This is a genomic window from Shewanella sp. MF05956 (assembly GCF_059758055.1).
Genome location: NZ_JCAYNV010000009.1, coordinates 1 through 115,343, shown reverse-complemented (window position 1 = coordinate 115,343; position 115,343 = coordinate 1). Strand labels below are relative to the sequence as shown.

Below are 115,343 nucleotides of genomic sequence, written 5' to 3'. Positions count from 1 at the left end.
CGCCATTTAGCGGTGCTCAAAAAACCATTACAAAGCCAGGGTCGATTTATTTTCAGCCCTACACAAGGCTTAGTTTGGCAACAACTTAAACCCTTTAACAGTTTAATGGTGCTTAAAGATCAGCAGTTAATTCAGCAAAATAGTCAGGGAAAAGTGCAACAACTCAGCGCAGCAGCCAGCGGCAATCCTATCGCGCAGCAACTGCCACGTTTATTGCAGGCCATCATGGCAGGCGACATTGAAGTGCTACACGCTGACTTTAGGTTATTTATGGTCGAAGAAAAAACGGGCGCGCTGTGGCAACTCGGCTTACAAGCAAAAGATCCACAAGTGCATGCTGCGATGGGTAACATTACCCTCAGTGGTGACACTCACATTCGCTCACTCATCATGACCAGCCAGCAAACGGATATCAGCGACTACACCTATATACAATTTACCAATACTGAACATGGCCCGCTTAGCGACAGCGAACTTGCACTATTTAGCCTAAACAGTGAGTTAGCTCAGTAATGCCTCGCAACCCATTTAATGTATTTATCTCAGCCAAAAGCCGCTTTGCGGTATGGTTGTTATTACTGCTTGCCATGTTAATTAGCGGCGCTTGGCAATGGCAGCAAGGCGCGCGGATCCAAACTGATATTTTGGCCATGCTGCCACATTTACAACAAGACAAACTCACCGAAACAGCATTAGATACCGTAGAAAAGAGGCTGGCGAATCAAGTATATATTGCACTGATAGCAGAGAACGAAAATCAGGCAATTAGTGCGGCTCAGCAGGTAATGACCTCATTACAAAGCCCGTCATCACAACCGTTTATCGCCATTCGAAGCGGCGCAGATAATCAGTTAGAAGAGTTAGCCAAAGTGTATTTTGAGCATCGCTTTAGTTTACTCACTCTCGAGCAAACACATGCGCTAGAAACAGATAACTGGCATGAGTTATTGGCCGCCGCGCAAAGCCAGCTGTATAGCGCCTTTGGTTTTGCTAACAGCCAACTGTTAGCGAGCGACCCGCTGTTATTGTTTCCAGCAAACTTGTTGGCGCTGTCACCGAATAGCAAACTTCGTAGCCAACAGGGTATTTTACTCACCGATACGGATAACGGAGTCGCCGCAATTGTTATGGCCAAAGGTCGTGACAGCGCGTTTAGCCCTACGGCTCAGCAACAACAAATGCTTGCACTACAATCTGCATTTAGTCAGATAACTCAACAGTATCCGCAAATCCGCGTACTCAAGGCTGGGGCATTGTTTCATGCTATCGCTGCAACCGAATCAGCCAAACAAGAGATCAGCAGAATCGGCTTAATCTCAATGCTGGGCATTGTATTATTGGTGTTATTGGCATTTCGCTCAGTGATGCCATTAGTAGCCGCCGTACTCACCTTAACCACTGGAGTCGAGTTTGCTTTTGTCGCCACTCTAAGTCTGTTTGGTGAATTGCATTTACTAACATTGGTGTTTGGCACCAGCTTAATTGGCGTGGCCATTGATTACAGCTTTCATTTTTATTGCGAAAAACAAGCACACCCTAATGACACAGCCACTGACACCATCAAACGTATTTTCCCCGCTCTGACGCTCGCATTAGCCACCAGCGCAAGTGCATTTATCGCCATTGGTTTTACGCCTTTCCCAGGGATGCAACAAGTCGCGGTATTTTGCGCAGCGGGCTTAATTGGCGCGTATCTCACCTTGCTTTTAATATTTCCGCTTTTGGGTAATCAGTCACTAAAACAGACTCGAGGGCTTGGGTTTGCTCACGCTTATTTAAGCTGGCTACACCGCGTATTTATCCCAACAAAACCGGTACAAAAAGTCGTATTAATGCTGTTGCCTGTTGGTGTGTTAATGATGCTGTTTTTCGGGTTATCGCAACTCACCGCCAACGATGACATTCGTCAATTGCAGCAGAGCCCAGAGGCGATAACCACTGAAGAAAACCAGTTGAGACAATTGCTCAGCGGCGGCACAGATAACCAATTTATTTTAGTCAGTAGCGCTAATGAACAAGACTTACTGCAAACACTTGAGCAACTAACCCCAGTATTAGAGACGGCCATCTCAAACAATGAAATAGATCAAGCGATTAGCCTCAGCCGCTTTATGCCGAGCATGGTACGTCAGCAGCATCACTACCAGCTACAGCAACAGCTTTACCAACAACACTTAGCTGAAATCATTGAGCAAATGGGCCTAGATGACAGCATAAAGGCCAGTTTAATGGCCGAGCTTAATCAGGCTAACTCAGCATGGCTTACACCTCAAACTGTGCTTAAGCACGCCAATGATGACTTAAAAGCATTGTGGTTGGGTGATGTTACAAGCGCTGACAGCACTAAACAGTATGGTGCAATTGTATTACTTGGCGGTATCCATTCACTGCCTGCGTTAACTCAGCGGCTCGCGAATCAAGATTGGCCTTTAGGGCAAGTAAAAGTGATTGATAAAGTAGGTGATATATCTAAGTTGATGGGTCAATATCGCCAACTGACTTTGCAGTTGTTAATGTGGATTTTTGCGCTCGCCAGCATTGCCTTTAGTGCTAAATATGGCATTAAACTGGCGCTCGCCATTGTCGCGGTACCGGCACTTGCCGTGTTACTTACCCTGGCTTGCTTGGGGTTAGTTGGCTCAAGCATTAGTTTGTTTCATGCCCTCGCCTTCATTTTAGTGCTGGGTATTGGTATTGATTACAGCTTATTTTTTGCCGAAGCTAAACACACTCGTGATGGGGTGATGATGGCAATATTTATGTCGGCCTGCTCAACCTTAATAGCCTTTGGTTTACTGGCACTAAGCCAAACCCATGCGATTCACTTTTTCGGCCTAACGCTTTTATTTGGCATCAGTTTTGCTTTTCTATTAGCGCCGTTTATCTCATTTTTTACAAGGAAGTCACTGTAAATGCAAAGCAATCAAACAAGCACAATTAACAACATGGACGTCGACGTCGCTATTATTGGTGCCGGCCCCTCTGGCGCGATAGCTGCCAGCTTATTACGCCAACAAGGTCATAAGGTTGTGGTGGTTGAGAAACAACAGTTCCCGCGCTTTTCTATCGGTGAGAGTTTACTGCCTTGCTGTATGCAATTTATTGAACAAGCCGGTATGCTAGATGCGGTTAATCAGGCTGGATTTCAGTTTAAAAATGGCGCCGCATTTCGTCATCAAGGCCGTTACACCACATTCGACTTTACCGATAAGTTCACTCCAGGCCCAGGCACCACGTTTCAAGTTCAGCGCGGCCAGTTTGATAAATTATTGGCTGACACAGCTATCAGTCAGGGGGTTGATATTCGTTTTGGTCATCAGGTTGATTCGGTCGATATAAGCGCTGAGCCCACACTGCAAATTACTAATGAGCAAGATCAACACTATCAAATCAATGCCAAGTTTATTGTCGATGCCAGCGGCTTTGGCCGAGTATTGCCCCGGTTATTAAACCTTGAACGACCATCAAATTTACCGTCACGCAGCGCTATCTTTACCCATATTGAAGATAACATTAGCGACAGCGAATTTGATCGCAATAAAATCCTCATCAGTGTTCATCCCGAACATAAAGACATTTGGTATTGGCTCATTCCCTTTAGCAACAACCGCTGTTCTATTGGTGTTGTCGGCGAGCCACATTTATTAGCGCATTTAAGTGGCAGCCTGGAGCAACAGTTGCTGGCGATTATTGCTGAAGAACCCGATTTAAAGCGCTTACTTGTTAATGCTAAAGTAGTGCAACCCTGTGCAACGCTCCAGGGTTACTCGGCCAATGTGACCACACTTGCCACTCACAAGTTTGCTTTATTGGGTAATGCGGGTGAGTTTCTTGACCCAGTATTTTCATCTGGGGTCACTATTGCAATGCAGTCGGCCGCCATGGCGTGCGCAACTCTTGATAAGCAGCTCAAAGGCGAAACTGTCGATTGGCAAACGGATTACGCTGAACCATTAATGCTTGGGGTTAATACCTTTAGAACTTATGTCCAAGCCTGGTATGACGGCCGTTTTCAAGATGTGATTTTTTATCAACAGGCGAACAACAATATTAAACAAATGATTTGCTCTATTTTGGCAGGCTACGCATGGGACACTAAAAATCCTTTTGTTAAAGAATCAGAGCGTCGCCTTAATACCATCGTTGAGTTATGTCGGGAGTTAGACGTTGCTTAAGCGTAGTCGTGCTATCAAGGTGATTGGCGCAGTGTTTTTGCTGTGCGCATTGGCAAGCTGTAGCCAACAATTTACCCGACAAACCTGTATGGCGATAACCAGTCAGGCTCAATATTGCCTAGCGCCTACCGTGACGACCCTTAATGACCAAAGCGAGATCAGTCTAAGCCAAATGATCAGCATGAACCGCGGCCAGGATAATCATGAATTACTGACTCAATTAGAGCTCACCTCACAGCGTATGACCTTAGTGGGGCTCGCGCCATTAGGCCAGGCATTGTTTACCCTGGTGTACGATGGCCAAACCTTACAAAGTGAGCAAAGCAGCTTGTTAGGCGATGCCTTTAATGCCGAATACTTAATGGCCATCATGCAGCTTGTCTACTGGTCTACGGAGCAAGTTAATCAACAACTCACAGATGCTCAGTTGCTGGATACACCTTGCGCAAGTGCATTATGCAAACAGTTAATCGATGCCGATGGCGAGCAAATCAGCATTAGCTATAGTGATCTCAACCCGTGGCAAGCAAATATTAGCGTCACCATCAAATCAGCCGACATTTTGTTGCACATCACGCCACTCGAGTAACCAATGACAAAGACTGAGCACACAATATGAATAACCGAATCGCAATAACCCATATCGGACTTTGTACGCCATTAGGCAACTCGCCTGAAACAGTGTTGCAGCGCTTGGTCAATGGCGACACCAGTGCCATGCAATACCGTGATGATTTATTGTTTAGCGGCCCAACGATTGTCGGTAGCGTAAATGATGACAGCCTTATTGATATTCCCGAACATTTACAGTTGTTTGCTTGCCGAAATAATCGTTTACTTCACACTGCAGCAATGCAAATAACCCATGCAGTAAACGAGGCAAAATCCAGGTATGGGGCTGATAGAATTGGCGTAGTATTAGGCACGAGTACATCGGGAATTTCCAAAGGTGAAGCGGCATTAGCCTATCAACTCGAACATGGTCACTTTCCACCGAGTTACCATTACTCACAACAAGAACTGGGCAGCACTAGCGACTACCTCAAGCAGTTATTTGAGCTCAGCGGCCCTTGTTACACAGTATCGACCGCATGTTCATCAAGTGCCAAAGTCTTTGCCAGCGCACAACGATTACTGCACGCAAACTTGTGTGACATGGTTATCGTGGGCGGCGTCGACAGTTTATGCCAATTAACCGTAAATGGATTTAACTCGCTAGAGTCTATTGCTAAAGCACATTGTAATCCGTTTAGCCTAAACCGCGACGGCATTAATATTGGTGAGGGCGCTGCGCTATTTACCTTAACGCGTGACCAAAGCGACGTCATGCTCGCGGGCATAGGCGAATCTGCCGATGCCCACCATATTTCAGCGCCGCATCCTGAAGGCTTAGGCGCTATTGACGCCATGCATAGCGCATTAGCCGCGGCCAATATCCAACCAGAACAAATCGATTATGTTAATTTACACGGCACCGCTACGCCCAAAAATGATGCCATGGAGTCACGTGCAATCACCAAAGTATTTAGTCCTGCCATACCGCCGTGTAGCTCAACCAAACCCTTAACAGGCCACACCTTGGGCGCTGCCGGCGCCATTGAAGCGGCATTTTGTTATTTACTGCTCAGCCAGCATAATTATCTTCAACAGTTGCCCCCTCATATATGGGACGGTCACGCTGACAATAACGACCCAAGCATACCCTTAGTGAGCGCCAACGCTTCACAGCACGCCAATTCACCGCTAGCTAATTCACAACCAGCAAAGTCACTCAACTACATTATGAGTAACTCATTTGCATTTGGTGGCAGCAACGCCAGCGTTATTTTTTGTAAAAAGGATGCCTAAAACCATGTCGACCCTTATTGCTGACGCCACGCTATTAGGCCACGATATCAGCGAGTTTGTGCCGCATCGAGCGCCAATGATTTTGATTGATAAGCTACTCGAACATCAACCCGACACTCTGCTTACGGCTATCCATATTAGCGAAGCAAGCGCTTACTTTGACAACACAATCAATGGTGTGCCCAATTACGTCGGCATTGAATACATGGCGCAGAGCATTGCAGCATTAGCAGGCGTTGAAGCCAAGTTAAAGGGTGACAAAGTACGCGTCGGTTTTTTACTTGGAAGCCGTAAATTACAGATGCACATAGGCCATTTTATCCTTGGGCAAACCTATCACACCAAGGTGAGCCGCCTTTATCAAGAGCCTTCTGGTTTAGCGGTATTTGATTGCCAAATATTTCATCAAAACCATGTGGTCGCCTCGGCAAACGTCAATGTGTTTCAACCACTAAACACTCAAGCCTATATTAACGAAAACCAAACAGAACCTAGCAACTCATAATAATAAAACAGCACATCATGGAGAGACTTGTGACTAACAGAGTATTAATTACCGGCTCAAGCCGGGGGATCGGCAAGGCCATTGCCATTAAATTAGCCGAAAATGGTTTTGATATTGCGCTGCACTTTCACAGCAACCATAACGCTGCGGCAGAGGTACAACAAACACTCAGCGCCCTTGGCGTTAATGTGAGTTTATTACAATTTGATATCGGCGATCGTCCTGCTGTAAAACAAGCCATTGAAGCCGATATTGCCGAGCATGGTGCTTATTACGGGGTGATTTTAAATGCCGGCATAAACCGCGATACCGCCTTTCCCGCCATGACAGAAAACGAATGGGACAGTGTTATCCACACCAATTTAGACGGTTTTTACAATGTGATACACCCAACCATCATGCCAATGGTACAAGCCCGTAAAGGTGGACGCATTATTACCCTCGCATCGGTTTCGGGTATTGCCGGTAATCGCGGCCAAGTCAATTACAGCGCCTCTAAAGCAGGCATTATTGGTGCAACAAAAGCATTGTCACTTGAGTTAGCCAAACGCAAAATCACCGTGAATTGCATTGCTCCAGGGTTAATCGAAACCGACATGGTGAGTGATTTCCCCACCGATTTAGTCAACCAAATGGTGCCGATGAAACGCATGGGCAAACCCAATGAAATTGCCGGTCTGGCAAACTTTTTATTGTCTGATGATGCCGCATACATCACCCGCCAAGTTATCTCGGTCAATGGAGGCATGATATGAAGCGCGTAGTCGTCACTGGTATGGGCGGTATTTCGGCTCTCGGTCAGGACTGGCAACAGATTAAAGCCAGTTTATTAGCCAAGCATAATTGTGTTATTCGCATGGACGAATGGGATCGCTATCCTGACTTAAACACTCGCCTCGCGGCGCCCGTGCGTGATTTTGTAGTGCCATCACATTACTCACGTAAAAAAATTCGCTCCATGGGCCGGGTGTCACTCATGGCAACCCGCGCAAGCGAGCTGGCGTTAGAAGACGCAGGGTTGTTAAATGACCCGGTATTGAGCTCTGGCCAGGTTGGAGTCGCTTATGGCTCATCTACCGGCAGTACTGACCCGATTATGGGCTTTGGTGACATGCTTAAAACCGGCGAAATGTCGGGATTGACAGCTACCAGCTATATCAAAATGATGGCCCACACTACGGCGGTAAATATTGGGGTATTTTTTGGCTTACAAGGTCGTATTCATACCACAAGCAGTGCCTGCACCTCTGCCAGCCAGGGCATAGGTTATGCCTACGAAGCGATTAAATATGGTATGCAAACCATTATGTTAGCCGGCGGCGGTGAAGAGCTATGCCCAACAGAAGCGGTGGTATTTGATACTTTATTTGCTACCAGCACTCAAAATGATACTCCCGAACAAACCCCACGCCCATTTGACAGTCAGCGTGATGGTTTAGTCATAGGTGAAGGAGCCTGCACATTAATACTCGAAGAGTTAGAACATGCCCAAGCTCGCGGGGCAACAATCTATGCAGAGCTTGTTGGCTTTGGCACCAACTCTGATGGTCAACACGTGACTCAGCCAAATGCACACACCATGGAAGTGGCCATACGTTTAGCGTTAAAAGACGCTAAGCTGTCGCCGCAAGACATTGGTTACATCAGCGCGCACGGTACTGCGACAGACCGTGGCGACATTGCCGAAACCGCAGCAACGCATGCAGTTTTTGGTGCAAACACGCCAATATCATCACTCAAAAGTTATACCGGCCACACGCTTGGCGCCTGTGGCTCACTCGAAGCATGGACCAGTATCCAAATGATGAATGAAGGCTGGTTTGCACCAACATTAAACCTCAATGAAATTGACCCTGAATGCGGCAAATTGGATTATATCCAGGGCGATATTCGCCAGCTTGATACTCAATACATCATGAGCAACAATTTTGCCTTTGGTGGCATCAATACTTCACTGATTTTTAAACGCTGGAACTAAGAAACTATTCTAAAAGGACGTAGCATGATAAAAAATGTAGCAAATATGGCAATTAGCGGATTACTGGTTGCTGTTGGGTTGTTGAGTGGGTTATTAAGCCCGCTAGTCAGTGCACAAGAACCGATAGTACAAGAACAGCAATACCAGGCGATTTTTCAAAGTGACAATCACGCTCAACAAATACAGGCCATTGAAACCTTAATTATTTCAGGGCCGCAAGATGTCGCCGTATATGATGCGATAGAAGCGTCACTTAAACAGAGTTTAACCAGCGCGACTGACAAACAGGCTATTGATTATTCATCTTGGCTTGCTAAAGGTTTAGGCTATTCTGGCAACGAAAAATATCGTGCTACGTTAAGCCAAATCGCCGAAGGTGATTACCATAAAAAATTACGTAAATATGCCAATGAAGGTATTACTAATATTAGCCAATACGTCATTTGGAATCCCATTTTGCACGCGCAAACGCATGTCGATTTAACGCCACGTTTAAATGCATACAGCAACGCTTTAGCCAGTGATGACCTGATATTAATCCGCATTGCCGCTAAGCGGATCATGTATGAACGAGAATATAGCGAGGTTATGTTAACTCAGCTTAGTGAACAATTAGCTCAGCCGCGCTTGCTGGACGACAGCCGTCTAGCCATTGATACCTATGCCTGGTTAGCCAAAGCCTTAGCCAGTTCTGGTAACGATAAGTTTAAACCGGTCCTTGAAGCAATGGCTAACAACGCAGACAATAAAAAACTGCGCAGCTACGCCCAAAAGTACTTAAAAACCTATTTTTAAGCGCTTATGCCAATATTTAGATGCTTCTATCTAAGATAAAATAAAAACAGATGTGAGCAGTCATGCTGACATCTGTTTTATTTCAAAGCCTATCTACTCTACACGCTACACTTTATAGGCAGCGGCCTTAGTTTGATAATCTTCGGTAATACGTTTCATTTCAACAGCACCAACCGCAAGCTTCTGCACTTGCTCAGATAACACCACCACTGCTTTGGCATTATCTAAAATCTCTGCACCAATTTGGTTGAGTTTATTGGCTTGCTCTTGAGTACCATTGGCAACATTGTTGCTTAAGGTAGAAACCTGGCCAATTTGCGCGGAACGCAAATCGAGTCCCTTAGCAATATTATTAGTATGCTGCACGTTTTCTGAAGTGCGCTTTCTGCCTTGATCCATCGACTCAACTGTTTTTAACATACTCACGTTTAGACGACTCAACACTTTTTCAATACCATCTGTAGATTGGCTCGTTCGTTGCGCTAGGGTACGAACTTCATCGGCAACCACTGCAAACCCGCGACCACTCTCACCGGCTCTAGCGGCCTCAATTGCCGCGTTCAGCGCTAGTAAATTAGTTTGGTCTGAAATGCTGCGAATAGCTTGCAGCAACGAGGTAATGGCCGCTACATCTTTGGTCAGTTCGGTTAAAGACTCTGTCACCTCTGTAGTATTGGTTTCCAGCAGTTGCATGTCTTTCATGATGCTAAGCGCACTTTGGCGGTCGCTAATGCTTGAACTTGCAGCATCTTTAGCTTGCTCTGCAGATAACTGGCTATCGTGAGCCATTTGCTGAAAATGGTCTATTACCACTTGCGTAGCATCGGCTATGACATGAGCTTGATGAGTTTGTTGCTCCACTGAACGCTGAGTCTTATCACTTAAATTCATTAAATTATCAGAGGTATTGGCCATTTTCGTAGCAATATCACGATAATCATGAAATAACTGCGACAACTCTTCGAGCATTAAATTAAACGACATTTCCGCTGGCGTGTCTGCTGATGGCAACCGAACGGACAAATCTTTATTGGCTGAAATGGTTTCAATCGCGCCAGCAATACGCTGGTTAGCCACGGCATCAGTGCGCATAAACAAGCCGATACGGATTAAAATAAAGGTCTCTACCGCAGCAAATAATGCATGGATCAACACAATGGTCCAATTACATTCACCGGCAAAAATCATCACTGGCGTATCAAATAAACTGACACCTTGCAGTTGGATATAGGTCAAGCCAACATGATGCACCGCAACGGTTAATAATGCTGCCAGCAAGGGTTGCCAGCGTAAATAAATCAAAAATACACCCATAGAAGCAAAAATATGGAAGTGCATCTCAAGCATGCCCATCTGGCTTTGAATCAACAACCCAGAAACGGTCATCATAATCACCGCCCCCACAATGGCAAATAACTCAGTGCCTTTTAATAAGCTGTAACTTAACTGCACTAAGACTAGAATCGCAATCGCAGCGATAGTGCTAAATGTCAGCATTTTCGCGCCAAAAAAGCCACTCATAAACAGCAGTGGCCCTTGTAGCATTAATATTTGGTAAATATATGAATCATGCTTCTTTAACAGCGTTGTTGTTTGGTTATCATTCATAAACAGGCCTACATTTCAGATGAAATAATGTGCTTAAGCTCATGCAGCATTTTGGGTGTTGAAAGCTGCTTAGCCGTGTATATTCTTGCAAGTTGCCCATCCGGGGACACTAAAAACAGTTTACCAACATGGTTTATGCTGGTGAGTTCATGATTGATATTTTCAGACAATCGCCTATCTAATCGCTGTAACTGCTCATCAGATAATGACGCGCTCACAAAGCGAGGAGATCGATCATCAATTAAACTTTTACGCACTTCGGGGGTATCGTTGTCAGGATCAATCGTTACAAACATAAATTGCACCTCAGCCCCAGTAAACAAAGCATCCTGCTGTATGTGTTGCTCCAATTGAATCATTTGTTGGACCCGTATCGGACAAATTTCAGAGCACGATAAAAAGCCTAAAAATAAGTATGTATATTTACCCGCGGACGCAGGAAATCGATGCGATTGCTGTTCAGCATCTTGCCAAGTAAAGCGTAATTGCTGGTGGTCGTTAATATTAATGCCGTAGGATTCACTGCCTTGATACCATTGGCTTAACACCATAAGTATAGGGATCATTCCTAAGCAAATACAAATTAAAACCGACGCTATAACCACTTTTTTTAATTGCATAGGTTAACGCCTTTTTGTGTCAAAGGACCCACTAACTCAACAATATAATGATAGCTGGATTTACACAAATACAATGGGTCAGCAAGATAGAAATATTTTGATTAGGCAGTGAGTTGAGATTGATATATTTCCAGCAATATATCTGAACGCTCAATACGTTGCAGATAACAACTTGGATCAACACAAGAGAGAGTAATATAAAAAAGTGGGTAGGTTAGCCAATAAAAACGCCCAAATCGTTTAGATTTGGGCGTTATGCGTAGGTCAAGATGATTGAATTACAAGGTAATCGCGTCGATAGCCTGTTTAGCCTGGCTAATACCCGCTTCGGCCGCATCAGGGCCCATATTCAATGCTTCGGCGTATACGGTTTCAACATTAGTAATACCAATAAAGCCAAGTACGGTAGTTAAATAAGGCACCACGTGATCTGTACTTCCGCCTTTATGTGCGCCGCCACGCGTAGTGACAATAATCGCACGCTTACCCTCAATTAATCCTACAGGGCCTTTATCGGTATAGGCAAATGTCACACCCGCGCGCGCGATAAAATCGATCCAACTTTTTAAGGTTGTCGGAATACTAAAGTTATACATTGGTGCGGCTATCACAATCGTGTCATGGGCTTTGATCTCAGCGACTAATTCGTCCGACAATATCAAAGCGGCTTGTTGGCGCTCAGATAAATTGTCGCCGCCACGTAAACCTGCAGCAATCTCGCCATCTAACATCGGCACTGGGTTGCTACCTAGGTCACGAGTTGTTATCTCAGCACCTTGTGCACTCCACTGCTGAGTTGCATAGTCAACAAGTGCTGAAGATTGAGAGTATTCGCCTAAAATGCTCGATTTTAACATGAGTACTTTTGTCATCGTTTATTCCGCCTACTAGGTTAAGTTTATTCAGTGAGGTCTCTACATAATCGACCAATGACATCAGTATATTGAACGATAAAAAAGAAAAAAAGCGGATAAATGTAGCAATAAGGTTCGATTAATTAGAAAGGTTTACTCAGGCATCACTTTAGGTAAAGACACATAATGACCCGTAAAAGCAGCACACAGCTGTTCGTTACAATATAGTCCGACCTCTAATGTGACCTTAATCCGCTTGCCATCAGCTAAACCAGACATATCAGTATTCGGCCAAATCACTTTCGCAATGGGGTCGGCCGTAATAGGTTTGATGTACTTTACGTTGGCATCAGCTAATACAATGTCCCCTTGTAGCGTTAAACGTTGTTGTTGCAACCACACCATGCCCCAGCCTGTTAGGGTCATTAGCGTATAAATGCTGCCAGCAAACATAGTGTTATGCAGATTAATATTTGGGGTTAATGGCGCGGTGACCTGTAATTCAGTGCCACTAAAGCTGAGCGGCTTAACCTGCATAAACTGGCTTAAAGGAATGGTGCTATGCCATGTATTTTGTAATTGAGATAACAGTTCGCTAAAACCACTACCGATTGGCATTACATTGTCTTGTGACATTACCACTCCTTATCGTCTATGCCTTATTTAAAAGTTAAACCTGCAAATTAAAGGTCACTGGGCCGTCGTTGAGTAATTCAACTTGCATGTCGGCACCAAATTGACCCGTTTGAGTTTCAATGCCTTGTTGGCGGCAAAAATCCACAAAATCAAGATACAATTGCTTAGCTTGCTCTGGGGTGGCTGCACACGAAAAACTTGGCCTTAAGCCTCGCCCAGTGTCTGCTGCCAAAGTAAATTGCGATACCACGAGTAGCTGACCGCCCACTTGCGACACATTAAGGTTCATTTTGCCGTCATCATCGCTAAACACGCGATACTTCATGACCTTAGTTGCCAGCTTTGCCATTTTTTCAGCATCATCTTCGCGCTCAACACCCAGTAATACCAGTAACCCTTGATCAATTTTACCGATCACTTCGTCATCAACCGTAACAGACGCACGCTTGACGCGTTGAATTAATGCAATCATAAAATCCTAATAACCTTAAATAAGAGGTAAAACATAATGCCATGGAATATCCCATGTCGCGCGATACAAATATCACGCAAAATAGCCCGGCTAATTATCTATCATCAAAAAGAATTAAGACTTATCCACCGTTGAATCAGCGACTGCTTTGGCCTGTGACTGATTTAATGTCATCACGGGATCATGCACATTCATCTTTTGGGCATTATCATCTTCGATCGAGGCTTCACCTTCGGTAAAGATTTCTGCTTTCATCTCTTCTGCAATCAACGCTAAGCTGTCTAAATATTCAGGTAATGCGGCGGTAATTTCAGCACCCAGTAACACGATCATCCACGATAGATATACCCATACAAATAAAATAGGGATAACTGCTAAAGCACCGTAAATCGCTTCGTAACTAGGGAATTGCGTCACATAAAATGCAAAACCTTTTTTACCGGCTTCAAAGAGTACCGCCGCCACAATAGCTCCGAGTAGCGCATGTAAAAAACGCACCTTTTGGTTAGGCACCACCATATATAATAATAAAATAGAGGCCACAGAAAACAACAATGGGATCCGCTCTACAATCCACGGCACAATGCCTGAAAGCTCTGTGCCAGTCACCACTTCTAGTGACACCACATAAGACGTCGCCACTAAGCTTGCACCAATAAGTACAGGGCCCAAAGTGAGCACCATCCAATACATTGAAAATGACACCACATATGAGCGTTTTTCGCTAATTCGCCAAATGTTATTCAACGCTTTGTCGATGGCCGATATCAACATAATGGCGACAAACACTAATGCGATAATACCAACAAAGGTCCCCTTAGAAGCGTTTGCGACAAACTCGTTGATATACACTTGCACCGTGTCGCCGGCGGCAGGAATAAAGTTGTTATAAATAAACCCTTCAATCTTACCTCTAATACCCTGGAATACCGGAAAAGCCGATAACATCGACATAGTCACGGCCACCATCGGCACTAACGACAACAAGGTGACATAGGCCAAATGGCCCGCACGGATATTAATTTGGTCGTCGGCGAGGCGTTGTTTTAGGTGCAGTAAGAACTGGCCAATACCAGTGAAAAACTCGACGAATGGTCTAAAATCAAACTTCTTGGGCATAATAATCCTTATTTCATAGTCCGTTAGTAGAGATAACATTTGTATTAAGCCACTAACTTCGTACAATGTTATAACATATTAGTGCTAAAAGAATGGAGCAAATTGATGTCTCAGCAAGGTTCGGCGGGTAATGTCCTCGCAGCAGTAGCAAGTTTATTTTTCCCAGGCCTAGGGCAACTTTTACAAGGACGCATTTTAGCGGCATTGTTATTTTTCTGTATTACGGCGGTATGCTACTTCTTTTTCGTATTAGTCATTCCCGCCATTATTGGTGGCCTGTTCCATTTATGGAGCATTATCGACGCTGCAAAATTTAAATCAGGCAGTTAATCAAATCTGATCGTTAACCTTTTTAAGGTTACGTTCAACTCAAACAATAAAAAGAGACACATTGATGAAAAAATGGATATCACTGGCACTATTAAGTAGCAGTTTACTGTTGAGCGGTTGTCAAAGCGCCTATTACGGTGCCATGGAAAAAGTCGGCTATCACAAGCGCGACATTATGGTTGATCGTGTTCAAAATGCCAAAGAGTCACAAGAAGAAGCACAAGAGCAATTCAGTTCAGCACTCGAAGAAATGCAAGCTTTACTGGCTTTTGATGGCGGCGATTTAGAAGACGCCTACAACAAAGCCAAAGATGAATATGAGTCGGCACAAACTGCGGCGGATGAAGTCACAAATCGTATTGGTAAAGTGGAAGATGTCGCCGATGCATTATTTGAAGAATGGCAAGATGAAATCACCGAGATAAGCAAAGCCAGCTTACGCCGCAATAGCACCAACAAACTGAACGAAACCAAGCGCGCTTATACTTCATTAGTGAGAGGCATGCGCCGTGCAGAAGCTAAAATGCCACCGATTTTAACCGCCATGAAAGACAATATGCTCTATCTAAAGCATAACTTAAATGCTCAAGCAATTGGTGCGATTAAAGGTGAATTTGCTAGCTTACAAACTGACATTTCAAGCTTAATTAATGAAATGAACAAGTCGATAGAAGAGTCGAACAAGTTTATTGCGTCAATGGAGCAAGGTTAGTCGCTCTCTCTAGCATCATTAGGTATTAGGTATTAGGTAATTTGAGTATTGGCTATGTAAGCACGTCGAGCATAGCCAATATAATCAATAACTGACTACTCTATCGGCGATGCGTCGACTGGCAGTACGTTATGACTAAATATTTGTTTTAACACTACTGTGGTTTCAATATTAGACACGTACTTTAAGTTACCCAAAGACTTTTTAATGAACTGCTCGTAGGTCACTAAGTCTTTGGCGACTATCTTTAATAAATAATCGTGCGATCCTGTAACGACAGAGCACTCCATTACCGCAGGTAATTGCGCTACCGTACTCTCAAATAATGCTGTTGATTCATCTGAATGCTCACTCAAGCGCACTGATGCGTACACCACGACACTTAAGCCCACTTTTGCAGGATCTACCTGGGCACCATAGCCTACAATGACTTTATCAAGTTCAAGCTTTTTGACTCGACGCAAACAAGGCGTATCTGACATATTTACTTTGTCGGCTAATTCAGAAACCGCCATTCGGCCATGACGCTGTAATATTTCTAATAGCTTTAGGTCTTTCTTATCCATTAAACAGATCGCTTTTTTAGTCAGAATCAAATGAGTGATTAATTATATAAATATCATATTTTTGAGTGAAATCCTCTACAAATCGTACTTAAGCACAAAAAAATCACGCCACTAAACCCAATTATACCTTCGACATTCTGGCTACCAACAAAAATGCCATGAAGTAATCTTCATGGCATTGGTATTACCTGCAGGCATTAATCGTATTAACAGCCATCAATATCCACTTCTACAAGCGGTTGCTCACCTGCAGCTAAGGGTTGTGAGTAACGAATTTCACATTTATTTGTTTCATAATCGGCATTAGGACGAATACGTAAGCCATCACGATCATTTATGGTATTTATAGTGATTGTTGTAATGTTAAATTCACCACCGTTATTGTTGTCGGTAATGTTAATCATTCTTGCAATGCCTGCTTCAGTGTGACGTGGATAACCATAAGCGAGCGTAATCGATTGGCCTTGTACCTTAATACTGTTACCTAGACCATTCCCCGTTCCGGCTTTAGCAGTTTCATCGCAACTGGGACTAATCACACATGCTGAATACACCATGGTTTTACCGCTACTAATGGCGGCAGCAACACCTTGCATTGCACTGGCATAAGCATCACTTTTTAAACTAATAAATTTAGGGGCTGCAACAACCGCTAAAACACCCAAAATAATGATCACCACCACTAACTCGATTAGAGTAAAGCCATTGGGTTTGGTTTGCGCACGACGAGAGATTGTTGCGAGTCGACTCATTTTGTAATCACAATCCTTAATCTAAATACGTTAAGTGCATAACTGACTTTATCATTAATTCTATCGTTATTTTTGCATGGGTGCGATGACTAACACGCATGCATGATTTGGTCTTTACCTGCATGCTTAGCTTGATACATGGCAACGTCTGCACGATGAATAAGGCTGTCTGTATCGGTATCGACACCATCGTATTGAGCAATACCAATACAGGCGCTAACGTTTAACTGGTGACCGTCTATTTTATAAGGCTGCTTAATTATTTCTAATACCCGTTTAGCCTTGCGGTTAACAATATCACACTGGTTATCGTGCTGTAAAAGTAACACAAACTCATCGCCACCATAGCGAGCTAAAATATCACCAAACTCAAGACTGGCCGCAACCTTTTGCCCAATACTGATCAACAGACTGTCACCGATGCCATGGCCATAAGTATCATTAATCATTTTAAACCCATCTAAATCGATAAATAAAAGGGAAAATGGTTGTTTTGCATTAATACGTTGCTGGATGGTATTTCTAATCGACATACGATTAGCTAACCCTGTCACTTGGTCATGATTAGCTAAATGCAATGCTTCGGCTTGAGCCTGGGCTAAATCAGCGGTTTTATCTTTTACACGTTGCGCTAACTCTGCCTGACTACTAATAACTTGCTTCGACATGTAATGAAAACTGTCAAACAAGGTCACAAACTCGGTGGTTTCAATACGCTGCTTAGTCCAGGGGGTGAGTTGAGTTTGCTGCTTGGCTAAAGCACATGCTTGAGCGGTAAGTGCAGCAATCGGTCGCGTGATCAATCCGGTCATCCACCAGCTTAGTAGTAAACAAGCAAAAAACGATAGGGAGGCAACCCATAAAATGGTATTAATTTCAGATTCTGCTCGAGCATACAATTCATCCAATGGTTGCGGGATCATTACTCCCCACCCCGTTGTAGGCACAATAGTATAAGCCGCTATCATATCCTGCTTAACAGCCGGAGAATAAAACTCCATCACACCAGTATTGCCGGCCATCATTTGTTTCACAATGTTGACTTTAGACAAACTTTTACTGTTTGCTTGCCACTCTTTATTCGGGTGAGCCAACACATTACCTTGGCGATCGACAATAGCAGCATGGCCTTTTTTGCCAAATTTAACCGCAGACTGCAATAAACCAATAAATGCAGGATTCATTACCGCCAACCAGATACGTTTCTGGTTATCTTGACGGATCATATACAAAGTTGGATTCGCGACACCGAATTTATGCACGTCAGTAAACGTTGCGCTAGATAATTGAGAAAGATCAAAAACATTATCACCCTCGATTAACGATAAAGGCTGTGATTGTGCGGGACCAAATAACACGTTGACGAGCTGGCCTTGAGCGTTATATTCACCAACAGACTCAACATCAATGTCTTTAAAAAGTGAAATAAATTCGGAGGAAATTTGCTGTTTAATAACAGAATCAGTGGCGCGATTAAATATCGATAACGCGTCGACACTATAGCGGTCTAGTGCTTGTGATAAGTTTTTTGCTAACAATAAATGTTTGTCATGAACTGTTCGATATTCATTATCGAGCGCATTATGGCTGGTCCACAACGCTAAAACACAAATAGGTATCAAAGACACCAAGGTCATCGCAATTAATAACAAATACCTAAATGATAATTTCATCTAATTCTCATATGCAGAACTTTTGAGCAATACAATGGCAGGGGAAATATTGCCGTGCGGAAAAATACGAACGCAACACCTTAGACACATCTGTTTACATTTGCAACATACTGTATAACAAAAAACCCCGATAATTGCTTATCGGGGTTGGGTATTTTGCAATACTGAATCGTTTATAAAAACCGACTCATTATAGGCTGTAATACATCTCAAACTCTAATGGGTGAGTAGTACGTGCAACACGCTCAGCTTCACCTTTCTTAATTGCGATATAAGATTGGATGAAGTCTTCACTGAATACGCCACCTTTAGTTAAGAACTCATGATCAGCTTGTAGATTCTCAAGAGCATTTTCTAAAGACGTTGCTACTTGTGGGATCTCAGCCGCTTCTTCAGCAGGTAAGTCATACAAGTCTTTATCCATTGCTTCACCTGGGTGGATCTTGTTTTGAATACCGTCAAGACCAGCCATTAATAGTGCCGCAAAACCTAAGTATGGGTTTGCATGTGGATCAGGGAAACGCGCTTCGATACGACGACCTTTAGGGCTTGGTACCACTGGAATACGAATTGATGCACTACGGTTACGTGCTGAGTAAGCTAACATAACTGGCGCTTCAAAATGCGGCACTAAACGCTTATAAGAGTTAGTGCTTGGGTTGGTGAATGCGTTCAATGCACGAGCGTGCTTGATAATACCACCAATATAGAACAAGGCCATTTCGCTTAAGCCAGCGTACTTGTCACCCGCGAATAAGTTAACACCGTCTTTTGATAATGACTGATGCACGTGCATACCGCTACCGTTGTCGCCAACGATTGGTTTTGGCATAAATGTCGCTGTCTTTCCATAAGCGTGAGCCATGTTATGAACAACGTATTTTAGAATTTGGATTTCATCTGCTTTTTTAGTCAAAGTGTTAAAACGTGTAGCGATTTCGTTTTGACCCGCTGTAGCCACTTCATGGTGATGTGCTTCAACAACTTGACCCATTTCTTCAAGCACTAAACACATTGCTGAACGTAAGTCTTGTGATGAATCGACAGGCGCGACTGGGAAGTAACCCCCTTTAACCATTGGACGGTGACCTGTGTTGCCATCTGCATAGCTAGTGCCTGAGTTCCAAGCCGCTTCTTTTGCGTCGATTTTAACGAAACAACCTGACATATCAGTGCCAAAACGCACGTCGTCGAATAAGAAGAATTCTGGTTCTGGACCAATCAATACGGTGTCAGCGATACCAGTAGACACAAGGTATGCTTCTGCTTTTTTAGCAATTGAACGTGGGTCACGGTCATAACCAGTCATAGTGCCTGGCTCTAAAATATCACAGCGAATAAGGGCTGTTGTTTCTTCGGTAAATGGGTCTAAAACGAATGTTGTTGGATCAGGCATTAATACCATGTCTGATTCATTGATGCCTTTCCAACCTGTAATTGAAGAACCATCAAACATTTTGCCGTCTTCAAAAAAATCTTCATTTACTTGATGAGATGGAATAGAAACATGCTGCTCTTTACCTTTAGTGTCGGTAAAGCGCAAATCAACAAACTTAACTTCTAACTCTTCAAGTTGCTTTAAAACTGATTCAACTGACATTCTTAAGCCTCCGGTAGGGTAAAGGGTTGTCCCTTAATATAATCTTGGTATTCGCCAGATGGTGCATCTGGAAAACGAATTTTCATTTTTACGATTACTGCCATTAAAGCGATAATCATGCCAACTAGTTAACCTTTTGATTTTGTTAATTTTGAAAATATCAAAGATCAACAAAACAAACGCTTCGCACCAATCTTGTGCACCACTATGTTTCAATGTGGTGCAAAAGTCCATTGTGGTGCATATGCAAATTGATAAAGTTTTAGCCACTGTCACATTTGTGTATGACAAGCTTGTTACTATGACTTAAATAAAGGTTTTAACGTGTTTTTTGAGCTCGAGCAAGCTGAAAAAATTGATGTGTTCAAAAATAATCCTATCTACAAAAGCCGTGCTGAAGTAGAATGGCACGCTTTTTTATGGTGTCTATGATTATTCAGTCGCTATAAAGCCCCCTTTTTTTGTTTGCTGGTTTAGAGGTTTATCCGTGTTAGAGAATTTACGTAACATCGCCATTATTGCCCACGTTGACCATGGCAAAACAACCCTGGTTGATAAAATGTTGGCGCAGTCAGGAACCCTTGCATCTCGTGGAGAAGCTACTGAGCGGGTTATGGATTCTAACGATCTTGAAAAAGAACGTGGGATCACCATTCTGGCAAAGAATACTGCCATCCAGTGGAACGACTACCGCATCAATATCGTAGACACTCCTGGCCACGCTGATTTCGGTGGTGAAGTAGAACGTGTTCTATCTATGGTTGATTCAGTATTACTATTGGTTGATGCAGTTGATGGCCCAATGCCACAAACTCGCTTTGTAACCAAAAAAGCGTTCGCTCAAGGCCTTAAGCCAATTGTTGTTATTAACAAAATTGACCGTCCAAGTGCTCGTCCAGATTGGGTTATTGACCAAGTATTCGATTTATTCGTTAACTTAGGTGCTACTGACGAACAGTTAGATTTCCCTATTGTTTATGCTTCTGCGTTAAATGGTTTCGCGACTTTAGATCCAGAAGACACTAGCACTGACATGACGCCGCTATTCCAAACCATCGTTGAGAAAGTGTCTTTCCCAGACGCAGATGCAGAAGCGCCATTCCAAATGCAAATTTCTCAAATCGATTACAACTCATACGTGGGTGTTATCGGTATTGGCCGTATTACTCGTGGTAGCGTTAAGACTAACCAACAAGTGACCATTATTGGTGCTGACGGTAAGAAACGTAACGGTAAAATGGGCCAGGTATTAGGTTACATGGGTCTAGACCGCACTGAAGTTGAAATCGCTAACGCGGGCGACATCGTTGCTATTACAGGTTTAGGCGAGCTTAAGATTTCTGACACAATTTGTGCAGTGAATGCAGTAGAAGCAATGCCACCGTTAACGGTTGATGAACCAACACTAACGATGACATTCCAAGTAAACACTTCTCCGTTCGCGGGTAAAGAAGGTAAGTATGTAACTTCACGTAACATTCTTGAGCGTTTACAAACTGAATTAGTTCACAACGTAGCATTACGTGTTGAAGAAACAGACAGCCCAGATCGTTTCCGCGTATCAGGCCGTGGTGAATTACACTTATCGATTTTAATTGAAAACATGCGTCGTGAAGGTTATGAATTAGCCGTATCTCGTCCAGAAGTTATTCTAAAAACAATCGATGGTGAGCTATGTGAACCATACGAAACCGTAACAGTTGACGTTGAAGAAGATCATCAAGGTACCGTAATTGAAAAATTAGGTACACGTAAAGCTGAAATGAAAGACATGCAACTTGACGGTAAAGGTCGTGTCCGTATCGACTTCATTATCCCAAGCCGTGGCTTAATTGGTTTCCAAACTGAGTTCTTAACTGCTACTTCAGGTACTGGTTTGATTTATCACTCATTTGATCACTACGGTCCACATAAAGGCGGTGACATCGGTCAACGTGCTAACGGTGTATTGATTTCAAATGCTACAGGTAAGTCATTAACGTTCGCACTATTCGGTTTACAAGACCGTGGTCGTCTGTTTATTGGCCACGCGGCCGAAGTATACGAAGGTCAAGTAGTGGGTATCCATGCTCGTGCTAACGATTTGACAGTTAACTGTCTTAAAGGCAAGCAGCTAACCAACATGCGTGCATCTGGTACTGACGAAGCTCAAGTACTGACTCCACCAATCAACCTGACTCTTGAGCAAGCGCTTGAGTTCATCGATGATGACGAGTTAGTAGAAGTAACGCCTAAGAACATTCGTGTTCGTAAGAGATTCTTAACTGAAAACGAACGTAAGCGTAATAACCGCAGCTAATTCTATTCAGTAAAAATACTTAGCCCAGATAATTATCTGGGCTTTTTTATGTCTGCATGAAAACATTTAACTAGGAAGTTTAATTAAAAATCTGTAATACTCATCGACAATATTTAACATTAATTAGGAGTCGATATGAGTATGTTGCAACATGTCAGTGTGGCAAAACAGGCCAACGTGTATTTTAATGGCAAGGTCACTAGCAGAAGCGTGTTGTTTACTGATGGCAGCAGACAAACTTTGGGTGTGGTACTTCCGGGTGAATATGAGTTTTCTACTGCTGAAGGTGAAATCATGCAAGTGACTTCTGGTGAATTCGAGGTGTTATTGCCCGGCGAAACAGACTGGAAAGCATTCGGCGCAGGTAGCCAATTTGAACTTGCACCAAATGTGAGCTTTAGCCTTCGCACGAGTCAAATATCAGAATACTGCTGTCATTATATCTAGCGGTAAATCTAGCGTATTGTCAGATCAGCTTAATCACGACAGATTAAGCTGATTTTTTAATAAAAAGCGTCTACTCTATGAAAATATTGATTTTCAAGGAGTTCAACATGCGTCTTATCTTACTTATTGGTTTGCTTATCCTTAGCGCCAACAGCCTCGCTACCGTTTATCGCTGGGTAGATGAGAATGGTAAAGTACATTATTCTGACGAACCAAAAACTAACGCAGAAGCCGTTGATCTTAACCAGAATACTCAAAATAGTATGACCATCAATACCCCACCTCAAGCCAGTGTTACACCTAAAGATGCCACACAAGTTAGCTATACAGTCACGATTATCTCACCGCAAGAAGAAGCCACCATTCGTGATAATAATGGTGACTTCAGCGTCAGTGTGAGCGTTGCACCAAAACTGCCAAAAGGCGCCAAAATGATATTATTAGTCGATGGCGTAGCCACTACTGAGCCACAAACCTCAGCAACATTTCAACTCAATGGTATTTTTAGAGGCGAACATAACATTGTTGTGAATGTAGTAACACAAAGCGGCAAAGTACTTGCATCTAGCTCTCCAAGAAAGGTATTTCTACATCAGGCATCAGTATTTGGACCAGCTAAAAAGTCTAGATAATAAAGACAAAAACTATAATATTCATTGAGTTAAAGTTGATGTTTAGGTTTTTAGTCTTGATTGCTGTTTGTGTGGAATAGGTTGCAGCCTGCACCAAATTGGTGCACCATGTTAGTGCAACCCCATATTAGGACGGCGAATGGACACAAATAACCTACTCAATCATTTAGTTACGGCAGTGCTGGTTATCAACACAGAGCTAAAACCGTGTTATGCCAACGCCGCGGCGGCGCAATTACTTGGGATAGGCAATCACAAACTACTTGAGCAAACTTTACCTGAGCTTTATCAATTAATGGGAGTAGAGCCACAACTACTTCGTGATGCCATTGCTGCTGGCCAAGGTTTAACCGTAAACACCGCAGCACTAATCACCCTTGACGGGCAGCATCATACGATTGATATCACTTTAGTGCCGATTGAAAATGACGCTAATCTGAGCATTTTAGAATTACGCCAAGTAGACCAACAGCGCCGAATTCATCAGCAATTAAATATGGATGCCCAGCAGCAGGCTGCACAGTTTTTAGTGCGTAATTTAGCTCATGAGATTAAAAATCCATTAGGCGGTCTGCGGGGCGCAGCGCAGTTACTTTCTCGAGAATTAACCTCACCGGATTTAAAAGAGTTCACCAGTTTAATCATTGAACAAGCCGATAGGCTGCGCAATTTGGTCGACCGACTTCTAGGACCTCAACGCCCAACCCAACACTCTGCGCATAGCATTCACCAGGTGGTGCAAAAAGTATTAAAGCTAGTGCAAATGGCACTGCCAGACAATATTAAACTCAAGCGAGATTACGACCCATCTATCCCAGATTTACAAATGGATCCGGATCAAATGCAGCAAGCGGTGCTCAATATAGTACAAAATGCGATTCAGGCATTGGAGCCTTGTGGCGGCGAAATTTTAATTAAGACCCGCACTCAGCATCAGGTCACCATTGGTACTCAACGCTATAAATTAGTCTTAGCACTGTCGATTATTGATAACGGCCCAGGCATTCCGCCCGACTTAATGGACACTCTTTTTTACCCTATGGTCACCGGTCGAGATGAAGGATCAGGCCTAGGATTATCGATTGCCCATAACATTGCCCGTTTACATGGCGGCCGTATTGATTGTGTTTCAGCACCAGGACACACCGAATTTATTATTAACCTGCCATTACAATAATTAGCATGCCCTTTATTGGCAGAATGAGGTTTTAACATGAACATAAGTGAACAAGTTTGGATCCTCGACGACGACAGCTCTATCCGTTGGGTATTAGAAAAAGCGCTCAAAGGTGCTTCATTGTCTACCGCAAGCTTTGCCGCTGCCGAATCGCTGTGGCAAGCATTAGAATCATCACAGCCACAAGTTATTGTGTCAGATATACGCATGCCAGGCACAGACGGTTTAACCTTACTCGACCGCTTACAGCTGCACTACCCGCATATTCCCGTCATCATCATGACAGCGCATTCAGATTTAGACAGTGCTGTGAGTGCCTATCAAGCTGGGGCTTTTGAATATCTGCCTAAACCCTTTGATATCGATGAAGCCATTAGCTTAGTTGAGCGCGCACTGACTCACGCCACCGAACAAACGCCAGTTGCCGCTGTAGACACTGCAGTCAAAACCCCAGAGATCATTGGTGAAGCGCCTGCAATGCAAGAGGTGTTTCGGGCGATTGGGCGCTTATCACGCTCATCGATTAGCGTGCTCATTAATGGCCAATCAGGCACAGGTAAAGAGTTAGTGGCTGGTGCATTGCACAAACATAGCCCACGTAAAGATAAATCATTTATTGCGTTAAACATGGCTGCAATTCCAAAAGACTTAATTGAATCAGAACTTTTTGGCCATGAAAAAGGCGCATTCACTGGTGCCGCTAATGTACGCCAAGGACGTTTTGAGCAGGCCAATGGTGGAACCCTGTTTTTAGATGAAATTGGTGATATGCCAATCGATGTACAAACTCGATTATTACGAGTGCTTGCCGACGGACAATTCTATAGAGTGGGTGGTCACCAAGCGGTAAAGGTTGATGTGCGAATTATTGCAGCCACCCATCAAGATCTTGAAGTGCTAGTGCAAAAAGGGACTTTCCGTGAAGATTTATTTCACCGTTTAAATGTCATTCGCGTGCACTTACCTCCGTTGTCACAACGCCGTGAAGACATTGCACAACTTGCCAACCATTTTTTAACTACAGCAGCGAAAGAAATTGGCGTAGAGCCTAAAATATTAACCAAAGAGACCGCTGTCAAACTGGCTAACCTACCTTGGCCAGGTAATGTCCGTCAGCTGGAGAATACTTGCCGCTGGTTAACTGTGATGGCATCTGGTCAAGAGATTTTACCGCAAGATTTACCCCCTGAGTTACTAAAAGATCCGGTCACAAGCCAACAAAAACATGCTGGCGCAAGTGATTGGCAAACGGCATTAACAGATTGGATAGACGAAAAGCTCACGGCGGGTGAAAGCGACTTGTTAACTGAGGTGCAGCCAGAGTTTGAACGAATTTTGCTTGAAACCGCACTACGTCACACCCAAGGCCATAAGCAAGAAGCGGCTAAGCGTTTAGGCTGGGGACGTAATACGTTAACACGTAAACTCAAAGAGTTATCGATGGACTAAATGTTATATGGTCGCTAGGTAACCCGCAAAAACATTTATGATTAAGGGTAGACCGGACTCAACGGAAAATTAAACCTATATATTACATGGCATTATGATTTTTTCAGTACAAATGTGAGTATCTGCTCAAATTTATAATTAATTTTTATCTTATTCTATTAGCGGTACATGCAAATGCTATTGCGAGTGCTAGAATGAACAATCAATAAGGCGATAGTGGCTTGTCCCAAGTGCAAGGATAGATTTTGGATTTTGATGCTCAATATGGTGTGGTCATCCACCAAGATTTTATTCCGAGGCATGCGGATGATACTTATGCGAAAATTTTTGGCTATGAAAATGCGCAAGAAATTCTCGCATTAAAGAGTATTTTGGAGTTAATCGACCCTGAGTCGCAAGACATTGCCGCGCACACTTATTACGCATTAATGAGTGGTATCGAAAAACCACAAGTTCGTAGCTACATTAATCGAAATCGCCTTGGCGAAGTCATGAATGTACTTGCCATTGAGCATATTGTTGAATGGCAAGGGCGCCCTGCACTGCAGATTACCATTGTGAACTTAACCCAATCACTTCAGCTGCAACAATCATTACAACAAAGCGAATATCGTTACCGAGCCTTGCTTAATGGCTCTGTACAAGGCGTGTTAATACACCACAGATTTAGTCCGCTTTTCTGTAATCAGGCATTAGCCACTATTCTTGGTTATCCTAATCCACAAAGTATTATGACGTTACCGTCCATGTTGGATTTTGTTGACCCAGCCTATCGAGAACGACGTCAACAAGCGCTTGAAAATCTATTCAATCACAAAATGATGCCATCAGCGGTGGAAATAAAATGCCTACACTACAGTGGCAAACCAGTGTGGATAAAATTGATGGAAACGGTCATCGACTGGAATGGTAAACCAGCGATTCAAGTCACCATGACTGACATCACCGAAGCATATTTACTCAAAGAAAAGTTTGAGCAACAGATTCATTTAGACTATCTCACAAAAACCCTTAATCGCCGCGGGATAACATTAGCAGGTAAAGCTTTATTGCTCGATAACACCTTGCCACATAATCACTTCTATTGCGTATTAATGGCGTTAGATGAGTTAAAACAAATCAACCATTTGTTTGGCCATGAAACCGGTGATAAGGCATTAATCCATTTTGCTCAACAATGCCAAAGCAGGTTAGCCGATGCCGACTTACTGGGCCGTTGGAGTGGTGATGAGTTTATTGCCATTATTCGAGCAAGTAGCAATAGTATTGCCAGAAATGTAGCCGAAAGCATTCGTCACAGTATTGATAGCACTGATTTAGTAGACCCAGAAACGGGTAAACACCTTCGTTTTAGTGCGTGTGTTGGCGTGTCGAAATGGCAAGAAAATGACACCCTAGACGAGTTAATTTTACGAGCGGACTCTGCACTAGAGCTGGCTCGTTCGCAAATAACCAACCAACTTGTGATGGTTTAACGTATTAAACCTACCGTGCCTATTATCAAATAGGCACGGTTGCACCTAAATAAAACACCTGCTTACACAGGGTCTTGGTGAATAATCACTTCAGCATCATCAAAAGCCGCTTTAATCACTAAGCCAGCCTTATCGGCGATATCGTGTGCCTCTTCAAGCGACAACTCACCCGGTAGTTCCATGTGCAATTGAATAAACGTGGTTTTACCGGCTTGGCGAGTGCGTAAATCATGAATACCTTTCACTCGTGGATCTTGTTTTGCCAGTGTTTTAATTTGCTCACGCGTGTCGTTATCTAACTCACGGTCGAGTAAACTTTGTATAGAACGATAGCCTAAATCGAGCGCTTGCTGGCCGATAAACACCGCGATTAACACCGCAAATAAACCATCTGCCCACCACCAACCATACATTGCTAACACCAAAGCCAGTAACACAGCACCATTCAGTAGCAAGTCAGATTTATAATGTAGTGAATCAGCTTCTACCACCGTACTCTTGGTTTTTTCAAGTGCACGTTGTTGCAACATCACCAATCCTAGCGTCATCACAATCGCAATGATTGATACTACAATGCCGACGCCAGGGCTAGTTATCGGCACTGGATTAATTAATTTTTCGCCGCCATAAAGCAACAATAGTGATGCTGAACCGAGAATAAATGCCGCTTGAGCCAGTGATGCTAACGGTTCAGCTTTGCCGTGACCATATCGATGATCTTTATCTGCGGGCACAATGGCATAACGGATAGCAATAAAGTTGACGATTGAGGCTAACGCATCTGCAAATGAGTCGGTTAATGACCCCAGCATACTGGCCGAGCCAGAATATAACCACGCCAATAACTTAATCACAATAAGACACAGTGCGGTCGCTACCGACGCGCGGCTGGCAAGTTTGACCCAAAAGTCATATTCAGAGGATGAGGACATAAGGTAGTTATCGATTCTATTGGCTAAGTTTATCTGGGGTAACTATAGCAAGTTCAATACTATATTAGGACAAAGTTTACTAAACCAAGCCATCCCTTTTATCAAACTGTGACCATTAGCAAACTTGCATGAACAAAAAAGCCGTTACCACAAGGTAACGGCTTCCAATAATCGCTTAATTAGGGTTAATTAACGACGGGCTTTATGACCTTTACCTTTAGCAAACTTTTCTTGAAACGTTTGCTGTTGTTCTGGAGTCAATAATTGATAAATTTCATTTTGCATTTTTAACTGCGTCAACATACGTTGTAAATGCTTTTGTTGTTGTGCTTCAGCCATTTCAGTCGCTTTAGCTTCATCGAAACTGGCTCCTGTAATAAGGGCTAACATTTCTGCACGGTGAGCAGTGCGTTGCTCTTTTGTTGGACGCTCTGGACGATCCGCTTTGTACTTTTCAACAACGGCTTTAACTTGATCTTTTTGTGCGTCAGTTAAATCCAGCTTACGCAACATTTTATGCATGCCATCTTTAGGGCCATGATGTCTATCGCCTTTTTTGCTCGTTTGTTCCGTTTTCACAGTCGTATCTGCTGTGTCGGCAGCGTACAACTGTCCGGCTAATAATGCTGAACTTGCCACGAAGGCAACTAAACTAGTCTTGATAATTGATGATGTTTTCATTGTTAAGTTCCTTGGTCTACATAAGTGTTTGTTTTCTGCCTTAGCAGATTTGATACTCAGTTTAGCGAATGCAATGTCAATTAGGGTTAATGATGAGTAAACCTATGTAAAGAGCATTTTCATAACACGTTAACTCTAATCATTCATGATCAACTTGGCATATTCGGTCATAAAAATCGCTGAAATGAGAGCCAGTTAACGGAATGTGGACTTGCTTGTTACAGCAAACGGATAAGGGCATAAAATCATATTATTAGCGTTTGAATGGAATTAATTATGAACCGATTGATTGGCCAACTACTTTTTCTTCTTAGTATTATTCTGTTAGCACCGAGCTCAATAGCCAATACATCTACCACAACAGATGACGCCATTTGGTATAGCCAGCAAAACCAGCAACCGGTGGTCAAACTGCATTTCTTTTGGTCTAAAACCTGTCCGCATTGTAAAGAAGCACATCCGTTTATTGATGCATTAGGTGAGCGTTTTCAATGGATAGAGTTACACGACTACGCGATCAGCGAGCCGGGCAATGTCGATAAACTAATGAAAATGGGCCAGCGCACCGGCGTTGAACCGAAATCAGTGCCCTACTTTGCCATTTGTGGTGAAGCGGTTGTGGGTTACAACAGCCATGACGTCACCGGACGCTATATTTTAGAGCGACTGATAGACTGCTATCAACGCCAAGGTGGCCAAGCTGATATTGGCAGCAAACTAGACGATTTCTTAGGTGCTGCGTCAACTAATGATGCGCCACTGTTTGAAACCTGCGCCGACACCAGTGACGACCCTCAAGCTGAAGGCAGTTGCGGTATGTCTTTTGACAGCACCAGCAAAATTGACTCACCAGCAAAACCCAGCGTTCAGCCCGTTGACATCCCCTTAATTGGCGAAGTACATCCGGAAGAACTGTCATTACCCGTTTTAACTGTAGTATTAGCCGGTGTTGATGCCTTTAATCCCTGTGCGTTTTTCGTATTACTGTTTTTATTGAGTATTATGGTCAATGCTGGCAGCCGTAAACGCATGTTATTGGTTGGCGGGATCTTTGTTTTCTTCTCAGGATTTATCTACTTTATCTTTATGAGCGCATGGTTGAATTTATTCCAACTACTGGGCGGCGGAGATGGTGGCATTATTATTACCTGCGCTGGGTTGCTGGCATTGGTAGCCGCCGTGGTTAATATTAAAGACTACTTCTATGGACGCGGTGATGTCAGCCTATCCATGTCAGTTGAAAATCGTGGCTCATTAATAAAACGCATGGGCAAACTGTCTAAAGCCAGTTCACTACCAACCATGATTTTAGGCTCGACTATTTTGGCGATTCTCGCCAACGCTTACGAATTACTCTGTACCGCCGGATTTCCAATGATTTACACCTCAGTATTATCATTGTCAGACCTTGATTCAGTGCAGCGCTACATGTATTTGATTGCCTACAATATTGTCTATGTCATTCCGCTCGCCGCCATCGTCATTGTGTTCTCGATGACATTAGGCAAGCGCAAACTTACTGAAAAAGAAGGTGAAGTTCTTAAACTCATGTCTGGTATTATGATGCTAGGCTTAGGAGGCATGTTAGTACTCAACCCTGCCGCATTACAAAATGCCGTATTTTCAGTTGGCTTAATATTAGGGGCTATTGTCGTCACGTTTATCGTAGTCAAAATTACCCGTTTTGTTAAAAAACAAAACGGGTAAATGTAAAACTATGCAATGTTAATGTAAATTGTCCCTAGTATGAGATAATCTGTAATTGATTGAAAATCGGTATGTTGTACCGATTTTACTTGTGCTAGAGGACAGTTATGAATCGCATTTTATTGATAGACGATGACATTGGTTTATCCGACCTGCTCAGCCAGTTGCTAGAGCTTGAAGGCTTTGCGCTGACCCAAGCCTATGATGGTGAACAAGGGTTATCGCTAGCGCAACAACAAGACTTTGACCTCATTCTGCTTGACGTCATGCTGCCAAAACTCAATGGTTTTGAAGTATTGCGTGCTTTACGCCAACGCAAGCAAACACCGGTACTCATGCTGACTGCACGCGGCGACGAAATCGACCGTGTCGTGGGACTAGAAATTGGTGCTGATGACTACTTACCGAAACCGTTTAACGACCGCGAACTAGTGGCACGTATACGCGCCATATTACGCCGAGCACAAACCACACAGCAAGATGCGCAAAACAACGATATGTTGCAGTTTGGTGATTTACGCCTTGACCCTACCCGCCAAGAAACCTATTGCAATGAGCAATTGATTATCTTAACAGGCACAGAGTTTTTATTGCTGTTTCATTTACTTGAAAAAAGTGGCGAGCTGGTAACCAAAGAATCATTAAGTGAAAACGTGCTCGGCAAAAAGTTAATGCCATTTGATCGCAGCTTAGATATGCATTTGTCTAATTTACGAAAAAAACTTCCTGAGCGCCAAGACGGTCGTCCACGGGTTAAGACCCTACGTGGCAAAGGCTATATCTGGATACCGTAATGCTAAAAAACAACCCGTTTAATCGACTCTTTTTTAAGTTACTGCTGGGCTTTTGGCTGTGCAGCTCATTGATTATTGCACTGGTATCGTTATTGCCATTGCTACAGCAAAATCATGACCGCTCACCACTCCCGCCCAGCCTTGAACGGGTGCTAAACAAGGTTGCGACACGTATTCAACAGCAACCGCAATTACTTGAAAGCAATAACCTGCAACGCTTGCACCGAGGTAGTGACCAAAACGGTGGCCCAATCCGCTTATATTTAACCGACGATGAAGGCAAAGTATTAAACAGCAAACGAGTCTCGCGCGGCTTTAGACGTTTTCAATTAATGGCTGAAGAAGCTAACCAACCCATAAGCCATCAATTTAGAGACGAGCTAATTTTTGGCCCTTATACCTTCGACGTTAACGGCAAAAACTATCAGTTATTTGGCCGTTTACCAGACAACCACCCCCGTCCATGGTTTTTCTTTTTTGCCGACAATAAATTACTCACCGCAGGATTAGCCATATTATTATCAGGCTTTTTGTGTGGCCTACTGGCATGGTATTTAGGCAAACCATTACGTTCATTAAAATTGAGCGCCAACGCGCTTGCCCGAGGCGACTTAGCCAATCGCGTTGACGCAGCAACTGCTAACCGTCGAGACGAAATGGGCCAACTCGCGGTTGCCTTTAATGGCATGGCCGACGCCATTGAAACCATGGTAAACAACCAACAACGCTTAATGGGCGACATATCCCATGAACTGCGTACCCCTTTAACAAGGCTACAATTGTCACTCGCACTTGCACGTAAAAAAGGCCAACACAGCACCGAGCTGGACCGGATTGAATACGAGGCGCTTCAACAAGAAGCCCTTATTAGCGAACTACTCACATTGTCACGCGTAAGGCTTAATGCCACCGAAAAACGCCTCACAGCTGAGCTAACCGAAACATTAAGCCAGGTGTTAGATGACGCAGAGTTTGAGGCCGAACAACAAGGCAAGCAATTACACATCAATATCGATGAATCGATTTGCTTTGAACATTTACCGAAAACCTTATCGCGCGCCATTGAAAACTTGCTGCGCAATGCGATTCGCTACGCCGAAAAAAATGTCTATATCGAAAGTAAGCAAACTAAGCATCGGGTGAGCATTGTCGTTAAAGATGATGGTCCAGGGTTGGCTGAAGAAGAATTAGACGCGATTTTCACGCCATTTTACCGCCCAGACAGCTCTCGCGATCGTGAATCAGGTGGCTGGGGATTAGGCTTGGCCATTACTCAAGCGGCTATTTATGCCCACAATGGCCAGATAGCTGCAACCAATCAGCAACCACATGGATTAGTGGTGACTATTGATTTACCGACCCAATTAAGCACGCTTTAGCCTGTAATAATTAGTTTAATTGATGCTATGCTTAACAGTATCATTACATTATTTAGCGCCACATGTATAAAATAATCATTGGTTTTCTATGTTGTTGTATTTTTACCAGCCAAGCTCAGGACATTGACGTCATTGCCTTTGAGTACCCGCCTTATTTAACTCAATACAGTGCCGACCAAGGCGAAGCGGTGGTGTTATTACAGCGCGCTTTTGCATATAGCGCGTTAAATACCAACGTGACATTTGTAAATAGCACCACGGCGCAACAACAGTTAAAGAGTAACAATTGGTGCTTGAGCTTCTTGCCGCCACAAACGCCTTCCGCACAGCATTTACAGGTGATATTGGCAGATAAAACCATACCGCTGATGTTATTTCGGCTAGCTGAACCGCAAGTGTTTATCGGTAACGAACTTAAAGACAAAGTGATTGCGCATTTACCCATCTCGCTAGATGACCGAAAAGTACGCTCTTTTGTTGATGCTGGGGCTAAGCTGCAACTTGTCGACACCATAGAACAGGGACTGTCGTTATTATTAGAACAGAAAGTTGATTATGTTTATGGCGATCAACAAGGGATTAATTTCGCCGCCAATAAACTCAATTTCCCCACCATGTTATTACAAGACTCTGCCATGGTATTTTACCAGTTCCCAATGTCAGTATGGCTAAACACCCAATGTAAGAGTGCAACCGCGATTAAGTCGCACTTAACTGACCAAAAGTATCAAATTAAGTCTTTTTAGATCTTAGCCTGTTAATCAATCTAAATACTCTACACTCTCGATGATAAAAAATGCTCAGGTCGAGGTATCTCTTACTAACATGACTTAGCCAGCGAGCCGTCGACTTGCCTTAACCTTAATAGACGCTAAATTCCATCAGCCAAATATTGGTCTGATAATTGCTTTGTATTATGTGTAAGCTATAAGCAAGTTGCTCGTAGGCTATTAACGTTAGGGATTGCAACTTCTCACATCACAGCAAAAAAAGGAGATCATTATGGATTTATTACGAATTTTAATCGCAATTTTACTACCACCTCTGGGCGTTTTTTTACAGGTAGGACTCAGTAAAACCCTGTTGTTAAATATTATTTTAACCTTATTGGGTTACATACCAGGCATAGTGCATGCCGTGTGGGTTATTGCTAAGCGCTAGTAAGATTTATGATATTACAGCGCAACAACGAGACTTTAGTTGCGCTGCAATCAATCGGAAAATGTTACCTTTAAGGCGTAATTTTTACCTCACTAGCTTTCTGGCAACACTAACAACCTAGAATATTATCGCGACAACGCCGCTATCGCCCTACCAATGCTTATTACCTCACGATAAGGTCATGATGATCTTACATGGATGACGCTACCCTTCTGCTGAGGTATAATTTGATCTTGTTTTTAAGCCTCGCAAAGCCTTAAGGTTACTATGTTTCATATCGCACTCTACGAACCCGAAATCGCCCCAAACACCGGAAACATTATTCGCTTATGCGCAAACAATGGTGCACAGCTGCATTTAATTGAACCTTTGGGATTTGATTTAGAAGAGAAAAAACTTCGCCGTGCCGGATTAGACTACGCCGATTTAACTCGAGTGACGCGTCATAAAGACTATGCGAGCTTTTTAGCGGCTATACCGGGAAAGCGCATCATGGCATGTACCACCAAAGGCAGTCGTCCGCACACCCAAATCGCGTTTCAAGAAGATGATGTATTACTGTTTGGCCCTGAAACTCGCGGCTTGCCAATGGACATTATTAACGCCACGCCACTAGAGCAACGTTTACGCATCCCAATGACGGCGAGTAGCCGTAGCTTAAACCTGTCTAACTCTGTCGCGATTATTAGCTACGAAGCGTGGCGACAACTTGGTTTTGCAGGCGCAGAATAATGAAACAAACACCGTCGCCAGAAACTCAAAATGATGCACTGTCCATGGCCAAAGCCACTCAAAAGCCAGGGCAAAGCAAAGAGCAAACTAAGCTGATTGCTGCCGGAATTGAAAAGGGTATCGCAGAGTATAAAAAACGCGAAAAAGCCAAATCTCGCGACCGAGATAAAGCCCGTAAGCAACGTTTAAAAGCCAAGAATACCGATCATGAAAGTGATGACTCTGATTCATTCGACAATGAGTCATACTCACAAATGACGTCTCTGGCTTGGGTGTTACTGGGGCTGTTACTGCTAAGTTGGGCGGGATTCGCAGCTTACTTTTTGATGCTGTAAACCAGCTGAAATTGGTAAAAGACCATTAAGGCTTAAGCAAACTTAATGCTCTAACCACTTGATATTGTTCGCTGTCATCATCCAGATAATGAGCGCTTTGTTGCCATTGCCAACCGCCTTGAGGTTGTTGGTTATTCGCCTTAATGGGGTCGAATTGCAATTGCACTAATGCAGGGCGCTGATTAATCTCACCTTCGCCTAAAAATGAAAAGCTGTCCGCTTGTTGATATAAGGTCAGTTGCTGGGTGACATCTTCCGTCACGCCATTGCCATAAACTAATAAAACGGTCTCTTGTTGCTGCCTAAACCACCATGTTTCGCTGTTTGAAAAGCGGCTACCACGGCTCACACTGATATATAAATTGCGCTGATCTGCCGAGCACATTATCGAGGTCGTTACTGCCATTGGGTCTAATGCAGGATTGGCTGCGGTGCCTTGCCACTCACCCACCAGGTGCGGGCATAACTCAGCCAATACAACCTTGTCAGCAATCGCACTCAAGGGCAGCGTAATACTCATAACGGCGAGCAATAACAATAAGCGGCTTTTCATCATAATTCCTCAACGAATGAGTTGTAATTTTAGTCTAACCTAACCTCAAAATAAAATGGCTCACTTGCAAAAACCAGTGAGCCATTTGATGTTTATTGATTAACCTGATCTCGCGAGCTCAGGTTGATTACCTCACATTGAGGTCAATAATAAAGTGCAATAATTGCTACTGACCAAAACCGGTATCGGTAATATTCACCTGTGTGACTTCACCGTATTGTGCGGCAATATCGGCGATCTCAGCAGCATTACCAATTAATACAAACTGCAAATTTTGCTGCGGAAAGTATTGTGTCACTAAGCGTTGAGTTTCAGCCAATGTTAAACCATCCACTTTAGCTTGGAACTGGTTAATAAAGTCATCGTTCATGCCATATAAATACATGTCAGACAGTAATCCAGCAAGCTGGCCACTGGTTTCGTATTTAGGTGGGAACTGCCCTTTAACATATGCTTTTGCTGAGTCTAGCGTCGGTTGATCGATACCCTTTTCCCACAAACGCGAATACGTCAGCAAAGCTAAATCGATGGCTTCTTTCGTAGTCGACGACTTAGTAAAGGTACTAATTTGGAATAACCCAGACTGTGAATAAGGGCTAAAACCAGAACGTGCACCGTAGGTTAGTCCAGCATTGACACGTAACTCATCATTTAACCATGAGGTAAAACGGCCACCTAAAATGGTGTTCACCACGGTTAATCCCACATAATCAGGATTGTCGTAACGAATACCAACACCACCAATTAAAAACGTAGTTTCAATGGCGTCGGGCTTGTCGACTAACAAGACTCTTGGTTTGGTTAACGTCGGTAAGTTTTGGCTTAAATCTGGCTGCACAACGGTTTCTGTCGCTTGCCAATCACCAAAGGCTTTATTGAGCTTGACGGTCATCTCAGCAACATCAAAGTCACCGACCACGTTAATGGTCATGTTATTGGGTTGGTAATAACCTTTGTGAAATGCACGTAGCTCATTGGCGTTAATGGTCGCGATTGACTCACTGCTACCAGATGCCGGGTTAGCATAGGGGTGCTGACCAAAAACCAACTTGCTAAAGTAACGGCTAATCACTGCGCGTGGGCTTTCTTTTTGTTGCGATAAGCCGACAATTTCACGTTGTTTAAGCTTATCAAACTCTGCGGTATCAAAGTCTGGTTGACAGATCACATGACTAAAAATGGCTAACACACTGTCGATGTCTTTGGTCATCATGTTAGCACGTATGTAAGTACCTTCTGCATCGGCATTGGTATTCACGCTCGCGCCAATAAAGTCCAGTTGCTGTTCAATATCTGCTTTAGATTGACCTCCAGCGCCTAGCATTAAGCTTTGCGAGGTTAAGTAAGCCAAACCTGAGGTGGTGTCATTAACCGCACCGGCTTTAATTACTGCATCAAGGGTGACTAATGGCACTTCTTTTTGCACCATTAAATTAACGGTTAAGCCATTATCTAAGGTGATTTTTTGATAGCTTGGCATCACAAAACTTGGGGCTACCGCGACTGGGTCAGCAGTGGTGTTTTGTGTTGCTGCGCAGCCGGCTAGGCTTAAGCTGCACGCTAAGGCGATGGCCGATAACGACAAGGTCATTTTTGAATGAGTGCTGGTTTTCATTTGTCTGACTCCTCAGTCGCAGCGAGCACACCGACTGTACGATTTGCTTTAATTAAATAGGTTTGTGCTACGCGCTGGATGTCAGCTGGAGTCACTTTGTTATAGGCTTCTGGGGCATTAAACAGTTTGGTGTAATCACCAAAATACAGCTCATAAGTACCTAAGGTGTTGGCTTTACCGTTAATGGTTTCCATGGTCTGATAAAAGTCCATTAACTTGATATTTTTAACTTTTTCTAGCTCTTGCTGAGTTACGCCCTGGCTGGCAATTAAATCAATTTGCTCAATAAGGGCATGTTCTAACGTGTCGGCATCCACACCCGCGTTGGCCACGCCCAAGATATAAAATAGATTTGGGTCAAATGACATTGGCATATAAGTGTCGGCAGCGACGGCCAATTGCTTATCGACTAACGATTGGTAAAAACGTGAGCTGTTGCCCTCGCTTAACATTGAGGCTAATAAGTCCAATGCATAGTAGTCTGCATGGCTTGTGGCTGGCACATGGTAAGCCAACATAATGTTTGGCGTACTTACCGATTCTTTTTTAACAAACACACGGCGCTCACCTTTTTGTTCAGGTTCTACTGTGCGCACGGCTTTTGGCGGTGCCTGAGCAGGAATAGGCGCAAAGTATTGGTCAGCCAAAGCTTTTACCTGGGCAAGCTTTACATCACCAGTAATCACCACTAACGCATTGTTTGGTGCGTAATAGGTTTTATGGTATTGCTGTAAATCTTCAAGGGTCCATGCGGCAATGTCTGACTCATAACCAATAACCGACCAGCTATAAGGATGCGCTGAAAATGCCACGCTTTTTAGGGCTTCTTGAATGGTGCGCCAGTTAGAGTTTTCAAGCCCTGTGGTGCGCTCAGATTGCACAACGCCACGCTCACTTTCGACCATTTCAGGGTTAATGTCTAAGTTGGCGATACGATCGGCTTCAAGATCAAAAATCGTTTCAATTCCACTGGCTGGGAACCAATCGGTATACACGGTTAAGTCTTCGCTAGTATAAGCATTATTAGCGCCACCAGCAGCTTCCATGGTGCGGTCGAACATTTTAGGGCCAAACTTTTTTGAACCGTTAAACATCATGTGTTCAAAAAAGTGCGAAATACCGGTAATGCCCGGAACTTCATTGCGCGAACCGACTTTCCAAAAAATGTACATGTTGGCATTGGGGATTGAGCTGTCCTCAAGCACCATGATTTTCATGCCATTGTCTAAGGTAAAACTATTGATGTCTTCAGCCTGTGTTGCCGACACGGTTGGCGTGCTTAGCACGCCTAATGTCATCAACAAAGCGATGAGTTTACGGGTCATATCTTGCTCCTTGAGCTTTTGTCCATGGTGAATCAAAATGGGTTTATTGTGCCGCGCCCAGTGCGGTTAAGGCAACCTGGGTCATGGTTTGCACGCCTACTTTTAGCGCACTTTCATCAACATAAAATGCAGGTGAGTGATTGCTGGCTACCTGGCTGATATCTTTGTCTGTTGGTGTGACACCTAAAAAGAAGAACATCCCAGGGGTTTCTAACGCATAGTAAGAAAAGTCTTCTGCACCGGTAATTAATCCCGGTTCAATCAGCATATTGTCGCCCACGACAGAGGCTATCACTGGGCGCATTTTACTGACCAGCTCAGGGTTATTTACTGTGACTGGATAACCCGATTGGATCTCCGTCACTGCGGTAGCACCAAGGGTTTTGGCAGCATTAGTGGCAATTTCAGCCAGCTTAATTTTAATGTCGGCGCGCATATCCTGATCAAAGGTGCGAATCGTACCAATAAGCTCTACTTCATCAGGAATAATGTTTGAGCGAATGCCGCCGTTAATGGCGCCAAAGCTGACAACTGCAGGTGCTTTAGTAATATCGACCTGACGACTGATAATGGTTTGCACACTATTAATAATTTGTGCTGACGCCACGATTGGATCAACACCACTCCAAGGACGCGAGCCATGAGTTTGCCTGCCCGTCACTTTAATACTAAATGAATCTTCACTGGCCATTGCAGGGCCAGAGCGTAAACCAATAACTCCAGTAGGCATGCTTGAAGTAACGTGCATACCAAACACTTGATCCGGTTTGCGCTTAGCAAATAAGCCTTCTTTTAGCATTAACTCAGCGCCGCCTTGCTCACCTTCTGGCGCGCCCTCTTCGGCCGGCTGGAAAATAAACATCACATCACCGGCCAGGCTGTCTTTTACTTTCACGAGGTTTTCGGCCACACCCATTAACATCGCGACATGCGTATCGTGACCACAGGCATGCATTACACCGACTTTTTGGCCGCGATAAGTGTCAGTGGCTTTAGAAGCAAAAGGTAAATCAACCACTTCGGTAACGGGCAGTGCGTCCATGTCGGCACGTAAACCAATTAATAGCCCAGGTTTACCGCCTTTTAGTATCGCTACCACACCGGTGTGAGCAATACCCGTTTGCACCTCAAGCCCGAGTGATTTGAGGTGTTTCTCAATCACTTTACTGGTGCGAAACTCACGATTAGATAATTCAGGATGTTGATGAAGGTCGCGGCGCCATGCAATCACTTTGCTTTCAACTTGAGCGGTTAATTCTGCAGCATTAGGCACGCTGGCCACGGTAGATGAGCTGTAAGCACTGCTAGCAAATACACTGGCAAGCATGAAAGCGAGGGAGGTCAGGCGCATGTAAGGTCCATTTTTATTGTTATTTGAGCAACAAAACTACCCTGAAACGGCCTGATTGTTAAATGCTTTGCACATTTAAATGATTTTTGAATTGTATCAATTTATTACCATTGAGAGTATTTCACAAAGTACGTTACGATTGTGAAATATTTTGAATCTTGTTTTTAAAAATTAATGACCATAATCTATAAACAAAAAGCACAAGTGATTTAATAACACCAAATGAAAAAATAAAAACAAAAGCAACGAAAAACAGATTAAATAAATTACCAAAAAGCAATACTATTGCATCAGCAAATGGCAAGGATAATAACTGCGAAAGACTAAACAAAGAAACCATGCTAACAATTTCTGCAGCATAATAAGAAAAAAAGGTATTTGAAATTGAATAGAGCATAAAAAAGAAGAAAGTATTAGCCATACAAGAATAAATTAAAACCTTATAGTTAAAATTATAACGTAGATTATCATCAAATCGAAAAATATAGTTAATTACCGTATAGAAAAACATCTCAAATTCTTTGCTACATTTACCTCTAAGATTTTCGATCTTCAACAGATCACTTACAATCCAATAACCATCCATTCTGAAGAAAGGGTTTAAGTTCCATAAAAATGAAAGATTCAACATAAGTATTGCATTTAATATAACAGGGGAGTCGCTTTCAAACAAAGTCACTATTAGTAAAGTAGTGAATATCAACTGAAAATAGATCCCACCACAATCAATCAATAAGCGATCTTTCCTTCTTAATCGCCACGACTCAGATAAATCTGCATAAAAAACAAAAAAGATAACATACCAACCCACACCAATTTCAACCTTTCTACATCCAGACTTATATGCCGCTATTGCATGTCCGAACTCATGAAACAACAACCCAACGCCAACTAACGCGATTGCCATAATCTGTTCTAACGCACCGAGTTCAAAATCAGCTTTACCAACACCTAAATAATTAGAATAAAATATCAGCTGAGAAAGCATCGTAATAAGAGTTAAAAAACCAATAAGCTTAGGTTCAAAAATAAACTGTAAAGGTTTAGATATAAAGTTTACAATTTTCCTATTAAACACTCTCAATTGCATTTGCATATATGAAGGTTTACCTTTCACTAACTTTGGCTTTGAGTAACCATTGTTTTCAGATAGAAGTATACCTCTTGGAACTAAGGTGTCATGTAGCAGAGTACTATATTTTTCCCAATCGCTCTCATTCACCTCCTTAAAATCATCTCTTAACTTTAAACTCTCTATATCTGTAGGACTATCAAAACTCAAAATGAATTTATATATATGTTGTGGCAATGAAAACCTAAAGTCTTTTCCATCATCAGACGCAATAATACACAACCAAGGATGATTATTACTTAAGTCATGTGATGGAAAAAAGTCAACATCAGCATTTAATATAAATTTCATAAAAAACCATTAGGGTAAAATACCGTAACGTAAGTTACGGCATTTAAATAATTCAAATTAATTTGTTTTACATACTACACCAACAGGTTGTGGACCACAACCTGGGTCACCGCCACCGCCGCCACCGCCGCCACCGCCACCACACAAACCAAACTCGACGCGGTCTTCTAATTCACAGATTTGAAACTCTTCAAGAGTTTTATTATCTTGCATAAGTTTTTCCTTTTCTTATTGGGTTTACACCCGGTTAATAAATGCGACTGCACTTAATTCTTATTCTATTACTTTAATAAAACCATTTTTAACCAATGTATTTAGCATCGTCATTGAATCATAACCTGACTGTCTTACCTCTAAACTAAATGGGTGCCAGTCAATAACGTCACTATCAGATAAAATTTTAAAACAAGCATCTAGTTCACCAGGAACTTTAATTCCTTTAGTTGTGAGAGAATTAAACCAATACGACTCATCATTCTTTATTATCGTCGACCAGTTATCTCTAATAAATCTAACTGTAGCTGGTTCCCTAGTTAATGCAAACTCTGACATGTCAGCTTTTGGTATAACCCAGCGGTGTAAACAAAGAGCATACTCCCAAGAGGTTGGATCATTTAAAACTTTTAACTCTAATGATGAATAAAGCCTTTGCATGACTTTATTAACAAATTCTAACTTTGTTTCTGACAATGTTTTTGGCTTTATTACCTCAGCTATTTCAATAGAACTATTACCATCAATACCATTACAAAAAACGGGGAGTATAGGGAGTTTTAACAATAGCGACAACCTTGCAATCCCTGCCTTTACCGATAACTCACTCCCAAAAAAATCGACACTAGTGCACCCATAATTATTTAAAAATGAATCAGGCCCCATGTTGCCATCAACATAAATACCACCTACTCGATTTTCTTTTAAACTACGAATTAAATCTAAACTGACTTTATCACCTTCAACTTCCAGCAACTTTACTTTATCGGCATGTTCTGCTGAACTTTGAGAAATCAAATCTTTCATATCATAATATGATTTCCCTGCAATAGGGGCAACAGTAGGTATATTTAAACTAGCAGCGTCTACAAAAAAATGCCTATGCGAACCAAAATGAAAAAGCGCACACAACACTCCACCATATTCATTGATGTAACTAAGAATTAATTCCTTATCCCATCCAGACATAATGGGTTCAATAGAATAATCTCTTGCTTTAAAGTTCTCTGAATATTTATTTAATCTTCTGTTAAAACTTTCTTTTTGATATTCACGATTTTCATATGCAGCGTAACTAATAGCATCAATTTCAACAGCATTTTTTTTTGCCGAAAAAATACTCTTGAAATTCATTTTATAATAATCAAGCTCAGAACTATCATTTACCATATTACTTCCCTATAAACACAAACAGATCCTTAACATTCAATTAACATACATTCGTAAAATAAAAAGTCAATATTTTATTTTAGATTATTTACTCAAAAATACGACGTCATTGTCGATGATTTCAAGTTGCCAACCCCGTTGCTGCGCCAGCCATTCAAAGGTCTCGACTGAGTAAAAATTAATATGGGTTGGGTCACTTTTATAGTGCCAATTAATAAAAGCCTCTAAGCCAAGCACCCGCTTAGTCATAATAGCTAAAATGCCGCCGGGTAACAGCAGTAGGCTTAAGCGTTCTATTAACTGATGAGCATCGGCAATGTGTTCTATCACCTCGGTTAAACACACAAAATCATATTGCTGATTAAGCACCTGAGTATCTGGGTGATAAAACAAATCATAATTAGCGACACTGACATCTTGGGCTGCAGCCATTTGACTGAGCACGGCGCCTTCGCCGCAGCCAAAATCTAATCCTTTGGCATTAAGCCCGGTGCGAGCAAGTAGTGGCGTGAGTGTACGCGACAAAAACCGTTGGTAACCGGCATCGGCAAAGCCATTATCGTGTAAGTCATATTGGGCTTTTTCTGCTGTTTCATCCAAATAAAACTGCGCGGGTACCGACACTAAATGGCAGTGTTGGCAGCGTACATAGTGACGATTTTTATCTTGATGAAAAGCAAGGGTTTGTTGATGACACAATGGGCAGGACGACAAAGACAACACTCCAAAACAAGACAAATAGGGTAACTACTCAGACTGCGCTGGGTCGCTGGTTTCTTTTGGGATTTTACGAGTTTGCGCCGCAGCCTCTTGCGCTTGCTGTAAGTATTTTTGCTCGCGGGTTAAACGTTGTTCCGATTGCATTTGCGCTTTTTCGAGCTGCTGCGCTTCCCAGTCATTTGCTTCCTGCTTAGCTAACACTTTTTGCTCGCGTTCAGCGGTGGCATTGGCGGCATCACGGGCTTTTTGCAATTGGGTTTGTTCAAGCTCAGCTGATTCAATGCGCGCTTGTTCGCCTTTTTCTGCCAAGGTCATTTTTTTATGCGGCTTGTCAGTAGCGTAAGCATGTACCGTGAAGACACTGGCGGCGCACATTAACAAAATCGTTCCAATAAGGCGAATATTCATAAGTACTATCCTTTGAGTCCTATCCCTTAAGTTTATCGCTATTATAGCGCTGACGAACTGCCGCTGGCATAGCTGTTAACTTATGGTGCACCATTGCGTTAAACACTGCAAATATTGGCGTGATATCGGCGCCAGGCTCCAGACTTGCTAGGGTATAAGCCGCAGCCTCGAGGGTGGATAAACTGTCGCTGCGTTTGGCTTTGCGGATCACATATTGCGACTCATCTTCACACTCAAGGTGCAGTGACGGATAGTTAATTAGCCAGGGGTTAAGCTGCAACATACGGTACGCTTTGCGCCAGGTGCCATCAATTAACACAATAATCGCTTTATCATCGGCTTCAACCTCACTCGCCGCTTTGCTGTGATCATTTGGGTACACAATAAACACAGGCCGAGTTTGCGCGGCTAAATACCCTTGCAACTCAGTAAAATCATCTGCGGTTTCACCGACATAAATCTGAGTTTGTGGCAATGCAAGTTTGAGCAACCTGACGGTATTTTTAGCATGCTCCACCTCAGATGGATGCTGCATAATAATAATGTCAGTAGTTGTTGTTGTCGGTGTTACTGCATGACAAATGCAGGCTGACTGTGGGTATTGGCAATTAATACAATATTTTCTTTTCAATCGTTAACTCATATCTTCTGTAATATTCAGATTATACCAAGGATGCCCCATAAAAAAATACCCGCAGAATGTGGTTAGCATTCTGCGGGTTAAAGGTGATATTACTAATATTTATCCCGAGCTCAGGTTATTTAACTAATCGTGTTGTAGTTGCTCTTGATGCAGATGGCTTAATCGGTTCATTGCCATAATGGCGAGCAACACACTGCAAAATCCACCCATCACAATCGCAATGGCATAAGGTGCAGGTATGTCTGTTAACTGGATAAGTGCGGTTAAAATTGATGCGCCGCTCATTTGAATACAGCCTAACATTGCTGTTGCAGTCCCGGCGCGTTCACCAAAGGCCGATAACGCCATACTAGTAGCAGGTCCAAGCAATAGGGCAAAACCAACACATAACAACATCATCGGTGCCATAAAGGCAATAGCAGCAGCAATGCCTTGCTCTGGCCCCACTAATTGCAATACCACTTCAACCACAGCCGCTAACACCATTAGCGACAATGCCACTACGACACCAGGGCGGTTGCCAATGCGTTTAATCAATACTGGCGCTGCAAAACAAGCCACTACGTTAACCAGGGCATTTAAGCCAAATAGGCCACTGAACATTAACTCTGAAATACCTAAGTGACCAATTAACCACACAGGCGAGTATGACACGTAACATAAAATAGAGGCCATCGCGATCATGCAACATGAAGCATAAAACATAAAATGCGGGTCGCCAATTACCGGCTTATAGCGCCCCCAACGGTAAAGCGGACCGGTACTGTCGGTGTTAAGTGGACGCGTTTCCGGAAAACGAAAACCAACAATAAACAATACGATTACCGCATAAATAGCCATAAAGATAAAAGTAGAACGCCAGCCAAACTGTAGTGCCAGCAAACCACCTAAAGTGGGCGCTAACGCAGGTACCACGCAAATAGCGCCATTTAAGTAGCTGTATATTGACACGCTTTGCTTGCGGTCATAACAATCACGCACGGCACTAAACACCACAATAGAGGTAGAGCATGCAGCTAAACCTTGAAACACTCGTGCCACTTGTAACAGTTCAAATTCAACCGCGTATGCGCCCAATAAACTGCTAATACCGTAAAGCACAATACCAAACAAGGCGACGGGTCTGCGACCAAAACGGTCGGCTAATGGACCAATTAATATCTGGCCAACACCCATAGCAAATAAAAATAAGACTAAAGTAGACTGAACCTCACTGTTCGACACCCCATACTCAAGCGCCATTGTTGGCATTGATGGAAGATAAATATCGATAGCTAATGGGCTTAACAGCACCATAAACATCAATAATGGCAGTAGGTTACGATGCATAATATTATTTCTCTTAATCTAAAAAAGCGAAAGGTCACCCTTAATGGAGCGCTATGATATGTCAAATGGTGGTATGAACAGAAATGATATAAAATCCAAAGTGAATTTCCATTTGAGAATATCTGATGAATTTAGATAATTTAGCGCGTGTTGACCTTAATTTACTGGTTATTTTACAAGTGTTACTTGAAGAGCAAAGTGTCACTCGTGCGGCTCATCGCTTACACCTGAGCCAGTCTGCTGTGAGCAAAAGCTTAAATCGTCTACGCGAAGCATTAGATGACCCATTATTCCAACGCACTGCTCATGGATTAAAGCCGACCGCGCATGCGTTAGCGTTAAGGCAAAAACTCTTGCCTGTGCTACAAAACTTATATCAGTTAACTCAACCACCTACATTTCACCCAGAAAGTAGCCAGCGTCATTTTACGTTTTCAATGGTTGAAAGTGCCTATGAAACATTAATCCCATATTTTATCGGGCCATTGTTACAACAAGCGCCGTCTGTAAAATTAGACTCATATGTGTGGACAGAAAAGTCTATGCAAGATTTACAGCAAGGGCAAATCGATTTTGGGATTGCGGGCCGAGATATTCATCCACAAAGCGATTTCAAAATAGAACATGTTCCAGAAGGCATTGAATATCAGACACTGTTTAACGACCATCAGGTGTGTTTAGTACGCAAAAACCATCCTATTTTAAAGGTCATTGAATCGGGTAACTGGGATCAAGCTCAATACTTAGCCATGTCTCATGTGCAAGTTAGGTGTGAAGGAAACGATTGGTGGGCGCTTGATTATCATTTAGCTAATTTAGGTTTACATCGACACTTATCAACAACTGTGCCTGACTTTTACGGCGCTGCTAGTGTATGTGCACATACCGATCTTATTTTTACTCTTCCCTCGAGCTTTGCCATCCATGCACAAAAACTCTATTCATTAGAGTCGGTCCCGTTGCCATTTGATTTTATGCCGATGGCGTATGTGTTTTTATGGCACGAGCGTAATAACCAGGAGCCTGGACATCAATGGTTTCGTGAGCTTATTTTTAACAGTGTCGATAACGCCATGGCCAACAACCACATCACCCAAACGGTTATGCCAAACTAACAAAAACGCTTTGACGCGGTGAACTTTTGCGGCTTACATAACTCAAAATATTACTCACGCTTCAGCGACAATTTATTTACGGTAAAGGAACCACAATGTTCAGCTCAATTAACTTATGGCATATTCGTCAACGCTTGCGCCAAATGCGCCCGCTCACCGCCTTATTTAGTTTAATGCTGATCATTGTTGGCAGCCTGATTTTATTGCCATTATTGCTGTTGTTTTTAATCGTGGGTTTTATTGGCATGACACTGCTAAGTCGCAAATATTTAGGCAAACAAAGCCCCACCTCAAACATGTTTCCCTCAAAAGTTCGGCATCAGGACAGGTACCAGCAACATCCCAATATTGAGAAGGAATATTCAATCAAGCCGAGTCAACATCACAGAACGATTAAGCAATAGACGCTAAGCGTTGAGCACTAGGAGTTAATTGTTTCACATTAGGCAGAGCACCTTACCCTTCCCGTTTTATCAAGTCATTGTGGCCCTAAAGAGTGAGTAATATCTAAACATTAACTCAGTTTAACGTGACATATTATGTCTAGCCGTTGCACACTACATGCTCAACAATCATACATATTTAGGCGCGGTTTCTCAGTTGAATAGTTCAATGAGTGAGTATCAATAACACTCTCTGTTCGACAACAGGATAAGCCGCATTTAGGAGCCAACATGAACGTTAACCAAACATTTAACAGCGCTAATTTTAAACATCACGTGACGAGTATGAACCCTATTCTGGCATTACTGATGGTTTTTGCTATGACCTTAGTCGCCCTTACATTATTGCCATTTTTATTATTGTTTGGCTTAATCAGTTTTATAACTTTGCGATTTTTAGGTAAAAAAATGCTGCGTCGTCAGCAAGCTGAACAAGACCGAGCATACCAAGATTACGCCCATGTACAACGCGAGCCCGCGGCGCCTTATGCTGATATGTTTAAGCGCTCAGGAACAAGCCAGGCCTCAACGACAGGTAGAACATTCGAACACCAAGCGGATTAACCCAGCAAGAGTTTTCGGATTGTTTGCTTAAGCGTTGGGTTATCGAAAAGTGGGTAACACCAGAGGTGTCGGCAATATTAACGAAGTACTGAAGTGAAAGGTTGTTACATAGTCAGAGGCTTTGCTTTTTGAGCGGATACGGCTGCAGAGCCATGCTTGTTACGGGGCTAAAAACCCGTGACAGCGGCTATCGATACAACCAACAAAACGCTTTTAAGCATAAATAATAGAACAGCGCGATTAAGCTGCCTTTAACGATTAACGCCCCGATGTATGCAATCGTTAAGCTAATCTCAACATCAATATCTAAATACCAAAAAATACTTTGAGCAATACTCAGCGCAACAACTAAAGACAGCCAATGGACTAACCCGCTTTCACGGGGGTCGGTGCTTTTCATGATCACAAAATTCCCTTTTAACTCGTTGAAAGTGGCTCCAGCAACAACTTTGCTTGCTGCAAAGCAATCATTTCATCTTCACTCGGATTAAGCTCAATAACACTGTCGATTTGCATCGCCAACGATTGCCATAATGGTTCAATAACCTCTAGGTGTTCGTCATTGCCGTGAGTTTTGGCTAAGGTAAGTAAATACGCGGCTTGCACCACATCAATACGTCCCAAAATACCGTCGGCTAATGCCACACTGAGCTCTATCATGGCACTCACATTGTGACCATATTTTACCGCCTGGTGCAGATAGCCTTCAGCCTTAACCCGTTGTGTTTGGCTGGCATTGTCGTCATGTAAAATATGACTACCACAATGCAACATCGCATCAATTTGGCCTTGCTCAGCAGCCTCTGCCATCCACTGCTCGCTGGCTGCTAAGTCAGATGAACAACCCAGGCCTTCAGCTAACATTAGCGCCAAATGATACTGGGCATTTGGGTAACCTGCTTGCGCTGCTTTATTAATCCACAAAAAAGCATTTTCAAACTGCTTTGTTTGATAATACAACACCCCAAGATTTGACATTGCCTCTGCATTTTCGGCATTAGCAGCAAGGGTTAACAAGCGCTCTGCTTGAGGTAAATCAATGCTAAATTGATGGCTACCCACAAGGTAGAAAAAGCCTTGTAATGCTTGCGCTTCAATAATGCCATTGTCTGCGGCCTGAGCGATTAACTGCTCACCCTTATTCTTATTTTCCTCACCGGTATAGCCGTGTAATAAACTCACGCCATGCTCAAATACTGCCGCTTTATGTTGAAGCGAAGACAAAGCAAACCAATAACCTGCTTGAGCAAATGCCTCTGCCGCGGTGTTGTTTTCACCCTTGGTAGGCTGCTTGTTTTGTGTTGACTCATCTGTCGCAGCTTGTGCTAATGCTTGCTCTTGTTCTTGTAGCATTAAGCCTTTGGCTTTTAATGACATGCCCACTAAATACTGTGCTTCAGCATCGTTATTCATCACTGCGCGATAACACAGATCTCGCCCCGCAAACGAATCAAAAGGCTCAAAGGTATAAGTGGGGGCAACGTGGTGATGCACGACAGGATAGAGTTTGGCCACTAAATGCAAAATATGCTCAATCGATTTTTCTGCAATCGAGACCAGTTGCGTTTGGGTTAAATGGTATTTTTCGGGATGCGCACCGCGATTACCGTCGCTACGTAAACGATGTAATGCTCGCACGGCTGGCGGATCAATCAGTCTGGCTTGGTGTAATTGCTCAATACGGTCGTATAAATTAGGACTGGTGAATGTTAGCCCATGAGGCGTAGCTAATTGACGGGTGAGCTTATGGGTAAAACTGCGAATATACACCAGCGCTTGAGTGGGAATATCGCGGACATAACTTTTGGCTAGCCGATAGTCTTCAGTTAAGTTTTCAGAGAAACCATCAATAAACGCGCTATCATTTAACAATGGTTTCTCCTTGTTTTAATCAGTTACTTTTCCAAATCGATTGGTTGGCGATTCACCATATACAATCTAAATAAGGCAATATTGACAAATAAGCCTAAAAACGCAAATAAGGTTTCGACGACTAACTGTAGTGGGAATCCTACTTGTGTTGCCATTTGGGTAAACACGCCAGCAAATAACGATAATGGAACATATAGCATTAATACTGCAATGGTTTTAAATGCTACTGAACCTGCGCTAAAGCTAAAGCTCTTTTTAATCGCTTCAAGTGGCGTTAAACGCTCAACCACGACCATAAAGTTGACATAGGCTAGACGGGCAAACAAATACAAACTCACCACCAAACCAATTAACCATAATGGACCAAACGCGGCAAAAATCATTACAGGCGCTAAAATCGCTAAACCAGAAAATACGCCCGCAAGTAACAGCGGTGGTACAAACGGTAAACTGGCTTTTAATATTTGTCCAGGCGATAACTCATGCCCTTGTGAGCGCAGCTCTAAAAATAATGTTAAAGCAGCAATGAGCACTGAAAATACTAACAATAACACCATCATAACCGCAGCATGTGATGCGCCAAATTGTGGATTTTCTGGGTCGGCCGTTAACATTTCATTACCAAGCCAAAGCTGGATAGCAACTTGAATTAATAGCAGCGGCAAAGTCAGTGCTGCCAGCTGACGGATATGGTTTCGAAAAAAGTTTAATGCTTCAGTCAAAATAGCAAACAATGACATGTAAATTCCAATAATCGATTAACAATAAATATGGCGCTTAGGATACCCAAAAAAGCCTCAATTTGCACAATTGAAATCGCTAAAAAACCAATCTCCTGTCGCATTTAGTCAAATCAGGGTAAAATAGCGCCCTAGTTTGGCCATTTATATCATTAAACAGGACACGCATTATGAAATTAGCATCCGCATTACCGGTACTATTTACTGTCTTAGCATTCTCATCACCTGCATCTGCGGGTTGGTTAGACAAAGCATCTGAAGCCGCTAAAAAAGTTGTAGAAACCCCAGCTACAGCAACTGCTGCAGCAGAAACAGCGACGACGGCACAATCCACTGAATTAGTGGGTAATGTGATGTCTCAGCTTGGTTTAAGCCAAAACCAAGCAGAAGGTGGATTAGGTTCATTGTTGAGCTTGGCGCAAACCAACTTAGGCGGTAACGATTTTAGCCAATTGACTAGTAGCATTCCTAACGCAGACGGTTTACTGGCTGCTGTACCGTCAATGTCATCAGACAGCGGTATGTCGGGTTTATTATCTAAAGCTGGCGATTTAGGTTCATCATTGCAAGGCACTGCCATGGTATACGATGCATTTGAAAAGCTAGGCATTTCAAAAGAGTACATCGTCCCTATGGTTGATATTGCTAAAAACTATCTAGAGCAAAGCGGTAGTGAAGGCACGGTAGGTTTGTTAACGAAAGGCTTGGGTTCATTACTTTAAATGAGCACCTTTTAAATTTGGTTAACATTAATTAATCCCAAGCCATTCGCTTGGGATTATCATTTTTGCTAGCATAAAATTGATAAAACCTCAGTTGTGGAGCCAATATGATCGCCAAACTAAAACAGTTTATTCAATCACACACTCAAGAAAGTAGCCCTGAAGAAAAGGCCCAGCACCTCAATTTAGCCGCCGCGACGTTACTGTTAGAAGTGGTTTATGCTGATGAAATACTGGCTGATGCTGAAGCGGCTTTACTGCCAGAGATGCTCATCAATACTTTAGGCATTAACTCCGAACAAGCCAAAGCCTTAACCGATGAGGCCAAACAAGCCCGTCACGATGCCATTTCGCTATTTGAATTTACGTCTGAAATTAATGCGCAATTTAGCATTGAAGATAAACAGCATTTATTATTGTCTATGTGGCGCTTAGCCTATGCCGATGGTGAATTATCTCAGTTCGAAGATCAAATCATTCGCCGTACTGCTGATTTGTTATATCTCAAGCACAGCGAATTAATTCAAATGCGTAATATTGCTATTCAACAATCTACCTGAGAAAATCCAGGTTAACTAGCAGGTAATTGCTTGCGTTGTAAGTGATTCTTTTGCCACCACATAAAAGGGGCAATCAACATGACCAACACCAACACATAAATCATATTGTCTGATAGTGCGATGCCAATCCCAATACAAAACACGCAACCTGCTGCCACTAAAGGCCAATAGCGTTTACTAAGTAATTTAGCGGCAGATAACATCGCCAGTAAATAAATCACCACAAAAACGCCGTTACTCCAGGCAATCAGCTTTTCTAAATCTTGGCCTGAATAAAACGTCAGTACAATCACCACCGCCATGCTGCCGAGGATACCAAACAGCGCTCTAAATGGGACACCATGTTGGTTTAACTTCACAAAGTATCGGGGCAAAATACCTTCTTTACTAAAGCTCCACAATAAACGAGCAGCGCTTGCTGAATATACGTTTACGGTCGCTAAACCACTGGCAATACCTAATATACCAATAGCTTGTGCACCATAACCCTGTAAAAAACTGTCACTGAGCAAATAATCAAACGCACTTATCATGGCAAGGCCTGTTTTATCTGTTGGCACCATTAACAGTAAAAACGTGCAGGCGAGGTAAATCACTCCAACAAGGACCGTACCCATTAAAATCGCTGGGAGCATGTCTTTATCTGGCCGACGAAAATCACTGGCTAAATGAGTCATAGCCTCAATACCTAAAAAACTCCAAAAACCGATACCCATGGCAATCATAACCGTACTCATTTGCGGATGACTGGCTTGGTTAAACGACTCAAGCTGCTCAGAGTTAAGCCCACTGGCGCCAAACAATAACGCCACCACCGTCACTATGGCTAAAGTAAGCGCAAATTGCAGTTTAGCCGACACTTGAATGCCGCGAATATTCAAGCCTAATAGCATTAACACCACAATTAATTCTGCTACCAGCTGCCAGCCACCGTGAAGTGGTATTAAGGCATTCATAAACTGAAAGGTCATTAAAATGGCTGCTGGAGCACCTATAGGGATCACTAATAAAAAGAGTAATCCTATGGTTCTTCCTGCTGTGCGGCCAAATGCTTTTTCAACAAAATAGGCAGGCCCTGCGGCATGAGGAAAGCGGCTGGCCAATAAACCAAATACTAGCGCAACTGGAATAATGGCTAACGTGAGTATTAACCAGGCAAGCAATGCCCCTGAGTCTGCTACCGCAATGGTCATTTGCGGTAAAATAAATACCCCTGTACCCAGCAATGTGGTGGCCATTAACCCAGCACCTTGCCAGCGACCTATCGTTCCTGTTATTTGATTCATAATGTTATTCTTGCTGTGATATATTGCATTATTATAAGTGGCATCGGCTCAACATTCTGCGGGTTCATCAGCGCAAGCTGCTTGTTAAAACCGACAAAATGACGGCATTAACTTCTTACGCCGCCAATATGACGGAGAACAGATATTAATGACAACTCAGGAATACTGCATTGGATAAATTTGATAAAGCGATTATAAGCGCATTACGCCTCAATGCTCGACAGAGTATTTCGTTTATTGCCGAACAAGTGAATTTGTCACGCAGTGCAGTGACGGAGCGAATTAAAAAATTAGAACAAAGTGGTGTTATTCGTGGGTATCAGGTGTTACTCAGCGAATCTCAAAAGCAAGGTGTGTCTGCTTACTTTGAAATTCAGCACCGCTGTGCACGTTGCGCTGAGGTGATCCATATTTTTACCACTATTCCTGAAGTCATTACTTGCCAGGGGATCACCGGCGACATGGACTTACTGGTTTATGTGCATGCTAACTCGATGCAACGTCTGCATGAAATCCGAGAGTTTATTGATGCCCAAGCCGATATTGTTAAAATTAAAACTCATGTCGTGTTAAGTGAATGGATTAATAACCAGGCATAAAAAAGCTCTGTAAAAACAGAGCTTATGGCTGAACACTTGTCCGTACATAAATCAATTATGCGAGCTGTTTACCTATTTCTAATCCTTTGCCATGTAAAGCAATAAATTTCTCGCCCAAACCTGACATATCCATTTTGATAATGCCGGCTTTATGATTAGCAATATCCGCTAACCATGCGGTAAATGACTCATCGTCTCGCTGATCATCCCAATGAGAAAATACAGCGTGTGACAAATAAATCACCGAAGCCAATTTTGAAGCAGGCTTGGCTTTCAGCGGCGCTCGTTGAAACTCAATACCATGAACTAACGTGGGGGCAAATTTCCAGTTTGAGGCTAATAATGCACCAACAGATGGTGAATCGAACCCTAATAAACTTAATTCAAGTTGCTGCTTATCAGCCCCCTCTGCCACGGCCGCACGAATTTGCGCCGCTATAGTAGGCTCAACGACGGCAATTAATAAATCACCAATGTTATGTAAAATAGCGCAGGTAAATGCTTCATCGGATGCCACGCCACACACTTTAGCAAGTGCTTGAGAATACAGTGCAATCTCAAAAGTCTCGCCCCAAAACTCAGCTAAATCGATACCTTCTGCATTGGGTATCGCGCCGACAACAGCCGATGCTATCACTAATGTACGTAATGTTTGCGTTCCCAAACGGACCACGGCATCTTCAATAGAGCCCACTTCTCGACTGCGCCCAAAATGCGCCGAGTTGGCAAGACGTAACACTCTTGCGCTAATTAATGGGTCCTGCGCAACCTTAGCAGAAATGCTTTTTATAGAGGTATTTTCATTATTAACGGCATCAAGTAACTCGCTGACGGCTTTAGGTAAACGCGGTAATTCATCGACTCTTTTTAATAGTGCTGCTGACGGCATATGTTTAGGTCCTTACATTAACGGATACGTATATAAATCACTTTTACAACTTTAGCACAACATAAATAAAACAATTGCTAATACAGTGAATGATTATTGCTATTGGCGCTTTATTATTTAACCTACAATTGGGATAAGGAATGAACTTATACTATTTAAAATCAGAATGTTAACCCCTCTCATTTTGCAAGCTTGTCATTTTTTATGCTAACAAAGCGAATTGACACGTCAATAGCTAGAACGCAGTTAGCAGGGCAAAGGACTGCTTGAAAGGCGTTTATTATTCCGAGTTGAGGTTATTTATGCGTCGGCTTAAAAAAGTCTGCGTGAAACCTTAGATATCACGCACACTTGGCGTTACACTAATATCGTTATTTATCTTCTACATGAGCCAATATGCAACAACAGACTAGCGCAGATATGAATTTATTATGGGGACAATTGATCCTCGAGGAACTTGCGCGTTTAGGCGTTAAACATGTGTGCATGGCGCCGGGTTCTCGTTCAACGCCATTGACATTAGCTGCAGCTAGCCAAACCCAAATCACTCGCCATATTCATTTTGATGAACGAGGTTTAGGCTTTATGGCGCTTGGCCTTGCTAAGGCCAGTAACGCCCCTGTTGCCATTATCACCACCTCGGGTACTGCGGTAGCAAACTTATATCCGGCGATTGTTGAGGCCTGGTTAACCCATGTGCCTTTAATCATATTATCAGGCGATCGCCCAAGTGAATTAATTGATTGCGGTGCTAATCAAGCCATTATTCAACCTGCTATTTTTGCCGGCTATGCCAAGCAATTAAATTTACCGACACCAGATATAGGCTATCCGGCCAATGCATTATTAAGTGCGATTGACCATGCTGTCACTAACCAACACCAACCCGTGCATATCAACTGTATGTATCGTGAACCGTTATACCCTGCTGAACTGGTCACATTAGCCCATGTAAAAAAAACAGCAAGTGTGACGACTACCACTTATCTAGCGCCACTCAATACATGGTTTGACAATAACAAACCGCTAACTCGGTATGCCGGGCTTAACAGTGCTGAATTACCCTCTACAGACACCCTAATGCGCTTTGTGCATGGTAAAGGGGTAATTGTAGTCGGGACATTGTCACCGGCTGATAATCCACACTTGATTGTGGCATTAGCACAAAAACTCGGCTGGCCGTTATTAGTCGACGCGCAATCACAATTACGCCAACACCCGGGGGTCATTGGTCATACAGACCAATTATTGCTTAATGCTAAAGCCAGCAAACTGCTTGAACAGGCTGAGCGGGTATTAGTTTTTGGTGGACGTTTTGTCTCCAAACGTCTTATTCAATATTTGGCTCAACAGGCCTGGCACAGCTACTGGCAAATATTAAATCATAGCGATCGCTTAGACCCAACACATCAAAATAAACACATATGGCAAGCCAGTGTGCAAGCGGTGTGTCAATTACCCTGGCCACGATCGTCAGACGCGAATTGGGCACTGCAACTATTACCCTATAATGAATCGTTAGAGTCGGTACTTAAGCAGCAAATTGATAATACGAGTTTTGGCGAAGCACAAGTCATACGTTCCGTAGCAGCGAATCAAACTGATGAACACATCTTATTTATTGGCAATAGCTTACCCATACGCCTTTATGATATGTATGCCCCAATAGCCACCAATACCCCCGCAATTTACACCAACCGTGGTGCATCTGGCATTGACGGCCTTATTGCCACTGCATGCGGTGTCGCAGCAGACAAAAAAGCCCCCACAACCTTACTCATTGGTGACTTATCTTGCTTGCATGACTTCAACTCGATGGCATTGCTAAAACACATGACCCGTGCGTTTGTGCTAGTGATTATCAATAATGATGGCGGCAATATTTTTAACTTATTGCCAGTACCCGATGAAAGCTTACGTAACGATTTTTATCGCTTAAGCCATGGTTTAGAGTTTGGTTATGGTGCGGCAATGTTTGGCTTAGCATATCGCCAGGTAGACGACATTGAATCGTTTAAGCAAGCGTATCAAGAGGCCTTTGAATTTAACTGTGCATCAGTGATTGAAGTTAATGTGGCGCCCAATCAAGCCAGCGATCAAATTGCACAAATTAACCAATGGGTGAAACAGCACTAATGGTCATTATCCGTCGTTTTGGCCACCCAAGCTTACCCGTATTAGTCATGTTGCATGGCTTTTTGGGCAGTAAAGACGACTGGTCTACTTTAATGCCAAGTTTAAGCCAACACTTTCATTGTATTTGCATCGATTTACCCGGCCATGGTGCAAATACATTGGCATTGGCATCTCCAGGGTTTAGTCAAGTAGCTGCGCATATTGTCGCCAAAGTCAGTGAACTTGGAATAAACCAGTTCCACTTATTGGGCTACTCATTAGGCGGCAGAATTGCCTTACATATTGCCCAAGACTTTCCTAACGCACTACTCAGTTTAACCTTAGAGTCAGCTCACCCAGGGTTAATTGACGAAATACAGCGCGACGCACGAGCTAAAAGCGATTTGCTGTGGGCCAAAAAGTTACAGCAGTTAACGATAACCGCCTTTTTGTCACTGTGGTATCAACAAACTGTATTTAATGACCTGAGTAAAATACACAAAAAGCAATTAATTGCACTGCGCAGTAACAATAATCCGCAACGCCTTAATAATTGCTATCTCGCCACTTCTCTCAGCCTGCAGCAAGACTGTAGAGCGGTGCTAAACCAACTCTCTTGCCCCTGTTTTTACCTTTATGGTGAAGACGACAGTAAGTTTGCGCAAGTGGCTAAAGACTGGCAAGCTCAGTACCGTAACTCCCAATTAACACTGCAGCCTTTAGCGGCGGCCGGACACAATATTCATAGCCTACATCCAAGGTTATTCAGTGACACTTTATTGGCTTTACTTAATCCCATCACCTCTGCTTAGGAGTTGCTATGCAAGCTGTCGACGCGCCAACCATTAGCAGTGCTTCATTATATCGATATCATATTGCACTCAACCCAACCTTACCCGTGGCGAAGCAACGCATTGATCACCGTAAAGGTGTGGTGTTAGTCGTAAACTTGACCAATGAGCACCACACACAACAAGCCTGGGTTGAAATAGCACCGCTGTCGGGAATTGATACTGAAGGCTTGCCTATTGAAGGCTTTAGCCAAGAGTCTATTGACGATGTGATGTCGTATTTATCGCAATGCGCAAATCAACTGATTGGCCAATCTGCCAATGCCATAATGACGTTAGTAGATAATGCATTATTGCCATGTTGCGCGTTTGGACTGAGTTTATTGCATGCTAAAATAACGCAACAACTGCCTTGTAGAATTGACAACCCACGCACTCAATCGACCACGGTTCCGCTGGTTTATGCCGGTATGACTGAACAACAACTGCAAGCCAAACTGCTGCAAAATGGCACCGTAAATAGCGTTAAAATCAAAGTGGCACAAACGACGATGGAGGATGAAATCGCCTTTATTTATCGAGTGTTAGAGATCGCGCCACAGGTCAGTTTGCGCCTAGATGGTAATCGCGGTTTTAGCCTCGAACAAGCCATCGACTTTTTAGCTTGTTTGCCCAAAGATAAAATAGAATACATTGAAGAGCCCTGTATCAATCCAGCTGACAACCCACATGTTTTTCGGCACCTTGGCGTTAGCTACGCCCTGGATGAATCGCTTAACTCATCCACGTTTGATGTTGTTAATGCGATAAAACAACAGCCTGGTATTGGCGCGCTTATTATCAAACCTATGTTACTCGGCTCACTCGCTAAATTACAAAACATGATAGACACCGCCCATAGTTATGGCGTGCGCTGCATTATAAGTTCGAGCTTAGAGTCCGATATTGGCATTAATGACTTACGCCTCGTAAGCCAGGCGTTAACCCCCAACGAAACACCCGGGTTAGACACTTTAAACGCATTTAGTCAGTCATTATTACTTGCACCAGCAATAGCTCAGCAGCTTAATATTAACGCTTTGCAGCTAATTCATCATGCTGGTGAAACAAACGAGGCAGTTGATTCATAATGATGATATCGCCACTGCATCAAACCGCGCTAAAGACACCAAATGCCATCGCAATTGAAGATGGCCATGACACTTATACTTATGCCACCTTAAGCACAATGGTGAGTAATTTAACGCAATCATTGCAGGCACAACATATTGGGCGTGGCGATATTGTGGCGTGCTTATCACAAAACAATTTAGAGATGATTTGTCTGTACTGGGCTTGTATTGATGCTGGCTGGGTATTTTTACCTTTATCACCTCGGCTATCTAACCAGCAAATTACTCAGCTAATTGATACTTATCAAATACAATGGCTATGGACAGACAGCCCCAGTAGACAAATAGACATCAAGGTCGCCCATTGGTTAAACGTATCACTGTGTATACAAACCAATCCATCGCCAACTACCGTTAAAATATCACCTCACATTGCCTCTAATATCATCCTGACATCAGGCTCAAGCGGCACACCTAAAGCCGCTGTACATTGCTTACTGAACCATATGACCAGCGCACAAGGCTCGGCTAGCTATATTCCACTAAAAATGAATGATAGCTGGTTATTGTCTTTACCATTGTTTCATATTGGCGGCTTAGCGATATTGCATCGATGCACCCTAGCCGGTGCCTGCATAGCACTTCGCAACTCGGCTATGTCATTAGCCGAACAACTGCAACAAAGCGATATTACCCATGTGTCGTTAGTGCCAACTCAGGCATTACAAATATTAGCGCAGCAACCCCAGGTTTTAACCCATGTAAAAGCCTTATTATTAGGCGGTGGCATGATAGAACCGCAACTCATTAGCACCCTCAACGCGCACAATATCAAAGCTTACACCAGTTATGGCATGACAGAGATGAGCTCGCAAATCACCACGGCAAAAGCCAATCTCGCTGGTCATCATGGCCGCCCCTTACCTGCACGGCAGCTAAAGCTAATCGACGGGATTATTTGGGTTAAAGGAGAATGCTTATTTTTAGGGTATTTAACCCCCCAAGGTATTTCACTTCCAGTTGACGACCAAGGTTGGTTTTGTACTCAAGATAAAGGTCAGCTTAATGATAAAGGCCAGTTGATGATTTCAGGAAGAGTAGACAATATGTTTATTTGTGGCGGTGAAAATGTTCATCCAGAACAAATTGAAGCGGTGTTAATGACACACCCGAACGTGGCTCAAGCGATTGTATTTGCTATGCCAGACCCCATTTTTGGCTACTTACCTGCAGCGATTATCGACTATGTCGATGAACACGATACAGAGCAAGTCAATGCACAACTGAGTGAATTAATAGAGCAAAAGCTAGCGCGTTTTATGCGCCCAAGACAGTATTTTGGCTGGCCTAAACAGGTTATATCGAGCGGCATTAAAGCGCCCAGAAAATTGATTATTGCTGCCATTCAACAGTCGGTGGTGTGAAGAGACATTAACGCTTAAATAACTTAAATAACTTAAATAACTTAAATGCTAAAAACAAAAAAACCTGCCGCGGCAGGTTTTTTTAGTTTAAAAAGTGTAAGGATTAAAGCTTATTCCATACACGCTTTAAGCTTGTTCATGGCATTTTTTTCTAACTGCCTGATACGTTCTGCTGACACTTGGTAAGCTGAAGCAAGTTCTTGTAGCGTGGTTTTATTATCATCTAACCAACGAGCGCGAAGAATATGCTGGCTGCGGTCATCTAAGGTTTTGATTGCTGATAATAAACGCGCTTGCGAATCGGCTTCCCAATTGTCGTTTTCAACCTGTTCGGCTAAATCTGAAGAATGATCTTCTAAATACAATGCGGGAGCAAAATCGTGGTTATCATCATCGCTGTCGTTGGCAAGATCAAACGCAGGATCTTGCGCGGCCATACGTGACTCCATTTCAGTCACATCAGCTTTCGACACACCCAGATTTTCTGCCACCATAGTGACTTCAGCGTCGCTGAACCAACCTAAACGTTTTTTAGATTTACGAATATTAAAGAACAGCTTACGCTGAGCTTTAGTCGTCGCAACTTTTACGATACGCCAGTTTTTAAGGACGTATTCATGAATTTCGGCTTTAATCCAATGCACTGCAAATGAGACTAAACGAACACCAACGTCTGGATCAAAGCGTTTTACCGCTTTCATCAAACCAATGTTGCCTTCTTGAATGAGGTCAGCCTGAGGTAAACCATAACCTGAGTAACCTTTAGCAACGTGAACCACGAAACGAAGGTGCGACATAATTAATTGCTTTGCAGCCTGTAGATCGCCTGTTTCTTGTAAACGCTTGGCAATATCGTACTCGGTATCCGCGTCCAACATATTAATGCTGGTCACAGACTGGATATACGCTTCTAAACTACTACTGCCTCTAGGGACAGTCAGTGCCATTGATTGCGTTTGATAAGTCATTCGCTCTCCTACTACATTCAAAAAATTTACTTCAGTTAACTAAATACGCTTTATGAAACCCAATGGTTCATCTATTTCTACACTCGATTTAGCTGATGAACTATCAACTAAATGACATCATATGTCAAATCAGCTTCAGCTCAATTAATATTTTCACCGCTGGCCAATCACAATGCAAGTGAACAATCGTTCATTAATAGACTCACTAATACTATTATATGCCTTTAATTATGAAGGCTCAATATTACGCAAGTGCTGTCGTACCGATAAATACGAGCCTAGCCAACCTAAAAATGACGCTAACAAAACAAGCTTGATCAACTCAGCAAAGGTCAACGATTGAATGGTCAATTGGCTACCATACAAACCCAGTAATTCCGCTAATGCACTGTCGAGATACCACACTAATATGTTAATGATAAGCCAGGCTAAAATACCGCCTATCACCCCATACCAAATGCCGGTATACAAAAAAGGCCTTTGAATAAACGCTTCGGTTGCACCCACCAGCTTCATCACTTCAATTTCAGTACGTCGATTCATAATGGCTAAACGAATAGTGTTACCAATCACTAACACGACAGCTAATACTAATAACGCGGCGATGGCCAGCACGGTTTTCTCAAGTAATTTAAGCAGTGCTTGCAAGCGTTCTAGCCACTCAATGTCGAGCCGACCAAAGTTAACTTCAGGCTCACGCTCCAATTTTGCCAGTAACTCACGCGCTCCGGTTGGGCTTGAATACTTAACCGATGGGGTCACGGTCACCACGGCGGGCAGCGGGTTTTCGTCAAGGTACGACAGTGCCTCACCAAATCCAGATAAGCGCTGAAACTCTTCAAGCGCTTGATCTCGACTGATATAGCTCACGGTTTCGACTTCCCTAAACGCTTTAATCCGCGATAATAAACTTTGAATCGATTGCTCACTGCGGCCTTTATTAATAAATAGTGATATTTCAGCCGCACTGTTCCACGACTGAGTAATATTTTCGGCATTTTTAACCAGCACCTGTAATGCTGCGGGCAAGCTTAAGCTCACGCCGAGCACGGCCATGGTCATAATCGATGATACCGGGCTGCGCCACAGTTCTCCCATACTCGACATGCCTTGTTGCACATGTCGAATAAAGAACATCACTATGCGGCCGCTTAACGGTAATTTACTTTGCGTAATATTGGGTTTCTTGCTCATCGCATCGCCTCCCTATCACTGCTTTCGCCGCCGAGCATTCTGCCTTGGCGCAAGGTAAATGTGCGGTATTTCATGCGTGCAATAAGGCCAAGGTCATGGGTGGCAATTAATACGCTGGTGCCTGAGTCGTTAAAGGTCTCAAACAGGCGCAAAATGTCCATCGACAATTTAGGATCTAAGTTACCGGTCGGCTCATCGGCTAGCAGTAATGGCGGCTTGTTAACAATCGCTCGAGCGATACCGACGCGTTGCTGCTCACCACCCGATAACATAATCGGTAAGTGACGCTCTTTGCCGTATAGACCCACCATATCGAGGGCACCCGCAACACGCTTACGAATTTCACCATGAGAAAAACCTTCGATAACCAAAGGCAAAGCAATATTGTCAAACACGCTCTTATCCATCAGTAGATGATGGTTTTGGAAAATCATCCCAATATTACGACGCAAATAAGGCACATGCTTAGGGCCAACATTGGCGATGTTGTGACCATTAATCGATACTTTACCTGCTGTTGCACGTTCGATAACCGTGATCAATTTGAGCAAGGTACTTTTACCCGCACCTGAATGGCCGGTTAAAAAAGCCATTTCACCTTGTCTAAGATGAAAATTGACATCCATCAGCGCTTTTTGACCGCCTGGATAAATTTTACTGACCTGCTCAAATTGGATCATAAATTATTGGTCCGTTTTTTCCTGACTGAATAACGCTTCAATAAAATCATTGGCGTTAAACGTACGTAAATCGTCAATTTGTTCGCCTACGCCAATGTGGCGAATAGGGATATTAAATTTGTCGGCAATGGCGAATATCACCCCGCCTTTAGCTGTGCCATCAAGCTTACTGATCGTTAACCCCGTCACTCCTACGGCTTCTTGGAATAACTGCGCCTGACTAATGGCATTTTGGCCTGTGCTCGCATCGAGGGTAAGCATCACTTCATGCGGAGTATCTGGGTCAAGTTTTTTCATCACTCGAACCACTTTTTTCAGCTCTTCCATTAAGTGACTTTTGTTTTGTAAACGCCCGGCGGTATCGGCAATTAATACGTCAACTTTACGCGCTTTGGCCGCTTGTAATGCATCAAATAATACCGATGCACTATCGGCGCCAGTATGCTGAGCGATCACAGGGATATTGTTGCGCTGGCCCCATACCTGAAGCTGTTCAACCGCCGCAGCACGGAAGGTATCACCTGCCGCTAACATGACAGATTTACCTTGATTTTGATACTGTTTTGCTAATTTACCGATAGTGGTGGTTTTACCTACGCCATTAACGCCGACCATCAAAATAACAAATGGACCATTGGCGTTATCAGGGACTAATGGAATCGCGACCGGCTCTAGCATTTTTTGCATTTCTTCACGCATTAAGTCGTATAACGCTTCTGCATTTTTAAGCTGCTTGCGCGACGCATGTTCCGTTAAGCTTTTAATCAATTTAGTGGTTGTTTCAACACCCACATCGGCAATCAATAATTGCTCTTCTAGCTCTTCAAACAACTCATCATCGATTTTTTTACCACTGAATAAGCCAATAAAACCAGAACCGATATTTTCGCTGGTACGCATTAAGCCGCGCTTTAAGCGGGCGAACATGCCTTCTTTTTTAGGTTTTTCTTGTGGCTCGTCTTGACGTTCGAGCTCAATGGATTCAATAGGCGCTTGTGCGACTGCCAGCGTTTCAGCGGCTAAAGCTTCTGAATCAAGACGCTCTTGCTCTAGGCGTGCTTCTTCAGCCGCTTGCTGCTCGGCCAACTCTTGTGCAACGAGTTCTTGTGCTGCTAATGTTTGAGCGGCTAATTGCTCAGCTGCAAGTTTTTCGGCCGCCAATGCTTCTGTTTCGGCTGCAAGACGCTCAGCTTCGAGATGTGTTTGCTGAGCAAGTTCATTCTCTATGCGCAATTGTTCTAGGCGTTCAGCTTCTATACGAGCAGCTTCTTGTTCGGCTTGCTGTGCGGCTAATTGCTCCGCGGCAAGCTTTTCGGCAGCTAATGCCTCTGCTTCGGCGGCCATACGCTCAACGTCAAGTCGTGCCTGTTCTGCACGCTCATTCTCAATGCGTTGTTGTTCTAGGCGTTCAGCTGCTAAACGGGCAGCTTCTTGTTCGGCTTGCTGTGCGGCTAATTGCTCCGCAGCGAGTTTCTCGGCGGCTAATGCTTCAGTTTCGGCAGTTATTCGCTCAGCTTCAAGGCGTGCTTGATCAGCACGTTCATTATCAACACGTTGTTGTTCAAGCTGCTGTTTTTCAAGTTCTAAAGCCTCGATACGAGCCGCTTCTACCTGGGCAGATTCTGCTGCTTGCTTTTGTTGCTCAGCTTGTTGAGTTTGTTCTGCTGTGTCAGTGGCAACATCATGCGAAATTTCTGCATCAGGTTGTTGTTGCTCTTCAACTTCAGGGGCGGGCTTATCTTTACGAAACCAGGAAAAAAAACCTTTCTTTGCCATGTTTGCTACCAGTATTTATAGGTTTAAAAATTCGGTTGAAGCCGTTTGTTGCATCTCTGTGCAGTAAAATGATGAATACTCACATTTAATCACGAGTTTGATATAAAATAACGGCGGTTCAGATTGTGGCATAGTCTACCACTTTCTTTTTTCTTTGTTCAGGCAAAATCACGAGGGTGAGATGGCTAAAAAAAACACCAGTAGCGGTCAGGTGCGAATTATTTCAGGTCAATGGCGTTCACGTAAACTCCCAATCCATGATCTTGAAGGTTTACGCCCAACAACCGATCGGGTTCGCGAGACCTTATTTAACTGGATAGCCAACGATATTCGTGGCGCTCGAGTGCTCGACTGTTTTGCTGGCAGCGGTGCATTATCGCTTGAAGCACTGTCGCGTTACGCAGAATTTGCCACCATGATTGAGTTGCAGCGAGATGCCGCCAATCAATTAAAACAAAACCTTACTACTCTACAATGCCAAAATGCCGAAGTCATCAATGGTGACAGCTTACAAGTGCTGGCTAAAGGCACTAAAAACGGTGTTGACCTGGTTTTTATTGACCCACCATTTCGTAAAGAACTCGCAGCCAAAGCCATTGATCTATTAATGGCTCACCAATGGCTCAACAACAATGCCTTTATTTACATTGAAACCGAGTCCGAAATTGCAACGTTACCCGTACCCGCCTCATGGATTCCACTTAAAGAGAAGCAGGCTGGCCAGGTGACTTACCGACTTTATCAATATCAAACAACTGACACATCTGCGCAGTAGTCATGCTCAGCAATCTGACATTAAACAATACGGTGCGAAATGATCTGATATTAATCGGTAAAACCGCCACATTGTCGATGTGGGCCTTATTCACCTATGGATTTTTTGTGTTTAGCCAAGATGTCACAGCCATACTGACTCTTATCGCTACATTGTCTGCGATGATGTACCTGTTGTTACTTTTAGCCGTATGCCTCAGCCCTAAGAGTAAACATCAACCCACCCTAATATACGCAGCCATTTTACTGTGGGGCATATTTGCCTTAGGCAACTTTAAGCCTCAATCGGTAACCGTTTAGCGCGATTCACTTTGTACCTGATACAAAAAAGCCTCGTTAATTTAACGAGGCTTTTTTAAAGTCGATACGCTATTACTTTTTAGGGTAAGGGTGAGCAACACCTTTGTGGCAATCTACACAGGTTTTTCTGTCTTCAGGCGCTTTTTTGAAGTTATTGCTGTGCATTCTAACAGCCATTTTCTTCATCGTTTCTGGCTGGTCTTCATAAATACGTGTATGACAGTGCTGACAGTTAGCAGAATCATTACTACGGAAATATTCTAACGCTAAGTCGGCTTGTTCTTTACGGTTTTCGTCTAACCATTCTTGCGTCATAAAGCCATCGATAGTCATTAAGCCAATAATGTCTTTTGACACGATGATTTTCTTAATCAAGTAATCAACTGGACCATGCGGTAAGTGACAGTCTTGACATTGCACAGTCACACCGGCTTTACCGCCACCGTGAGCTGACGCCATAACTTCATCTCTTAACGAGTGATCTCGGTGACACGTCATACAAAAAGCATCGCTACTTGTTGCATGTAATGTCTGTTGTGTTGCGAAATAGCCTACGACACCCACAATTACACCAACCACAATAAGTGCAATAATTGAGTACTTCGCGCTTGGTTTAAATAGTGCACGCCAGTTCATTGTTCAATCTCCATAATTTGCTAAAACTACATTTCTAATATTTGTTTATCTAGTTTAGGATTTTTTAACATTATAAAATTGATTCTAGTCGCTGTTTTTATGATTCCTTATCAGAAAATATCTAAAATGAGAGATAGATCGCTACTCATTGTCACTGAACAGCTTAAAAACGTTCCGAATGCTGAAATGGTGTAGTGTTTTTAGCGGTCTTATTGATTTGATTAAGGTTAAAAATGTGTACTGGCGCATTGTTTGCGACTCCGTATGCGTTTATATTGTTACGGGTCTTAAGTATTGTGATTAGTCTTCACTATGATTGATCGATAAAGCTTACATGTTGGTTCACTTATAGGATGTTATGCATAAATCTATTCGCCATTACCTGATTGCTATTTGCACTTTGTTGTCTTTAATCGGACAAGGTGTGTTAGCTAATGGCTATACCATGATTATGCCCAGCGATATGAAGATGAATGAACAGATGATCATGAAAGTGATGCCAAACGACATGAAAAGTGGCAGTGATTGCCACAGCATGATGCAAGATGAAACAAACATTGCCACTAGCTCAAACCATTGTTGTGATAATGCCGCTAGTTGCACTAATGACTGCAGCCATTGCTTTACCATTACTTTTACGGGCACGGTTTTCAGTACCGATATAGCGATTAGCCCTACCCCTGAAGATACTGCGGTAACCTTACCGATTGCACAATTATTCTCTATTGATGGCTCCCCTGCGTTTCGCCCCCCTATTGTTTAACCTCACTTCTATAATGTCGGCGTAAACTCGACGACGTAAACTCGATTATATTTTTTACATGATATTCATGGTTTATCTGCGTATTGGCGCAACACAATTTTTGTATTGTATGCCGCGCTCAACCATGACCAGAGGTTGATATGAAACACGCTTTTATTGTTGCACTATTAGCAACGGCGAGCTTATTAAGCTACGCGACGGCTTTCCCTGCCTATGCGGCATCTGAACCGGCAACGCATGAACAGCATCAACACAATTATTACTGCCCCATGCACCCTGATGTCACGAGTGACAAGCCAGGTAGTTGCCCTAAATGTGGTATGTTTTTAGTCGCAAAAGAGCCTGAAACAGCTGATGTTGAATCTCAGTCAGTAGCTCACAACGAAGCACACATGACGCCTGCTGCCAAAAAAGTATTTGAGCAACCGATTAGCTCACTTCAACCCATGGCCAAACCAAGCGTAACTAACAAAACTCCCACCCAGACAACTAAATATATTTGCCCAATGCATCCTCATGTTGTGTCTGATGCGCCGGGTAGTTGCCCGATTTGTGGTATGAATTTAGAAAAAGTGGCTGTCGGTGACGCAAGCCAAGAAATTGTGGTGGGCGTATCAGGTGGAATGCAACAAGCGCTAGGTATGCGCAGCCATGTAGTGGCTAAGAGCAGTTTATCGCGCCAAGTCAATACCATTGGCACTGTGCAATACAACGAAAATACCATAGGCCATGTACACACTCGCGCCACCGGATGGATTGAAACGCTGACAGTGCACAATGTTGGCCAACAGGTAAAGCAAGGTCAACTCTTGTATGAGTTGTATTCACCAGAGCTCGTTAATGCTCAAGATGATTACTCACAAGCGCTCGATTACCTTAAACAAGACAAGCAACGTGGCAGCATATTATTGAGTAAAGCCCGTAAGCGCTTAGAATTATTAGGCGTCGATAATGCGGTGATTAATCGCCTAGAAAAAACCGGAGAAACCATTTATCGCGTGCCGTTTTATGCGCCGCAAAGTGGCTTTATTAGTAAGTTAACCATTCGTCATGGCATGTATATTCAACCGGGTGATACCTTATTTGAAATTGTCAATTTAGACAGTGTATGGGTCATTGCAGACGTATTTGAGAACGAACAAAGTTGGTTAACAGAAGGGCGTAAAGTCAGTGTCAGCGCAGCGGCACAAGGCCTGTTTGATATTGATTCAAACATTGATTATATCTATCCAGAGCTAGACCCGGTTACCCGCGCTATGCGAGTCAGAATTCAATTAAACAACATACAAGACAAACTGAGGCCCGGCACGTTGGTGGATGTCACCTTGTACGGTCAACCCAAACTGGATGTATTGACGGTACCTACTGAAGCGTTGATTTTAACCGGCAGAGAAAACCGCGTAGTGGTGCAGCGCAGCGACACTAGCTTTGCATCAGTGTCAGTAAAAGTCGGCATGATGGCTCAAGGTAAAGCGGAAATTATCCAAGGTTTAAATGAGCACGACAAAGTGGTCGTATCTGGACAGTTTTTACTTGATTCAGAAGCCAGTATTCAAGGCAGTTTGCAGCGTTTAAGTGGTGCAGGTACTCAAGCCCAAACTGACGTTCATCAACACTAAGGAGCCTTGCTATGCTAGCGCAAATTATCAATGCTTCAATTAAAAACCGTATTATGGTGTTGTTGTTTACGGCAATCATTGCCCTGGTGGGTTTTCAAGCCATGCGCACCACGCCATTAGATGCGTTGCCCGATTTATCAGATGTACAGGTCATCGTTAAAACCAGTTATCCAGGCCAAGCTCCGCAGTTGGTAGAAGACCAAATAACCTACCCATTGTCGTCGGCCATGTTGGCAGTTCCCGGCGCCAAAACCGTGCGCGGGTTCTCCATGTTTGGTGACTCGTTTGTGTATGTGATTTTTGAAGACGGTACCGACATTTATTGGGCCCGTTCACGCGTGCTTGAATACCTTTCGCAAACCCAAGATCAGTTGCCTGACGGGGTGACGCCGAGCTTAGGCCCTGACGCCTCCGGTGTCGGTTGGATTTTTCAATACGCACTTGTAGATCGCAAAGGCCAATACGATTTAGCGCAATTGCGCTCTCTGCAAGACTGGTTTTTAAAACTTGAGCTGCAAAGTGTCGCTGGCGTATCAGAAGTCGCGACAGTTGGCGGCATGGAACAAACCTATCAAGTGGTCGTCGATCCGCATAAATTGGCTTTGTATCAAATCGATTTGATGACCATTAAAAATGCCCTCGACAATTCTAATAGCTCAACCGGCGGCTCGGTGATAGAAATGGCCGAGGCTGAATACATGATCACCTCAAGTGGTTATCGCCAAACCATTGCTGATTTTGCTGAAGTGCCGTTGGGTATATTATCTGAAACCGGCACACCGATATTAATGAAAGATGTCGCACAGCTGCGCACAGGCCCAGCGGCAAGGCGCGGTATTGCAGAGCTTGATGGACAAGGTGAAGTCGTGGGCGGTATTGTGGTGATGCGCTACGGCGAAAACGCCCTTGAAACCATTAATAATGTCAAAATTAAGCTCGAACAAATCAGTAATGGCCTGCCAGATGGAGTGGAGTTAGTCACCACTTATGACCGCTCAGAGCTGATTGTGCGATCAGTCGACAACCTCAAACATAAAGTGCTCGAAGAGATGCTGGTTGTTGGGCTGATTTGCTTATTATTTTTACTGCATGCTCGTTCGACATTAGTGGCCATTATCACTCTACCCATCTCGATTTTGATCAGCTTTATTGCGATGCATTTTATGGGGGTGAATGCCAACATTATGAGCCTAGGCGGGATAGCTATCGCCATCGGCGCGGTGGTTGATGCATCAATCGTAATGGTAGAAAATACTCACAAACATTTAGAGCATTATCGCCAACAACACGGCAGTGCCCCTGAGGGCGAAGCACACTGGCAGCTAGTAAAAGAAGCCTCTGTTGAAGTGGGTCCTGCACTGTTTTTCAGTTTATTAATTATTACCTTAAGCTTTACCCCTGTGTTTGCGTTAGAAGCACAAGAGGGGCGTTTGTTTCATCCTCTCGCCTTTACCAAAACCTTTGCTATGGCCGCATCGGCAATTTTAGCCATCACCTTAATTCCGGTATTAATGGGCTATTTTGTTCGTGGAAAAATCCCCGATGAGCGTAAAAACCCACTCAGTCGTATCTTGATTGCGTTATATCAACCGTTATTAAAATGGGTGTTACGTTTTCCAAAAATGACCATCGTTATGGCTATTGTCGCCTTACTCAGCGCCTATTATCCCCTTAGCCAAATGGGCTCAGAGTTTATGCCAACGCTAGAAGAAGGTGACTTGCTGTATATGCCCACCACATTACCCGGCGTTAGTGCAGGGAAAGCGGCTGAAATTTTACAACAAACAGACAGGCTGATTAAAACGGTGCCTGAAGTTAAACGGGTATTTGGTAAAGTCGGCCGGGCTCAAACCGCCACAGACCCTGCGCCGTTAACCATGCTCGAAACCACCATTATGCTTAAACCCACAAGCGAATGGCGTGCAGGTGTGACATTAGAAAGTATCATTGCCGAGCTGCAAAAAACGGTACGTATTCCGGGCATGACTAACGCTTGGGTGCAACCGATTAAAACCCGTATTGATATGTTGTCTACAGGGGTAAGAACCCCGGTTGGCATCAAAATATCAGGGTCGAATGTTGAGGAGTTACAGCGAATAGGCAGTGAAATAGAAGCAGTAGTAAGCCAATTACCGGGCACCTTATCGGCATTTGCACAGCGCAGCAGTGGTGGTCGTTATATTGATATTACTCCTAACTTGAAAAATGCCGCTCGCTACGGCATGACACTAAAAGACATTCAAGATGTGGTGCAAATTGCCATTGGCGGCATGACGGTGGGCGAATCGATTCAAGGTCAGGAACGCTACCCAATTAACATTCGTTACCCAAGGGAGTTACGCGACAACATTGAAAAGCTAAAAGATCTGCCAGTGCTCACTAAAACCGGTAAATACCTACCCTTAAGTTACCTAGCTGAACTAACCATTAGCGACGGCGCGCCAATGCTTGCCAGTGAGAATGGCCGCCTTATTTCATGGGTGTTTGTCGACTTAAAAGATATTTCAATTGGTGAGTATATTACCCAGGCTCAAACCGCACTCGATGAACAAATTAGCTTACCTGCGCGTTACAGCTACAGCTTTGCGGGCCAATATGAATACATGCAACGGGTTGAAGCTAAAATGACACTGGTGATCCCGCTGATGATTGCGGTGATTTTTATCTTATTGATGATGACCTTTAACTCAACCATTCAGGCTCTGGTGATTATGCTCAGTTTGCCATTTTCACTGGTGGGCAGCGCATGGTTACTTTACTCGCTCGAGTTTAATTTCTCAGTGGCGGTATCGGTTGGCATGATAGCACTGGCTGGTGTGGCCGCTGAGTTTGGGGTGGTGATGCAGGTGTACCTCAACAATAGCATTGCCGCTTACAAACGAGAAGACCGCTATCAAACTAAAGCCGACTTAACGGCTGCGCTTATCGAAGGAGCGGTAATGCGCATACGCCCTAAAGCCATGACGGTTGCCACCATCTTTTTTGGCTTATTACCCATCATGTGGGGCAGTGGTTCAGGCAATGAAGTGATGCAAAAAATTGCCGCACCTATGGTGGGCGGTATGGTCACCGCGCCGCTATTATCGCTATTTGTGATACCAGCGATTTACTTACTCATTTACGGTCGACGGTTGCCTGCATAATCATTGGCAGACGCTATAAAGCAAAATCCCAAACAATGTATTGTTTGGGATTTTTATTATCACATCAACAACCTAAATTAAGCTGAGGTTAATTCCGCTTAAGTGACTCATTAAGTTGATCCGCTTCATCTTGTTTCTTCTTCTTACATGCAGCGATATCATCAGGATGACCGTGTTTGCATGGATCACTGGCTAAAATCGCCATAGGCAGATTGAGTATCATGTAATCTGTATCATTTTTATTATCGTCGGCATTGCCAGCATTGCCTAAACGGTTTGGCGACGTGCCGCTACAAGCCGTTAAGACAAGTAAACTAGACAATATCAGGCTCGATAAGAGGGTCGATTGAACAAGCTGCTTTTTCATTATTGAGTGATCCTTTGTTTTTCACGCGCTAAACTCATCATCTTAAACATTCCCCATGCCATAATCGCGCCACCAATAACCAACATTGCATTAATGATCATTGGGTGAGCTAGCATAGGTAAAAAACCTTCGTCAAAGCCGGCAAATATTCCGTAAAGCCCTAAACCAAACAATAACGTACCGGGAAAATCGATAATGGCCACCATTAGCATACTGCGGTTAATTCGTGCTAATGCTGTTTGTGTTGTTTCTTGAGTCATAAATTCATCCTTGGGTGTACTCCTTGTGTAACACTAATTATTCAGACATCGATTGTTAATTTGAGTTCAAATAATGACGTAAATACAAGATGCTAAATGTTTATGCTGCTGGGTCCAATAGCGAAATAATCGAGAAAAACCCGCCTTGCGGATCATTGAGTACCGAAAAACGTCCCACATTAGGGATGTCGGTAGCGGATACGCACACGGTCGCACCCAAACTTTTTGCTTTAGCGAGCGCGGCATCGCAATCATCAACTGCAAAATAGTTCATCCAATGCGCTGGCGCATCGCCCCATTCTGCCGTCATTTCCATCATGCCGCCAACAGCTTGCTCACCCACATACCATTCGGTGTATTCAAAATCGGCCATATCTGCAAGTTTGGTTTGATAGCCTAACACCTTACTATAAAATGTTTTAGCGGCTGCGGTGTCACGACAGGCTAACTCAACCCAGCATAAGGTATTAGCTTCTTGTGCCCGTTTTATGCCTATATGATCTTGCCCTTGCCACAGTGCAAAACGGCTACCTTCAAGGTCGGTGCATAATGCCATGTGGCCTGCGTCCCCAACCGAATGTGGCCCAGCTATCACTTGTCCGCCAGCTTGTTTAACTAATTCAGCGGTAACATCAACATCATCAACAGCAAAGTAGAGCGTCCAATGTGTGGGCAACGCTTGCATATCCTCTGGCATTGGGTACATCGCGCCAATATCGTCACCTTCAATTTGCAACATAGTGTAATGTCCTTCAGGCATTGGCATATCATCAGCTTCCCAACCAAATAATGCCTGATAAAACGCTTTACCCGCATCCCAATCGTGCGTAGCCAGCTCAATCCAGCATGGCTGTCCTTGTTGATATTGTTGTACTTTCATTATTGTTATCCTGTAGTAGCAATTACTGATAGGTAATAGGTATAAGTTAAGTTGATATCATCCAAAAAGCAAAAAGCCTTCAAACGAAGGCTTTTTTTAAAATGCACTGTGCAAATCAGCTTATTTAAATACCGGCAGAATATCGGCCATGGCCAGTAAGTGACAGGTTGCGGTAATCATGCCAAACAACACAACAATCACAATTAATGGGGTCCCACCCGGCACTTTAAACCCACTTGATTCTGGATACAATTGACGCACTTTATAGGCTAATAAAGCCGGTACAATTACCGCCCAAACGGTAGCGGCTAATGCGGCAAAACCAATGGCAATAATAAAACCATTAGGAAATAATAAGCCCAAAATCGTTGGTGGAATAAAAGTCACTGCAGCGGTTTTAACACGACCTGAACGCGAGTCATCAAAGCCAAATAAATCGGCAAGATAATCGAACAAACCTAAAGTCACCCCTAAAAACGATGACGCTACGGCTAAATTGGCAAATAACGTCAGCATATTGTTAAGCCACTGACTTACCATCGCACCCGATAAAGCCTCAACCAGCACCCCAATGTTGCCACCCTTGGCAATCACATCAGCAAATTGGCTACGCGGAATATTACCCATGGTCGCGATAAGCCAACACACATAGATAATGAGGGCGATGCTAGTGCCAACGACTATCGCTTTGACAATCGTATTAGCATCTTTACCATAGTATTTAACTAAACTCGGTACATTTCCATGGTAGCCAAAACTGGCTAAGCCAAAGGGAATTGCAGCAAATAAATACGGCAAATAACGGCTTTCACCGTCTGGTGACACTAACTTAGTGGTGTCGATTTCAATCAATAAATTACCTATTGCTAAAAAGAAGGTAATCACCATACCGCCGAGCATGATGGTGGTAATACGATCAACCGCTTTAGTACTAATCAATACGATGAACGCTAACACTGCCGCAAACACTAAACCGGCAACACTTTGAGGTAAGGTTACGCCAAGTGCCGACAAGCTATGATTAACAATAGAGCTGCCACCACTGATATAAGCGTAGGTCAAAATGTACAAGACAAATGCAATGGATACGCCGTTAATGACTCGCCAAAATTGGCCTAAGGTTTCACGGGTTAACGTATCGAAACTAGCACCGGGTTCAAAATGTAAGTTAGCTTCTAGCAGCAATAACCCCGACATTAACATGCAAAACCAGACACCTAATAGCATGGCTATTGAATAGCCAAACCACATACCCGCGCCCACAACTGGCAATGAAAACATGCCAGCCCCCACAGTGGTGCCCGCAATAATCATCGCACCGCCCAATAGAGACTTCCCTTGCGGACGGTGCTTTGCCCCATTCATATGGTTGGCCATTAGTGTCCATGCTCCGCGTGCACACTATCAACAATGGTTTGTCTTACTGATGAGCTCAATAACTGGTTTGCATAATCGCGAATTCTAATCACTTCAGACCGATGCTCAACACTGCATAAATAGCCCAGTTCTTTTAGCTTAACGCTTAAGGTGTTATAGAGTTTTTTGTCATAAAACTCTGGCGCTGTGATGCCATGCAATGCACCTAAACGCTGTGCTAATAAGTGACTATCAGTTTCAAGCTCTGAGCGTTCTAAATCTGGCTTTATCGCTAACAAGTTAAAGATAATGGCATAACGCTGTAACGTTTCGCTGATAGTTTCTGCTAACAATAATAATTGCGCAGTGTACCGAGGCGTGACTTCAAAATGTGCTTCGCCACTGAGTAAGCCTTGTTCAACCATAAAGTCCAAAAGGCTGTCGATATGCTGTGGCACATCGTCAATACCCATAAATAATTCAGCTTTTAGCAACGGATAAAAATCCATCACGACGGCATGAATTTTTTCGCGGTCACAAATATCATATTGCACTAAACAACTGGCAATTAACGACGGAATCGCCATGACGTGAATGATATTGTTGCGGTAGTAGCTCATGGTGATAGCAATTTTTTCATCAACAGAAATAATTTCACCAATAGCATCTTTCGTGCTGACAAACTTATTCAGTGATAAACAATGATCAACAATCGATTTACCATTACCTTCTGCAACAGAAGCATAATTTGTATAAGGTACCGTTTTCAGCATCGCTAAATACAAATCTAACTGACGTTCTAACAAGCTGCGCTCTAATGCATTTCGCTCAGAAGCTAGCAAGACTAAACTGGTTAATGTCACTGAACTTGCGGCGGCAGCGCCGTTAATATTAGTCATCACACGGTTAGCCAATAAGTTAACTGATGGCGTAAACCAAGTCGGTTTTTGCTCTGGGTCTTTGGCCACTTCTTCACGCCAATCTGGAGCTTGTTGATTTAAAAAGTTTTGTAGATTAATCGGCTCACCAAAATTCACATAACCTTGGCCAAAATTACCTAACTTACGAATGGCACCAAACACTTGCCACACTGACTCTTTTTGCTTTTTCTTGCCGCTTAACTCTTTATGATAAGTGGCGACTTCCATCACATGGTCATAACCTAAATACACAGGCACAAGCGTTACAGGTCGCTCAATGCCGCGCAATACACTATTAATAGTCATGGCTAACATGCCTGTTTTAGGGGCAAGTAAACGTCCGGTACGAGAACGGCCACCTTCAGTGAAGTATTCAACCGAATAACCTTTAGCAAACAGTTGGTCTAAATATTCACGAAACACAGCAGTGTATAGCTTGTTGCCGTTAAAGCTACGGCGGATAAAGAACGCGCCACCACGACGGAACATCGGGCCTGCTGGCCAAAAGTTTAGGTTAATTCCAGCAGCGATATGCGGTGGCACCATGCCCTGATAATACAAAATATACGACAGTAGTAAGTAATCCATATGGCTGCGATGACACGGCACATACACAATTTCATGACCATCATGGTGTAATTGACGGATTTGTTCAGCGCCTTTGATATTGATACCACTGTATAGCTTGTTCCACAGCCAAGTAAGGAAGCGCTCAGCGATACGGATTAAACTGTCTGAATAGTCCGTGGCAATTTCATCTAAATATTCAATGGCTGTTTCACGGGCTTTTTCAGGTGATACTTTCTTGTTAATGGCTTCTTCTTCAATCGCTTTTTTGATTGAATCCGATTTAAGCAACGAAGCAAAAAACATTTGTCTGTTGGGCAGCTGCGGGCCCGTCATCACTTTACGTTGACGACTGAAATGCACTCGAGCTACACGGGTTAATTTGTGGGCAATACTTTTATCAAATCCATGCTCATCTGCCATATAGCGTAAAGATAATGCATTAGAGAACTGGACAAAGTTATGTCTACCAAGAAACAAAATCATTAGCCATTTGCGTAACCACGTTGGGCTTTCACGCTCAAGCACTGCCGCCTTCATACTGTCGTCTTCTTTACCAGGCGTGCGCCCCCAGTACAAACTCACGGGAACGAGTTGAATATCCAAATCCGGACGTTGACGATGAAGCGCCAATAAACTGGTAAAGCTGTCGATAAACTTTTCACCACTTTCGCGTTTACCAAAGAGTGGCTTACGCCCCTCCAAACACACAATACGTGGCACTTTTAAGCCATCAACGATGAGTGGGTCATATGGACTCGGCATTCCAAAGCCCTCAGTGATTTCGCTTAGCGCAGCGGCATCACTGATTGACTCTGTTTTCATGACATAAACCAATGGTTTATTTGGATCTAAATTAAGATCATCAAAAGGGTCATGCGGGACAACAATGGTTTGAACCATCGATTTCTGTACCCATTTTAATGCACGTAAAAATATTGAATTTGGTTTTGACATAGTTACTTTCGCAATATAAGCCACTGTAATATTGCTGCATAGGATACCAGAAACCACCCTTGATACACTATCTGGCTGTTTTATCTTTACTTTGTGAACAGTCCCTAACTGAACAACTCAATTAAAATATAGAATGAAACTGATATAAAACATACTGATAGGCAACAATGCCGTAACAAAAAACAAAAAACGGTTGGTTAATACTTGCGCGAACAAAAACACTGTATATAATGACAGTCACTGTATAAAAAGACAGGAATCATCATGAGACCGTTAACGCCGCGCCAAGCAGAAATTTTAGACTTAATTAAAAACAATATCGCCGAAACAGGTATGCCACCGACTCGTGCTGAAATTGCGAACCGTCTTGGCTTTAAAAGTGCAAATGCTGCCGAAGAGCATTTAAAAGCACTCGCCAAAAAAGGCTTTATCGAGATCATGCCTGGCACTTCAAGAGGTATCCGCTTACCTCATGAAGAACAACAAGAAACAGGATTGCCGCTGATTGGCCAAGTCGCTGCTGGTGAACCCATTTTAGCGCAAGAGCATGTAGAGCAATATTATCAAGTCGACCCAAACATGTTTAAACCCGCAGCCGATTTTTTACTGCGAGTACGTGGCGACAGCATGAAAGACATTGGCATTTTAGAGGGCGATTTACTTGCCGTTCATAAAATGCAGCAAGCACGTAATGGCCAAGTAGTTGTGGCCCGCGTTGAAGATGACGTCACGGTGAAACGTTTCGAGAAAAAAGGCAATGTTGTCTATCTACATGCCGAAAACGAAGCATACACCCCGATTAAAGTAGACTTAAGTTGCCAAAGCCTCACCATTGAAGGGCTTGCCGTTGGCGTTATCCGTAATGGAGATTGGTTATGAACAAACTAATGGGCACTGCCCCGCGCCACCCAGGTTTATGGGCAGATTCAACAGAAGCAGAATTGTATGGCAACCAAACCATTCAAACATTACAAACCGTCACTCAAGGTGAGTCTGAGTTAGGGCAACTGTGCAGCCAGTTAGCAACCTTAAGCCGACAAGGACGCTGGATAGTGCTCATTAGTCCTCCGCATATTGGTTATAAGCACATGCTGGCAAGTGCTGGTGTAAGAATGGACCGAATCTTACTAGTACACACTAAAGATGAAGTTGAAACGTTATGGGCAATGGAAAAAGCATTAACCAGTGGCACTTCAAGCGCTGTGATTACCTGGACGAGTTCATTAGATGCTCGTGACAGTCGCCGTTTAGAAATTGTCGCCAAAAGTGCACGCGCTTTAGGTGTGGTAATTGAAGATGTGAATACTCACTTACCTGAAAAACATCAAATCGTTAATCCAACAATGCCTTCTGCAACAAGTAATTTTTCAGCATTTCATTAAGTACGAACCCTTCAACACCAAGCCCTGCATCCAATTCAGGGCTTTTTTTTACCTTTTTTCAGCCAATTAGCGAACAAAGTGATCTTGATCAATGTTTAATCTACAAGTAATGTTGTTAACAAGGATGAAACATTTTTTATCTTTTATTTGACGTAATTTGGCAGATAACACCGCCATCGATGGGAATACGTCAATACAATTTGATTAGTTCAGTCGTAGGTACAAGTGTGGTGTTCAGCTAACAATAAAAGCGTAAACTGCCAGTTTACAACCACCAAGTTACTTTGAGGTCATCAAACTTTTTTGGGAACCGAAGAGTTTGCATAGAGCAGAGACTTACTGTGTGACTCTTCTTTGTAGTTGCTATTTGCAATAAGCAGAGGAGAAGTCTTGTGAAGCAATGGTGGTATTGTTTATTGGTTGTGCTGATAGCACTTCCGCTTGGGGCTGCAGAAATGCCCCTCAACATGACTCAAGGCGTAACAGATATCAGTGGTAAGGTTTACGACCTCCACATGACCATTTTATATATCTGTTGTGCTATTGGGCTAGTGGTGTTTGGGATCATGATTTACTCAATGATCTATCACCGCAAATCTAAAGGCGCTGTCGCGGCCAATTTTCACGAAAGTACTAAAGTGGAAATAGCCTGGACAGTCATTCCGTTTATCATCTTAATTGCTATGGCAATTCCTGCTACTAAAACCCTGATTGCAATGGAAGACTCCAGCGATGCGGATCTGACCATAAAAATTACGGGGTCGCAATGGAAATGGCACTACAGCTATTTCGATAAAGACATAGAATTTTACAGCACACTCTCAACTCCAAGAGAACAAATTGATGGTGATCAAACCAAAGGTGAAAACTATCTACTCGAGGTAGATAAGCCTCTGGTATTACCGATTAATCGCAAAGTGCGTTTTTTAATGACCTCAGATGATGTAATCCATTCTTGGTGGGTACCGGCATTTGCCGTTAAAAAAGATGCTAATCCCGGTTTTATTAACGAAGCCTGGACGCGTATTGATAAACCCGGGATCTACCGTGGTCAATGTGCTGAACTTTGCGGAAAAGATCATGGTTTTATGCCCATAGTGGTCAATGCGCTTTCTGAAGCAGATTTTGATAATTGGCTGATTGAGCAAAAGCAAATGGCTAAAACCGAAGCCGCAGCAGCTGCGGCCTCGATGTCGCAAACCTTATCTCTTGCCGATTTAAGCAAACAAGGTGAACAAGTGTACCTTGCTCGCTGCGCAGCCTGTCACCAACCCAATGGCGCGGGTCTTCCTGGCGTATTTCCATCGTTAATCGGTAGTCCGATTATTAAAGGCCCTGTTGAAGATCACCTTAATATTGTGATCAACGGTAAGCCCGGCACAGCGATGCAAGCCTTTGCTAAGCAGCTATCTGCTCAAGAAATTGCCGCAGTCATAACCTATGAGCGCAATACATGGGGTAATAACAGTGGCGATGCAGTGCAAGCAGCAGACGTAGGTAAATTTTCAAGTAATGGTACCGCAGCACCTAATGCAGCGGCAGCAAAAGCCAACACAGCAACAGCTATGGTTGATAATACTGCTGATACGCTAGCCGAAACAGTCAACCAAGCTGCTGAAGCCGTTGCAAAAGCCGTGGCGCCAGAAGATTTATCTGTACTCACCATGGAACAGCTTATGGCTGAAGGTGAACAAGTCTATGTCGCTACGTGTGCAGCGTGTCACCAACCTACTGGCGCAGGCATACCTGGCGCATTCCCCTCACTCATTGGCAGCCCAATAATAACTGGACCAGTAAGCGGGCATATCGAGATGGTTATGCACGGCAAACCAGGCACAGCAATGCAGGCTTTCAGTGCTCAACTTAGCCTACAGCAAATTGCCGCTGTGATTACTTATGAGCGTAATGCATGGGGAAATAACTCAGGTGATGCAGTTCAAGCTGCGGATGTGGGTAATTTTTCTAGTAACAGTGCAGCTTCACCAAAGCCCGCAGCACAAGCAATAGATACAGCTACCGCTGTCGTTGATACTGTTGCAGACGCGGTAACCGATGCGGCTAATCAAGCAGCCGAAGCCGTTGGCAAAGTCGTCACACCAGAAGCATCACCCACACTCACCATGGAACAGCTTATGGCTGAAGGTGAACAAGTCTATGCCGCTACGTGTGCAGCGTGTCACCAACCTACTGGCACAGGAATACCAGGCGCATTCCCCTCACTGATTGGCAGCCCAGTAATAACAGGGCCAGTAAGCGGGCATATCGAAATAGTGATGCATGGCAAACCCGGCACGGCAATGCAGGCATTCAGTAGTCAGCTCAGCCCACAAAAAATGGCTGCGGTGATTACGTATGAGCGCAATGCGTGGGGCAATAATTCTGGCGAGGCAGTTCAACCTGCCGATGTCGCTAGTCATGGACAGTAGGGGAAAACCAATGAGCACAACAACGCACGATACAATCGGCACTGCGCATGATGAGCATCATCACGGTGCCCCTAAAGGGCTAATGCGCTGGATACTGACCACCAATCATAAAGACATTGGATCTTTGTATTTATGGTTTAGTTTCATCATGTTTTTAACGGGTGGCGCAATGGCAATGGTCATCCGCGCAGAACTCTTCCAACCGGGTTTACAGCTAGTTGAACCAAACTTTTTTAATCAAATGACCACAGTTCATGGTCTGATTATGGTGTTTGGCGCGGTAATGCCAGCCTTTACCGGGTTAGCAAACTGGCTAATACCTATGATGATCGGCGCGCCAGATATGGCGCTGCCGCGCATGAATAACTGGAGTTTTTGGATTTTACCTTTTGCTTTCACCATGTTGCTGGGTTCGTTATTTATGGAAGGCGGCGGGCCTAATTTCGGCTGGACATTCTACGCACCGTTATCGACGACTTACAGTCCAGACTCTACTGCATTGTTTGTTTTTTCCATCCATATTATGGGGATAAGCTCAATTATGGGTGCGATTAACGTAGTGGTCACCATTGTGAATATGCGCGCGCCTGGCATGACATGGATGAAGTTACCGCTATTTGTATGGACCTGGTTAATTACCGCATTTTTATTGATTGCAGTAATGCCGGTACTTGCCGGTGCGGTAACGATGGTACTAACCGACAAGTTTTTTGGCACTAGCTTTTTTGATGCTGCAGGTGGCGGCGACCCAGTAATGTTCCAGCATATCTTCTGGTTCTTTGGTCATCCAGAAGTGTACATCATGATTTTACCGTCTTTTGGTATTATTTCGGCGATTGTCCCAACCTTCAGCCGCAAGCCACTGTTTGGATATTCCTCCATGGTGTATGCAACCGCAAGTATTGCTGTTCTGTCGTTTTTGGTTTGGGCACACCATATGTTTACCACGGGTATGCCGGTGTTTGCAGAACTGTTCTTTATGTACTGCACCATGCTCATTGCCGTACCAACTGGGGTGAAAGTGTTTAACTGGGTTGCCACTATGTGGCGAGGCTCAATGACGTTTGAAACCCCCATGCTATTTGCTGTCGCCTTTATTATTCTCTTTACCATTGGTGGATTCTCCGGGCTAATGCTTGCCATTACCCCTGCGGATTTCCAATACCATGACACCTATTTTGTTGTAGCTCACTTCCATTATGTATTGGTTACAGGTGCCATCTTCTCCATTATGGCGGCGGCATATTATTGGCTGCCCAAATGGACCGGTAATATGTACAACGAAACCTTAGGGAAATGGCACTTTTGGTGTTCAGTGATCTCGGTCAACGTACTGTTTTTCCCGATGCATTTCTTAGGCCTAGCGGGTATGCCACGCAGGATCCCAGACTATGCAATCCAGTTTGCCGACGTTAACCAAATTGTTTCCATTGGTGGATTTGCCTTTGGACTATCGCAGTTAATATTTCTGGCGGTTGTACTCAAGTGTATTAAAGGTGGCAAACCTGCAGGTGACAATCCTTGGCAAGCAGCTGATGGCTTAGAATGGTCGATCCCAAGCCCTGCTCCTTATCATTCATTTACCACTCCACCGGAGATTAAATGATATGAACCCAACACCAAAATCAAACCGTAAATTACTCACCATGCTTATATTAGGCTCTGTCGGTATGTTTGGGTTTGGTTTTGCATTGGTACCGCTATATGACGTGCTGTGCGACACCTTAGGGATTAACGGAAAACCCCAAAATAGTGCCAGCAGTTATGACGCGGTGGTTGTTGATAAAAAGCGCACAATCACCATCGAATTTGTGACTCAAGTGCAATCGGGTATGCCATGGGAATTCACCCCAAAAGTGAATCACATTAGTGTGCATCCTGGCGAACTTACTCATGCCAAATTCTTGGTTAAAAACCTCTCTACAAAAAATATTATTGGCCAAGCGATCCCTTCGGTATCGCCAGGTCAAGGCGCAGCATATTTTAATAAGACAGAATGTTTTTGCTTTAACCAACAGCCACTTGCCGCATCAACTAGCGCAGAACTACCCTTGATTTTTTACGTGGACCCAGACTTACCGGCGTCCATTAATACATTGACTCTCTCTTATACCCTTTACGATATCACTGACAAACTCGCGGTATCGGCAAAGCAAGGAGCAGCAAGATGACAACAAAGCATCAAACGTATTACGTCCCAGCTCAAAGTGGCTGGCCTATTATTGGCGCCATTGGCTTATTTTTAATCGCCTTTGGCGCGGGTAACTATATTCAGCAATTAGCCACCGAAAAGACCTCTGGCGGCTACATTTTATTAGCCGGTATCGCTGTGATTATCTTTATGATATTTGGCTGGTTTAAAACCGTCATTGACGAATCAATGGCAGGGTTATATTCACCGCAAATGGACCGGTCGTTTAGACAAGGAATGAGTTGGTTTATTTTCTCTGAAATCATGTTCTTCGGCGCTTTTTTTGGTGCCTTGTTTTACGCGCGGATGATATCGGTACCTTGGTTGGGCGGCGCATCAAATAACGCCATGACTCAAGAAGTATTATGGCCAGCATTTGAAGCCGTATGGCCTTTAATCAAAACCCCTGACGGCACCACCACAGAAGCCATGCCATGGACTGGTTTACCACTTATTAACACGATGATCTTACTGACATCATCTGTAACGCTGCATTTTGCCCATGTCAGTTTAGAAAAAGCTAAGCGCAAGCCACTCATTATTTGGTTGGGCTTAACCGTGATTTTAGGGGCGGTTTTCCTTGGATTACAGGTAGAAGAGTATAGCCACGCTTATCAAGAAATGGGCCTCACGCTCACTTCGGGGGTGTACGGTAATACCTTTTTCTTGCTCACCGGTTTTCACGGTATGCACGTCACCATTGGCACCCTATTTTTGATTATTTTATTGCTCAGAATTATCAAAGGCCATTTTACTCCAGACAAGCATTTCGCTTTTCAAGCAGGCAGTTGGTACTGGCACTTTGTCGATGTGGTGTGGTTATGCCTATTCATCTTTGTGTATGTGTTGTAAAACGCTGAGTATTAATAAGGCCGGGTGTTGGGTTGAATATAACCCAACCCTAAAGCCACCAGCAGGACCAATACAACGGCCACGGAGAATAAAACGCGTCGGCCTAAATATTGACTCATGGGTTGTTCATGCTGACCTTTAACCATAATAAACAATGCTCTACCTAAATTAAAAATTATGAATATAAGCAACGAGACTAAAACTAACTTAACAAGTAATGGGGCTGTCACAGGCAATCCTTTTAGTAGTGTGGGTGTGTCTCGAGTGTTGTTGGTTTTAATTACAGTGAGCGTGTTTTGGATTTTGGTCAAGCTCGGGTTTTGGCAGTTAGCGCGTGCAGAGTATAAAGAGCAATGGCAAGCGACATTGGCCATGCGCCAGCAGCAAGCACCGCTAGATTATCAGCAACTGTTAACATTAATGAACCCTAATACACCGACAGATACAGCTCCTGAAACAGCCTTGCTGACAGGTTATCGTTTATCGGTACAGGCGACACCACTCAAGCAACCCTTGTTACTGTTAGACAATCAAGTGTACCAAGGTCAGGTGGGATATTTAGCTTATCAACTATTTGAAGTGACGGCCGACACTCCCTGGATTCTAGTGGAGTTAGGATTTGTCCCCGCAGGTAACGATCGTCGAGAGCTACCGGCTTTAACACCTATTTTGTCAGGGCAATATCAATTAACAGGTCGGATTTATCAGAAACAGGCCAACCCATTGAGTGATGAGCTCCACCCTGAAATACACACAGGTAAACCAATACGCTTTCAAAATATCAACATACCAGCATTAACGTTGTTATTGAAACACGATATTGCCGCTGCGGTATTGCAACCGGATAACGTTCCACAGCACTCATTGCCTCAGCCATGGGTGCCTATCCCATTATCGGCCCAAAAACATCAAGGCTATTCCTTGCAGTGGTTCACTATGGCTGCGGTGTTTTTAGGGTTAATGGGTTGGATTATGTATAAACAATATCGACGCCAACAGAAAAGACATTAACATTACACAAATAACAATAATATCATAATGATACGAGGAGATAGAATGAACTCCCAACTTAAAAAAAGTAATAAAACATTAATCTTATTACTGGCCGTTTTCGTGTTACCCGTCGCGGTGGCAAAACTAGTATTAAGCTTTGATTTGTATCAAGGTGGGGCCACCAACAAAGGCGCATTAATGTCACCTGACATTAATTATTCAACCCTTGCCATGCCCAACCCAAAGCCACACTCGTGGCAAATGTTGTATCTATTACCAGAAATCTGCGAGCAATCGTGCCAAGACCGATTATACGTGCTGCATCAGGGCTATATCGCCTTAGGCAAAGACCGCGACAGAGTCATCCCGATAATTTTAATCGACAGAAATAGCGATATTAATACGCTTAAAAAGCTAGGAATTTCTTTCCAACAAGTCCCCGTGAACCAAGCCTTAGCGGCATTATTGACCCAACAACAACTGGTGATTGTTGACCCGCTCGGCAGCTTAATTATGCAATACAATGAAGTGACAGGCCGCGATGCCAATATCGCTCAGGGCAAAGCCATGATTGCTGATTTACGCAAAATGCTTAAGTTATCGAGGGTTGGCTAATGGCAATTCAAAGACTCATTAAATTCACTTTAGTCTTTACCCTCGCGGTCATTTTAATGGGTGCCTACACTCGTTTGTCGGACGCGGGCTTAGGTTGTCCAGATTGGCCAGGATGTTACGGCCATTTATCGGTACCGAGCGCAAGCCATGATCTTGCTAGCATTGAACAACGTTTCCCAGATATGACCATAGAGCCAGAAAAAGCCTGGCTTGAAATGATCCATCGTTACATTGCCGGCACACTCGGCTTAATGGTGTTAGCCATTCTCATTATGTGTTTTAAGCAAGCCAATGCGCCGAAAAAACTCCCCAGCTTTATAGCCATATTGATTATATTCCAGGCCGCACTTGGCATGTGGACCGTCACTATGAAACTCATGCCAATCGTAGTCATGGCGCACCTTATTGGCGGCTTTAGTTTATTTGCCTTACTGTTATTGCTGTATTTGCGCCTTAAGCCGCTGCGGATCCCCGGCGGAGATAGCCATGCACGTAAACTAATGCCATTAGCGCTAGTGTGTTTAGGGGTACTGATTATTCAAATTGTACTAGGCGGTTGGACATCATCAAATTATGCGGCACTCGCTTGCACGACATTACCGATTTGCGAAGGCAACTGGGTTGATAACTTGCGCTTCGCCGATGCATTTTCGCCGTTTCAAGGCGAACACCCCAGTTTTGAATTTGGTGTTTTAGACTATCCGACACGGATGACTATTCATATTAGCCACCGTATTTGGGCGGTAGTCACTGCAGTTATGCTGATTTGGCTCGCAATAAAACTACGTTATTCACACTCACACATTATGCGCAATAGTGCCTTTATATTGCTATTGCTCGTCGTTGTTCAAGTCGGCCTTGGGATAAGCAATGTGGTAATGAATTTACCACTGGGCATTGCCGTGTCCCATAACGCGGGGGCGGCATTATTGCTGCTCACTTTAGTCTTTATTAATTACGCTCTGTGGCGTAAAGCATAAACGAGGATAGACCATGACAAAACCTCTTACTCTAAGCCAACCACAACAAAAAATAACGCTCTCTTGGCGTGCCTATTTTGAAATGACTAAACCGAAAGTTGTGGCATTAATGCTGCTGACCGTCTTAGTGGGCATGTGTTTAGCCGTACCTGGAGTTGTGCCTTTACAGCCATTGGTCGCCGGAATGGCAGGCATTGCGATGATGGCGGGCGCGGCAGCAGCATTTAATCATTTAATCGATCGTAAAATTGATGGTTTAATGGCGCGAACTTACAACAGGCCATTGCCTAAAGGCAAAATATCGACAACTAAAGCAGCTGTATTTGCGATTTCACTGGGAGTCATTGGTTTTATCGTTCTGTATACATTAGTCAATCAGCTTACCGCTTGGCTAACGTTTGCCAGCCTTATTGGCTATGCGCTGGTGTATACCGCCTACCTTAAGCGAGCCACTTCGCAAAATATTGTTATTGGAGGATTAGCAGGGGCAATGCCCCCATTGCTCGGCTGGACCGCCGTCACCAACGAACTTCATGGCTATGCATTACTTTTAGTGATTATCATCTTCACCTGGACACCGCCACACTTTTGGGCGTTAGCTATCCATCGCCGTAAAGAATACGCTAAAGTCGACATCCCTATGCTACCCGTAACCCATGGGGTAGAATTTACCAAGACGTGCATTTTGCTGTATACCATTTTGTTGGCAATTGCGTGCTTATTACCGGTATTAGTTGGCATGTGTGGACCCATTTATTTGGTGGGTTCAACCCTCTTGAGTTGTGGGTTTATTTACAAGGCGTGGCAGCTTAAATACCATGATTACCCAGGCTTAGCCATGAAGGTATTTACCTTCTCAATCTATCATTTAATGGTGTTATTTATTGTACTGTTGGTTGATCATTACTTTTGGGTTAATCCATAGAAAGGATATCTGTATTGAAAATACTCATTGCGGCAGGTTTCATATTGCTCACCATTGTCGGGGTGTTTGCGTTTAAAACCACTCAAGATAAGCCGCTCGATTTGGCCACTAGCTATGTGTTTGATCAGCCTAGAGCATTAGCACCTTTTACGCTTGCAGACCAATACGGCAATCCATTTACCAATCAATCCTTACAAGGTAAATGGAGCTTATTTTTTATTGGTTATACCGCCTGCCCTGACGTATGTCCTACTACCTTAAATAAGTTAGCGGCGGCATACCCTAAATTACAAAAAATATCCGATTCGTTTCAAGTGGTGTTTGTCTCAGCCGATCCTGAGCGAGATACCCAAATTAAGCGTCTCGATTACATCAATTTTTTTAATAAGGAATTTAAAGCCGTCAGTGCAGAACACACTTCGTTGTTTCCATTTAGTCGCGACCTGGGTTTTGTCTACGCCATGGTAGGTGAAGACAGTGACTATCAAGTGGATCACAGTGCATCTTATGTGTTGGTATCACCTCGCGGAGAGAAAACAGCAGTATTTAAAACCAAGCCGGCACCCGGCCAACTACCACAAATTCTCAATAGCGAACTGATTAGCGACGTTGACCAGATTGTTAGCACCTGGCGTTAGCAAAGGAAATTAAACTGGCTGCAATGGCGTTATTCTTGCGGCCATTTACCGTCATCTTTTGGCCTAATCCACATTTGCGAAAACCAATAATAACCCGTACGGGTTTTACTCGGTACGGTGCAATTATAACGTGAACGACCTGGCGCCATATCAGCAGGAGCTTGAATACTAAAGGTATCTTCTTCTATCCATATCGGCTTTTTAGCACCTTGCCCTTGGATAAAACACATCAATTGATGTGGGTACAAATCCGTAGTGTCGAGAGTAATAACTAACTTAGGCCTAAACTTGCCAGAAGCTAGCACTGGTTCACTGATATTCTGCTTCAGCACTGGCATCGGCAAGCTTGAAAACTTCACTGTAAGGCTTGATAAATCGGCATAAGCATTCGCCACCGGAAATCGTGGTAATGCAGTAATAGACGAGTACTCGCCCGCTGCACCAGATTGCTGGCCAAAACCAACAAAACCGTGTTTTTCCAATATGGCTTCTAATTTCGCAGTGTATTCACCATAAGGATAAGCAAACATTTTTGCACTTTGGCCTGTTTGTTTAAGCAGCTCAGTCTCTGTAGCTAAAATATTGCTTTCTACTCGGTCATGCCATTGCTCTGCAGTTTCTTTGGGTAAACGACGAATAAGATGTTCATGTCCCCAGCTATGGTTTGCAATGGTCGCGCCTTGTTCTGCTAAGGTATTGATGTCTTGCCAGCTCATCATCTCGTCATAGCCAGCAATAATAGGTGCTGGCGATATAAACACCGTAAATGGGAATTGATGGGATGCGAGAATGGGCGCAGCATTTTTGATGATGCTTTCATAGCCGTCATCGAAGGTAATCACAATACTATTATTGGCAATTGCCGTGTTATTCTTTAGCGCATCGACGGCATCACTTAATGGCATTACCGTAAAGTGATTGTCTGCTAAGTACTGCATCTGCTCGGCAAATTGTGCGGGAGTAACACTCGTGCTTTTTGGCGTGCTCTCTGAAACATGATGGTATTGTAAAATTACCACCGCTTGTGCGTTAAGGTGAAACAAACTAAAACAGATAACCATCAAGCCTAATACTATTTTTTTAACCATGATTACTCATACCTATGTCAGTTAGCGTATTACTATTAAATCGCCATAAACATCGTCAATTATTGGCATTAGCGACACCGATGATACTGTCAAATATCACTATCCCACTTTTAGGGTTAGTCGATACCGCAGTGATTGGCCATTTAGGTCAAGCTTACTATCTTGGTGGGGTTGCACTTGGCAGTACCGTTATCACCTTAATGATTTGGTTGCTCGGCTTTTTACGCATGTCGACAACCGGACTCGTCGCACAAGCTTATGGTGCAGACGATAAAATAACGCAACAACAATTATTGTTACAAGGTTGTATCTTAGCATTAACCTTAGGGTTTGCCTGCGTTATGTTGCAGTCTCCCCTCGTAAACTTTGCGCTAAGTCTCAGTGATGCCAGCGAACAGGTCATGCTGTACTGTCGTCAATATGTCGATATCCGGATCTGGTCACTGCCGTTCGCGTTAGTCAATTTGGTGTTATTAGGTTGGCTGCTCGGACGCCAAGCGCCTAAAGCGGCCATGTGGCAGCTCATTATAGCTAATTGTATCAATATCATCCTCGATATTGTCTTTGTTATGGTCTTTAAATGGGACGTAAGAGGTGCTGCGTTAGCCTCTGTGATTGCCGATATTTGTGCATTCTCAGTAGCACTTATCATGGTTAAACGTCAGCTCGTTAATATGGGTGACTTTGATTTAAAACGCAGCTTAAGCCAACTCACACTTCGCGGTTATAGGCGTTTATTGTCGCTCAATCGCGACATTTTTATCCGCAGTTTGTGCCTGCAAGCCGCGTTTAGTTTTATGACATTCTACGGGGCAGGATTAGGCGATAACATCATAGCGGCTAATGCGGTGTTGCTTAACCTGTTAATGCTGATCTCTTACGCACTTGATGGCATAGCCTATTATGCTGAAGCCGAAGTCGGCCGCGCATTTGGACAAAAAAATCCCAAACTACTGCACGAAAGTGTAGTGCTGGCTTTTTGTTGGTCAGCCTCAACAGCAGTACTGTTTAGCTTGTTATTCTGGGGGGCTGGGGCATGGATAATTCAACTCTTAACCAATGTTGAGGCCGTACAAAATAGTGCTAATCAATACCTTATTTGGCTGATATTCATGCCCATTCTAGCCTTCGGCTGTTACCTATTTGACGGCGTTTACATTGGTGCAGCCCAGGGACAGATTATGCGTAACAGTATGATTATATCGACCTTTGCAGTGTATTTCCCATGTTGGTATTTATTGCAACCATGGGGTAATAACAGCCTGTGGGCGGCCATGTCGATATTTATGCTATGCAGAAGCATAACCTTAGGTTGGCACTATTATTATAAGCTGAGATATAGACTGGCTACCGCATAATAATCATTGAACGCCACAATGCGAAAATGTAACATTCTGACAACATTTTTTTAAACGGATTTTTAATGAAAAGGATTTTATGGCTTTTAGCCATCACATATATTCAACTCTCAAATATTGCCCTAGCAACTTCCCTCCCTGTTGAAGCGTTTGCCAATCTCCCAGATGTGCGCTTTGTCACCTTATCGCCTGATGGTACAAAAGTCGCTTCGCTAATTAGGGTTAACAATAAGACTCTCGACGGACAAATGTTGAGCATTCGCGACATTAAAACCAATAAAGATATTTTCCCAGTCCAAACTGACAATCAAAAATTTGTGATTTTGTCACTCACCTGGGCAAGTGATGACATTATCTTAATCACCGCTAAGTACCCTGCCACCCGTCGCGGTATTCCTACAACTGAAACGCGCTTAATGAAGTATTCACTTAGCGACAATAAAACCTCCAGTGTGTTTTCTAAACGCACTTTTTCACGATTTGTAGACGTGCCACAAATACAATCTTCTATCGTCGATTATCTTGATAACGACCCTGACCATATTCTTATGCAAATAAGTGACTTAGGCTCTAAGATGCAATATGAAAGCGTGATTAAAGTCAGCTTAAAAAGCGGTGGAATAAAGATAAAGCAACACGCACAGAAGTACATTGAAAATTGGTTAACAGACAGGCAAAACCAGGTACGCATTGGCATTTATCGCGACGATACAAGCTACCGTATTTATGAGCAACAAGAAGCCGATGGCGACCTACGCTTATTATGGGAGTTTGAAGCATTAGGTGAAGATGCCATATGGCCTATCGGCTTTGACCATGACTCGAACATCCTTTATGTCAGTGCTTACCATCAAGGTTTAAAAGCTATCTTTAAAGTGAATTTAACCGACTCTAATCTGACTAAAGAACTGGTTTATCAAAACGAGAATTATGATGTCGAAGGCCAGCTCATTTATTCCAATTTAAAACAAAAAGTCATCGGTATTGATACCAATATTGAAGGGGAATTCTTATTTTGGGATAACGACTACATCAAGCTCAATAACGGTTTAAACGATGTATTACCAGAATCTCATAATGTCATTAATCAATTAAGCGACAATGAACGACGCTATTTGGTCTACAGCACTGGTCCCATTGAATCGGGTACTTACTTTTATGGCGACCGGGACAAAGGAGAACTTTATCCAATCGCTTATCGTTATAGCCAATTGCCGCCTGAGGTCTTGGCTAAACCTAAAAAGGTTAATTACAATGCCCGTGACGGTTTAGCTATTGAAGCCTTTTTAACAACACCAAAAGACACTGAAGCCAAAAACTTACCCACCATTATTTTTCCGCATGGTGGGCCGATTAGTTACGACTCAACTGCATTTGATTACTGGTCACAATTTTTCGCTAACCGAGGTTATGCCGTCTTACAGATGAATTTTCGAGGGTCTGCTGGATATGGCTTTCAGTTTATGAATTCAGGGCTAAAAAACTGGGGGCTTGAGATGCAAAATGACATCGAAGATGGCGCTCATTGGCTAGTGCAACAAGGCATTACCGACCCTAAACGCATGTGTATTGTCGGCGCAAGCTACGGTGGCTATGCCGCATTAATGGGGGTGGCAAAAACACCCGATTTGTACAAATGTGCTATCAGTATTGCAGGTGTGACAGATCTTGAAAGCTTAGTAAAATCATCACGTAACTACGACAACAGTAAAATCGTTAAAAAACAAATTGGTGATGATTATGATGATTTATACCAACGATCACCTATCAGTAAGGCTGCCAGTATCAAGGTGCCCGTATTGTTAATTCACGGCACTAAAGATCGAGTGGTAAAAGCAGAACATAGCGAAGCAATGTACGATGAACTTAACGAGTTAAATAAACCAGTTAAATACGTTGCGCTTGAAAATGGCGACCATTACCTGAGCAGTAATGAACACCGCTTAACCACATTTATTGAAATAGAGCGCTTCCTGGCTGCCAATCTTGGGGTAAAATAATCTCAAGTTATACCCATTCCACTAATTATCTGGTCATTCAGCGGGAATTCTGTGTCTTCTAGGCAAGTAATAGGATTGAAGGCATAGTTGCTCTACGTCAAAATGCTATTAAGCAGCATAGAAGGCACAGAAACCCGCCTTGCAGGAGGCACTCAGACCGTTCATTTCTTTGTTGCATCGTCTTAGAAGGGAATAACCATTATTACAACAATGCGCCTCAAACTGAACAGTCTGAGTGACTCTGATTGGTCACATAATTAATGGAAATGGTATTACATGAGAAAATAGAATGACTCAAGAATTGATAATAACCGATGTCGAAATAGGCAGTGGCAAAACCGCTGTAAAAGGCGCGCTAATAACGACCCGCTACAGTGGGCGTTTAGCTGATGGAACTCAGTTTGATGCATCTGATGCGTTTCAATGTGTCATCGGCACTGGCCGAGTCATTAAAGGCTGGGATCAGGGTATTGTAGGTATGAATGTGGGTGGCAAAAGACAGCTATCAGTACCGGCGCATCTTGCTTACGGCGAGCGAAAAGTTGGCGATCGTATTCCGGCTCACTCAGATTTGTTTTTTGAAATCGAATTACTTGAAGTGTTAACTCGAGACGATTAACCCATCTCTATATAAACAAAAACGCGACTCAAAAAGTCGCGTTTTTTATTGCCTCACACTTAATGCTATTAAGCGTAAGAATGCTCGCCATGCTGGTGATCTGTTACATCACGCACACCGTTTAATTCGCCAGGGAACATATCTAATAACTGTTTTTCAATACCATCCTTTAAGGTGATATCAACCTGCGAACAACCGTTACATCCACCGCCAAACTGTAATACTGCAACACCCGCGTCGGTAATTTCTACCAACATAATGTTACCGCCGTGGCTGGCAAGTTGTGGGTTAATTTCTGACTGAATAACATATTCAATACGTTCAACTAATGGCGCATCACCAGACACTTTGCGCATTTTGGCGTTAGGTGCTTTTAAAGTTAATTGTGAACCTAATTGGTCTGTCACAAAATCAATGCTTGCGTCGTCTAAAAAAGGCACGCTTTTTTCGTCAACCATGGCACTGAAACCATTAAATGGTAATTCAGTATCGTCAGCTTCTACCGCATCTGGTGGGCAGTAAGACACGCCACACTCTGCTTGCGCTGTGCCTGGGCTTATAACGAAAACACGAATGTGAGTGCCTTCTGGCTGATCGGCCAATAATTTAACGAAATGGGCCTGAGCTGTATCGGAAATGGTGATCATGAAAACCTGCTCCCTCAGGGTATACCCGAGTAATTTAGTAAGAATTAGGCACATGATACTCTGTGTTGGATTTTCTTTGTAGTCTCGACACGCTTTGATCTTAAAAAAATGATCAAGTTCAAGGTTTTTTACATTCAAAGTTGCGCATAACCAAACATATTTACCCATAAAGCATAAATTAGTTGATTGTTTTTGTTAGAGAATAATATTGTTATGACTCAAATCGATTTAATCTAATAATCCTGGTGCTTCCGCGCGCGCTAAACACCAAGTTTGCACATAAATAAATTGTTGGCTAAATAACCTCGCAATTTCATCGACTGTGGTACCCGTTGTAACCACATCATCGATTAAGGCGACTCGTTGATACGACACATTGTCGCTCAGTTTAAATGCATGATGGCAGTTTTCACGGCGCTGCTTACCCGACAAATCGGCTTGAGGTACAGTATCAACCACTCTGGTTAAACTGGTGTCATCTAATGGGATATTGAGTATCTTGCTTAGGCGCGCCGCAATCAACCAAGCTTGATTAAAACCACGCTGACGTAAGCGATTGGGATGTAAAGGTACCGGGATTAATACTTGCGGCGCACGAATAAGTTTATGCGCAATTAATTGCTTAACACGGATCGCAAGCTGCTGGGCAATAGCGTTAATGGGTGCACATTGTTGTTGGTATTTTATTGCCGCAATCAACGGCCCTAACCCTTGATGATAACTGCACGGCGCAATAACCAACATAGGAGTATGCTTTAAGCATTTGCCACAATAAGCTTGTAACAGTGGTATTTCACGCCCGCAGCCTAAACACACTTCATGCTGGTATAAACTTGCGGCTAAACACACCTGGCAAATGCCTGTCAACACCTGGTTAGGAAATAACTGTTGATAATCGAGCTGTTCAATTCGGTGCTGGCACAGCTGGCAACGGTTGGGTAAACTGCCAAGCAATGCCACATTAACGTGTTGATAGAACGATTTACTGTGTTTTAGTAAATCCGTTATGTTTCGTTTAAAAACAGTCACAGACATAGGCTATTCATTCCATTAAATAATCAAATAAGAGGGATTAACGTGAGCTTTCCTGCACTGCATATCGATACTGTTGGCACCCATGGGCCAGATTTAATCCTACTGCATGGTTGGGGGGTCAATAACGCCGTATTCAGTCCACTAAAAAACGCATTACACCAGTATAGAGTGCATTATGTTGATTTGCCGGGATTCGGGTTAAGCCCCAATATTGATGGTGATATTAATCAATGGGCACAAGCACTGGCGCAGCAACTGCCTAAGCACGCTATTTGGATTGGCTGGTCTTTAGGAGGGCTGGTCGCTAGCAAAGTCGCAATTGATTTCCCAGATTCGGTCGCGGCATTGGTGACTATTGCATCATCGCCGTGCTTCATGGCCAGAGACGAATTGCCTAGCACACCTGCGTGGCCAGGGATTTCACCTGAGGTATTAGCGCAATTTTCAACACAACTGAATCGTGATTTACCGCGCACCGTTGAACGTTTTTTAGCGATTCAAGCCATGGGAAGCGATAATGCTAAAGCCGACATACACCAAATAAAACAATTGGTACTAAGTAAACCGTTACCCAGTCGTCAGGCTCTTTCACAGGGGTTAACTATGTTGGAGGGCGTGGATATACGAAAGCAGCTTAGCCAGATACAACAGCCCTGGTTGCGGATGTGGGGTAAACTCGATGGCTTAGTGCCTCGGCGGGTTATTCAGCAAATGCCACAAGCAGAAAACATCAGCGACATACTGCTAAACAAGGCCTCGCATGCACCATTTATTTCACATCAAGACGATTTTTTGCACAACTTATTGCCTTGGATCATAAAATATCAGCAATAGCACTTTAGCAACGTTCATTTTTTGGCTATAATTTAGCCACGGTTTAATCGCGTAGCGACCTGTAATGATTATTAACACTCATTATCCGCAAGTCCCGCTAGCAACATCGAATGTTGCGACGGACCTTGCACGAGTGGACAATCAACAAAAACCGCCGATTATTCCACCGCAAGAACCCAGTAAAGGCCATGAAGAACGTGCATTTAATTCACAAAATGAACGTGCACCAACATACGTTGTGGCAGAGAAAAAACAACAGCAAGACCAATCACAACGTCAACAACAAAGCTTAACGCAACAATCTGTCGACCCTAAAGCGTTGCTGCAACAACCCACACGCCAACAGGCACAACAAAAGCAAACGTTACGCGTGATTGCGAGCAACACACCTGCGCTGCAACGCAAAGACATTCAAGTAAAATCGCAGTCGACACCCGTAAAAACTCAAGTCGAACCTAAGCCGCGCCAAACTGACAACATGACCAGCGCCAGCGCTCAGCAATTTGGTATGCGGATTGGCCAATTTTATCAGCAACAATCCGCGCCCAATCTCGAATCGCAATTACAAATATTAGCGTGACACTTTCTTGATATTTTTGCCTGTTTCAGCAGTGCTTCTTTCTGGTTTAAATAGCATTTTGTTGTACGCCAAACTCCCCCACAACGCCCAACCCAATGCGGTTTCAGCTTGTTTGCTATCGAGTTCTTTAGGGATTAAATGTTCACTGGCAAAGTCATACGTAAAGCTTTCTGCCGGTAATTCCGGCTGTAAAATAGTGACCTCATTACCTTCTAATAAACCAAAGTTTTTGTCATATTGCATCATCGCACGGCCCTTCCAATCGCTCGGAACCTGAGTTAAATCTCGGCCTAACATTGGGTAGCTATCTGACACGCCCATCAGTGATAACAAGGTTGGCGCCATATCGATTTGGCTTGTTACCCGAGAGTCACGTTTTGGGTCAATACCTTCGCCTAAAATCAGCCCAGGGATCCTAAAGCGAGACACAGGCACCAAATCTGAACCGCTAACACGGCTGTCATGATCTGCCACAACTAAAAATACCGTATCTTTCCAATATTCAGACTGTTTCGCTTTTTTGAAAAACTCGCCGACTGCATAATCGGCATACTTTACTGCGTTATGCATGGTGTATTGTGGTTGCTCATAAAGCTCAATCCGATTGTCTGGGAACTCAAATGGATCATGATTACTTGAGCTAAACACTAAACTAAAGAAAGGTTTACCTTGTTTATGCATTCGAGTGAACTCTTCATCAGCTCGAAACAATAAGTCCTCGTCTGACACTCCCCAAGACGCAATAAATGCAGGGTTTTTATAATCACCCTGGTCAACAATATTGGTAAAACCGTTGCCTAAAAAGAAACTGCGCATATTATCAAAATGACTTTCACCGCCATAAATAAATTGAGTTTCATAACCATGCTGCTTTAATAAATCGGCAATGGTAAAAAAGCCTGTTTGACTCTTACCTAGCTTAACAACTGCACGTGCAGGTGTTGGCGTAAAACCGGTGGTAATCGCTTCAATGCCTCGCACAGAGCGCGTACCTGTGGCGTAAAGGTTTTCAAAAAACCAGCCTTCCTGCGACAACTCATCGATATTTGGCGTTAACGGCAAACCACCTAAACTGCCCACAAAACGCGCCCCTAAGCTCTCTTGTAAAATAATCACTAAGTTTTTAGGTTTGCCACTATAACTGGCTTGATTAAACGATAACGACGGAATGTCTGTTGAGGTAAATGCACTCATTGGCCGGCCACTTTCTCGGCGCACAATATCAATCACTTTATCGGCAGATAACTTGCCGTACACTTTTGAAGCATCTTCTTCGTTGTTCATTTGCGAAATCGCAAACATTAATGAAAACGATGAATTAAGCACTAATGAATTGACTAACGGGTCATTGGAAAACGCCACTAACGAAGGGTTTAACGGGCGATGCCCTAAAGATGAACGCGCGCCTAATAAAGTCACAACTATGACTAAAATGGTTAATACGGGGCGCCAATACCATTTTGGGTATTTAATTTGTTGCGTTAAACGGCCACTTAACCACCAACCGCCAGATAACGTACCGATTGTGATAAGTGAAGACAAAATAAGCTCGGCTTTACGCCCAGCCCATAACATCGACAAGACTTCTTTTGGATAGATGAGGTATTCAACATATAAACGGTTTGGCCTAAAACCATATTCGGCAATAAAAGACGGCGTAGACACTTCTAAAAATACCAGTATCCATAAACCTAACGTAAGCCACACACGTAAAATGACTAACCAGGCGCGGCCAACAATGTGCTCACCAGAAAACACCACGGTACCAAGTGCTGCAATGCCAAAAACCCAACAGATCGAAGCAATATCAACCCGTAAACCCTGGCTTAAAATATAGCCCCATCCTTGCGCATCAGTGACACGTTCAGCTTGCCATATCGACAACCCTATACGGCTTAAGCTCATTACGATAAGCGAAATCATGCTAAAAGCAAAAATGGCTTTAAATAAACTGGGTGAAAAGTATTGTTTCTGTGGATGATTGTTATCAGCCATATCAGAGAAGCTAGTCGTCATTTAGACTCCATTGTTATTATTTTTTATGCTCATAGCCAAATTTTGCGCGCAAAACTTAACTCTAAATAACAACGGTTATTTAGATAATCTCATCAGCGGCGATTAAAAAGGCTTAGGCGTTAACAGTACCAACAACTTATTTTTTAACGTGAAAACGATTTCATTTTTATCGTTAAAAAGTCTATTGGATAAATTTCAATATTTTTATGTGTTTCAAATTATAAAAAGCATGTAGACCTTTATTTACAATGAATACGCATTAAAAATTGGTACCAAAAGTAGCTAACCTTAAGACCTGTGTTTAGGTAATAAGTTCACTCTAAAGGCAGTCATATTAACATTTTTATTACAATTAGGTTGGGTCCTATTTTATGTTGAATGCCATGGTTTGCGTCTCGTGATTGCTTAATCAACATTAGGAATGTGGACAGTAAACTTAATCCGGTCTTCCTCCATCAATCCAAAGCTAAATATAAAGCCATTAACCTTGGCGATATTTTCCACAATTGCCAAGCCTAGCCCATGGCGATCGGTATTACTGCGCGACTGTTCAGCCTGGAATAGCGGTTGAGTTAGACGCTCTAAATCATCGGCTTTTAAACTGGTCAGTAGTTGATTTTCCACACTCAGAGTCATGCCGTTATCGTCAGTCGATAACCTTACTGTTACTCTAGACTTTGGTGGACTGTAATACAGCGCGTTATCAAATAAATTAGTGAGAATAAGATGTAATGAAAACTCATCGACCAAAATACTGCTATTACGCAGATAATTTTCCACCTGCATACGCTCAGTTATGCTGCTGTACTTAAACGCTAAGGCTTCAATAACCCGATCCACTAAATCGGTAACATCAAGCTGCTGTCGATGTAGGTGCATATTTTCAGACGAGGCTTGCTGCAACAGTAATAAGTTACTCACAATAGTCTTCATCCGCAGACTAATATTGAGCACATCTTGTTTGTATGTGGCACCAATACGCTGATCATCTGGGTAGCGAATATAGATCTCACTTAAACTAATAAGTTCACTAATGGGTGTTTTCAGCTCATGGGCAATATCGGCAGTGATCCGCTTTTCAGTTTGCAAATATTGCTGGCTAATTTTAACGAACTTATTCAATTCATTACGTATCGGTTCAATCTCAAGATAACGTTCAGACTCGGTTGATAACGGAATATATTTTTGGGTGACATCAACCGTTTTTAACGCGTTATTCAGTTCATTTAACGGCACTAAACCCCGAGAAATGACTTTCACTACAGCCCAGCGGATCAACACAATCACTAACAACAAACCAATGGCTAAACTGGAATCAATTATGACTAAAATTTGAGTTAAGTCTTCAGAGCTAATAGCCACGGTTAACCACATTGGCTCAACGGCATATCCTGCCTCATTGCGCATGGTGCTTGGCACTTGTGGCTCAAAGTATGACACCATTGCACGCCCTGAGCGCCCGTCGGGTAATTCTACATCAGCAAAAATAGCGCTATTGATTGGCATATCTTTTTTGAGTAAATCGCTACCTGAGAAATGACTCAATGACTCCGAACGTTCAAAGACAGCATCGCCTTGCCATAGCTGGAAAAAGCTGGCTTTAGTTGAGGTGCCAAACTCAGGCATAAATTCGCCCGAAAAATCAAACTCGGTGCCTTCAGGGGTTACTTTTACTAACGTTTTTAAATAATTAGATTTATCAGTCAGTGCATTATCAAACTCAACATCAACCCAATTGTCGATACTGATATCAATCGCCAAAAATACCATAATTAAAATTGCGGTCACCACGTAGGTCATGGTGTTCATTAGTTTAGTGGTTAATGACTTCATGCTTGCACATCCACAAAATACCCAAAACCACGCTTATTTTTAATCGGTAACATCGCCCCAACGGCTTTAGCTTTTTTACGTACTGACGATAAATGCGCTTCAATAGTATTTTTAGATAAGTGATTAAACGATCCCACCACCGCCTCGCTGATTTGTTCAGGATTTAACACTTGCTTAGGGTTATTAAATAAGTATTCCACTATCTTAAATTCGTTTTTAGTCAGGTCGATAAAATGACCATTGACCCGCAAAGACTTATTGCTTGTATCAAGGACAAAATCAGCAATATTAATTGTTTTTGCTTGTTGGTTTAATTCGCCACGGCGCCCCATGGTAATCAACCGCGCCTGGAGCTCATCAAACGAAAATGGTTTGGTTAAATAATCATCCGCGCCAGACAATAATCCGTTAACACGGTCTTCCGCCTGAGATTTTGCTGATAAAATAATGACCTTAGCTTGGTTACCTAGCTTACGGATACTTTTCAATAAGCTAATGCCATCGACATTGGGTAGCATTAAATCCAAAATAATAAAGTCATATTGATTAGTGAGCGCCATGCTCAAGCCTTCAGAACCGTCACCGGTTTCATCAACGGTATAGCCCAAATGGTCTAACCCAACTCGAATACCACGGCGAAGTGCTTCAGAGTCTTCAATTAACAACACTTTCATTGAGCATCCTTTATCATTTTTATGTTTTATCCATGAAACTAACCACTATTTTTGACACGCCTGTAAGCAACCGTTACTCATGTTTTATGGCCATAAAACCGCCCACCAAACAATCGCGGCCATTAACATACTCACAAACACAAACGCCGATGAGATGTCCTTGGCCAAACCTGATAACGTATGAAACTCAAGGCCAATACGATCGACAACAACCTCAATAGCAGTGTTAACCAGTTCGGCAAACAATACAAACAGTAACGCTAAAACCAACATCGCAGTTTGCACCACGGTGATATTTGCCACACATGCAAACACAGTCAATGGCACAAACAACATCAACTCCTGTTGAAATGCCGCCTCGTTACGACACATCCACTTTAAGCCGTTAAAGGTATGTTTACAGGTATATAATAAGCGCATTAGCCCTTGACGTTTAACCACTATTTTAGGCGATTCTGTAGTTTGAGCTTTATTTGCCGAGCTTGATGATGTCATGGAGCCTTCCTAATTCAATTCACAGTTGCTGGTGATATCTAATTTAGCATCACGCACCGAGGTATTTACGCCGTAAAGGCCTAATAAGCTGTGGAACAAGTTGTCGTGTGAGTAGCTTGCTGTTTGAGCATGTTCAGCAATACATTCACGGTCGACACCTTTTGCTTGGGTGTAATCTTGCGGCAACCACATAAACCAAGGCACATGTGTTTGCTGGCTAGGCGCAATACTGTAAGGCGTGCCGTGTAAGTACATGCCACTTTCACCTAATGATTCACCATGATCAGACAGGTAAACCAATGCCACGTTATATTTATCTTGATATTGCTCGAGTACCTTAATGGTTTGAGCCAACACAAAATCGGTATAGGCAATGGTATTGTCGTATACGTTGATGATCTCTTGGTCACTGCAATTTTCAATATTGCTGCGGCTACATGCTGGTGTAAATGATGCTTTATCCGCTGGGTAACGTTGCCAGTAAGTTGGCCCATGGCTACCAATAGTATGTAACGCAATAAATTGGTTCGCTAACCCTTTACCCGACGCGGCACTCGCTTGTGTATCTTGTTGTAGTTTTTGGCTGAGCTTTTCAACTAAAATTTCATCGTAACAACTTAAACCATCACACAATGGGTTGTTTTCGCTAGGTGAAATATCGATTTTATTAATCCGTGCGCCAACCGCTTTATCGCCACCATCATTGTCAAACCAGGTCACTTCAACGCCTGCCGCCTTAATGACATCAAGCACATTATTTTGTGCATCAGCGGATTCACGGTTGTAAGTGTCGCGAGTTAAATTTGAGAACATACAAGGTAGTGAGTGCGCCGTAGCGGTGCCACACGACGACACATTTTGCAGCGCAATAATGCCTAGGTTTTCAGTGTATGGGTTGGTATTACGCTGATAACCGTTATAAGCCATATTTTCGGCTCGTGCAGTTTCGCCGACCACTAACACCATTAAGGTTGGTTTGTTATTTGCCGTTGGCACCAATTGCGCATCTTCACCGATAGGATTAAAGGTCAGTTTTTCAGTGAAATAGCGTTGCTTTACAAACTTAGCGGTATTGTAGATATGTGCCGGAATAATCATCTTGTTGAGGTACTTATTATTACGACCTACTGATGCATAATCCTTATAAAAAAACACAATCATTGAACCAATAACAGCCAAACCTAACACCACAAAACCAATACGATGAAATACCGTTTTAACCACCGAAGCGCGGTTGGTCACATTTGTGAGCAGCAACCAAATCGATGGCAGCACACCAAACACCAACACATAACCCACAGAGTGCGCATTAATATAAGAGTACGCTTCGCCCGAATTGGTCTCAAAAATGTTTTCAATCATGCTGTAATCAAACATCACGTTGTACTTGAGCATTGCGTACATCGCTGCCGATGAGGTCAGTAATAACACAACCATGACAGGTTTAAACACGAATCTAAAAGCAAATAAACTGAAGATAACCATAAAGCAGCCACTGAGCAAAATAGCTGGAGAGAGCGAAAATAGCACATGGCCCTCTGTCGATAATTGGTAAATTTTGCGAATAACAGGGAAGTTTAATACCAGGCCAAAATACACCGCAATAATGAGCGTCATCGCTTCATAACTGATGCTTTGGGGGGTAAGGCGTGAAAGTGTTTGGGTTAATAATTTCAAAATTGCCACTCGCGTTAAACTCGATTGGCGCCGATATTCAACCAAAACACTTAAGATCTACTGAATAAAAACTGAATTATTACTGACTGTAGAAATTCAGTTTTCTACAGCAACAAAAAAGCCCTTACATCGTAATATAAGGGCTTATTAATCAATACATTAAGTTAACTTAACTTTGCATGAGCAACAATGGATTATTTCTTCAGTTTGGCAAAGGCATCAGCAAAGGCATTGCCCATAGCGGCATTCTGAGTCGCTTTTGCTGGCGTATTTTGCTGCTTTTGCGGTGCGGCGGACTTAGGTTTACCACTATTAGGCTTGCCACTAAATGACGTCTTTTGTGAACCTGATTTTGCTTGGCCTATTTTGGCAGGCGCTGGCTTTTCATCCAGGCGCATACTTAAGGCAATGCGGCGGCGCTCAACATCCACTTCCATCACTTTTACTTTCACCACATCGCCGGCTTTCACTACGGTATGAGGGTCGCTCACAAACTTGTCGGTTAACGATGAAATATGCACTAAACCATCTTGATGCACACCCACATCGACAAAGGCACCAAAGTTAGTTACGTTCGTGACCACACCTTCTAAAATCATTTCAAGCTTAAGGTCTTTTAACTCCTCTACGCCGTCTTTAAAGTTAGCCGTTTTAAACTCACCACGAGGATCACGACCAGGCTTATCCAGCTCAGCCAAAATATCGTTAATGGTTGGCACACCAAAGCTTGCGGTGACAAAGTCAGCCGCGTTTATGTCGCGCAATAAATCGCTATTACCAATAAGCTGTGCCACAGGCTGTTGCTTAGCCGCAGCAATCGCTTCAACCAAGCTGTAAGCTTCAGGGTGAACCGATGAGGCATCAAGCGGATTGTCGCCATTGCGAATACGCAAGAAACCGGCGGCTTGCTCAAAGGCTTTTGGGCCAACGCGCGGCACACTCAATACCTGCTTACGATTAGTAAACTGGCCATTGGCATCGCGGTAATCAACAATATTTTTTGCGAGGGTTTTATTTAACCCGGCGACTTGAGTCAGTAATGGCGCAGACGCCATGTTTAAATCTACACCAACACCGTTTACACAATCTTCGACAACGGCTTCAAGTGACTGCGACAACATACTTTGGCTAACATCATGTTGATATTGGCCAACACCAATCGCTTTAGGCTCAATTTTAACGAGTTCGGCTAATGGGTCTTGTAAACGACGTGCAATCGATACCGCTCCGCGAATAGACACATCTAAATCCGGAAATTCATTAGCGGCAAATTCAGAAGCAGAATAGACCGATGCACCAGCTTCGCTCACAATAACTTTGGTTAAGTTAGGTTGTGACTCTTTTACTGCGGCAATGAGCTCACCGGTCAATTTATCGGTTTCACGCGAACCAGTACCATTACCAATCGCGATGATCTCGACCTTATGCATCGCCACTAAGTTACTTAAGGTTCGAATTGATTTGTCCCATAAGTTTTGCGGTGCATGAGGGAAAATAGTGGTGTGGGCCACCAGCTTGCCAGTGTTATCAACAATCGCCACTTTAACACCAGTGCGGATCCCTGGGTCAAGGCCCATGGTCGCTTTAGCACCCGCAGGAGCTGCCATTAATAAGTCGCCTAAATTGCGAGCAAACACTTTAATGGCTTCTTCTTCAGCACTTTCGCGCATCTTAGAAATAAACTCAGTTTCCATTTGCAAGGCGACTTTAATACGCCAAGTTGAAGTAACGACTGTTTTTAGCCAGGTATCAACGCTAGAGTCAGATAGCACTAACTTAAAATGATTGGCAATAATCACTTCACAATAGCTGCCTTGGTTTGCTTCTGTGTCGGGGTCGGCATTCATCGATAAGCTGAGCACACCTTCATTACGACCACGCAGCATAGCTAAAGCGCGGTGCGATGGGATTTTACTCATCAGCTCATTGTGTTCAAAATAGTCGCGGAACTTAGCGCCTTCTTTTTCTTTGCCTTTCACCATACGGCTCTCAAGCACAGCTTGCTGGCTTAAGTGTTGGCGAACTTTACGTAATAGCTCTGCATCTTCAGCAAAGCGTTCCATTAATATGTAACGTGCACCGTCTAATACCGCTTTAGCATCGGCAAAACCGGCTTCAGGATTTAAAAACGCTTCAGCTTTGCTGTCTATGTCCAATGTGCGGTCAGCTAATACGGCATCCACCAACGGTTCAATGCCCGCTTCGATAGCTATTTGCCCTTTAGTACGGCGCTTAGGTTTATAAGGCAGGTATAAATCTTCAAGACGGGTTTTACTATCGGCTTCATTAATCGCTTGCGACAATGCTGGGGTTAATTTGCCTTGCGCTTCAATGCTCGACAACACTACCTGACGGCGATCATGCAATTCACGCAGGTAACCAAGGCGAGAAAACAAATTACGCAACTGAGTGTCATCTAAGCCACCAGTGGCTTCTTTACGGTAACGGGCCACAAACGGTACTGTTGCACCATCATCTAAAAGCGCTATGGTCGCAGTGACCTGTTGCTCACGAACGTTAAGTTCTTGAGCGATAATCTGGGCAATATTATGCATAGTTGTTCGAATTCGGCATGGTTGAAAATGAAATTATGCTAAAGATACCATAATCTTTGATAGAGTTTTACGTAGATTGGAAAACATGCACCGTAACCGCGATTACGAGATCATCATTCGAGCCTTAACATACGCTTTAGGTGACAGCCCTGTGGTTCGGGTAAAAAAACGGCTGAATGTCGGCATATCCGTAAAACCACATTCATATGCGGTTAATTTAATGTTGCCTTTGTTAATGCCTAATCGGCTAATAATATAATTCACTTTTACATTATCAATAATATTTTGTGGCTTTGAATCTAATAACTTTAATTCTCGTTGTAAACTTCTTGGCGCAACATTCATTAATTGCGCTAAAGTAGAAAGCGATAACGAATGAGAAGGAATACTATTTGCAGCAGCACCCACTCTGTCTAATTCATTTATATTGGCTACAGCTAAACACTCGCCAGAATCTTTATCGCCTTCATCTTTATTTATGGTGACGCTAAAACAACCATGATTAAATTTAACCTGTTCAAATACATTAATATATTTACTATAAAAATCACGTCCATATGGAAGGCAAATTAACATATCATCGGGGTTATTTAATAGCGGTTTAAATATTTCGATCATGCAAAAATAGATAAACAAGTCATCGTACTTAGACGCTCTTTGCTCTGAGCCTCTTGCTGCGACTAGCGTCACGCTTGTGGCGGTAACAATACTTGACCAGGCAAGATCAGAAATGCTGCGATAATAATGAGTAAAATCTAATAGATTAAGTGCCGCAGACTTATTAAAATCCAATATCTTAATAGTAAAGGGAATTAACCTTTCCCTGAACACATGTTATAATTCAAAAAAGAAGTATGGATTATTATCTAACACTTCCATGTCATGTAAAATATTATTAACAGTATAATAATTAATCTTATCGTCATCTGCTAAAAAACGGATATGTTGATAATGGTCTGGCACAGAAATACCTTTGCTATCGCAATGCTCGATAACCATTTTAGTGTGCAGTGCAGGACGGCATTTAAATTTTATCACAGGGTGAACTTTACCTCGTTAATTTACTCTAATTTACATTTTATCTTTTTTGTTATATTGAGCATTGATCTTAGTCACAGTTGTCGTTTTATGCCAATTTCTACGCATGGTTAACCTCCGAATAGACCTCTAAACTACCTATTACGATATACATCATTTACGTAATTAAGGTAGGAACTCCTATGAACGCATACAAGCAATTGCTCTTTGCGCTTTCACTGGTCATTTATGGGTGTGCATTTAATGCCGCATCTTCACCCTGGGAACAGCTCGATGCTGACCAACTTGAATCAGCACTCACTCAAAAATTCGCTGACGGTAACTACTCACCCAAAGGTGCTGACAGCTGCTTAATGTGTCATAAGAAAAGTGCCAAAGTGATGGACATTTTTAATGGCGTTCATGGCAATTTAAACAATTCAAAATCACCGATGGCCGGCCTACAATGCGAAGCCTGTCATGGACCGCTCGGTAACCATAACCGCGGTGGTAAAGAACCGATGATCCAGTTTGGCCAAAACAGCAAACTGTCTACTCAAACTCAAAATACGGTCTGCCAGGGTTGCCATAACGATGCCAAGCAAATGGCGTGGCATAACAGCACTCATAATCTTGAAGATGTGGCTTGTGCCGACTGCCATGTTGTTCACGCCGCGACCGACCCAGTATTAGAAAAACTCACCGTCAATGATACCTGCACCAATTGTCATACGCGTGAAAAAGCCGACATGAACAAACGCTCGAGTCACCCAATGAAATGGGACCAAATGACCTGTATCGATTGTCACTCTCCACACGGTTCAATGACCGAAAGCGCGTTAAACAAACCTTCTATTAATGACACATGTTACAGCTGCCATGCTGAAAAACGTGGCCCTGTATTGTGGGAACATGCGCCAGTGACCGAAAACTGCATCACGTGTCATAACCCACACGGTAGCGTTAACGAAAGCATGCTAACGCATCGCGCCCCACAGTTATGTCAGCAATGTCATGCCGATGATGGCCACGCCAGTCGAGTGGTGCAACAAGCAGGTAACGATGCCTTTGGTGGCGGTAAAAGTTGTTTAAATTGCCATAGCCAAATTCACGGTTCAAACCACCCTGCTGGCAGCACATTGCAACGTTAATGAGGAGTCACACAATGAATTTTAAACTCAATATTATTACCGCCTCATTATTGCTCGCTTCTGCGCCAGTACTGTCAGCTAACTTTGCGGTTAGCCAGGCGAATACCACTAAGGTTGAGCAGCAAAACTATCAATGCCAACGCTGTGAGGTTAACTCAGGCTATCGCGGTAACGTGAGTGTGGCAGCAGGCTACATTAGCCGTGATGATGTCCATGCGGCGAATGCCTTGGGTACCGACCAGGATGGCTTTGTTGCGACGCCTAATGCTGACGTGAAATATCAAAATAATGACGGCTACCAGGCTCACCTTCAAACCCATCAATTAGGTTATGAAAACAGCTTTGCTGAAATGAGTGCTGGCAAAGCCGGTTTGTTTAATCTCGATGCCGGTTATCAGTTAATCACCACGTACCAATCGGGTGATGCTCAAAGCAATCTTTACTATGACCAGGGCACGCTTGTTAACAGCGCCCAGCCCTACGGTTTTGAGTTGTCACAGCAACGTGAAAAGTTCGATATCGAAGCCGACGTTAAACAAGATAATTATCAAGGTTATGTGCAATTTGAAACCGAAGATAAATCTGGCTACACCAGTAGCAGTATTATCACACCGAGTCCGGTGAATATCGGCCTAGTGGTTGACTCAACAACAGACTCATTTACCGCAGGCGCGATATTAAATGGTGCTAACTGGATTACCGAACTCAGCTACTTTGGCAGCCAATATCAAAACAATGCTCAAGATTTGAGCCTCACTTATTTAGACGATGTCTATGCTGCTGCGCCAGACAATGAAGCACACCAAATCGCATTATCTGGTCAATATCAATTAGACAGCACCGTCATGTCAGGGCGCTTTATTGTGGGCCGGATGATTCAAGATGACGATTTAATCTCAATGAACGGTAACCCAATCCAAAATTGGGACGGCGAAATTGAAACCACTGATGCCACCTTAAAAGTGTCATCAATGCTAAGCAGTCGTTTACGTGTTGGTGGTAGCTACGACTACAGCAACCGCGAAAACAACAGCTCTGTATTTGAATTTCTGCAATATACCTTTAATGATTTAAACGACACATTCAAAGAAAACATCGCCACCGATATTGAACGCGCTACTTATAAGCTCAACGCAAAATATCGCATTAGTCAGGATTACCGCCTACAAGCAGGTTACGACCGCGAAGAAATAGACAGAAGCTACAGTGCCCGTGAAGAAACCCACGACGACACGTTATGGAGCAAGCTGTCTATTCGTGCTGTCGATAACGTTATTATTGATATTAAAGCAGAACACAGCAACCGTGATGGCTCTGAATACCAAACAGATGAATTAACCTCATCAGAAGAAAACGCCTTAATGCGTAAGTATTACCTGGCCAACAGAACCCGCAATAATGTCGAGTTGTCGGTAAACCATACGCCACTCAACTGGCTAAGTGTGGATATCAGCGCTCACTATGCCAAAGATGATTATGACGACACCCTCATCGGCTTAACCGAGTCAGAAGATTACGGCGTAAACCTCAATCTTAATCTCAATATTTCTAAGCATGTAAACCTGTATGGCTTTGCCAGCCAGCAATGGATTAATTCAGCCCAGGCCAGCAGCCAAAGCTATAACACCGCAGACTGGTATACCGACATTGAAGATGAATTTATCAATATCGGCACCGGTATTAGCTACGGCGGCTTAATGCAAGACAAGCTGACACTCGGCGCAGACTACCTATTCAGTAACTCAAACAGCGACACCTATATCACCAGTACTGGCACCTCGCCATACGGTGACTATTACTCGTACAACCACAGCACCAGCTTATACGCAAACTACAGCCTGAGTAACGAAATGGCACTAAAGCTCACCTATCGCTATGAGCGCTATTACGACACCGATGACGCGCAAATGTCGCTTGATGAACCGGCCAGCGTTATCACTTTAGGTGAGTTAAATCATAACTATAACGCCCATCAGGTCATGCTGAACTTCAGCTACTTGTTGTAATCGTTACCAATAACTCAATTTATATATTGCAAGAGGACATCACAATGGAACGCAGAAGTTTCTTAAAAATGAGTGCTGCAATGGGTTGTGCAGCAACCGTCGCGGGCTGTAACTCAAGCTCAAAAGATGCAGTAAAAGTACCAGTGAGCACACCAGTTTCAGAAGAAACCGTTACATGGTCATCATGTTTGGTTAACTGTGGCTCTAACTGCCCGATTAAAGTGTTTAGCCGCGATGGCATGATCACCCGCGTTGAAACCGACCATGAGGTCGAAGACATCTACGGCTTACACCAGGTACGCGCTTGTGCTCGTGGCCGCTCACTACGTCAAAGAACCTACGCATTTGACCGCTTAAAAACCCCAATGAAACGTGTTGGTAAAAGAGGTGAAGGTAAGTTTGTCCCTATCACATGGGAAGAAGCCACCACTACCGTCGCTAACAAATTAACCTCAGTGATTGCCGAGCACGGTAACAAAGCTATTTTCAGAAGCTACGGCTCTGGTGCTTATTACGGCTTTGCCTCTAACAGCTGCTTTAACCGCTTATTCAATTTAGTGGGTGGCTTTTTAGATAAATTTGGTAACTACTCTTGGGCACAACAAACTGAAGCAGCCAAACATACCTTTGGTTCTGGCAGTACTTCAGGCTCTGCCACAATCACACTGGAAAGCAGCGATTTTTTACTCGGTTTTGCCTATAACCCAAGCGAAATTAGACAGTCTGGTTCAGGCGAAGGTTACGACTACCTTGAAGCGCTACAACGCAATAATGGTCTAAAAGTCACCATGATTGACCCGCGTTACACAGACTCGATGATCGGTAAAGAAAGCACCTGGTTACCGATTAGACCTGGTACAGATGCCGCATTAGCTGAAGCCATGGCCTACTTAATGATCAGCTCTGGCTGGGTTGATGCCAACTCAATTAACTTCATTAATCAATATGCAGTCGGTTATGACGCAGCGTCAATTACCGCTCAAAAAGAAATTTTTGAAGCCAGCGGTGATGCCACAAAAATTGAATATGCCGCAGCAATGAACCCAAGCGAAAACTACTACGACTATATTATGGGTTTGGGTATTTACAGTGACAGAGGTCCACGCACACCAGCATGGGCTGAGAAAATCACTGGCATTAGCGAAGCAAAAATTAACACCCTAGCCGACGACTTAATGGCCTCTAGCAGACCGTATATTATTGCGGGCGCAGGCGTTAACCGCCATGCAAACGGCGAGCAAAACGTCCGTGCTATTTACATGTTAGGTGTATTAGCCGGTAAATTAGGTCAAGTAGGTGCATCAAATGGTGAGCTGCCAAATATGAGCAGTATGTTCCGTGGTGGTATTCCTACGGGCACTAACCCAGTTAAAGAAAGAATCTCTTTCTTCTCATGGAGTGAAGCGATTCACCATGGCGAAACCATGACAGCGAGAACCCACGGTATTACCGGTACTGAAACGTTAGATACGCCATTAGGCACCAATATCAAAGTGATTTTCTCAGCGTCTGATAGCACCCTGTTAAATCAGCATTCTGATATTAATAAAACCGCTGAAATCTACAGTGATGAAAACGGCGTAGAGTTAATCGTCTCTTGCGATTGCTGGATGACACCGGGCAGTAAATTTGCCGATATTATTCTACCTGACACCTCATGGCTAGAATCAAACGACCTTGTTAATGACTCTTATGCTTCTGGTGCATTAGGTTACATCACCGCCATGAAAGCGGCTGGCGAACCTATTTGGGACTGCAAGTCTATGTATCAAATTGCTGCATTAATCGCAGAGAAAATGGGCGTAGGTAATGAATTTACCGAAGGCAAAACTGAAGACCAATGGCTTGAAGAGCTTTATCAGCAAACTAAAGCGTCTAGCACTAACGCCGGTGTCACCCCAGCATTCCCAGACACTTACAAAGAAGCACAAGAAATCGGCTTCTTCCGTAAAAATATGGAAAATCGCAACGTTGCACTTGAGTCATACGTTAACGGTAGTAAGCCATTACCAACACCCTCTGGCAAAATTGAAATTTACTCAGCAGAGCTAGCGTGGCGCGCTGCTAACTGGGAACAAAACAAAGTCAGAGGCGACACCATCACGGCCATCCCACAATACACAGTCACCTGGGACGGCTATGAAGATGAAGACACTAAAACAGATTATCCATTACAACTTTCTGGATACCACACCAAAGGCCGGACTCACTCAAGCTATCACAACGTGGCATGGTTACGTGAAGCCGTAGAAGACGCAGTATGGATGAACGCCATCGACGCACAAAACTATGGCGTGTCGTCTGGTGATACGGTTGAAATATATAACGAACGCGGCTCAATTGAAGTCACAGTAAGAGTGACACCACGAGTCATTCCTGGCGTTATCATGCTAGGACAAGGCGCTTGGTTCAAGCCAGACCCAAATAGTAGAACCGGCTCATCAGGTAAAGTTGTGGATATTGGTGGGGCGATTAACTCCCTAACCCGATACATGCCAAGCCCAGTAGCAAAAGGCAATCCACAGCACACTAACCGCGTTCAAATTCGTAAAGTTATTTAAGGGGCACAACCATGAGCGACTCAACCCAATATTGTTTCTATGTCGACACCACTAAATGCACAGGCTGCAAAACGTGTCACATTGCTTGTAAAGACAGACAAGGCGATATCATTCGCAGCTCAACTAAACCTGTAGAAGATGGTGTGCCTACCCTAAATGGCGTTAACTGGCGCCGCGTGTATGAGTACGGTGGCGGTTCATGGAATGTGGACCCTAACACTGGCGCTTACGAGCAAGAAGTCTTTGCTTACTACATGTCACTTGGCTGTAACCATTGTTCAGAGCCAGTCTGTGTTAAAGCTTGCCCAACTGGTGCAATGCATAAACGCAAAGAAGACGGTTTAGTGCACATTGAAGAAAGCTTATGTATCGCTTGCGAAAGCTGCTCACGCGCTTGTCCATATGATGCGCCACAGCTTGACCAAGAAAGAAAAGTCATGACCAAGTGTGATGGTTGTTATGAACGCCTAGCAGTAGGCCGTAAGCCAGCCTGTGTAGAATCATGTCCAATGCGCGCATTAGACTTTGATACCGTCGAAAATATCGTGGCTAAATACGGTACCGGCGACTCGCACATAGCACCGCTACCTAATCAATCACTAACATCACCTAACTTGATTATTAAAGCCAATCGTCATGGCCAATCAACAACAGGTGGCACAGGTCAAATTCTGAATCCATCAGAAGTGTAATAATCAAGGCAGTGATAAATCATTATCACTGCCTTCTTTTAAGGACTTAATAATGACTGAAAACAACGTTGCATCAATCGGCGTCGATAAGTTAGAAGAATATCAATCGATTGCACGCATCCTGCATAATGTTTTTTGCTTTTATCCCAACGAAGCACTCATCGACAGTTTTATCGAAAACGACGTTGCCCAAACCTGGCCTGTGTTCGCAGAGTCAGCACCAGAGCAGCCAGGACAGTTTTATCTACAACGATACCTGCAGCAATGGCAAGCCAATCAACTTACCGAGCTACAACTCGATTATGGCAACCTGTACTTTGGCCCTGGCGAACCTAAAGCCATACCACAAGGTTCGGCCTATTTAGGCGAAGAGCAAGTGCATTTTGATGTATCAACCTTAGCGCTGGTCGACTTTTATAAACAACATAAAGTTGAATTCAAGCTAGATATGCCGCAGCCTGTTGACCATATGGGGCTATTTTTTAGTGTGTTAGATTCAAGCTTTCAGCGTTTAATTGGAGCAGACTCGCACACTAACAAAGACGAACTGATGCAATTTATCTACACTTTATTGCAAAAGCACTTCACTCCTTGGGCAAGCCGTTGTTTAGCGCTCAGCGAACAACACGCAAACACTGATTTTTACCTTGGTATCGCCAAAATGACCCAAGCCTTTATCAACGAACTGACCAGCACCTTTAACGTACTGCCAATGCCAAGAAAACTGCATCGATAGGTTATTTGGGCTAGCTCACTGGAGGCGACTACATGTCTTTTATTCGCGCTATTTCATCGCAATGGAACAAAGCTGAATGGTCACATCAGCTGGTGCTTTTTTGGCAACAAGACGCGTATGTAAGGAGCCTATTTGCGGGAGCGACAACCATGATCACTGTCGCTAACGTGGTTGCCGCCATGAAGCCAACGCCCGAGCGAAAATCAGCTCAAGCAAAACCACCAGAAAATAATCCACTGCAAGTCGCCTCATCAGACTCAAATCAGTCACAGCAAGGGTTAACCCATATCGATGCTGCTAACGCTTTATTTGACTGTTTCTTATTGTTATTTGTAAAAGAACTGCAATATCAACAGCTCTCACAAGCAGAAGCCATCATTGTGCAGTTGGCTGAGCACTACGCGATTAACTGTCAAAAAACGCCGATTGAAGACATTAAGCTAATGAACCAAAGTGTCCAGATCATCAACGCCATGGCGCAATTAAAACAACGAAGACATGTCCAAAGAAAAGCACAACGCAACATGGGCGCGCATTAACGCCTAACTGACCGTAAATACAAATCGACAAATGCCAATAATTTAGTTAGTTTCTGCTTTAAGCCAAAACACATAGAGAAACGCGTGAAAACCAAGCTAATTACCCTCGAAGGTTACAACAAGCTCAGACTTGAGCACGATTACTTGTGGAAAGAACAACGTCCAGAAGTGACTAAAATCGTAACCTGGGCTGCCAGTCTTGGAGATCGCTCAGAAAACGCTGACTAATTATTAGTTACCCAAAATTCATACTAATTACGTTTAGCCTATGAATTTATTCAATAAAAAAATAGTAGCGTACTTTATGATATATACTATTTAATAATAGTTTTGTTAATTATTCTTATTTTTTACTTCTATACAGCTAATTTTCCATTTTTATCCCTCCTTGGATTTAGGTCTAGTAATTATCATTTCCACCATAAATTAATATCGAATTGCTCTAAAGCTATATTCGACTAGAATCAATATTTTAACTTTTTTATTGATAGACAAGAGATTAGACTCTTATTGCTCGTAAGCGTCCGGGCAAGTACGTCTTCAACTGCGCTCATCGAGCCTTTATCTTAACGACTGATAATGACATCAGGAGTTAACATGGCTACACGTTCACATCAAGATTGGGCTGCTTTGATACAACAGC

Annotated in this window: 111 protein-coding genes and 1 pseudogene (1 of these 112 running past the window's edge); 62 read left to right on the top strand and 50 right to left on the bottom strand. The window is 43.3% G+C overall.

The features are described from left to right. The 9 genes in view from AC19MX_RS11625 to AC19MX_RS11585 are tightly spaced (at most 29 nt apart) and all read left to right on the top strand, a layout consistent with a single transcriptional unit that may run on beyond the window. On the top strand, positions 1 to 513 hold the 3' portion of the coding sequence (locus tag AC19MX_RS11625) for an outer membrane lipoprotein carrier protein LolA (protein ID WP_498298208.1). The gene continues 297 nt to the left of window position 1, outside the view; 513 of the gene's 810 nt are visible here — the last part of the coding sequence; the start codon falls outside the window, past its left edge; its stop codon occupies positions 511 to 513. Then, positions 513 to 2,912, top strand: coding sequence for an MMPL family transporter (locus AC19MX_RS11620; RefSeq protein WP_498298206.1), 2,400 nt, complete (start codon positions 513 to 515; stop codon positions 2,910 to 2,912). Before AC19MX_RS11625 ends, AC19MX_RS11620 begins: the two co-directional genes overlap by 1 nt. Further along, positions 2,913 to 4,175: an NAD(P)/FAD-dependent oxidoreductase gene (locus tag AC19MX_RS11615; RefSeq protein ID WP_498298204.1), complete on the top strand. Its 1,263-nt coding sequence runs from the start codon at positions 2,913 to 2,915 to the stop codon at positions 4,173 to 4,175. Further along, positions 4,168 to 4,764 (top strand): DUF3261 domain-containing protein, encoded by a 597-nt coding sequence (locus AC19MX_RS11610; RefSeq protein ID WP_432400489.1) that lies wholly within the window; start codon positions 4,168 to 4,170, stop codon positions 4,762 to 4,764. Before AC19MX_RS11615 ends, AC19MX_RS11610 begins: the two co-directional genes overlap by 8 nt. Before the next feature lie 26 nt (positions 4,765 to 4,790). Next, positions 4,791 to 6,023 (top strand): beta-ketoacyl-[acyl-carrier-protein] synthase family protein, encoded by a 1,233-nt coding sequence (locus tag AC19MX_RS11605; RefSeq protein ID WP_498298202.1) that lies wholly within the window; start codon positions 4,791 to 4,793, stop codon positions 6,021 to 6,023. Between the two features lie 4 nt (positions 6,024 to 6,027). After that, a complete protein-coding gene (locus AC19MX_RS11600; protein ID WP_432400493.1) occupies positions 6,028 to 6,528 on the top strand; it encodes a hotdog family protein in 501 nt (166 codons plus the stop codon). A gap of 29 nt (positions 6,529 to 6,557) precedes the next feature. Continuing rightward, entirely contained in the window at positions 6,558 to 7,283 is a 726-nt protein-coding gene (locus AC19MX_RS11595) for a 3-ketoacyl-ACP reductase FabG2 (protein WP_498298200.1), read from the top strand. Continuing rightward, on the top strand, positions 7,280 to 8,506 hold the full coding sequence (locus AC19MX_RS11590; RefSeq protein ID WP_498298198.1) for a beta-ketoacyl-ACP synthase: 1,227 nt from the start codon (positions 7,280 to 7,282) through the stop codon (positions 8,504 to 8,506). The genes AC19MX_RS11595 and AC19MX_RS11590 overlap by 4 nt, the downstream gene beginning before the upstream one ends. 24 nt (positions 8,507 to 8,530) lie before the next feature. Continuing rightward, positions 8,531 to 9,301, top strand: coding sequence for a hypothetical protein (locus tag AC19MX_RS11585; protein ID WP_498298197.1), 771 nt, complete (start codon positions 8,531 to 8,533; stop codon positions 9,299 to 9,301). A 105-nt stretch (positions 9,302 to 9,406) separates the two neighbouring features. Here AC19MX_RS11585 and AC19MX_RS11580 read toward each other — a convergent pair whose 3' ends face one another. The 6 genes from AC19MX_RS11580 to AC19MX_RS11555 all read right to left on the bottom strand — a co-directional run bounded on the left by AC19MX_RS11580 (position 9,407) and on the right by AC19MX_RS11555 (position 14,610). Then, the gene (locus tag AC19MX_RS11580) at positions 9,407 to 10,909 is read right to left on the bottom strand and encodes a methyl-accepting chemotaxis protein (RefSeq protein WP_498298195.1); all 1,503 of its coding nucleotides are present in this window, start codon (positions 10,907 to 10,909) and stop codon (positions 9,407 to 9,409) included. A gap of 8 nt (positions 10,910 to 10,917) precedes the next feature. Further along, positions 10,918 to 11,529, bottom strand: coding sequence for an SCO family protein (locus tag AC19MX_RS11575; RefSeq protein WP_498298193.1), 612 nt, complete (start codon positions 11,527 to 11,529; stop codon positions 10,918 to 10,920). 278 nt (positions 11,530 to 11,807) lie between these two features. Beyond that, positions 11,808 to 12,401: an FMN-dependent NADH-azoreductase gene (locus AC19MX_RS11570; RefSeq protein WP_498298191.1), complete on the bottom strand. Its 594-nt coding sequence runs from the start codon at positions 12,399 to 12,401 to the stop codon at positions 11,808 to 11,810. 135 nt (positions 12,402 to 12,536) lie between these two features. Then, on the bottom strand, positions 12,537 to 13,019 hold the full coding sequence (locus AC19MX_RS11565) for a thioesterase domain-containing protein (protein ID WP_498298189.1): 483 nt from the start codon (positions 13,017 to 13,019) through the stop codon (positions 12,537 to 12,539). Positions 13,020 to 13,053: 34 nt separating this feature from the next. Then, positions 13,054 to 13,491 carry a D-aminoacyl-tRNA deacylase gene (gene dtd / locus AC19MX_RS11560; RefSeq protein WP_432400510.1) on the bottom strand — a complete coding sequence of 146 codons (438 nt, stop codon included), beginning with the start codon at positions 13,489 to 13,491 and terminating at the stop codon, positions 13,054 to 13,056. 114 nt (positions 13,492 to 13,605) lie between these two features. Then, entirely contained in the window at positions 13,606 to 14,610 is a 1,005-nt protein-coding gene (locus tag AC19MX_RS11555; RefSeq protein ID WP_498298187.1) for a virulence factor BrkB family protein, read from the bottom strand. A gap of 105 nt (positions 14,611 to 14,715) precedes the next feature. On the opposite strand from AC19MX_RS11555, the gene AC19MX_RS11550 reads away from it, so the two are divergent. Both AC19MX_RS11550 and AC19MX_RS11545 read left to right on the top strand, forming a co-directional pair. Continuing rightward, complete coding sequence (locus AC19MX_RS11550) at positions 14,716 to 14,940, top strand: hypothetical protein (RefSeq protein ID WP_011635820.1); 225 nt, start codon at positions 14,716 to 14,718, stop codon at positions 14,938 to 14,940. A 64-nt stretch (positions 14,941 to 15,004) separates the two neighbouring features. Then, positions 15,005 to 15,652 (top strand): DUF2959 domain-containing protein, encoded by a 648-nt coding sequence (locus tag AC19MX_RS11545; RefSeq protein WP_432400514.1) that lies wholly within the window; start codon positions 15,005 to 15,007, stop codon positions 15,650 to 15,652. Between the two features lie 95 nt (positions 15,653 to 15,747). Here AC19MX_RS11545 and AC19MX_RS11540 read toward each other — a convergent pair whose 3' ends face one another. The 4 genes from AC19MX_RS11540 to glnA form a co-directional block, all read right to left on the bottom strand. Further along, a complete protein-coding gene (locus AC19MX_RS11540; protein WP_432400516.1) occupies positions 15,748 to 16,218 on the bottom strand; it encodes an Lrp/AsnC family transcriptional regulator in 471 nt (156 codons plus the stop codon). A 206-nt stretch (positions 16,219 to 16,424) separates the two neighbouring features. After that, entirely contained in the window at positions 16,425 to 16,970 is a 546-nt protein-coding gene (locus AC19MX_RS11535) for a type II secretion system protein (RefSeq protein WP_498298185.1), read from the bottom strand. An 89-nt stretch (positions 16,971 to 17,059) separates the two neighbouring features. Next, positions 17,060 to 18,643 carry a PDC sensor domain-containing protein gene (locus AC19MX_RS11530; protein WP_498298183.1) on the bottom strand — a complete coding sequence of 528 codons (1,584 nt, stop codon included), beginning with the start codon at positions 18,641 to 18,643 and terminating at the stop codon, positions 17,060 to 17,062. Between the two features lie 190 nt (positions 18,644 to 18,833). After that, complete coding sequence (gene glnA, locus AC19MX_RS11525; RefSeq protein ID WP_432400522.1) at positions 18,834 to 20,243, bottom strand: glutamate--ammonia ligase; 1,410 nt, start codon at positions 20,241 to 20,243, stop codon at positions 18,834 to 18,836. Between the two features lie 487 nt (positions 20,244 to 20,730). Here glnA and typA point away from each other — a divergent pair, with 487 nt between their 5' ends. The 6 genes from typA to AC19MX_RS11495 all read left to right on the top strand — a co-directional run bounded on the left by typA (position 20,731) and on the right by AC19MX_RS11495 (position 27,722). Next, positions 20,731 to 22,542: a translational GTPase TypA gene (gene typA / locus AC19MX_RS11520; protein ID WP_498298181.1), complete on the top strand. Its 1,812-nt coding sequence runs from the start codon at positions 20,731 to 20,733 to the stop codon at positions 22,540 to 22,542. A 135-nt stretch (positions 22,543 to 22,677) separates the two neighbouring features. Further along, positions 22,678 to 22,989 (top strand): pyrimidine/purine nucleoside phosphorylase, encoded by a 312-nt coding sequence (gene ppnP / locus AC19MX_RS11515; protein WP_498298179.1) that lies wholly within the window; start codon positions 22,678 to 22,680, stop codon positions 22,987 to 22,989. Between the two features lie 107 nt (positions 22,990 to 23,096). Continuing rightward, positions 23,097 to 23,621 carry a DUF4124 domain-containing protein gene (locus AC19MX_RS11510; protein ID WP_498298177.1) on the top strand — a complete coding sequence of 175 codons (525 nt, stop codon included), beginning with the start codon at positions 23,097 to 23,099 and terminating at the stop codon, positions 23,619 to 23,621. 139 nt (positions 23,622 to 23,760) lie between these two features. Next, positions 23,761 to 24,798: a nitrogen regulation protein NR(II) gene (gene glnL, locus AC19MX_RS11505; protein WP_498298175.1), complete on the top strand. Its 1,038-nt coding sequence runs from the start codon at positions 23,761 to 23,763 to the stop codon at positions 24,796 to 24,798. Between the two features lie 36 nt (positions 24,799 to 24,834). Next, a complete protein-coding gene (gene glnG, locus AC19MX_RS11500) occupies positions 24,835 to 26,247 on the top strand; it encodes a nitrogen regulation protein NR(I) (protein ID WP_498298173.1) in 1,413 nt (470 codons plus the stop codon). A gap of 245 nt (positions 26,248 to 26,492) precedes the next feature. After that, the gene (locus AC19MX_RS11495) at positions 26,493 to 27,722 is read left to right on the top strand and encodes a sensor domain-containing diguanylate cyclase (protein ID WP_498298171.1); all 1,230 of its coding nucleotides are present in this window, start codon (positions 26,493 to 26,495) and stop codon (positions 27,720 to 27,722) included. Positions 27,723 to 27,784: 62 nt separating this feature from the next. On the opposite strand, the gene fieF is transcribed toward AC19MX_RS11495, so the two are convergent. Both fieF and AC19MX_RS11485 read right to left on the bottom strand, forming a co-directional pair. Beyond that, entirely contained in the window at positions 27,785 to 28,654 is an 870-nt protein-coding gene (gene fieF / locus AC19MX_RS11490) for a cation efflux pump FieF (protein WP_432400534.1), read from the bottom strand. A 189-nt stretch (positions 28,655 to 28,843) separates the two neighbouring features. Then, positions 28,844 to 29,335: a Spy/CpxP family protein refolding chaperone gene (locus tag AC19MX_RS11485; RefSeq protein ID WP_498298170.1), complete on the bottom strand. Its 492-nt coding sequence runs from the start codon at positions 29,333 to 29,335 to the stop codon at positions 28,844 to 28,846. Between the two features lie 276 nt (positions 29,336 to 29,611). Between AC19MX_RS11485 and AC19MX_RS11480 the strand changes: the two genes are divergently transcribed. The 7 genes from AC19MX_RS11480 to AC19MX_RS11450 all read left to right on the top strand — a co-directional run bounded on the left by AC19MX_RS11480 (position 29,612) and on the right by AC19MX_RS11450 (position 35,443). Further along, the gene (locus AC19MX_RS11480) at positions 29,612 to 31,042 is read left to right on the top strand and encodes a cytochrome C biosynthesis protein (RefSeq protein WP_498298168.1); all 1,431 of its coding nucleotides are present in this window, start codon (positions 29,612 to 29,614) and stop codon (positions 31,040 to 31,042) included. Between the two features lie 107 nt (positions 31,043 to 31,149). Next, positions 31,150 to 31,836, top strand: a complete 687-nt coding sequence (locus AC19MX_RS11475) for a response regulator (RefSeq protein WP_160051961.1) — start codon at positions 31,150 to 31,152, stop codon at positions 31,834 to 31,836. After that, complete coding sequence (locus tag AC19MX_RS11470) at positions 31,836 to 33,215, top strand: ATP-binding protein (protein ID WP_498298166.1); 1,380 nt, start codon at positions 31,836 to 31,838, stop codon at positions 33,213 to 33,215. The genes AC19MX_RS11475 and AC19MX_RS11470 overlap by 1 nt, the downstream gene beginning before the upstream one ends. Positions 33,216 to 33,277: 62 nt before the next feature. Beyond that, positions 33,278 to 33,961 (top strand): type 2 periplasmic-binding domain-containing protein, encoded by a 684-nt coding sequence (locus AC19MX_RS11465; protein ID WP_498298164.1) that lies wholly within the window; start codon positions 33,278 to 33,280, stop codon positions 33,959 to 33,961. Between the two features lie 256 nt (positions 33,962 to 34,217). Then, complete coding sequence (locus tag AC19MX_RS11460) at positions 34,218 to 34,376, top strand: YqaE/Pmp3 family membrane protein (protein ID WP_011635799.1); 159 nt, start codon at positions 34,218 to 34,220, stop codon at positions 34,374 to 34,376. Positions 34,377 to 34,643: 267 nt separating this feature from the next. Then, the gene (gene trmL, locus AC19MX_RS11455) at positions 34,644 to 35,108 is read left to right on the top strand and encodes a tRNA (uridine(34)/cytosine(34)/5-carboxymethylaminomethyluridine(34)-2'-O)-methyltransferase TrmL (protein WP_432400544.1); all 465 of its coding nucleotides are present in this window, start codon (positions 34,644 to 34,646) and stop codon (positions 35,106 to 35,108) included. Then, entirely contained in the window at positions 35,108 to 35,443 is a 336-nt protein-coding gene (locus AC19MX_RS11450) for a DUF2956 domain-containing protein (RefSeq protein ID WP_498298162.1), read from the top strand. Before trmL ends, AC19MX_RS11450 begins: the two co-directional genes overlap by 1 nt. Positions 35,444 to 35,468: 25 nt before the next feature. Here the strand turns inward: AC19MX_RS11450 and AC19MX_RS11445 are convergent, their stop codons facing one another. From AC19MX_RS11445 to AC19MX_RS11395, 11 genes are all read right to left on the bottom strand, one after another. Next, positions 35,469 to 35,999 (bottom strand): hypothetical protein, encoded by a 531-nt coding sequence (locus tag AC19MX_RS11445; RefSeq protein WP_498298161.1) that lies wholly within the window; start codon positions 35,997 to 35,999, stop codon positions 35,469 to 35,471. Between the two features lie 163 nt (positions 36,000 to 36,162). Next, a complete protein-coding gene (locus tag AC19MX_RS11440; protein WP_498298159.1) occupies positions 36,163 to 37,611 on the bottom strand; it encodes a M16 family metallopeptidase in 1,449 nt (482 codons plus the stop codon). Beyond that, positions 37,608 to 38,936, bottom strand: a complete 1,329-nt coding sequence (locus tag AC19MX_RS11435) for a M16 family metallopeptidase (RefSeq protein WP_498298157.1) — start codon at positions 38,934 to 38,936, stop codon at positions 37,608 to 37,610. Before AC19MX_RS11435 ends, AC19MX_RS11440 begins: the two co-directional genes overlap by 4 nt. Before the next feature lie 43 nt (positions 38,937 to 38,979). Next, positions 38,980 to 40,287, bottom strand: a complete 1,308-nt coding sequence (locus tag AC19MX_RS11430) for an amidohydrolase (RefSeq protein WP_498298155.1) — start codon at positions 40,285 to 40,287, stop codon at positions 38,980 to 38,982. Positions 40,288 to 40,420: 133 nt separating this feature from the next. Further along, positions 40,421 to 41,710, bottom strand: coding sequence for a hypothetical protein (locus AC19MX_RS11425; protein WP_498298154.1), 1,290 nt, complete (start codon positions 41,708 to 41,710; stop codon positions 40,421 to 40,423). A gap of 57 nt (positions 41,711 to 41,767) precedes the next feature. After that, positions 41,768 to 41,923, bottom strand: coding sequence for a hypothetical protein (locus AC19MX_RS11420; protein ID WP_498298152.1), 156 nt, complete (start codon positions 41,921 to 41,923; stop codon positions 41,768 to 41,770). A gap of 60 nt (positions 41,924 to 41,983) precedes the next feature. Continuing rightward, positions 41,984 to 43,093 (bottom strand): LpxL/LpxP family acyltransferase, encoded by a 1,110-nt coding sequence (locus AC19MX_RS11415; RefSeq protein WP_498298150.1) that lies wholly within the window; start codon positions 43,091 to 43,093, stop codon positions 41,984 to 41,986. An 84-nt stretch (positions 43,094 to 43,177) separates the two neighbouring features. Further along, positions 43,178 to 43,807 carry a class I SAM-dependent methyltransferase gene (locus AC19MX_RS11410; protein WP_498298148.1) on the bottom strand — a complete coding sequence of 210 codons (630 nt, stop codon included), beginning with the start codon at positions 43,805 to 43,807 and terminating at the stop codon, positions 43,178 to 43,180. A 33-nt stretch (positions 43,808 to 43,840) separates the two neighbouring features. Beyond that, positions 43,841 to 44,221, bottom strand: coding sequence for a hypothetical protein (locus AC19MX_RS11405; RefSeq protein ID WP_498298146.1), 381 nt, complete (start codon positions 44,219 to 44,221; stop codon positions 43,841 to 43,843). A 19-nt stretch (positions 44,222 to 44,240) separates the two neighbouring features. Next, the gene (locus AC19MX_RS11400) at positions 44,241 to 44,852 is read right to left on the bottom strand and encodes a tRNA-uridine aminocarboxypropyltransferase (RefSeq protein WP_498298144.1); all 612 of its coding nucleotides are present in this window, start codon (positions 44,850 to 44,852) and stop codon (positions 44,241 to 44,243) included. A gap of 135 nt (positions 44,853 to 44,987) precedes the next feature. Next, the gene (locus AC19MX_RS11395; RefSeq protein WP_498298142.1) at positions 44,988 to 46,193 is read right to left on the bottom strand and encodes a multidrug effflux MFS transporter; all 1,206 of its coding nucleotides are present in this window, start codon (positions 46,191 to 46,193) and stop codon (positions 44,988 to 44,990) included. A 125-nt stretch (positions 46,194 to 46,318) separates the two neighbouring features. On the opposite strand from AC19MX_RS11395, the gene AC19MX_RS11390 reads away from it, so the two are divergent. The 3 genes from AC19MX_RS11390 to AC19MX_RS11380 all read left to right on the top strand — a co-directional run bounded on the left by AC19MX_RS11390 (position 46,319) and on the right by AC19MX_RS11380 (position 48,315). Beyond that, entirely contained in the window at positions 46,319 to 47,308 is a 990-nt protein-coding gene (locus AC19MX_RS11390; protein ID WP_498298141.1) for a LysR family transcriptional regulator, read from the top strand. Positions 47,309 to 47,403: 95 nt separating this feature from the next. Further along, the gene (locus AC19MX_RS11385; RefSeq protein WP_498298140.1) at positions 47,404 to 47,712 is read left to right on the top strand and encodes a hypothetical protein; all 309 of its coding nucleotides are present in this window, start codon (positions 47,404 to 47,406) and stop codon (positions 47,710 to 47,712) included. A gap of 270 nt (positions 47,713 to 47,982) precedes the next feature. Next, positions 47,983 to 48,315 carry a hypothetical protein gene (locus AC19MX_RS11380; RefSeq protein ID WP_498298138.1) on the top strand — a complete coding sequence of 111 codons (333 nt, stop codon included), beginning with the start codon at positions 47,983 to 47,985 and terminating at the stop codon, positions 48,313 to 48,315. 187 nt (positions 48,316 to 48,502) lie between these two features. Here AC19MX_RS11380 and AC19MX_RS11375 read toward each other — a convergent pair whose 3' ends face one another. From AC19MX_RS11375 to AC19MX_RS11365, 3 genes are read right to left on the bottom strand one after another with little or no spacing between them, the layout of a single operon-like run. Continuing rightward, positions 48,503 to 48,715 carry a hypothetical protein gene (locus AC19MX_RS11375; RefSeq protein ID WP_498298136.1) on the bottom strand — a complete coding sequence of 71 codons (213 nt, stop codon included), beginning with the start codon at positions 48,713 to 48,715 and terminating at the stop codon, positions 48,503 to 48,505. A 17-nt stretch (positions 48,716 to 48,732) separates the two neighbouring features. Beyond that, positions 48,733 to 50,187, bottom strand: a complete 1,455-nt coding sequence (locus tag AC19MX_RS11370; protein ID WP_498298134.1) for a DUF4145 domain-containing protein — start codon at positions 50,185 to 50,187, stop codon at positions 48,733 to 48,735. Positions 50,188 to 50,210: 23 nt separating this feature from the next. Beyond that, positions 50,211 to 50,927, bottom strand: a complete 717-nt coding sequence (locus AC19MX_RS11365; protein WP_160051977.1) for a hypothetical protein — start codon at positions 50,925 to 50,927, stop codon at positions 50,211 to 50,213. A gap of 170 nt (positions 50,928 to 51,097) precedes the next feature. Between AC19MX_RS11365 and AC19MX_RS11360 the strand changes: the two genes are divergently transcribed. Together AC19MX_RS11360 and AC19MX_RS11355 are read left to right on the top strand one after the other, a co-directional pair. Next, positions 51,098 to 51,649, top strand: a complete 552-nt coding sequence (locus tag AC19MX_RS11360; protein WP_432400578.1) for a DUF2780 domain-containing protein — start codon at positions 51,098 to 51,100, stop codon at positions 51,647 to 51,649. 107 nt (positions 51,650 to 51,756) lie between these two features. Further along, on the top strand, positions 51,757 to 52,209 hold the full coding sequence (locus AC19MX_RS11355; protein WP_498298132.1) for a tellurite resistance TerB family protein: 453 nt from the start codon (positions 51,757 to 51,759) through the stop codon (positions 52,207 to 52,209). 11 nt (positions 52,210 to 52,220) lie between these two features. Here AC19MX_RS11355 and yjeH read toward each other — a convergent pair whose 3' ends face one another. After that, on the bottom strand, positions 52,221 to 53,495 hold the full coding sequence (gene yjeH, locus AC19MX_RS11350; RefSeq protein ID WP_498298130.1) for an L-methionine/branched-chain amino acid transporter: 1,275 nt from the start codon (positions 53,493 to 53,495) through the stop codon (positions 52,221 to 52,223). Positions 53,496 to 53,665: 170 nt separating this feature from the next. On the opposite strand from yjeH, the gene AC19MX_RS11345 reads away from it, so the two are divergent. Next, positions 53,666 to 54,094 carry an Lrp/AsnC family transcriptional regulator gene (locus tag AC19MX_RS11345; RefSeq protein WP_498298128.1) on the top strand — a complete coding sequence of 143 codons (429 nt, stop codon included), beginning with the start codon at positions 53,666 to 53,668 and terminating at the stop codon, positions 54,092 to 54,094. Positions 54,095 to 54,149: 55 nt separating this feature from the next. Here AC19MX_RS11345 and AC19MX_RS11340 read toward each other — a convergent pair whose 3' ends face one another. After that, on the bottom strand, positions 54,150 to 54,983 hold the full coding sequence (locus AC19MX_RS11340; protein ID WP_498298126.1) for an HDOD domain-containing protein: 834 nt from the start codon (positions 54,981 to 54,983) through the stop codon (positions 54,150 to 54,152). Positions 54,984 to 55,379: 396 nt separating this feature from the next. Here AC19MX_RS11340 and menD point away from each other — a divergent pair, with 396 nt between their 5' ends. From menD to menE, 4 genes are read left to right on the top strand one after another with little or no spacing between them, the layout of a single operon-like run. Next, positions 55,380 to 57,119 (top strand): 2-succinyl-5-enolpyruvyl-6-hydroxy-3-cyclohexene-1-carboxylic-acid synthase, encoded by a 1,740-nt coding sequence (gene menD / locus AC19MX_RS11335; protein WP_498298124.1) that lies wholly within the window; start codon positions 55,380 to 55,382, stop codon positions 57,117 to 57,119. Beyond that, entirely contained in the window at positions 57,101 to 57,910 is an 810-nt protein-coding gene (menH, locus tag AC19MX_RS11330; RefSeq protein WP_498298123.1) for a 2-succinyl-6-hydroxy-2,4-cyclohexadiene-1-carboxylate synthase, read from the top strand. Before menD ends, menH begins: the two co-directional genes overlap by 19 nt. A gap of 8 nt (positions 57,911 to 57,918) precedes the next feature. After that, on the top strand, positions 57,919 to 59,019 hold the full coding sequence (menC, locus tag AC19MX_RS11325; RefSeq protein ID WP_498298121.1) for an o-succinylbenzoate synthase: 1,101 nt from the start codon (positions 57,919 to 57,921) through the stop codon (positions 59,017 to 59,019). Then, positions 59,019 to 60,425 carry an o-succinylbenzoate--CoA ligase gene (menE, locus tag AC19MX_RS11320; protein WP_498298119.1) on the top strand — a complete coding sequence of 469 codons (1,407 nt, stop codon included), beginning with the start codon at positions 59,019 to 59,021 and terminating at the stop codon, positions 60,423 to 60,425. The genes menC and menE overlap by 1 nt, the downstream gene beginning before the upstream one ends. Before the next feature lie 110 nt (positions 60,426 to 60,535). Here menE and rpoH read toward each other — a convergent pair whose 3' ends face one another. The 4 genes from rpoH to ftsY all read right to left on the bottom strand — a co-directional run bounded on the left by rpoH (position 60,536) and on the right by ftsY (position 65,043). Continuing rightward, a complete protein-coding gene (gene rpoH, locus AC19MX_RS11315) occupies positions 60,536 to 61,393 on the bottom strand; it encodes an RNA polymerase sigma factor RpoH (protein WP_432400596.1) in 858 nt (285 codons plus the stop codon). A gap of 228 nt (positions 61,394 to 61,621) precedes the next feature. Then, positions 61,622 to 62,587 (bottom strand): permease-like cell division protein FtsX, encoded by a 966-nt coding sequence (ftsX, locus tag AC19MX_RS11310; RefSeq protein ID WP_432400598.1) that lies wholly within the window; start codon positions 62,585 to 62,587, stop codon positions 61,622 to 61,624. Next, positions 62,584 to 63,267: a cell division ATP-binding protein FtsE gene (ftsE, locus tag AC19MX_RS11305; protein ID WP_188957593.1), complete on the bottom strand. Its 684-nt coding sequence runs from the start codon at positions 63,265 to 63,267 to the stop codon at positions 62,584 to 62,586. Before ftsE ends, ftsX begins: the two co-directional genes overlap by 4 nt. Before the next feature lie 3 nt (positions 63,268 to 63,270). Next, positions 63,271 to 65,043 carry a signal recognition particle-docking protein FtsY gene (ftsY, locus tag AC19MX_RS11300; protein ID WP_498298117.1) on the bottom strand — a complete coding sequence of 591 codons (1,773 nt, stop codon included), beginning with the start codon at positions 65,041 to 65,043 and terminating at the stop codon, positions 63,271 to 63,273. Between the two features lie 181 nt (positions 65,044 to 65,224). On the opposite strand from ftsY, the gene rsmD reads away from it, so the two are divergent. Both rsmD and AC19MX_RS11290 read left to right on the top strand, forming a co-directional pair. Then, on the top strand, positions 65,225 to 65,818 hold the full coding sequence (gene rsmD / locus AC19MX_RS11295) for a 16S rRNA (guanine(966)-N(2))-methyltransferase RsmD (protein WP_498298116.1): 594 nt from the start codon (positions 65,225 to 65,227) through the stop codon (positions 65,816 to 65,818). Between the two features lie 2 nt (positions 65,819 to 65,820). Then, positions 65,821 to 66,117 carry a hypothetical protein gene (locus tag AC19MX_RS11290; protein WP_498298115.1) on the top strand — a complete coding sequence of 99 codons (297 nt, stop codon included), beginning with the start codon at positions 65,821 to 65,823 and terminating at the stop codon, positions 66,115 to 66,117. Positions 66,118 to 66,189: 72 nt separating this feature from the next. On the opposite strand, the gene AC19MX_RS11285 is transcribed toward AC19MX_RS11290, so the two are convergent. Then, on the bottom strand, positions 66,190 to 66,753 hold the full coding sequence (locus AC19MX_RS11285; RefSeq protein ID WP_432400606.1) for a NapC/NirT family cytochrome c: 564 nt from the start codon (positions 66,751 to 66,753) through the stop codon (positions 66,190 to 66,192). Positions 66,754 to 67,111: 358 nt separating this feature from the next. Here AC19MX_RS11285 and AC19MX_RS11280 point away from each other — a divergent pair, with 358 nt between their 5' ends. The 3 genes from AC19MX_RS11280 (at position 67,112) to AC19MX_RS11270 (ending at position 72,278) form a co-directional block, all read left to right on the top strand. Beyond that, positions 67,112 to 67,516: a hypothetical protein gene (locus tag AC19MX_RS11280; protein ID WP_498298113.1), complete on the top strand. Its 405-nt coding sequence runs from the start codon at positions 67,112 to 67,114 to the stop codon at positions 67,514 to 67,516. 140 nt (positions 67,517 to 67,656) lie between these two features. Further along, entirely contained in the window at positions 67,657 to 69,135 is a 1,479-nt protein-coding gene (locus AC19MX_RS11275; protein ID WP_498298112.1) for an efflux RND transporter periplasmic adaptor subunit, read from the top strand. An 11-nt stretch (positions 69,136 to 69,146) separates the two neighbouring features. Continuing rightward, positions 69,147 to 72,278, top strand: coding sequence for an efflux RND transporter permease subunit (locus AC19MX_RS11270; RefSeq protein WP_498298110.1), 3,132 nt, complete (start codon positions 69,147 to 69,149; stop codon positions 72,276 to 72,278). Between the two features lie 88 nt (positions 72,279 to 72,366). Here the strand turns inward: AC19MX_RS11270 and AC19MX_RS11265 are convergent, their stop codons facing one another. From AC19MX_RS11265 to plsB, 5 genes are all read right to left on the bottom strand, one after another. Next, entirely contained in the window at positions 72,367 to 72,645 is a 279-nt protein-coding gene (locus tag AC19MX_RS11265; RefSeq protein WP_432400614.1) for a hypothetical protein, read from the bottom strand. Then, positions 72,645 to 72,905 carry a hypothetical protein gene (locus AC19MX_RS11260; protein ID WP_498298108.1) on the bottom strand — a complete coding sequence of 87 codons (261 nt, stop codon included), beginning with the start codon at positions 72,903 to 72,905 and terminating at the stop codon, positions 72,645 to 72,647. Before AC19MX_RS11260 ends, AC19MX_RS11265 begins: the two co-directional genes overlap by 1 nt. Positions 72,906 to 73,005: 100 nt before the next feature. Beyond that, on the bottom strand, positions 73,006 to 73,785 hold the full coding sequence (locus AC19MX_RS11255; RefSeq protein ID WP_498298107.1) for a VOC family protein: 780 nt from the start codon (positions 73,783 to 73,785) through the stop codon (positions 73,006 to 73,008). Between the two features lie 120 nt (positions 73,786 to 73,905). Further along, entirely contained in the window at positions 73,906 to 75,162 is a 1,257-nt protein-coding gene (gene mtr / locus AC19MX_RS11250; protein WP_498298105.1) for a tryptophan permease, read from the bottom strand. Next, a complete protein-coding gene (gene plsB, locus AC19MX_RS11245) occupies positions 75,162 to 77,585 on the bottom strand; it encodes a glycerol-3-phosphate 1-O-acyltransferase PlsB (protein WP_498298104.1) in 2,424 nt (807 codons plus the stop codon). The genes mtr and plsB overlap by 1 nt, the downstream gene beginning before the upstream one ends. A 264-nt stretch (positions 77,586 to 77,849) precedes the next feature. On the opposite strand from plsB, the gene lexA reads away from it, so the two are divergent. The 6 genes from lexA (at position 77,850) to AC19MX_RS11215 (ending at position 84,436) form a co-directional block, all read left to right on the top strand. Next, positions 77,850 to 78,464, top strand: coding sequence for a transcriptional repressor LexA (gene lexA / locus AC19MX_RS11240; RefSeq protein WP_432400623.1), 615 nt, complete (start codon positions 77,850 to 77,852; stop codon positions 78,462 to 78,464). Next, a complete protein-coding gene (locus tag AC19MX_RS11235) occupies positions 78,461 to 78,967 on the top strand; it encodes a cell division inhibitor SulA (protein ID WP_432400625.1) in 507 nt (168 codons plus the stop codon). The genes lexA and AC19MX_RS11235 overlap by 4 nt, the downstream gene beginning before the upstream one ends. 392 nt (positions 78,968 to 79,359) lie before the next feature. Then, on the top strand, positions 79,360 to 81,393 hold the full coding sequence (coxB, locus tag AC19MX_RS11230; protein WP_432400627.1) for a cytochrome c oxidase subunit II: 2,034 nt from the start codon (positions 79,360 to 79,362) through the stop codon (positions 81,391 to 81,393). 10 nt (positions 81,394 to 81,403) lie between these two features. After that, on the top strand, positions 81,404 to 82,999 hold the full coding sequence (ctaD, locus tag AC19MX_RS11225; RefSeq protein ID WP_432400629.1) for a cytochrome c oxidase subunit I: 1,596 nt from the start codon (positions 81,404 to 81,406) through the stop codon (positions 82,997 to 82,999). A 1-nt stretch (position 83,000) separates the two neighbouring features. Then, on the top strand, positions 83,001 to 83,564 hold the full coding sequence (locus AC19MX_RS11220; protein ID WP_498298102.1) for a cytochrome c oxidase assembly protein: 564 nt from the start codon (positions 83,001 to 83,003) through the stop codon (positions 83,562 to 83,564). After that, entirely contained in the window at positions 83,561 to 84,436 is an 876-nt protein-coding gene (locus tag AC19MX_RS11215; RefSeq protein WP_432400633.1) for a cytochrome c oxidase subunit 3, read from the top strand. Before AC19MX_RS11220 ends, AC19MX_RS11215 begins: the two co-directional genes overlap by 4 nt. A gap of 11 nt (positions 84,437 to 84,447) precedes the next feature. On the opposite strand, the gene AC19MX_RS11210 is transcribed toward AC19MX_RS11215, so the two are convergent. Beyond that, positions 84,448 to 84,666, bottom strand: a complete 219-nt coding sequence (locus AC19MX_RS11210) for a DUF2909 domain-containing protein (RefSeq protein WP_498298100.1) — start codon at positions 84,664 to 84,666, stop codon at positions 84,448 to 84,450. On the opposite strand from AC19MX_RS11210, the gene AC19MX_RS11205 reads away from it, so the two are divergent. The 5 genes from AC19MX_RS11205 to AC19MX_RS11185 are packed head-to-tail and all read left to right on the top strand — an operon-like array spanning position 84,614 to position 88,587. After that, entirely contained in the window at positions 84,614 to 85,447 is an 834-nt protein-coding gene (locus AC19MX_RS11205) for an SURF1 family protein (protein ID WP_498298098.1), read from the top strand. The two genes, AC19MX_RS11210 and AC19MX_RS11205, sit on opposite strands and share 53 nt — an antisense overlap. A gap of 45 nt (positions 85,448 to 85,492) precedes the next feature. Beyond that, entirely contained in the window at positions 85,493 to 86,044 is a 552-nt protein-coding gene (locus AC19MX_RS11200) for a redox-active disulfide-containing membrane protein (RefSeq protein ID WP_498298096.1), read from the top strand. Beyond that, complete coding sequence (locus tag AC19MX_RS11195) at positions 86,044 to 87,024, top strand: COX15/CtaA family protein (protein ID WP_498298094.1); 981 nt, start codon at positions 86,044 to 86,046, stop codon at positions 87,022 to 87,024. The genes AC19MX_RS11200 and AC19MX_RS11195 overlap by 1 nt, the downstream gene beginning before the upstream one ends. Before the next feature lie 13 nt (positions 87,025 to 87,037). Continuing rightward, positions 87,038 to 87,949, top strand: a complete 912-nt coding sequence (gene cyoE, locus AC19MX_RS11190) for a heme o synthase (protein WP_498298092.1) — start codon at positions 87,038 to 87,040, stop codon at positions 87,947 to 87,949. A gap of 14 nt (positions 87,950 to 87,963) precedes the next feature. Next, a complete protein-coding gene (locus tag AC19MX_RS11185; protein WP_498298090.1) occupies positions 87,964 to 88,587 on the top strand; it encodes an SCO family protein in 624 nt (207 codons plus the stop codon). Positions 88,588 to 88,616: 29 nt separating this feature from the next. Here AC19MX_RS11185 and AC19MX_RS11180 read toward each other — a convergent pair whose 3' ends face one another. Then, positions 88,617 to 89,675: a polysaccharide deacetylase family protein gene (locus AC19MX_RS11180; protein WP_498298088.1), complete on the bottom strand. Its 1,059-nt coding sequence runs from the start codon at positions 89,673 to 89,675 to the stop codon at positions 88,617 to 88,619. A 14-nt stretch (positions 89,676 to 89,689) separates the two neighbouring features. On the opposite strand from AC19MX_RS11180, the gene AC19MX_RS11175 reads away from it, so the two are divergent. The 3 genes from AC19MX_RS11175 to AC19MX_RS11165 all read left to right on the top strand — a co-directional run bounded on the left by AC19MX_RS11175 (position 89,690) and on the right by AC19MX_RS11165 (position 93,652). Then, complete coding sequence (locus AC19MX_RS11175; RefSeq protein WP_498298086.1) at positions 89,690 to 91,033, top strand: MATE family efflux transporter; 1,344 nt, start codon at positions 89,690 to 89,692, stop codon at positions 91,031 to 91,033. A gap of 65 nt (positions 91,034 to 91,098) precedes the next feature. Then, on the top strand, positions 91,099 to 93,033 hold the full coding sequence (locus AC19MX_RS11170; protein WP_498298084.1) for an alpha/beta hydrolase family protein: 1,935 nt from the start codon (positions 91,099 to 91,101) through the stop codon (positions 93,031 to 93,033). Between the two features lie 289 nt (positions 93,034 to 93,322). Next, positions 93,323 to 93,652 (top strand): FKBP-type peptidyl-prolyl cis-trans isomerase, encoded by a 330-nt coding sequence (locus AC19MX_RS11165; RefSeq protein WP_498298082.1) that lies wholly within the window; start codon positions 93,323 to 93,325, stop codon positions 93,650 to 93,652. 68 nt (positions 93,653 to 93,720) lie between these two features. Here AC19MX_RS11165 and nfuA read toward each other — a convergent pair whose 3' ends face one another. Continuing rightward, on the bottom strand, positions 93,721 to 94,299 hold the full coding sequence (gene nfuA / locus AC19MX_RS11160; protein ID WP_432400654.1) for a Fe-S biogenesis protein NfuA: 579 nt from the start codon (positions 94,297 to 94,299) through the stop codon (positions 93,721 to 93,723). Between the two features lie 228 nt (positions 94,300 to 94,527). After that, positions 94,528 to 95,334 (bottom strand): ComF family protein, encoded by an 807-nt coding sequence (locus tag AC19MX_RS11155; RefSeq protein WP_498298080.1) that lies wholly within the window; start codon positions 95,332 to 95,334, stop codon positions 94,528 to 94,530. Positions 95,335 to 95,376: 42 nt separating this feature from the next. Here AC19MX_RS11155 and bioH point away from each other — a divergent pair, with 42 nt between their 5' ends. Both bioH and AC19MX_RS11145 read left to right on the top strand, forming a co-directional pair. Continuing rightward, complete coding sequence (bioH, locus tag AC19MX_RS11150; protein WP_498298078.1) at positions 95,377 to 96,168, top strand: pimeloyl-ACP methyl ester esterase BioH; 792 nt, start codon at positions 95,377 to 95,379, stop codon at positions 96,166 to 96,168. A gap of 64 nt (positions 96,169 to 96,232) precedes the next feature. Next, positions 96,233 to 96,748, top strand: a complete 516-nt coding sequence (locus AC19MX_RS11145) for a hypothetical protein (RefSeq protein WP_498298076.1) — start codon at positions 96,233 to 96,235, stop codon at positions 96,746 to 96,748. On the opposite strand, the gene AC19MX_RS11140 is transcribed toward AC19MX_RS11145, so the two are convergent. From AC19MX_RS11140 to AC19MX_RS11105, 8 genes are all read right to left on the bottom strand, one after another. Beyond that, positions 96,740 to 98,743 carry an LTA synthase family protein gene (locus AC19MX_RS11140; RefSeq protein WP_498298317.1) on the bottom strand — a complete coding sequence of 668 codons (2,004 nt, stop codon included), beginning with the start codon at positions 98,741 to 98,743 and terminating at the stop codon, positions 96,740 to 96,742. The genes AC19MX_RS11145 and AC19MX_RS11140 overlap by 9 nt on opposite strands. A gap of 426 nt (positions 98,744 to 99,169) precedes the next feature. Beyond that, positions 99,170 to 100,597 (bottom strand): sensor histidine kinase, encoded by a 1,428-nt coding sequence (locus tag AC19MX_RS11135; protein ID WP_498298074.1) that lies wholly within the window; start codon positions 100,595 to 100,597, stop codon positions 99,170 to 99,172. After that, positions 100,594 to 101,271, bottom strand: a complete 678-nt coding sequence (locus tag AC19MX_RS11130; RefSeq protein ID WP_432400664.1) for a response regulator transcription factor — start codon at positions 101,269 to 101,271, stop codon at positions 100,594 to 100,596. The genes AC19MX_RS11135 and AC19MX_RS11130 overlap by 4 nt, the downstream gene beginning before the upstream one ends. Positions 101,272 to 101,355: 84 nt before the next feature. Beyond that, positions 101,356 to 101,766: a diacylglycerol kinase gene (locus AC19MX_RS11125; protein WP_498298072.1), complete on the bottom strand. Its 411-nt coding sequence runs from the start codon at positions 101,764 to 101,766 to the stop codon at positions 101,356 to 101,358. Between the two features lie 9 nt (positions 101,767 to 101,775). Continuing rightward, positions 101,776 to 103,452, bottom strand: coding sequence for a phosphoethanolamine transferase (locus tag AC19MX_RS11120; protein WP_498298070.1), 1,677 nt, complete (start codon positions 103,450 to 103,452; stop codon positions 101,776 to 101,778). 185 nt (positions 103,453 to 103,637) lie between these two features. Beyond that, positions 103,638 to 105,998, bottom strand: a complete 2,361-nt coding sequence (locus AC19MX_RS11115; RefSeq protein ID WP_498298069.1) for a Tex family protein — start codon at positions 105,996 to 105,998, stop codon at positions 103,638 to 103,640. A gap of 102 nt (positions 105,999 to 106,100) precedes the next feature. After that, positions 106,101 to 106,790, bottom strand: coding sequence for a helix-turn-helix domain-containing protein (locus AC19MX_RS11110; RefSeq protein WP_498298067.1), 690 nt, complete (start codon positions 106,788 to 106,790; stop codon positions 106,101 to 106,103). 42 nt (positions 106,791 to 106,832) lie between these two features. Continuing rightward, complete coding sequence (locus AC19MX_RS11105) at positions 106,833 to 107,036, bottom strand: hypothetical protein (RefSeq protein ID WP_498298065.1); 204 nt, start codon at positions 107,034 to 107,036, stop codon at positions 106,833 to 106,835. 182 nt (positions 107,037 to 107,218) lie between these two features. Here AC19MX_RS11105 and AC19MX_RS11100 point away from each other — a divergent pair, with 182 nt between their 5' ends. The 7 genes and pseudogenes from AC19MX_RS11100 to AC19MX_RS11070 form a co-directional block, all read left to right on the top strand. Continuing rightward, entirely contained in the window at positions 107,219 to 108,166 is a 948-nt protein-coding gene (locus tag AC19MX_RS11100; RefSeq protein ID WP_498298063.1) for a DmsE family decaheme c-type cytochrome, read from the top strand. 14 nt (positions 108,167 to 108,180) lie between these two features. Further along, positions 108,181 to 110,172 (top strand): MtrB/PioB family decaheme-associated outer membrane protein, encoded by a 1,992-nt coding sequence (locus AC19MX_RS11095; RefSeq protein WP_498298061.1) that lies wholly within the window; start codon positions 108,181 to 108,183, stop codon positions 110,170 to 110,172. 44 nt (positions 110,173 to 110,216) lie between these two features. Next, the gene (locus AC19MX_RS11090) at positions 110,217 to 112,733 is read left to right on the top strand and encodes a DMSO/selenate family reductase complex A subunit (protein WP_498298059.1); all 2,517 of its coding nucleotides are present in this window, start codon (positions 110,217 to 110,219) and stop codon (positions 112,731 to 112,733) included. A gap of 11 nt (positions 112,734 to 112,744) precedes the next feature. Then, on the top strand, positions 112,745 to 113,425 hold the full coding sequence (locus AC19MX_RS11085; RefSeq protein WP_059745892.1) for a 4Fe-4S dicluster domain-containing protein: 681 nt from the start codon (positions 112,745 to 112,747) through the stop codon (positions 113,423 to 113,425). A gap of 52 nt (positions 113,426 to 113,477) precedes the next feature. After that, the gene (locus AC19MX_RS11080; protein WP_432400680.1) at positions 113,478 to 114,161 is read left to right on the top strand and encodes a TorD/DmsD family molecular chaperone; all 684 of its coding nucleotides are present in this window, start codon (positions 113,478 to 113,480) and stop codon (positions 114,159 to 114,161) included. Between the two features lie 32 nt (positions 114,162 to 114,193). After that, entirely contained in the window at positions 114,194 to 114,700 is a 507-nt protein-coding gene (locus tag AC19MX_RS11075; protein WP_498298057.1) for a hypothetical protein, read from the top strand. An 84-nt stretch (positions 114,701 to 114,784) separates the two neighbouring features. After that, positions 114,785 to 114,925 (top strand): annotated as a pseudogene (locus tag AC19MX_RS11070) (transcription elongation factor GreB); the annotation flags it as partial. Positions 114,926 to 115,343 lie beyond the last annotated feature (418 nt).

Excerpts from the sequence above, each read along its gene's own strand:
- AC19MX_RS11620 (WP_498298206.1), top strand. The coding sequence starts at position 513 with ATGCCTCGCAACCCATTTAATGTATTTATCTCAGCCAAAAGCCGCTTT.
- AC19MX_RS11615 (WP_498298204.1), top strand. The coding sequence starts at position 2,913 with ATGCAAAGCAATCAAACAAGCACAATTAACAACATGGACGTCGACGTC.
- AC19MX_RS11605 (WP_498298202.1), top strand. The coding sequence starts at position 4,791 with ATGAATAACCGAATCGCAATAACCCATATCGGACTTTGTACGCCATTA.
- AC19MX_RS11600 (WP_432400493.1), top strand. The coding sequence starts at position 6,028 with ATGTCGACCCTTATTGCTGACGCCACGCTATTAGGCCACGATATCAGC.
- AC19MX_RS11590 (WP_498298198.1), top strand. The coding sequence starts at position 7,280 with ATGAAGCGCGTAGTCGTCACTGGTATGGGCGGTATTTCGGCTCTCGGT.
- AC19MX_RS11585 (WP_498298197.1), top strand. The coding sequence starts at position 8,531 with ATGATAAAAAATGTAGCAAATATGGCAATTAGCGGATTACTGGTTGCT.
- AC19MX_RS11580 (WP_498298195.1), bottom strand. The coding sequence starts at position 10,909 with ATGAATGATAACCAAACAACAACGCTGTTAAAGAAGCATGATTCATAT.
- AC19MX_RS11575 (WP_498298193.1), bottom strand. The coding sequence starts at position 11,529 with ATGCAATTAAAAAAAGTGGTTATAGCGTCGGTTTTAATTTGTATTTGC.
- AC19MX_RS11570 (WP_498298191.1), bottom strand. The coding sequence starts at position 12,401 with ATGACAAAAGTACTCATGTTAAAATCGAGCATTTTAGGCGAATACTCT.
- AC19MX_RS11565 (WP_498298189.1), bottom strand. The coding sequence starts at position 13,019 with ATGTCACAAGACAATGTAATGCCAATCGGTAGTGGTTTTAGCGAACTG.
- dtd (WP_432400510.1), bottom strand. The coding sequence starts at position 13,491 with ATGATTGCATTAATTCAACGCGTCAAGCGTGCGTCTGTTACGGTTGAT.
- AC19MX_RS11555 (WP_498298187.1), bottom strand. The coding sequence starts at position 14,610 with ATGCCCAAGAAGTTTGATTTTAGACCATTCGTCGAGTTTTTCACTGGT.
- AC19MX_RS11550 (WP_011635820.1), top strand. The coding sequence starts at position 14,716 with ATGTCTCAGCAAGGTTCGGCGGGTAATGTCCTCGCAGCAGTAGCAAGT.
- AC19MX_RS11545 (WP_432400514.1), top strand. The coding sequence starts at position 15,005 with ATGAAAAAATGGATATCACTGGCACTATTAAGTAGCAGTTTACTGTTG.
- AC19MX_RS11540 (WP_432400516.1), bottom strand. The coding sequence starts at position 16,218 with ATGGATAAGAAAGACCTAAAGCTATTAGAAATATTACAGCGTCATGGC.
- AC19MX_RS11535 (WP_498298185.1), bottom strand. The coding sequence starts at position 16,970 with ATGAGTCGACTCGCAACAATCTCTCGTCGTGCGCAAACCAAACCCAAT.
- AC19MX_RS11530 (WP_498298183.1), bottom strand. The coding sequence starts at position 18,643 with ATGAAATTATCATTTAGGTATTTGTTATTAATTGCGATGACCTTGGTG.
- glnA (WP_432400522.1), bottom strand. The coding sequence starts at position 20,243 with ATGTCAGTTGAATCAGTTTTAAAGCAACTTGAAGAGTTAGAAGTTAAG.
- ppnP (WP_498298179.1), top strand. The coding sequence starts at position 22,678 with ATGAGTATGTTGCAACATGTCAGTGTGGCAAAACAGGCCAACGTGTAT.
- AC19MX_RS11510 (WP_498298177.1), top strand. The coding sequence starts at position 23,097 with ATGCGTCTTATCTTACTTATTGGTTTGCTTATCCTTAGCGCCAACAGC.
- glnL (WP_498298175.1), top strand. The coding sequence starts at position 23,761 with ATGGACACAAATAACCTACTCAATCATTTAGTTACGGCAGTGCTGGTT.
- glnG (WP_498298173.1), top strand. The coding sequence starts at position 24,835 with ATGAACATAAGTGAACAAGTTTGGATCCTCGACGACGACAGCTCTATC.
- fieF (WP_432400534.1), bottom strand. The coding sequence starts at position 28,654 with ATGTCCTCATCCTCTGAATATGACTTTTGGGTCAAACTTGCCAGCCGC.
- AC19MX_RS11485 (WP_498298170.1), bottom strand. The coding sequence starts at position 29,335 with ATGAAAACATCATCAATTATCAAGACTAGTTTAGTTGCCTTCGTGGCA.
- AC19MX_RS11480 (WP_498298168.1), top strand. The coding sequence starts at position 29,612 with ATGAACCGATTGATTGGCCAACTACTTTTTCTTCTTAGTATTATTCTG.
- AC19MX_RS11475 (WP_160051961.1), top strand. The coding sequence starts at position 31,150 with ATGAATCGCATTTTATTGATAGACGATGACATTGGTTTATCCGACCTG.
- AC19MX_RS11470 (WP_498298166.1), top strand. The coding sequence starts at position 31,836 with ATGCTAAAAAACAACCCGTTTAATCGACTCTTTTTTAAGTTACTGCTG.
- AC19MX_RS11465 (WP_498298164.1), top strand. The coding sequence starts at position 33,278 with ATGTATAAAATAATCATTGGTTTTCTATGTTGTTGTATTTTTACCAGC.
- AC19MX_RS11460 (WP_011635799.1), top strand. The coding sequence starts at position 34,218 with ATGGATTTATTACGAATTTTAATCGCAATTTTACTACCACCTCTGGGC.
- trmL (WP_432400544.1), top strand. The coding sequence starts at position 34,644 with ATGTTTCATATCGCACTCTACGAACCCGAAATCGCCCCAAACACCGGA.
- AC19MX_RS11450 (WP_498298162.1), top strand. The coding sequence starts at position 35,108 with ATGAAACAAACACCGTCGCCAGAAACTCAAAATGATGCACTGTCCATG.
- AC19MX_RS11445 (WP_498298161.1), bottom strand. The coding sequence starts at position 35,999 with ATGATGAAAAGCCGCTTATTGTTATTGCTCGCCGTTATGAGTATTACG.
- AC19MX_RS11440 (WP_498298159.1), bottom strand. The coding sequence starts at position 37,611 with ATGAAAACCAGCACTCATTCAAAAATGACCTTGTCGTTATCGGCCATC.
- AC19MX_RS11435 (WP_498298157.1), bottom strand. The coding sequence starts at position 38,936 with ATGACCCGTAAACTCATCGCTTTGTTGATGACATTAGGCGTGCTAAGC.
- AC19MX_RS11430 (WP_498298155.1), bottom strand. The coding sequence starts at position 40,287 with ATGCGCCTGACCTCCCTCGCTTTCATGCTTGCCAGTGTATTTGCTAGC.
- AC19MX_RS11425 (WP_498298154.1), bottom strand. The coding sequence starts at position 41,710 with ATGAAATTTATATTAAATGCTGATGTTGACTTTTTTCCATCACATGAC.
- AC19MX_RS11420 (WP_498298152.1), bottom strand. The coding sequence starts at position 41,923 with ATGCAAGATAATAAAACTCTTGAAGAGTTTCAAATCTGTGAATTAGAA.
- AC19MX_RS11415 (WP_498298150.1), bottom strand. The coding sequence starts at position 43,093 with ATGGTAAATGATAGTTCTGAGCTTGATTATTATAAAATGAATTTCAAG.
- AC19MX_RS11405 (WP_498298146.1), bottom strand. The coding sequence starts at position 44,221 with ATGAATATTCGCCTTATTGGAACGATTTTGTTAATGTGCGCCGCCAGT.
- AC19MX_RS11395 (WP_498298142.1), bottom strand. The coding sequence starts at position 46,193 with ATGCATCGTAACCTACTGCCATTATTGATGTTTATGGTGCTGTTAAGC.
- AC19MX_RS11390 (WP_498298141.1), top strand. The coding sequence starts at position 46,319 with ATGAATTTAGATAATTTAGCGCGTGTTGACCTTAATTTACTGGTTATT.
- AC19MX_RS11385 (WP_498298140.1), top strand. The coding sequence starts at position 47,404 with ATGTTCAGCTCAATTAACTTATGGCATATTCGTCAACGCTTGCGCCAA.
- AC19MX_RS11380 (WP_498298138.1), top strand. The coding sequence starts at position 47,983 with ATGAACGTTAACCAAACATTTAACAGCGCTAATTTTAAACATCACGTG.
- AC19MX_RS11375 (WP_498298136.1), bottom strand. The coding sequence starts at position 48,715 with ATGAAAAGCACCGACCCCCGTGAAAGCGGGTTAGTCCATTGGCTGTCT.
- AC19MX_RS11365 (WP_160051977.1), bottom strand. The coding sequence starts at position 50,927 with ATGTCATTGTTTGCTATTTTGACTGAAGCATTAAACTTTTTTCGAAAC.
- AC19MX_RS11360 (WP_432400578.1), top strand. The coding sequence starts at position 51,098 with ATGAAATTAGCATCCGCATTACCGGTACTATTTACTGTCTTAGCATTC.
- AC19MX_RS11355 (WP_498298132.1), top strand. The coding sequence starts at position 51,757 with ATGATCGCCAAACTAAAACAGTTTATTCAATCACACACTCAAGAAAGT.
- yjeH (WP_498298130.1), bottom strand. The coding sequence starts at position 53,495 with ATGAATCAAATAACAGGAACGATAGGTCGCTGGCAAGGTGCTGGGTTA.
- AC19MX_RS11340 (WP_498298126.1), bottom strand. The coding sequence starts at position 54,983 with ATGCCGTCAGCAGCACTATTAAAAAGAGTCGATGAATTACCGCGTTTA.
- menD (WP_498298124.1), top strand. The coding sequence starts at position 55,380 with ATGCAACAACAGACTAGCGCAGATATGAATTTATTATGGGGACAATTG.
- menH (WP_498298123.1), top strand. The coding sequence starts at position 57,101 with ATGGGTGAAACAGCACTAATGGTCATTATCCGTCGTTTTGGCCACCCA.
- menC (WP_498298121.1), top strand. The coding sequence starts at position 57,919 with ATGCAAGCTGTCGACGCGCCAACCATTAGCAGTGCTTCATTATATCGA.
- menE (WP_498298119.1), top strand. The coding sequence starts at position 59,019 with ATGATGATATCGCCACTGCATCAAACCGCGCTAAAGACACCAAATGCC.
- rpoH (WP_432400596.1), bottom strand. The coding sequence starts at position 61,393 with ATGACTTATCAAACGCAATCAATGGCACTGACTGTCCCTAGAGGCAGT.
- ftsX (WP_432400598.1), bottom strand. The coding sequence starts at position 62,587 with ATGAGCAAGAAACCCAATATTACGCAAAGTAAATTACCGTTAAGCGGC.
- ftsE (WP_188957593.1), bottom strand. The coding sequence starts at position 63,267 with ATGATCCAATTTGAGCAGGTCAGTAAAATTTATCCAGGCGGTCAAAAA.
- ftsY (WP_498298117.1), bottom strand. The coding sequence starts at position 65,043 with ATGGCAAAGAAAGGTTTTTTTTCCTGGTTTCGTAAAGATAAGCCCGCC.
- rsmD (WP_498298116.1), top strand. The coding sequence starts at position 65,225 with ATGGCTAAAAAAAACACCAGTAGCGGTCAGGTGCGAATTATTTCAGGT.
- AC19MX_RS11290 (WP_498298115.1), top strand. The coding sequence starts at position 65,821 with ATGCTCAGCAATCTGACATTAAACAATACGGTGCGAAATGATCTGATA.
- AC19MX_RS11285 (WP_432400606.1), bottom strand. The coding sequence starts at position 66,753 with ATGAACTGGCGTGCACTATTTAAACCAAGCGCGAAGTACTCAATTATT.
- AC19MX_RS11280 (WP_498298113.1), top strand. The coding sequence starts at position 67,112 with ATGCATAAATCTATTCGCCATTACCTGATTGCTATTTGCACTTTGTTG.
- AC19MX_RS11275 (WP_498298112.1), top strand. The coding sequence starts at position 67,657 with ATGAAACACGCTTTTATTGTTGCACTATTAGCAACGGCGAGCTTATTA.
- AC19MX_RS11270 (WP_498298110.1), top strand. The coding sequence starts at position 69,147 with ATGCTAGCGCAAATTATCAATGCTTCAATTAAAAACCGTATTATGGTG.
- AC19MX_RS11265 (WP_432400614.1), bottom strand. The coding sequence starts at position 72,645 with ATGAAAAAGCAGCTTGTTCAATCGACCCTCTTATCGAGCCTGATATTG.
- AC19MX_RS11260 (WP_498298108.1), bottom strand. The coding sequence starts at position 72,905 with ATGACTCAAGAAACAACACAAACAGCATTAGCACGAATTAACCGCAGT.
- AC19MX_RS11255 (WP_498298107.1), bottom strand. The coding sequence starts at position 73,785 with ATGAAAGTACAACAATATCAACAAGGACAGCCATGCTGGATTGAGCTG.
- mtr (WP_498298105.1), bottom strand. The coding sequence starts at position 75,162 with ATGGCCAACCATATGAATGGGGCAAAGCACCGTCCGCAAGGGAAGTCT.
- plsB (WP_498298104.1), bottom strand. The coding sequence starts at position 77,585 with ATGTCAAAACCAAATTCAATATTTTTACGTGCATTAAAATGGGTACAG.
- lexA (WP_432400623.1), top strand. The coding sequence starts at position 77,850 with ATGAGACCGTTAACGCCGCGCCAAGCAGAAATTTTAGACTTAATTAAA.
- AC19MX_RS11235 (WP_432400625.1), top strand. The coding sequence starts at position 78,461 with ATGAACAAACTAATGGGCACTGCCCCGCGCCACCCAGGTTTATGGGCA.
- ctaD (WP_432400629.1), top strand. The coding sequence starts at position 81,404 with ATGAGCACAACAACGCACGATACAATCGGCACTGCGCATGATGAGCAT.
- AC19MX_RS11220 (WP_498298102.1), top strand. The coding sequence starts at position 83,001 with ATGAACCCAACACCAAAATCAAACCGTAAATTACTCACCATGCTTATA.
- AC19MX_RS11215 (WP_432400633.1), top strand. The coding sequence starts at position 83,561 with ATGACAACAAAGCATCAAACGTATTACGTCCCAGCTCAAAGTGGCTGG.
- AC19MX_RS11205 (WP_498298098.1), top strand. The coding sequence starts at position 84,614 with ATGAATATAAGCAACGAGACTAAAACTAACTTAACAAGTAATGGGGCT.
- AC19MX_RS11200 (WP_498298096.1), top strand. The coding sequence starts at position 85,493 with ATGAACTCCCAACTTAAAAAAAGTAATAAAACATTAATCTTATTACTG.
- AC19MX_RS11195 (WP_498298094.1), top strand. The coding sequence starts at position 86,044 with ATGGCAATTCAAAGACTCATTAAATTCACTTTAGTCTTTACCCTCGCG.
- cyoE (WP_498298092.1), top strand. The coding sequence starts at position 87,038 with ATGACAAAACCTCTTACTCTAAGCCAACCACAACAAAAAATAACGCTC.
- AC19MX_RS11180 (WP_498298088.1), bottom strand. The coding sequence starts at position 89,675 with ATGGTTAAAAAAATAGTATTAGGCTTGATGGTTATCTGTTTTAGTTTG.
- AC19MX_RS11175 (WP_498298086.1), top strand. The coding sequence starts at position 89,690 with ATGTCAGTTAGCGTATTACTATTAAATCGCCATAAACATCGTCAATTA.
- AC19MX_RS11170 (WP_498298084.1), top strand. The coding sequence starts at position 91,099 with ATGAAAAGGATTTTATGGCTTTTAGCCATCACATATATTCAACTCTCA.
- AC19MX_RS11165 (WP_498298082.1), top strand. The coding sequence starts at position 93,323 with ATGACTCAAGAATTGATAATAACCGATGTCGAAATAGGCAGTGGCAAA.
- nfuA (WP_432400654.1), bottom strand. The coding sequence starts at position 94,299 with ATGATCACCATTTCCGATACAGCTCAGGCCCATTTCGTTAAATTATTG.
- AC19MX_RS11155 (WP_498298080.1), bottom strand. The coding sequence starts at position 95,334 with ATGTCTGTGACTGTTTTTAAACGAAACATAACGGATTTACTAAAACAC.
- AC19MX_RS11145 (WP_498298076.1), top strand. The coding sequence starts at position 96,233 with ATGATTATTAACACTCATTATCCGCAAGTCCCGCTAGCAACATCGAAT.
- AC19MX_RS11140 (WP_498298317.1), bottom strand. The coding sequence starts at position 98,743 with ATGGCTGATAACAATCATCCACAGAAACAATACTTTTCACCCAGTTTA.
- AC19MX_RS11135 (WP_498298074.1), bottom strand. The coding sequence starts at position 100,597 with ATGAAGTCATTAACCACTAAACTAATGAACACCATGACCTACGTGGTG.
- AC19MX_RS11130 (WP_432400664.1), bottom strand. The coding sequence starts at position 101,271 with ATGAAAGTGTTGTTAATTGAAGACTCTGAAGCACTTCGCCGTGGTATT.
- AC19MX_RS11125 (WP_498298072.1), bottom strand. The coding sequence starts at position 101,766 with ATGACATCATCAAGCTCGGCAAATAAAGCTCAAACTACAGAATCGCCT.
- AC19MX_RS11115 (WP_498298069.1), bottom strand. The coding sequence starts at position 105,998 with ATGCATAATATTGCCCAGATTATCGCTCAAGAACTTAACGTTCGTGAG.
- AC19MX_RS11100 (WP_498298063.1), top strand. The coding sequence starts at position 107,219 with ATGAACGCATACAAGCAATTGCTCTTTGCGCTTTCACTGGTCATTTAT.
- AC19MX_RS11095 (WP_498298061.1), top strand. The coding sequence starts at position 108,181 with ATGAATTTTAAACTCAATATTATTACCGCCTCATTATTGCTCGCTTCT.
- AC19MX_RS11090 (WP_498298059.1), top strand. The coding sequence starts at position 110,217 with ATGGAACGCAGAAGTTTCTTAAAAATGAGTGCTGCAATGGGTTGTGCA.
- AC19MX_RS11085 (WP_059745892.1), top strand. The coding sequence starts at position 112,745 with ATGAGCGACTCAACCCAATATTGTTTCTATGTCGACACCACTAAATGC.
- AC19MX_RS11080 (WP_432400680.1), top strand. The coding sequence starts at position 113,478 with ATGACTGAAAACAACGTTGCATCAATCGGCGTCGATAAGTTAGAAGAA.
- AC19MX_RS11075 (WP_498298057.1), top strand. The coding sequence starts at position 114,194 with ATGTCTTTTATTCGCGCTATTTCATCGCAATGGAACAAAGCTGAATGG.